This is a genomic window from Acidimicrobiales bacterium, assembly GCA_041394245.1.
GTDB lineage: Bacteria > Actinomycetota > Acidimicrobiia > Acidimicrobiales > Aldehydirespiratoraceae > JAJRXC01.
On the sequence record JAWKIR010000002.1, the window covers coordinates 1,315,414 to 1,426,505 of the forward strand.

127 protein-coding genes and 1 pseudogene (2 of these 128 only partly in view) are annotated in these 111,092 nt (G+C 69.1%); 55 read left to right on the forward strand and 73 right to left on the reverse strand.

Annotated features, from left to right (window positions below; translation table 11 throughout):
* Positions 1-515, reverse strand: the start of a protein-coding gene (locus tag R2707_06625; GenBank protein MEZ5244750.1) for an alpha-amylase family glycosyl hydrolase. Its footprint begins 1,033 nt before the window's first position; 515 of the gene's 1,548 nt are visible here — the first part of the coding sequence; it begins with the start codon at positions 513-515; its stop codon lies off the left edge, out of view.
* Between the two features lie 62 nt (positions 516-577).
* Here R2707_06625 and R2707_06630 point away from each other — a divergent pair, with 62 nt between their 5' ends.
* Positions 578-1,741 (forward strand): MFS transporter, encoded by a 1,164-nt coding sequence (locus R2707_06630; protein ID MEZ5244751.1) that lies wholly within the window; start codon positions 578-580, stop codon positions 1,739-1,741.
* A gap of 24 nt (positions 1,742-1,765) precedes the next feature.
* Here R2707_06630 and R2707_06635 read toward each other — a convergent pair whose 3' ends face one another.
* The 3 genes from R2707_06635 to R2707_06645 are packed head-to-tail and all read right to left on the reverse strand — an operon-like array spanning position 1,766 to position 4,685.
* Positions 1,766-2,455 carry an ABC transporter ATP-binding protein gene (locus R2707_06635; GenBank protein ID MEZ5244752.1) on the reverse strand — a complete coding sequence of 230 codons (690 nt, stop codon included), beginning with the start codon at positions 2,453-2,455 and terminating at the stop codon, positions 1,766-1,768.
* Positions 2,452-3,570 carry an ABC transporter permease gene (locus tag R2707_06640; GenBank protein ID MEZ5244753.1) on the reverse strand — a complete coding sequence of 373 codons (1,119 nt, stop codon included), beginning with the start codon at positions 3,568-3,570 and terminating at the stop codon, positions 2,452-2,454. The genes R2707_06635 and R2707_06640 overlap by 4 nt, the downstream gene beginning before the upstream one ends.
* Positions 3,567-4,685: an ABC transporter permease gene (locus R2707_06645; GenBank protein ID MEZ5244754.1), complete on the reverse strand. Its 1,119-nt coding sequence runs from the start codon at positions 4,683-4,685 to the stop codon at positions 3,567-3,569. Before R2707_06645 ends, R2707_06640 begins: the two co-directional genes overlap by 4 nt.
* Before the next feature lie 81 nt (positions 4,686-4,766).
* Here R2707_06645 and R2707_06650 point away from each other — a divergent pair, with 81 nt between their 5' ends.
* Together R2707_06650 and R2707_06655 are read left to right on the forward strand one after the other, a co-directional pair.
* Positions 4,767-5,399 carry a GNAT family protein gene (locus R2707_06650; GenBank protein MEZ5244755.1) on the forward strand — a complete coding sequence of 211 codons (633 nt, stop codon included), beginning with the start codon at positions 4,767-4,769 and terminating at the stop codon, positions 5,397-5,399.
* A 4-nt stretch (positions 5,400-5,403) separates the two neighbouring features.
* Positions 5,404-6,042 (forward strand): DUF2461 domain-containing protein, encoded by a 639-nt coding sequence (locus R2707_06655; GenBank protein ID MEZ5244756.1) that lies wholly within the window; start codon positions 5,404-5,406, stop codon positions 6,040-6,042.
* Between the two features lie 37 nt (positions 6,043-6,079).
* On the opposite strand, the gene R2707_06660 is transcribed toward R2707_06655, so the two are convergent.
* A complete protein-coding gene (locus tag R2707_06660; protein ID MEZ5244757.1) occupies positions 6,080-7,498 on the reverse strand; it encodes a hypothetical protein in 1,419 nt (472 codons plus the stop codon).
* A gap of 145 nt (positions 7,499-7,643) precedes the next feature.
* Positions 7,644-8,048 (reverse strand): cupin, encoded by a 405-nt coding sequence (locus tag R2707_06665; protein ID MEZ5244758.1) that lies wholly within the window; start codon positions 8,046-8,048, stop codon positions 7,644-7,646.
* A 53-nt stretch (positions 8,049-8,101) separates the two neighbouring features.
* Between R2707_06665 and R2707_06670 the strand changes: the two genes are divergently transcribed.
* Positions 8,102-9,607, forward strand: a complete 1,506-nt coding sequence (locus R2707_06670; protein ID MEZ5244759.1) for a DUF6605 domain-containing protein — start codon at positions 8,102-8,104, stop codon at positions 9,605-9,607.
* A gap of 9 nt (positions 9,608-9,616) precedes the next feature.
* Here the strand turns inward: R2707_06670 and R2707_06675 are convergent, their stop codons facing one another.
* The 3 genes from R2707_06675 to R2707_06685 are packed head-to-tail and all read right to left on the reverse strand — an operon-like array spanning position 9,617 to position 11,272.
* Entirely contained in the window at positions 9,617-10,396 is a 780-nt protein-coding gene (locus R2707_06675; GenBank protein MEZ5244760.1) for a methyltransferase domain-containing protein, read from the reverse strand.
* A 55-nt stretch (positions 10,397-10,451) separates the two neighbouring features.
* Positions 10,452-10,742: an EthD family reductase gene (locus tag R2707_06680; GenBank protein ID MEZ5244761.1), complete on the reverse strand. Its 291-nt coding sequence runs from the start codon at positions 10,740-10,742 to the stop codon at positions 10,452-10,454.
* A gap of 32 nt (positions 10,743-10,774) precedes the next feature.
* On the reverse strand, positions 10,775-11,272 hold the full coding sequence (locus tag R2707_06685; protein ID MEZ5244762.1) for a hypothetical protein: 498 nt from the start codon (positions 11,270-11,272) through the stop codon (positions 10,775-10,777).
* Positions 11,273-11,458: 186 nt separating this feature from the next.
* Here R2707_06685 and R2707_06690 point away from each other — a divergent pair, with 186 nt between their 5' ends.
* Positions 11,459-12,511, forward strand: a complete 1,053-nt coding sequence (locus tag R2707_06690) for an alcohol dehydrogenase catalytic domain-containing protein (protein MEZ5244763.1) — start codon at positions 11,459-11,461, stop codon at positions 12,509-12,511.
* Entirely contained in the window at positions 12,508-12,960 is a 453-nt protein-coding gene (locus tag R2707_06695) for a VOC family protein (protein MEZ5244764.1), read from the forward strand. The genes R2707_06690 and R2707_06695 overlap by 4 nt, the downstream gene beginning before the upstream one ends.
* A 32-nt stretch (positions 12,961-12,992) precedes the next feature.
* Here R2707_06695 and R2707_06700 read toward each other — a convergent pair whose 3' ends face one another.
* Entirely contained in the window at positions 12,993-13,403 is a 411-nt protein-coding gene (locus tag R2707_06700; protein MEZ5244765.1) for a nitroreductase family deazaflavin-dependent oxidoreductase, read from the reverse strand.
* A gap of 143 nt (positions 13,404-13,546) precedes the next feature.
* Here R2707_06700 and R2707_06705 point away from each other — a divergent pair, with 143 nt between their 5' ends.
* A complete protein-coding gene (locus tag R2707_06705; GenBank protein MEZ5244766.1) occupies positions 13,547-14,176 on the forward strand; it encodes a pyridoxamine 5'-phosphate oxidase family protein in 630 nt (209 codons plus the stop codon).
* A gap of 9 nt (positions 14,177-14,185) precedes the next feature.
* Here the strand turns inward: R2707_06705 and R2707_06710 are convergent, their stop codons facing one another.
* Positions 14,186-15,025, reverse strand: coding sequence for a thioesterase family protein (locus tag R2707_06710; GenBank protein ID MEZ5244767.1), 840 nt, complete (start codon positions 15,023-15,025; stop codon positions 14,186-14,188).
* A 136-nt stretch (positions 15,026-15,161) separates the two neighbouring features.
* On the opposite strand from R2707_06710, the gene R2707_06715 reads away from it, so the two are divergent.
* The 4 genes from R2707_06715 (at position 15,162) to R2707_06730 (ending at position 18,423) form a co-directional block, all read left to right on the forward strand.
* Positions 15,162-15,482, forward strand: coding sequence for a hypothetical protein (locus R2707_06715; protein ID MEZ5244768.1), 321 nt, complete (start codon positions 15,162-15,164; stop codon positions 15,480-15,482).
* 308 nt (positions 15,483-15,790) lie between these two features.
* A complete protein-coding gene (locus R2707_06720; GenBank protein ID MEZ5244769.1) occupies positions 15,791-16,588 on the forward strand; it encodes an aminoglycoside phosphotransferase family protein in 798 nt (265 codons plus the stop codon).
* Between the two features lie 295 nt (positions 16,589-16,883).
* A complete protein-coding gene (locus R2707_06725; GenBank protein ID MEZ5244770.1) occupies positions 16,884-17,393 on the forward strand; it encodes a hypothetical protein in 510 nt (169 codons plus the stop codon).
* 496 nt (positions 17,394-17,889) lie between these two features.
* Entirely contained in the window at positions 17,890-18,423 is a 534-nt protein-coding gene (locus R2707_06730; protein MEZ5244771.1) for a hypothetical protein, read from the forward strand.
* Positions 18,424-18,534: 111 nt separating this feature from the next.
* Here R2707_06730 and queA read toward each other — a convergent pair whose 3' ends face one another.
* Genes queA through ruvC form a run of 4 tightly spaced genes read right to left on the reverse strand, consistent with a single transcriptional unit; the run spans position 18,535 to position 21,773 of the window.
* Positions 18,535-19,566, reverse strand: a complete 1,032-nt coding sequence (gene queA / locus R2707_06735; GenBank protein MEZ5244772.1) for a tRNA preQ1(34) S-adenosylmethionine ribosyltransferase-isomerase QueA — start codon at positions 19,564-19,566, stop codon at positions 18,535-18,537.
* A 41-nt stretch (positions 19,567-19,607) separates the two neighbouring features.
* Positions 19,608-20,663 (reverse strand): Holliday junction branch migration DNA helicase RuvB, encoded by a 1,056-nt coding sequence (ruvB, locus tag R2707_06740; protein ID MEZ5244773.1) that lies wholly within the window; start codon positions 20,661-20,663, stop codon positions 19,608-19,610.
* 1 nt (position 20,664) lies between these two features.
* On the reverse strand, positions 20,665-21,270 hold the full coding sequence (gene ruvA, locus R2707_06745) for a Holliday junction branch migration protein RuvA (protein MEZ5244774.1): 606 nt from the start codon (positions 21,268-21,270) through the stop codon (positions 20,665-20,667).
* Positions 21,267-21,773 (reverse strand): crossover junction endodeoxyribonuclease RuvC, encoded by a 507-nt coding sequence (ruvC, locus tag R2707_06750; GenBank protein ID MEZ5244775.1) that lies wholly within the window; start codon positions 21,771-21,773, stop codon positions 21,267-21,269. The genes ruvA and ruvC overlap by 4 nt, the downstream gene beginning before the upstream one ends.
* Before the next feature lie 64 nt (positions 21,774-21,837).
* Here ruvC and R2707_06755 point away from each other — a divergent pair, with 64 nt between their 5' ends.
* The 3 genes from R2707_06755 to R2707_06765 are packed head-to-tail and all read left to right on the forward strand — an operon-like array spanning position 21,838 to position 24,235.
* Entirely contained in the window at positions 21,838-22,386 is a 549-nt protein-coding gene (locus R2707_06755; protein MEZ5244776.1) for an ElyC/SanA/YdcF family protein, read from the forward strand.
* Between the two features lie 38 nt (positions 22,387-22,424).
* The gene (locus tag R2707_06760) at positions 22,425-23,399 is read left to right on the forward strand and encodes an ABC transporter ATP-binding protein (GenBank protein ID MEZ5244777.1); all 975 of its coding nucleotides are present in this window, start codon (positions 22,425-22,427) and stop codon (positions 23,397-23,399) included.
* Positions 23,396-24,235, forward strand: coding sequence for an ABC transporter permease subunit (locus R2707_06765; GenBank protein ID MEZ5244778.1), 840 nt, complete (start codon positions 23,396-23,398; stop codon positions 24,233-24,235). The genes R2707_06760 and R2707_06765 overlap by 4 nt, the downstream gene beginning before the upstream one ends.
* Before the next feature lie 21 nt (positions 24,236-24,256).
* Here R2707_06765 and R2707_06770 read toward each other — a convergent pair whose 3' ends face one another.
* Positions 24,257-26,488, reverse strand: coding sequence for an arylsulfatase (locus R2707_06770; protein ID MEZ5244779.1), 2,232 nt, complete (start codon positions 26,486-26,488; stop codon positions 24,257-24,259).
* A gap of 114 nt (positions 26,489-26,602) precedes the next feature.
* Here R2707_06770 and R2707_06775 point away from each other — a divergent pair, with 114 nt between their 5' ends.
* Positions 26,603-27,583, forward strand: a complete 981-nt coding sequence (locus R2707_06775) for an MOSC domain-containing protein (protein MEZ5244780.1) — start codon at positions 26,603-26,605, stop codon at positions 27,581-27,583.
* 50 nt (positions 27,584-27,633) lie between these two features.
* Here the strand turns inward: R2707_06775 and R2707_06780 are convergent, their stop codons facing one another.
* The 10 genes from R2707_06780 to R2707_06825 are packed head-to-tail and all read right to left on the reverse strand — an operon-like array spanning position 27,634 to position 35,650.
* Entirely contained in the window at positions 27,634-28,386 is a 753-nt protein-coding gene (locus R2707_06780) for a YebC/PmpR family DNA-binding transcriptional regulator (GenBank protein ID MEZ5244781.1), read from the reverse strand.
* Positions 28,387-28,407: 21 nt separating this feature from the next.
* Positions 28,408-29,001, reverse strand: coding sequence for a hypothetical protein (locus R2707_06785; GenBank protein MEZ5244782.1), 594 nt, complete (start codon positions 28,999-29,001; stop codon positions 28,408-28,410).
* 12 nt (positions 29,002-29,013) lie between these two features.
* Positions 29,014-29,595 carry a pyridoxal 5'-phosphate synthase glutaminase subunit PdxT gene (gene pdxT / locus R2707_06790; GenBank protein ID MEZ5244783.1) on the reverse strand — a complete coding sequence of 194 codons (582 nt, stop codon included), beginning with the start codon at positions 29,593-29,595 and terminating at the stop codon, positions 29,014-29,016.
* The gene (gene pdxS / locus R2707_06795; protein MEZ5244784.1) at positions 29,589-30,482 is read right to left on the reverse strand and encodes a pyridoxal 5'-phosphate synthase lyase subunit PdxS; all 894 of its coding nucleotides are present in this window, start codon (positions 30,480-30,482) and stop codon (positions 29,589-29,591) included. Before pdxS ends, pdxT begins: the two co-directional genes overlap by 7 nt.
* Positions 30,483-30,492: 10 nt before the next feature.
* Positions 30,493-31,611 carry a DUF3048 domain-containing protein gene (locus tag R2707_06800; GenBank protein ID MEZ5244785.1) on the reverse strand — a complete coding sequence of 373 codons (1,119 nt, stop codon included), beginning with the start codon at positions 31,609-31,611 and terminating at the stop codon, positions 30,493-30,495.
* Positions 31,612-32,340 carry a M48 family metalloprotease gene (locus tag R2707_06805; GenBank protein MEZ5244786.1) on the reverse strand — a complete coding sequence of 243 codons (729 nt, stop codon included), beginning with the start codon at positions 32,338-32,340 and terminating at the stop codon, positions 31,612-31,614.
* A 17-nt stretch (positions 32,341-32,357) separates the two neighbouring features.
* Positions 32,358-32,909: a LemA family protein gene (locus tag R2707_06810; GenBank protein ID MEZ5244787.1), complete on the reverse strand. Its 552-nt coding sequence runs from the start codon at positions 32,907-32,909 to the stop codon at positions 32,358-32,360.
* 22 nt (positions 32,910-32,931) lie between these two features.
* Positions 32,932-34,020 carry a glycosyltransferase family 4 protein gene (locus R2707_06815; GenBank protein ID MEZ5244788.1) on the reverse strand — a complete coding sequence of 363 codons (1,089 nt, stop codon included), beginning with the start codon at positions 34,018-34,020 and terminating at the stop codon, positions 32,932-32,934.
* Positions 34,020-34,943 (reverse strand): phosphatidylinositol mannoside acyltransferase, encoded by a 924-nt coding sequence (locus R2707_06820; GenBank protein ID MEZ5244789.1) that lies wholly within the window; start codon positions 34,941-34,943, stop codon positions 34,020-34,022. Before R2707_06820 ends, R2707_06815 begins: the two co-directional genes overlap by 1 nt.
* 14 nt (positions 34,944-34,957) lie before the next feature.
* Positions 34,958-35,650, reverse strand: coding sequence for a CDP-alcohol phosphatidyltransferase family protein (locus R2707_06825; protein ID MEZ5244790.1), 693 nt, complete (start codon positions 35,648-35,650; stop codon positions 34,958-34,960).
* Positions 35,651-35,975: 325 nt separating this feature from the next.
* Here R2707_06825 and R2707_06830 point away from each other — a divergent pair, with 325 nt between their 5' ends.
* From R2707_06830 to R2707_06845, 4 genes are all read left to right on the forward strand, one after another.
* Positions 35,976-36,476, forward strand: coding sequence for a sigma-70 family RNA polymerase sigma factor (locus R2707_06830; GenBank protein ID MEZ5244791.1), 501 nt, complete (start codon positions 35,976-35,978; stop codon positions 36,474-36,476).
* Positions 36,476-37,093: a hypothetical protein gene (locus R2707_06835; GenBank protein MEZ5244792.1), complete on the forward strand. Its 618-nt coding sequence runs from the start codon at positions 36,476-36,478 to the stop codon at positions 37,091-37,093. Before R2707_06830 ends, R2707_06835 begins: the two co-directional genes overlap by 1 nt.
* Positions 37,094-37,403: 310 nt before the next feature.
* Positions 37,404-37,778: a hypothetical protein gene (locus R2707_06840; protein MEZ5244793.1), complete on the forward strand. Its 375-nt coding sequence runs from the start codon at positions 37,404-37,406 to the stop codon at positions 37,776-37,778.
* An 18-nt stretch (positions 37,779-37,796) separates the two neighbouring features.
* Complete coding sequence (locus R2707_06845; protein ID MEZ5244794.1) at positions 37,797-38,216, forward strand: hypothetical protein; 420 nt, start codon at positions 37,797-37,799, stop codon at positions 38,214-38,216.
* Here R2707_06845 and R2707_06850 read toward each other — a convergent pair.
* Genes R2707_06850 through npdG form a run of 6 tightly spaced genes read right to left on the reverse strand, consistent with a single transcriptional unit; the run spans position 38,213 to position 43,892 of the window.
* On the reverse strand, positions 38,213-38,740 hold the full coding sequence (locus R2707_06850; protein ID MEZ5244795.1) for a hypothetical protein: 528 nt from the start codon (positions 38,738-38,740) through the stop codon (positions 38,213-38,215). The two genes, R2707_06845 and R2707_06850, sit on opposite strands and share 4 nt — an antisense overlap.
* Positions 38,741-38,745: 5 nt before the next feature.
* Positions 38,746-39,258 carry an HIT domain-containing protein gene (locus R2707_06855; protein ID MEZ5244796.1) on the reverse strand — a complete coding sequence of 171 codons (513 nt, stop codon included), beginning with the start codon at positions 39,256-39,258 and terminating at the stop codon, positions 38,746-38,748.
* Entirely contained in the window at positions 39,258-41,237 is a 1,980-nt protein-coding gene (gene thrS, locus R2707_06860; protein MEZ5244797.1) for a threonine--tRNA ligase, read from the reverse strand. Before thrS ends, R2707_06855 begins: the two co-directional genes overlap by 1 nt.
* 42 nt (positions 41,238-41,279) lie before the next feature.
* Positions 41,280-42,047 carry a lysophospholipid acyltransferase family protein gene (locus R2707_06865; GenBank protein MEZ5244798.1) on the reverse strand — a complete coding sequence of 256 codons (768 nt, stop codon included), beginning with the start codon at positions 42,045-42,047 and terminating at the stop codon, positions 41,280-41,282.
* A 9-nt stretch (positions 42,048-42,056) separates the two neighbouring features.
* Complete coding sequence (locus tag R2707_06870) at positions 42,057-43,202, reverse strand: cysteine--tRNA ligase (GenBank protein ID MEZ5244799.1); 1,146 nt, start codon at positions 43,200-43,202, stop codon at positions 42,057-42,059.
* 24 nt (positions 43,203-43,226) lie between these two features.
* On the reverse strand, positions 43,227-43,892 hold the full coding sequence (gene npdG / locus R2707_06875; protein ID MEZ5244800.1) for an NADPH-dependent F420 reductase: 666 nt from the start codon (positions 43,890-43,892) through the stop codon (positions 43,227-43,229).
* A gap of 54 nt (positions 43,893-43,946) precedes the next feature.
* Here npdG and fabI point away from each other — a divergent pair, with 54 nt between their 5' ends.
* The 3 genes from fabI to R2707_06890 are packed head-to-tail and all read left to right on the forward strand — an operon-like array spanning position 43,947 to position 46,376.
* On the forward strand, positions 43,947-44,714 hold the full coding sequence (gene fabI / locus R2707_06880) for an enoyl-ACP reductase FabI (protein ID MEZ5244801.1): 768 nt from the start codon (positions 43,947-43,949) through the stop codon (positions 44,712-44,714).
* 4 nt (positions 44,715-44,718) lie between these two features.
* On the forward strand, positions 44,719-45,525 hold the full coding sequence (locus R2707_06885; protein MEZ5244802.1) for a sugar nucleotide-binding protein: 807 nt from the start codon (positions 44,719-44,721) through the stop codon (positions 45,523-45,525).
* Complete coding sequence (locus tag R2707_06890; GenBank protein ID MEZ5244803.1) at positions 45,522-46,376, forward strand: TauD/TfdA family dioxygenase; 855 nt, start codon at positions 45,522-45,524, stop codon at positions 46,374-46,376. The genes R2707_06885 and R2707_06890 overlap by 4 nt, the downstream gene beginning before the upstream one ends.
* A gap of 6 nt (positions 46,377-46,382) precedes the next feature.
* Here the strand turns inward: R2707_06890 and R2707_06895 are convergent, their stop codons facing one another.
* Both R2707_06895 and R2707_06900 read right to left on the reverse strand, forming a co-directional pair.
* Positions 46,383-47,438 (reverse strand): hemolysin family protein, encoded by a 1,056-nt coding sequence (locus R2707_06895; protein ID MEZ5244804.1) that lies wholly within the window; start codon positions 47,436-47,438, stop codon positions 46,383-46,385.
* Positions 47,435-48,736, reverse strand: coding sequence for a hemolysin family protein (locus R2707_06900; GenBank protein MEZ5244805.1), 1,302 nt, complete (start codon positions 48,734-48,736; stop codon positions 47,435-47,437). Before R2707_06900 ends, R2707_06895 begins: the two co-directional genes overlap by 4 nt.
* Before the next feature lie 57 nt (positions 48,737-48,793).
* Here R2707_06900 and R2707_06905 point away from each other — a divergent pair, with 57 nt between their 5' ends.
* Genes R2707_06905 through R2707_06920 form a run of 4 tightly spaced genes read left to right on the forward strand, consistent with a single transcriptional unit; the run spans position 48,794 to position 54,059 of the window.
* Positions 48,794-50,620, forward strand: coding sequence for an ABC transporter ATP-binding protein (locus R2707_06905; GenBank protein MEZ5244806.1), 1,827 nt, complete (start codon positions 48,794-48,796; stop codon positions 50,618-50,620).
* A complete protein-coding gene (locus tag R2707_06910; protein MEZ5244807.1) occupies positions 50,620-52,536 on the forward strand; it encodes an ABC transporter ATP-binding protein in 1,917 nt (638 codons plus the stop codon). Before R2707_06905 ends, R2707_06910 begins: the two co-directional genes overlap by 1 nt.
* Complete coding sequence (locus R2707_06915; GenBank protein MEZ5244808.1) at positions 52,533-53,252, forward strand: sulfite exporter TauE/SafE family protein; 720 nt, start codon at positions 52,533-52,535, stop codon at positions 53,250-53,252. The genes R2707_06910 and R2707_06915 overlap by 4 nt, the downstream gene beginning before the upstream one ends.
* Positions 53,253-53,273: 21 nt before the next feature.
* Positions 53,274-54,059, forward strand: coding sequence for an ATP-binding cassette domain-containing protein (locus R2707_06920; GenBank protein ID MEZ5244809.1), 786 nt, complete (start codon positions 53,274-53,276; stop codon positions 54,057-54,059).
* Here R2707_06920 and R2707_06925 read toward each other — a convergent pair.
* The 3 genes from R2707_06925 to R2707_06935 all read right to left on the reverse strand — a co-directional run bounded on the left by R2707_06925 (position 54,038) and on the right by R2707_06935 (position 56,899).
* A complete protein-coding gene (locus tag R2707_06925; protein ID MEZ5244810.1) occupies positions 54,038-54,685 on the reverse strand; it encodes a thiamine diphosphokinase in 648 nt (215 codons plus the stop codon). The two genes, R2707_06920 and R2707_06925, sit on opposite strands and share 22 nt — an antisense overlap.
* A gap of 20 nt (positions 54,686-54,705) precedes the next feature.
* Complete coding sequence (locus tag R2707_06930; protein MEZ5244811.1) at positions 54,706-55,515, reverse strand: serine protease; 810 nt, start codon at positions 55,513-55,515, stop codon at positions 54,706-54,708.
* 112 nt (positions 55,516-55,627) lie between these two features.
* A complete protein-coding gene (locus R2707_06935) occupies positions 55,628-56,899 on the reverse strand; it encodes a peptidoglycan DD-metalloendopeptidase family protein (GenBank protein MEZ5244812.1) in 1,272 nt (423 codons plus the stop codon).
* Positions 56,900-56,963: 64 nt separating this feature from the next.
* On the opposite strand from R2707_06935, the gene R2707_06940 reads away from it, so the two are divergent.
* Positions 56,964-57,746, forward strand: a complete 783-nt coding sequence (locus R2707_06940; protein MEZ5244813.1) for a dienelactone hydrolase family protein — start codon at positions 56,964-56,966, stop codon at positions 57,744-57,746.
* A 10-nt stretch (positions 57,747-57,756) separates the two neighbouring features.
* On the opposite strand, the gene R2707_06945 is transcribed toward R2707_06940, so the two are convergent.
* The 4 genes from R2707_06945 to R2707_06960 all read right to left on the reverse strand — a co-directional run bounded on the left by R2707_06945 (position 57,757) and on the right by R2707_06960 (position 60,912).
* Positions 57,757-59,109, reverse strand: a complete 1,353-nt coding sequence (locus R2707_06945; protein MEZ5244814.1) for a hypothetical protein — start codon at positions 59,107-59,109, stop codon at positions 57,757-57,759.
* The gene (locus R2707_06950) at positions 59,106-59,483 is read right to left on the reverse strand and encodes a hypothetical protein (GenBank protein MEZ5244815.1); all 378 of its coding nucleotides are present in this window, start codon (positions 59,481-59,483) and stop codon (positions 59,106-59,108) included. Before R2707_06950 ends, R2707_06945 begins: the two co-directional genes overlap by 4 nt.
* A complete protein-coding gene (locus tag R2707_06955; GenBank protein ID MEZ5244816.1) occupies positions 59,480-60,460 on the reverse strand; it encodes a hypothetical protein in 981 nt (326 codons plus the stop codon). The genes R2707_06950 and R2707_06955 overlap by 4 nt, the downstream gene beginning before the upstream one ends.
* A gap of 74 nt (positions 60,461-60,534) precedes the next feature.
* Entirely contained in the window at positions 60,535-60,912 is a 378-nt protein-coding gene (locus tag R2707_06960; protein ID MEZ5244817.1) for a hypothetical protein, read from the reverse strand.
* A gap of 91 nt (positions 60,913-61,003) precedes the next feature.
* Between R2707_06960 and R2707_06965 the strand changes: the two genes are divergently transcribed.
* On the forward strand, positions 61,004-62,083 hold the full coding sequence (locus R2707_06965) for a phosphotransferase family protein (protein MEZ5244818.1): 1,080 nt from the start codon (positions 61,004-61,006) through the stop codon (positions 62,081-62,083).
* A gap of 10 nt (positions 62,084-62,093) precedes the next feature.
* Here R2707_06965 and R2707_06970 read toward each other — a convergent pair whose 3' ends face one another.
* On the reverse strand, positions 62,094-63,038 hold the full coding sequence (locus R2707_06970; GenBank protein ID MEZ5244819.1) for a hypothetical protein: 945 nt from the start codon (positions 63,036-63,038) through the stop codon (positions 62,094-62,096).
* Between the two features lie 10 nt (positions 63,039-63,048).
* Positions 63,049-63,504 (reverse strand): nuclear transport factor 2 family protein, encoded by a 456-nt coding sequence (locus R2707_06975; GenBank protein ID MEZ5244820.1) that lies wholly within the window; start codon positions 63,502-63,504, stop codon positions 63,049-63,051.
* Positions 63,505-63,581: 77 nt separating this feature from the next.
* On the opposite strand from R2707_06975, the gene R2707_06980 reads away from it, so the two are divergent.
* Positions 63,582-64,166, forward strand: coding sequence for a TetR/AcrR family transcriptional regulator (locus tag R2707_06980; GenBank protein ID MEZ5244821.1), 585 nt, complete (start codon positions 63,582-63,584; stop codon positions 64,164-64,166).
* A 40-nt stretch (positions 64,167-64,206) separates the two neighbouring features.
* Here R2707_06980 and R2707_06985 read toward each other — a convergent pair whose 3' ends face one another.
* Genes R2707_06985 through R2707_07000 form a run of 4 tightly spaced genes read right to left on the reverse strand, consistent with a single transcriptional unit; the run spans position 64,207 to position 66,374 of the window.
* Complete coding sequence (locus R2707_06985; protein MEZ5244822.1) at positions 64,207-64,602, reverse strand: nitroreductase family deazaflavin-dependent oxidoreductase; 396 nt, start codon at positions 64,600-64,602, stop codon at positions 64,207-64,209.
* A 54-nt stretch (positions 64,603-64,656) separates the two neighbouring features.
* Positions 64,657-65,484: a MerR family transcriptional regulator gene (locus tag R2707_06990; protein MEZ5244823.1), complete on the reverse strand. Its 828-nt coding sequence runs from the start codon at positions 65,482-65,484 to the stop codon at positions 64,657-64,659.
* Positions 65,485-65,538: 54 nt separating this feature from the next.
* Complete coding sequence (locus R2707_06995) at positions 65,539-65,967, reverse strand: PPOX class F420-dependent oxidoreductase (protein MEZ5244824.1); 429 nt, start codon at positions 65,965-65,967, stop codon at positions 65,539-65,541.
* On the reverse strand, positions 65,964-66,374 hold the full coding sequence (locus R2707_07000; protein ID MEZ5244825.1) for a DUF4345 domain-containing protein: 411 nt from the start codon (positions 66,372-66,374) through the stop codon (positions 65,964-65,966). The genes R2707_06995 and R2707_07000 overlap by 4 nt, the downstream gene beginning before the upstream one ends.
* 148 nt (positions 66,375-66,522) lie before the next feature.
* Between R2707_07000 and R2707_07005 the strand changes: the two genes are divergently transcribed.
* Positions 66,523-67,479, forward strand: a complete 957-nt coding sequence (locus R2707_07005; protein MEZ5244826.1) for an AraC family transcriptional regulator — start codon at positions 66,523-66,525, stop codon at positions 67,477-67,479.
* Positions 67,480-67,517: 38 nt separating this feature from the next.
* Here R2707_07005 and R2707_07010 read toward each other — a convergent pair whose 3' ends face one another.
* From R2707_07010 to R2707_07025, 4 genes are read right to left on the reverse strand one after another with little or no spacing between them, the layout of a single operon-like run.
* A complete protein-coding gene (locus R2707_07010; GenBank protein ID MEZ5244827.1) occupies positions 67,518-67,895 on the reverse strand; it encodes a DUF6285 domain-containing protein in 378 nt (125 codons plus the stop codon).
* The gene (locus R2707_07015; protein ID MEZ5244828.1) at positions 67,892-68,851 is read right to left on the reverse strand and encodes a phosphotransferase family protein; all 960 of its coding nucleotides are present in this window, start codon (positions 68,849-68,851) and stop codon (positions 67,892-67,894) included. The genes R2707_07010 and R2707_07015 overlap by 4 nt, the downstream gene beginning before the upstream one ends.
* A complete protein-coding gene (locus R2707_07020) occupies positions 68,848-69,876 on the reverse strand; it encodes a hypothetical protein (protein ID MEZ5244829.1) in 1,029 nt (342 codons plus the stop codon). Before R2707_07020 ends, R2707_07015 begins: the two co-directional genes overlap by 4 nt.
* A gap of 25 nt (positions 69,877-69,901) precedes the next feature.
* Positions 69,902-71,467 (reverse strand): hypothetical protein, encoded by a 1,566-nt coding sequence (locus tag R2707_07025; GenBank protein MEZ5244830.1) that lies wholly within the window; start codon positions 71,465-71,467, stop codon positions 69,902-69,904.
* A 43-nt stretch (positions 71,468-71,510) separates the two neighbouring features.
* Between R2707_07025 and R2707_07030 the strand changes: the two genes are divergently transcribed.
* Positions 71,511-71,711: a hypothetical protein gene (locus tag R2707_07030; protein MEZ5244831.1), complete on the forward strand. Its 201-nt coding sequence runs from the start codon at positions 71,511-71,513 to the stop codon at positions 71,709-71,711.
* Positions 71,712-71,795: 84 nt separating this feature from the next.
* Here the strand turns inward: R2707_07030 and R2707_07035 are convergent, their stop codons facing one another.
* Positions 71,796-72,266 (reverse strand): sigma-70 family RNA polymerase sigma factor, encoded by a 471-nt coding sequence (locus tag R2707_07035; protein MEZ5244832.1) that lies wholly within the window; start codon positions 72,264-72,266, stop codon positions 71,796-71,798.
* Between the two features lie 68 nt (positions 72,267-72,334).
* Between R2707_07035 and R2707_07040 the strand changes: the two genes are divergently transcribed.
* The gene (locus tag R2707_07040; GenBank protein MEZ5244833.1) at positions 72,335-73,036 is read left to right on the forward strand and encodes a PIG-L deacetylase family protein; all 702 of its coding nucleotides are present in this window, start codon (positions 72,335-72,337) and stop codon (positions 73,034-73,036) included.
* Between the two features lie 60 nt (positions 73,037-73,096).
* Positions 73,097-73,327, forward strand: a complete 231-nt coding sequence (locus R2707_07045; GenBank protein ID MEZ5244834.1) for a hypothetical protein — start codon at positions 73,097-73,099, stop codon at positions 73,325-73,327.
* 25 nt (positions 73,328-73,352) lie between these two features.
* On the opposite strand, the gene R2707_07050 is transcribed toward R2707_07045, so the two are convergent.
* Both R2707_07050 and R2707_07055 read right to left on the reverse strand, forming a co-directional pair.
* A complete protein-coding gene (locus R2707_07050; protein MEZ5244835.1) occupies positions 73,353-73,850 on the reverse strand; it encodes a hypothetical protein in 498 nt (165 codons plus the stop codon).
* Positions 73,847-74,797 (reverse strand): hypothetical protein, encoded by a 951-nt coding sequence (locus tag R2707_07055; GenBank protein ID MEZ5244836.1) that lies wholly within the window; start codon positions 74,795-74,797, stop codon positions 73,847-73,849. The genes R2707_07050 and R2707_07055 overlap by 4 nt, the downstream gene beginning before the upstream one ends.
* A 270-nt stretch (positions 74,798-75,067) precedes the next feature.
* Between R2707_07055 and R2707_07060 the strand changes: the two genes are divergently transcribed.
* The 4 genes from R2707_07060 (at position 75,068) to R2707_07075 (ending at position 77,585) form a co-directional block, all read left to right on the forward strand.
* Positions 75,068-75,529: a VOC family protein gene (locus R2707_07060; protein MEZ5244837.1), complete on the forward strand. Its 462-nt coding sequence runs from the start codon at positions 75,068-75,070 to the stop codon at positions 75,527-75,529.
* A 116-nt stretch (positions 75,530-75,645) separates the two neighbouring features.
* Entirely contained in the window at positions 75,646-76,203 is a 558-nt protein-coding gene (locus R2707_07065) for a ribbon-helix-helix domain-containing protein (protein MEZ5244838.1), read from the forward strand.
* Complete coding sequence (locus tag R2707_07070; GenBank protein MEZ5244839.1) at positions 76,197-76,520, forward strand: type II toxin-antitoxin system PemK/MazF family toxin; 324 nt, start codon at positions 76,197-76,199, stop codon at positions 76,518-76,520. The genes R2707_07065 and R2707_07070 overlap by 7 nt, the downstream gene beginning before the upstream one ends.
* Before the next feature lie 261 nt (positions 76,521-76,781).
* Entirely contained in the window at positions 76,782-77,585 is an 804-nt protein-coding gene (locus R2707_07075) for a hypothetical protein (GenBank protein MEZ5244840.1), read from the forward strand.
* A 380-nt stretch (positions 77,586-77,965) separates the two neighbouring features.
* Here R2707_07075 and R2707_07080 read toward each other — a convergent pair whose 3' ends face one another.
* A complete protein-coding gene (locus R2707_07080; GenBank protein MEZ5244841.1) occupies positions 77,966-78,487 on the reverse strand; it encodes a hypothetical protein in 522 nt (173 codons plus the stop codon).
* Positions 78,488-78,533: 46 nt separating this feature from the next.
* Here R2707_07080 and R2707_07085 point away from each other — a divergent pair, with 46 nt between their 5' ends.
* A complete protein-coding gene (locus R2707_07085) occupies positions 78,534-79,991 on the forward strand; it encodes a DUF839 domain-containing protein (GenBank protein MEZ5244842.1) in 1,458 nt (485 codons plus the stop codon).
* A gap of 27 nt (positions 79,992-80,018) precedes the next feature.
* Here the strand turns inward: R2707_07085 and ribH are convergent, their stop codons facing one another.
* Positions 80,019-80,507: a 6,7-dimethyl-8-ribityllumazine synthase gene (gene ribH / locus R2707_07090; GenBank protein ID MEZ5244843.1), complete on the reverse strand. Its 489-nt coding sequence runs from the start codon at positions 80,505-80,507 to the stop codon at positions 80,019-80,021.
* 67 nt (positions 80,508-80,574) lie between these two features.
* Here ribH and R2707_07095 point away from each other — a divergent pair, with 67 nt between their 5' ends.
* Positions 80,575-81,363: an SDR family oxidoreductase gene (locus R2707_07095; GenBank protein MEZ5244844.1), complete on the forward strand. Its 789-nt coding sequence runs from the start codon at positions 80,575-80,577 to the stop codon at positions 81,361-81,363.
* Between the two features lie 18 nt (positions 81,364-81,381).
* On the opposite strand, the gene R2707_07100 is transcribed toward R2707_07095, so the two are convergent.
* Genes R2707_07100 through R2707_07110 form a run of 3 tightly spaced genes read right to left on the reverse strand, consistent with a single transcriptional unit; the run spans position 81,382 to position 84,733 of the window.
* Entirely contained in the window at positions 81,382-82,419 is a 1,038-nt protein-coding gene (locus R2707_07100) for a DUF2332 domain-containing protein (protein ID MEZ5244845.1), read from the reverse strand.
* The gene (locus tag R2707_07105) at positions 82,416-83,729 is read right to left on the reverse strand and encodes a D-arabinono-1,4-lactone oxidase (GenBank protein MEZ5244846.1); all 1,314 of its coding nucleotides are present in this window, start codon (positions 83,727-83,729) and stop codon (positions 82,416-82,418) included. The genes R2707_07100 and R2707_07105 overlap by 4 nt, the downstream gene beginning before the upstream one ends.
* Positions 83,726-84,733: an alanine racemase gene (locus R2707_07110; protein MEZ5244847.1), complete on the reverse strand. Its 1,008-nt coding sequence runs from the start codon at positions 84,731-84,733 to the stop codon at positions 83,726-83,728. The genes R2707_07105 and R2707_07110 overlap by 4 nt, the downstream gene beginning before the upstream one ends.
* Before the next feature lie 46 nt (positions 84,734-84,779).
* Between R2707_07110 and R2707_07115 the strand changes: the two genes are divergently transcribed.
* Both R2707_07115 and R2707_07120 read left to right on the forward strand, forming a co-directional pair.
* Complete coding sequence (locus R2707_07115) at positions 84,780-85,667, forward strand: SDR family NAD(P)-dependent oxidoreductase (GenBank protein ID MEZ5244848.1); 888 nt, start codon at positions 84,780-84,782, stop codon at positions 85,665-85,667.
* Positions 85,668-85,672: 5 nt separating this feature from the next.
* Positions 85,673-86,407: a VOC family protein gene (locus tag R2707_07120; protein ID MEZ5244849.1), complete on the forward strand. Its 735-nt coding sequence runs from the start codon at positions 85,673-85,675 to the stop codon at positions 86,405-86,407.
* A 28-nt stretch (positions 86,408-86,435) separates the two neighbouring features.
* Here the strand turns inward: R2707_07120 and R2707_07125 are convergent, their stop codons facing one another.
* Together R2707_07125 and R2707_07130 are read right to left on the reverse strand one after the other, a co-directional pair.
* Positions 86,436-86,930: a Dps family protein gene (locus R2707_07125; protein MEZ5244850.1), complete on the reverse strand. Its 495-nt coding sequence runs from the start codon at positions 86,928-86,930 to the stop codon at positions 86,436-86,438.
* Positions 86,931-86,932: 2 nt separating this feature from the next.
* A complete protein-coding gene (locus R2707_07130; protein ID MEZ5244851.1) occupies positions 86,933-87,388 on the reverse strand; it encodes a Fur family transcriptional regulator in 456 nt (151 codons plus the stop codon).
* Positions 87,389-87,487: 99 nt separating this feature from the next.
* Here R2707_07130 and R2707_07135 point away from each other — a divergent pair, with 99 nt between their 5' ends.
* The 3 genes from R2707_07135 to R2707_07145 are packed head-to-tail and all read left to right on the forward strand — an operon-like array spanning position 87,488 to position 89,896.
* Positions 87,488-87,958: a rubrerythrin family protein gene (locus R2707_07135; protein MEZ5244852.1), complete on the forward strand. Its 471-nt coding sequence runs from the start codon at positions 87,488-87,490 to the stop codon at positions 87,956-87,958.
* Between the two features lie 4 nt (positions 87,959-87,962).
* On the forward strand, positions 87,963-89,345 hold the full coding sequence (locus R2707_07140) for a heterodisulfide reductase-related iron-sulfur binding cluster (GenBank protein ID MEZ5244853.1): 1,383 nt from the start codon (positions 87,963-87,965) through the stop codon (positions 89,343-89,345).
* Positions 89,342-89,896, forward strand: coding sequence for a DUF3501 family protein (locus R2707_07145; protein ID MEZ5244854.1), 555 nt, complete (start codon positions 89,342-89,344; stop codon positions 89,894-89,896). The genes R2707_07140 and R2707_07145 overlap by 4 nt, the downstream gene beginning before the upstream one ends.
* Here the strand turns inward: R2707_07145 and R2707_07150 are convergent.
* Genes R2707_07150 through R2707_07175 form a run of 6 tightly spaced genes read right to left on the reverse strand, consistent with a single transcriptional unit; the run spans position 89,886 to position 94,753 of the window.
* Positions 89,886-90,644, reverse strand: coding sequence for an endonuclease/exonuclease/phosphatase family protein (locus R2707_07150; GenBank protein ID MEZ5244855.1), 759 nt, complete (start codon positions 90,642-90,644; stop codon positions 89,886-89,888). The two genes, R2707_07145 and R2707_07150, sit on opposite strands and share 11 nt — an antisense overlap.
* Complete coding sequence (locus R2707_07155; protein ID MEZ5244856.1) at positions 90,641-92,581, reverse strand: protein meaA; 1,941 nt, start codon at positions 92,579-92,581, stop codon at positions 90,641-90,643. Before R2707_07155 ends, R2707_07150 begins: the two co-directional genes overlap by 4 nt.
* 3 nt (positions 92,582-92,584) lie before the next feature.
* The gene (locus R2707_07160; GenBank protein MEZ5244857.1) at positions 92,585-93,058 is read right to left on the reverse strand and encodes a VOC family protein; all 474 of its coding nucleotides are present in this window, start codon (positions 93,056-93,058) and stop codon (positions 92,585-92,587) included.
* The gene (locus tag R2707_07165; GenBank protein ID MEZ5244858.1) at positions 93,027-94,025 is read right to left on the reverse strand and encodes an LLM class flavin-dependent oxidoreductase; all 999 of its coding nucleotides are present in this window, start codon (positions 94,023-94,025) and stop codon (positions 93,027-93,029) included. Before R2707_07165 ends, R2707_07160 begins: the two co-directional genes overlap by 32 nt.
* Positions 94,026-94,027: 2 nt before the next feature.
* Positions 94,028-94,495, reverse strand: a complete 468-nt coding sequence (locus R2707_07170) for a nitroreductase/quinone reductase family protein (GenBank protein ID MEZ5244859.1) — start codon at positions 94,493-94,495, stop codon at positions 94,028-94,030.
* 48 nt (positions 94,496-94,543) lie between these two features.
* Positions 94,544-94,753, reverse strand: coding sequence for a hypothetical protein (locus R2707_07175; protein ID MEZ5244860.1), 210 nt, complete (start codon positions 94,751-94,753; stop codon positions 94,544-94,546).
* A gap of 33 nt (positions 94,754-94,786) precedes the next feature.
* On the opposite strand from R2707_07175, the gene R2707_07180 reads away from it, so the two are divergent.
* Both R2707_07180 and R2707_07185 read left to right on the forward strand, forming a co-directional pair.
* Positions 94,787-96,118, forward strand: a complete 1,332-nt coding sequence (locus R2707_07180; GenBank protein MEZ5244861.1) for an acyl-CoA dehydrogenase family protein — start codon at positions 94,787-94,789, stop codon at positions 96,116-96,118.
* A 129-nt stretch (positions 96,119-96,247) separates the two neighbouring features.
* Entirely contained in the window at positions 96,248-97,279 is a 1,032-nt protein-coding gene (locus tag R2707_07185; GenBank protein MEZ5244862.1) for an aldo/keto reductase, read from the forward strand.
* A 22-nt stretch (positions 97,280-97,301) separates the two neighbouring features.
* Here the strand turns inward: R2707_07185 and R2707_07190 are convergent, their stop codons facing one another.
* Positions 97,302-97,733, reverse strand: a complete 432-nt coding sequence (locus tag R2707_07190; GenBank protein ID MEZ5244863.1) for a CBS domain-containing protein — start codon at positions 97,731-97,733, stop codon at positions 97,302-97,304.
* A 178-nt stretch (positions 97,734-97,911) separates the two neighbouring features.
* Here R2707_07190 and R2707_07195 point away from each other — a divergent pair.
* Positions 97,912-99,253, forward strand: a pseudogene (locus R2707_07195) (alpha/beta hydrolase domain-containing protein).
* 34 nt (positions 99,254-99,287) lie between these two features.
* Here R2707_07195 and R2707_07200 read toward each other — a convergent pair.
* Both R2707_07200 and R2707_07205 read right to left on the reverse strand, forming a co-directional pair.
* Positions 99,288-100,214, reverse strand: coding sequence for a 2OG-Fe(II) oxygenase family protein (locus R2707_07200; protein MEZ5244864.1), 927 nt, complete (start codon positions 100,212-100,214; stop codon positions 99,288-99,290).
* Positions 100,214-101,218 (reverse strand): aldo/keto reductase, encoded by a 1,005-nt coding sequence (locus R2707_07205; GenBank protein ID MEZ5244865.1) that lies wholly within the window; start codon positions 101,216-101,218, stop codon positions 100,214-100,216. Before R2707_07205 ends, R2707_07200 begins: the two co-directional genes overlap by 1 nt.
* A gap of 64 nt (positions 101,219-101,282) precedes the next feature.
* On the opposite strand from R2707_07205, the gene R2707_07210 reads away from it, so the two are divergent.
* Genes R2707_07210 through R2707_07230 form a run of 5 tightly spaced genes read left to right on the forward strand, consistent with a single transcriptional unit; the run spans position 101,283 to position 105,016 of the window.
* Positions 101,283-102,179: a phytanoyl-CoA dioxygenase family protein gene (locus R2707_07210; GenBank protein MEZ5244866.1), complete on the forward strand. Its 897-nt coding sequence runs from the start codon at positions 101,283-101,285 to the stop codon at positions 102,177-102,179.
* Positions 102,176-102,499: a hypothetical protein gene (locus R2707_07215; protein MEZ5244867.1), complete on the forward strand. Its 324-nt coding sequence runs from the start codon at positions 102,176-102,178 to the stop codon at positions 102,497-102,499. Before R2707_07210 ends, R2707_07215 begins: the two co-directional genes overlap by 4 nt.
* Positions 102,500-102,510: 11 nt before the next feature.
* Positions 102,511-103,665, forward strand: coding sequence for an alpha-D-ribose 1-methylphosphonate 5-triphosphate diphosphatase (locus tag R2707_07220; protein MEZ5244868.1), 1,155 nt, complete (start codon positions 102,511-102,513; stop codon positions 103,663-103,665).
* Positions 103,662-104,174, forward strand: coding sequence for a hypothetical protein (locus R2707_07225; GenBank protein MEZ5244869.1), 513 nt, complete (start codon positions 103,662-103,664; stop codon positions 104,172-104,174). Before R2707_07220 ends, R2707_07225 begins: the two co-directional genes overlap by 4 nt.
* Positions 104,175-104,209: 35 nt before the next feature.
* Complete coding sequence (locus R2707_07230) at positions 104,210-105,016, forward strand: siderophore-interacting protein (GenBank protein ID MEZ5244870.1); 807 nt, start codon at positions 104,210-104,212, stop codon at positions 105,014-105,016.
* Here the strand turns inward: R2707_07230 and R2707_07235 are convergent.
* The 3 genes from R2707_07235 to R2707_07245 are packed head-to-tail and all read right to left on the reverse strand — an operon-like array spanning position 105,007 to position 108,025.
* Positions 105,007-105,576, reverse strand: coding sequence for a DUF1269 domain-containing protein (locus R2707_07235; protein ID MEZ5244871.1), 570 nt, complete (start codon positions 105,574-105,576; stop codon positions 105,007-105,009). The genes R2707_07230 and R2707_07235 overlap by 10 nt on opposite strands.
* Entirely contained in the window at positions 105,573-107,132 is a 1,560-nt protein-coding gene (locus R2707_07240; protein ID MEZ5244872.1) for an NAD(P)/FAD-dependent oxidoreductase, read from the reverse strand. The genes R2707_07235 and R2707_07240 overlap by 4 nt, the downstream gene beginning before the upstream one ends.
* Positions 107,129-108,025, reverse strand: coding sequence for a metal-dependent hydrolase (locus R2707_07245; GenBank protein ID MEZ5244873.1), 897 nt, complete (start codon positions 108,023-108,025; stop codon positions 107,129-107,131). Before R2707_07245 ends, R2707_07240 begins: the two co-directional genes overlap by 4 nt.
* A gap of 127 nt (positions 108,026-108,152) precedes the next feature.
* Here R2707_07245 and R2707_07250 point away from each other — a divergent pair, with 127 nt between their 5' ends.
* From R2707_07250 to R2707_07260, 3 genes are all read left to right on the forward strand, one after another.
* On the forward strand, positions 108,153-108,788 hold the full coding sequence (locus R2707_07250; GenBank protein ID MEZ5244874.1) for a TetR/AcrR family transcriptional regulator: 636 nt from the start codon (positions 108,153-108,155) through the stop codon (positions 108,786-108,788).
* Between the two features lie 118 nt (positions 108,789-108,906).
* On the forward strand, positions 108,907-110,691 hold the full coding sequence (locus R2707_07255; protein ID MEZ5244875.1) for an NAD(P)/FAD-dependent oxidoreductase: 1,785 nt from the start codon (positions 108,907-108,909) through the stop codon (positions 110,689-110,691).
* A gap of 98 nt (positions 110,692-110,789) precedes the next feature.
* A protein-coding gene (locus tag R2707_07260; GenBank protein ID MEZ5244876.1) for an ABC transporter ATP-binding protein crosses the window boundary here: on the forward strand, positions 110,790-111,092 show its start. The gene runs 516 nt beyond the window's last position; the window shows 303 of its 819 coding nt (coding positions 1-303); it begins with the start codon at positions 110,790-110,792; the stop codon falls past the right edge of the window.

Genomic DNA, 111,092 nt, shown 5'->3' on the forward strand with positions numbered 1-111,092 from the left:
TTGAGATCGGGTTGCTCGGGGGTGAACATGTGCAGGTACCAGGCATCGGTCGCCTCGTCCCACCGCCACGCCGGCCCTGCGGGAAACTCGGCCTGCCAATTGTTCGGCGGCACGTCGGGGTCGCCGTCACGCCAGATGTACCAGTCGCGCTTGGGGTTGTCGCGTGACGAGCGCGACTCGACGAACCAGGGGTGCTGATCGCTCGAGTGGTTCGGTACCCAGTCGAGGATCACCCTGATGCCACGTCCGTGCGCCTCTGCGATCAGTCGATCCATGGTGTCGAGATCACCGAACAGCGGGTCGATGTCGCAATAGTCCGCGACGTCGTAGCCGTGATCGACCATCGGCGACCGGAAGACGGGCGACAGCCACACGGCACCCACTCCGAGCCACTCCAGATGATCGAGGTGGGCGATCACCCCGTCGAGATCGCCCACGCCGTTGCCCGTCGTGTCGCAGAAGCTCCGCGGATAGATCTGATAGGTGACGGCGGTCTTCCACCAGGGCGTGTTCATGGCCCGAGCGTCCCTCATGGCCACGGACGGCGCAACGGTTCCGCGCCGTTAGCGTCTCGGCGGTGACCCGCTCCGCACCGACGAACGATTCGCCGACGGCGGTGCGGTCGGCGGCGGTCGCGTTTCTCTCCTTCGCCGTGCCCATCTCGATGCTGGGCATCATCTGGCCGGAGGTGCGCGAGCGCTTCGACCAGTCACTCGGGGCGCTCGGACTCGCCGGTCTGCTCTACGGCCTCGGCCGTCTGTCGACCGCGCTCACGGGGCCTCGGCTCGCTCGGGTGTTCGGGCCGGGTCGCGCATTCGTTCTCGTCCTGGTGCTGCTCTCGCTGTCGTGTGTCGCTCTCGCACTCGCTCCCACCTGGCCGGCGTTCCTCGCCGCACTCGTCTGCATCGGCTGGATGTCCGGGTCGCTGGATTCGCTCGGCGCAGGGTTCATCACCTCGATCCGCGACGTCGGCAGCGCGGGCCTCGTGCACGGGGCCTACGGCGTCGGCGCGACCCTCGGGCCACTCGTGGTGGTGGCGGTGTCGAGCTGGCGGCTCGCGGTTGGAGTCGCCGCCGCGCTCGCCTTGGGCGCCGCCGCCCTCGCCGTGTGGAGCCGAGATGCCTGGCCCGAGATCCCGACGCATGTCGATTCCGGCCGGGGCCGAGCCCCGCTCGGGCCGATCGTCCTCTCCCTCGGGGCCTTCTGCGCGTTCGTCGCGATGGAGGTCACCGCCGGCCAATGGGCCTTCACCCACCTGACGAAGACGCGTGGCGCAGGCGACACCCTTGCCGCGATCGCGGTGTCGCTCTACTGGGGCGGCATCACCGTGGGCCGTCTCGCCCTCGCCAGGCCGTCGGTGCGCGACCTCGTCGATCGGCTCCGCCTGGCTCGACTCGCCGCACTGGCCTTGGTGTTCGTCCTGGCCCTCGCCGTGCTGCCGCCGGTCCTGACCGCGCCCGCCCTGGCGATGACCGGGCTCGCGCTGGCACCGATCGTCCCATCGCTGTTCGCCTCGACTGCGACCCGCGTGGGAGAGGCGTTCGCCCAGAAGCTCGCCGTGTGGCAACTGGTCGCCACGAACCTCGGCGCCATCAGCGTCCCCTTCCTCACCGGCGCGCTCGTCGACGTCATCGGCCCTTCCGTCATCGTGACCGTCGCCGCCGTCACCGCGGCGACCGGCGCGCTCCTGCTCGCCGCCATCGATCGCCGTGCCGCGCCGACCCGTCCGCTCACGGGCTGACCGCGCCATCGGCCGCCGACGGTTTCAGGCGGCCAGCACGCCGTCGGTGATGTGGACGGTCCGGTCGCAGTAGTCGGTGATCCGTTCGTCGTGGGTCACCACGATCGCGGACGTGCCACGAGCCTTCATCTCGGAGCGGATCAGCTCCATGACGTGGGCGCCGAGCTCGGTGTCGAGCGCCGAGGTCGGTTCGTCGAAGAGAACCAGCTGCGGCTCGTTCATGAGCGCACGACCGATGGCGACCCGCTGCTTCTGGCCACCGGAGAGCTGGCCCGGAAGGTTCTTCGCCCGGTCGGAGAGGCCGAGCTCGTGCAGGAGCCGGTCGGCGCGGTCGCGGGCCGGGCGGCCCTCGCGGCGCCCCATCTCGTCGACCACCAGCAGGTTCTCGCGGGCGGTGAGAAAGGGCACGAGGTTGACGGTCTGGAACACGAAGCCGACCTGGTTCTGACGGAAGGTGGTGAGCTCGCGGTCGCTGTAGTGGGTGATCTCCTCACCCCCGACGACGACGGTGCCGGAGGTCGCCGACAGGATGCCGCCGGCGATGGAACACAGCGTGGTCTTGCCCGACCCCGACGGGCCGACGAGCGCGACGATCTCGTCCGCGGCGACGGTCAGGTCGGCGTGATCCAACGCGACGACCTCGTCATCACCGACGCGGTAGGTCTTGCGCACATCGACCATGTGGAGGGCCGGTGCGGAGGATGGATCGGTCATTGGGAACTCCCGAGAGCAGAAGCCGGGTCGACGTTGAGTACCCGACGCAGTGAGAACGCGCAGCCGAGGATCGCGGCGACGAGCAGGAGCACGACGCTGCTGACGATCCGACCGGCGGAGATGAACAGCGGAACCGAGCCGGGCGGAATCAGCAGGTCGAGCACGACCACCGCGACACCGGCGATGAACGCGGCGATCGCCGTCACCACGACGGCCTGGACCACCAGCCCGGCGAAGATCGTGCGCGAACGCGCCCCGACCGCCTTGAGGACGCCGTAGAGCGCGGTGCGCTCGACGGTCAACAACGCGAAGAACAGCGCCACGACGACCAGCGCGATCACGACCGTCACGGCGAGGATCTGGTTGAAGGTCCCCTGTTGTTCGGTCACTCCCGGAATCGCGTCGATCGCCTCGGACACGGTGAGGGCGACGACCCCACCGTCGAACAGGCCCTCGACGGCGTCGGGCACGGCACCGGAAGCGAGATCGGCATCGCCCTTGCGCACGACCAGCGCCTGGAAGACACCGTCGGCGAGTGCGGCGTCGGAACGATTCGCGTTCAACACCGACCGCCATGTGTCGACATCGGTCCAGAGCCCGGCCTGCCCATTGTTGTAGGAGGTGTTCTCCGCCCATCCCGTGACGACGATCGGCGTGCGGGCAGGCCCGACGAGCAACTCCATCCCGATCTCGACACCGTCGGCCTTGAGGATCTCGTCGGCCCACGCCTCGCCCGGCGGCGGAGGTGCAGGCACTCGACTGGGAGCGAGCTCGTAGCCCCACACGGCGACGTTCGCGAGGTCGCGTGGACCGTTGCCGGGAACCCGCGCGCCCAACAGCACGACACCGAGTCCGCCCACGTCGACGCCGAGTTCGGACTCGATCGTCGCCCGGACATCGGGCTCGATCCTGCTGCGGAGGAACGACGCCTGCGACGACTCGGAGAAGACGAGCGCGTCGGCATCCTGGGCGTCGACCGCGCCCGTCGACGAGCGGATCAGCCCGTCGAGCAGTCCGCCCAGGAACATCAACAGGATCGCGATCAGCGTCAGGATCGCCGTCGCCGTCGCGAACCGCCCCGGGCGCCGGACCAACTCCTTGAGTGCAATCTTCATCGGTTCGCACCACCCGTCGTCGCCTCGATGGGGTCGATCGCCAGCACTCGTCGCGCCGCCACCAACGAACTCCCCACGCCGAGCACCAACAGACCCACCGCCCAGAACACCACGGCGCCCGTTTCGAAGCGCAGCGGGATTCCGCCGAGACGCTGCTGCGACACCGGCGTGTAGAGCGCCAGGCCGATGCCGAACCCGCACGCGATGATGATCACCGCCTGGACGAGCATCGAACGCACGAGGCGGCCGGCGGGCGCACCGATCGCCCGGAGCAGCGTGAGCGCACCCGACTTCTGGAACGTGATGATGAGGAAGAACAGGCCGGTCACACACGGGATGACCAGGCCGTACAGCAGGAAGATGATCTGGAACGACTGGCGAACCTGATCGACGCCCGGGGTCTTGTCGGCCGCGTCGGCGCGGGTGAGCGCGTCGAGATCGTCGGACTCGGCGTTGATCCGCTCGACCACCTGTTCCGGGCTGGTGCCGTCGGCCGGACGGACGGCCAAGACGTTCGGCAGCGGCTCGCCGGCGTCGGGGTTCACCGAGCGGACGGCGTCGACATAGGTCCCGTAGGGGACGAAGAGGGTGACGCCGGCGTTGAGTTGCACATCGCGGGCGAGACCGACAACGGTGATCGCCATTCCCCCCGGCTGGACGACGACGGTGTCGCCGATGCCGAAACCCTCGGCCGCGTCGGCATCGCTGCCAACCGCTTCACCCGGGTTCGTGGGGTATCGGCCCTCGACCAGCGTCTCGGGCGCACCGAGGGCGCGGTCCTCGTAGCCGAGGATCGTCGCGTCGAACGGCGTCGAGTCGGCCAGAACGGTGAAGGTCCCCTGCCCGACCCGTCCGACGTCGCCGACACCGTCGACGGCACGCACCGTCTGCTCGAGGTCGGGGGTGATGATGCTGCCCTGGATCACGCGTTGACCGTCGACGGAGTACACGAGCACCGGGGCGGACTGGTTGCGGATCGCGCCCACGAACGACGTGAGGAGCCCGTTCTGCAGCGACTGCTGGAACAGGATCAGGAACACCAGCATCCCGATCGCGGCGATCAGGAGACCGAAGCGTCCCTTGGCTCGACGCATTTCCTTGAGGGCGAGGAACATGTCGGGCTCATTCTGGTTCGCGGGACCGGGTCAGGCCCAGCCAGGCGCGTTCACTCACCGTCTGTGGCAGAGTCCACCGCGATGACTCGCGACAACGCCACGAGCACGACGACCACCAACGCCGAGCCGCGGATCCGCTTGCGCCCGGTCACCCCCGACGACCTCGACTGGATGGCCACCATGAGCGCCGACCGAGCGCTGGTCGGCGATCACAACTGGGCCGGTGAGCCGAGAGACCGGGCCGAGATCCGCCGCGAGCTGGCCGAGCGTCTCGCCGACGACGGGATGCTGTCGCCCGGATCGGGCACCCTCGTCGTGGAACTCGACGGCGAGACCCCTATCGGCGAGGTCCAGTGGCGGACCGAACGGTGGGGGCCGTCGGCGCGCAGTGCCTGTCCGGCGATCGGGATCGCGCTGTTGCCCGACTTCCGGGGCAAGGGCCATGGCACCGTGGCGCAGCGTCTCGTGGTCGATCACCTCTTCGAGAGCGACGAGTCGGTGCACCGCGTCCAGTCCGACACCGCCGCCGACAACCCGGCCGAACAGCGAGCGCTCGAGAAGGTCGGCATGGTCGTCGAGGGCCGGGTCCGCAACGCGGAGTTCCGTGACGGCGCCTTCCACGACCACCTGCTCTACAGCATCCTGCGCGAGGAGTGGGCGGCGACTCGCGTCGAACGGACCCGAGGCCGCGCCGCGCCGAACGGTCTACCGTGAGTGGATGGCATTCACGGGCTGGCCGATCGAGGCGATCGAGTTCTTCGAGCGGCTCGAGGACGACAACACGAAGGCGTTCTGGAGCGAGCACAAACACGTCTATGACGAGGCCGTCAAAGCGCCCATGGAGGCGCTCCTGGCGGAGCTCGCACCACGATTCGGTGAGGGGAAGATCTTCCGGCCCTACCGGGACGTCCGTTTCAGCAAGGACAAGACTCCCTACAAGACCAACATCGCCGCGACCATGGAGAAGGGCGCCTACGTCAGCCTCTCGGCCGACGGTCTCTTCACCGGCACCGGCTACTACATGATGGAGAAGGACCAGCTCGCGAGGTTCAGGTCGGCGATCGACGACGACACGACCGGACGACGACTCGAGCGGACCATCGCGAAGCTGGAGGACGCCGGGCTCGAGGTGACCGCTCACGAACACCTGAAGACGGCACCCAGGGGCTACCCCGCCGACCATCCACGCATCGAACTGCTCCGGATGAAGGGCTGCATCGCGTCCCAGAGCTGGGATGTCGACGCCTGGTTCGACACGCCCGAGCCCAAGGATCGCATCGTCGCCTTTCTCGCGAGCGCGAAGCCGCTCGTCACCTGGCTCGACGAACACGTCGGGCCGGCGGCCGATCGGGAGTGAACACGCCCACCTCCGACCGGCCGACGGCATCGACGATTCAGTCGACGGTGTTGGCCACGAGGACCTCGGTGTCGACGTCGTTGTTCCACTCGTCGCCCGCATAGCCGAGCGCCTTCGAACGCTCCACCGACACGCGGCCCACGCCGGCGTCTGCTTCTTCGATGTCGGTGGCGTTGCTGCCGTTGTTCGACAGGTCGCTGCTGACGACGTCGACCCGGAGATCGCCGTTGCCGGACTCGTCGGCCTTCACACCATCGCTGTCGTTGCCGGTGATGGTGCTCTTGACCACGTTGACGACGACGTTGCCGTCGTCGACCTCCTCGACCTGCACCCCGTCCTGGCTCGCCGAGTCGGTGCTGGCCGAGTAGACGAGATCGAAGCGCAGATCGCCCGGGCCCTCCTCGTCGGCCTTCATGCCCTCGTCCTCGTTGCCGTCGGCGCGGGTGGCGACAACCGTCGCCACGACATTGCCGGGCCCGGCCTCGTCGAAGTCGAGGCCTTCGTCGAAGTTCCCGTCGACCGTCGCGTTCACGACGAGGGCGAGCAGGTCGCCGGCGCCGGTCTCGTCGATGTCGAACCCGTCGTCGAGGTCCTCGGCGAATCCGCCGTCGAAGGGCACGGGTACGGTCTCGCCGTTGCCACTGAAGCTGGCGCCGAACACCCAGGCCGCCACGGTGCCGTCACCGGTTTCGTCGAGCTCCATGCCGTCGGCGAGGTTGCCGTCGAAACTGCCGCCGATCACGAAGGCGCTGAGCGAACCGGTGCCACCCTCGTCGACGCGCACACCGTCGAAGTCCTGCGGGCAGCCGGTCTCGATCGAGACGTCGTAGTACGGGGCGAGCGAACCGGCCCCGGTCACGTCGACATCGGTGAGCGACACCCTGACCGACGCGGCGGAGTCGAACGGGTGCGGGTCGACACAGTTCGGGTGGGGGACGTCGTCGGTGTTGAAGCCGGCGAAGTTCTGGGCGTCGACGAGGATGCCGTGGAACTGGGCGCCGTCGACCGCGACCTTGCGGAGGGTGACGTTCAGGGTCCCGGTCTGGTCCTCGGGAACGAACACTGCCATCCCGTTGTTCGGGCTGTCCTCGAACGTGAGATCGGTCACGGTGAGGCTGCGCGAGTCGCCCGCGGAGACGAACAGGCCGCCATCCCACGTCGCCGCGGGGTGGAGACCGGCCCCGGTGACCGTGCTGCCGTTGCCGTCGACCGTGAGCCGCTGACCGCCGTCGAACACGACCGAACCGTCGACCTCGACGGTGAGGCCCCGGTCGAACACGATGCGCCGGATCGACGCGTCGTGGTTGGCATCCTCGACCGCCTGGGCGAACGAACCCGGCCCGGAGGCGTTGCCGTTCGTCACCCGGGCATTCGACGATGCCCCTGCCGGTGATGCCACCGCCAGCGGTGCGGCCAACAACAGTGCGGCGAGTGCCGCCTTGACGAGCTTCCTCATTCGTTGATCTCCCTCGATCTCTCGGTCCGCTCGGACCATGGCGAAACCTAGGAAGCGTCGAAGAACCGCGACCGTGGCCGGGGTGACATCGAGGTGTACGCCGAGTGAACCCTCCGTCGGGGGCGACGGCACGAGGCGACGACCGTCAACGGGGTCGGTGTTCGGTGCCCTCGCCTGCGGTGATGAACAGCGCGGTTGCCGTGTCGTCGACGTCGGCGGTGTGCCATGTGCCCGGCGGGTTGATCGCATACTGCCCCGGTCCGAGGGTCACGACCGCCGTGGGGCCGTCGGTGTGTTCCTGGTGCAGTGTGATCGCGCCGGCGGTGCAGAGGACGACCTCGCTGCCGACCGGATGCATCTCCCAGACGTCCCACGATCCGGTGAACGTGTGCATCGTGACGAGTCGGCCTTCGGCGCCGTCGTCGGCGTGGCGGTCGGTGTAGCCACCGTACCAGCTCAACTCGCCGGTGAAGACGGGCTCGCTCACCGCTGTCGCGCCGAGTCCGAGGTGGATGGGATGGGTGCCGATGTCGATGGGTTCGCCGCTCATCGTCGCAGTCTCGCAGGCTGGTCGACGCGACGCAGCCCTGCGAGGATGCGGCCGTGACCTTTCAGACCGTGTCCGGATACTGCTGGCCCCAATCCGTCGTCCCCGGCGCCGAAGTCGGTCTCCACCTCTCCTCGCCGGGTGGACGGCCCGTGTCGGTCGAGATCGCCCGGGTCGGTGCCGAACGGACATCGGTGTGGTCGGGCTCGGTTTCGGCCGGCGATCACCCGACGCCGCGCGACGCATCGGCCAACGGGTGCGCATGGCCGGCCGCATCCACCATCACCGCAGGCGACGACTGGGCGTCGGGCTACTACGAGGTGCTCCTCACGGTCGACGTCGACGGCAAGCAGCGCCGGAGCCACGCATTCTTCGTCGTCCGTCCGACCGCCGACTCGACCAACACGATCCTCCTCCAGCTGGCAACCAACACGTGGCACGCCTACAACGACTTCGGCGGCCACAACCTCTACAACGGTGGCACCCACGCCTCGCTGCAACGCCCGATGGCCCGGGGCTACCTGTTCAAGCCCGAGGGCGCCGGCCGACGGGTGACGACCACCCACCCGCCGGACCGCGACATGAACACCCATGTCGGCTACATCCGGATGAACCACCTCTCGGGCTGGGCGGGGTCGGCCGGCTGGCCCGACTGGGAGTGGCCGTTCCTGGCCTGGGCCGAACGCAACGGCTACGGCGTCGACGTGATCACCAACGCCGACCTCGAGGAGCACCCGACGATCGTCGACCGCTACCGACTCCTGCTGTCGGTCGGGCACGACGAGTACTGGTCGGGGCCGATGCGCGACACCGTCGAGGGGTTCATCGCGGGCGGTGGCAATGTCGCCTTCTTCTCGGGCAACACGTCGCTCTGGCAGGTCCGACTCGAGGAACTCGTCGACGGCATCGCCACGGTCATGGTCGGCTACAAGGGCCAGTTCAAGAACGATCCCGTCTACGGCACCGATCGCATCGGGGAGCTCACCAGCATCTGGTCGGATCATCTGATCGGCCGCCCGGAGAACGAGATGACGGGGGTGAGCTTCACCCGCGGTGGCTACCACCGCATCGGCAAGCGGGTCACCAACGGGGCGGGTGGCTACACCGTGTACCGACCCGACCACTGGATCTTCGAGGGCACCGGCATCGACTATGGCGACGTACTCGGGGCCGCGGCCACCGCCGTCGGCTACGAATGCGACGGCTGCGACTACACGGTCGTCGACGGACTCCCCCACCCGACCGGCTCCGACGGCACCCCCGACTCGTTCCAGATCCTCGGCATGGTCCCGGCCGCCCACTTCACCCGCACCACCGCGGCCCGGCCGCCCGCGCCGCACGAGCCGTCGGAGATCGAGTTCCTGGCGTCACGCCTGTTCGATTCACGAGACGAAGCCGCCGTCGAACGCATCGCCCACGGCCAGGCCATGCTCGGCGCCTACACGTCGCCCGGCGGCGGCACGGTCATCACGTCGGGTTCGACCGATTGGGCCCACGGCCTCGCCGGACGCGACGAGCAGATCGAACAGATCACGCGGAACATCCTGGACCGCCTGGGCTGAGGATCCGCTTCAGGCACCCCACGAGGCGACTCGCGCGGTCATGCCGAACACGCATCCCTCGTCGGTCCCGAATGCCGCAAGCCGGACGCGGGCAGCCTCGATGAGCTGCTCGAGTCGTTCAGGGGACACGTCATCGCCGAGCGTCCAACCCCGCACCTCGGTCGTCACCCACTGGTCGATGCTGTCGAAACGACCGGTCCCCGTGACCGTGGCGAACTCGGGGGTGTCGATCCCGGCGGCCTCGACGACACGCTCGAGCACCCCTGGAGCACCCATCGCGAACGGCGCGTCCAGTGAGGCGGCGGCATCGTCGCCGAGCTCGTCTCGGAACAGATCCTGCATCGCCGAGTAGCCCTCGGAATCGCCGATCCCACCCCACACCGCGATCACACCCCGCCTCGCGACCCGGGCCATCTCGCGCGCGCCGCCGGCCGGATCCTCGACGAACATCAAGCCGAACTGCGACGTCGCGAGATCGAACGCCCCATCCTCGAAGGGCAGGGCCAGCGCGTCCGCCTGCTCGAACTCGATGCCGTCGTCGGCTCGGCTCGCCACCGCCAACATCGCCGGATTGAGATCGACCCCGACGACGCGGCCAGACGTACGCGCCCGGATGGCCCGCGTCAGCGCACCGGTGCCACAGGCCACGTCGACGACGTCGTCGAGCGGTCCGATGTCGGCCATTCGGGCGATGTCGTCGCTGAACCGGCCGAAGAGCGCCGGAACGAAGAACTCGTCGTAGACCTCGGCAGCGCCCGTGTCGACCTGACCGGTCTCGTGTTCGGCCATGGCATCGATCCTCCCGCGACGCCGTGTGGAGGTCAACGGCGACCGGCCGAGACGGTCAGCGGATGATGTCGCCCAGGACCAGCTGCCCGGCGACGTTGGTGTAGTTCGGGAGGTCGCCGGCGATCGCGGCGCCGTGCTCACCGAGAACCGCGTCGAGCGCCTCCTGACTGGTCACGTTGCACCAGCCGATGGCTTCCCACGGCCCGGCCTTGGGCTTCGAAGCCCCCCACCCCGTGCACGCGTCCCCGAGGAAGTCGGCCAGCATCGGCATGTGGGTCGAGCAGTAGTACTCCATGTCGAACGTGGAGTCGTCGGTCTTCGGGTACAGGATGTGCATCGAGATCATCGGCCGAGTCTTGCAGACCCGACTTCGGCGGGTCAGCTGTCGATGCCGTGCTCCTGGACCCGCTCGAGGACCACGACGAGCCCGCCCATGTCGGGCCGGGTCCACACCATGTGGCCGTCGTCGTCGAGCCGCCGGGTCACCTCGATCCCGGGAATCCCGACCGGCCGGAGAACGAACACCTCGTCCTCGTAGGAGGCGACGACATGGATCGGCGTCTCGTAGTCGAACACCGAGACGTCGTGCACGCCGTTCTCCTCTGTCCCGTCGGCGCGTGCGTCGGCGATGGTTCCGCCGCCCATGTCGACGATGCGGTTGCCGCACTGCTCGATCCGCTCCGTGTAGGAGAGGAGACGATCCCCCTCGGGTACGGGCTCGCCCGCCCGCTCGGCCCGCAGGACCCGCCACACGCCCCTCAGGTCAGGCGCACCCTCCACGAGTGGCTCGGTGCAGCCCTCGAGCACAGGAGGCGGGAACTCGGTTCCGTAGCCTCCCGGCGGCGTGTGGGCGATGGGAATGTCATCGGCCTTCATGCCCGGCGACCCTGACCTTCGAACATGTGCTCCATCACTTCTCGCTCCATCACTTCTCGCTCCATCACTTCTCGCTCCATCACTTCTCGTCCGAGCCGGCACTATGCCGCACGAGCTGGCGAGCGGGAAGACCGGCAACGGCGACCGTGCTGGGAAGGCCGAGCACTCGCCATCTAGCGTGGCCCGATGACCGCGAACTCGATGCAGGCGCTCGTCTACACGGGCGCCGGTGAGCTGGAAGTCCAGACTCTCGCCGCACCGGAGCCTGGGCCGGGCGAAGCCCGCATCGAGATCGCACGGTGCGGCATCTGCGGGACCGATCTCCACATGGTCCTGGATGGCTACGCCCGCCCGGGCTCGGTCCTCGGACACGAGTGGTCGGGCCGCATCATCGCGCTGGCGGACGACGTGCACGGATGGGCGATCGGCGATCGCGTGGTCGCGGCACCGCCGCCGGCCTGCGGCGAATGCCGATCGTGCCGTCGAGGTCGCCCGGCGGTGTGCCGACAGCGAGGCGCGACCGACTACCTGTCGTTCCGGGGCGCATTCGCCGAGTACGTCATCGCCGACGCCGCCCACCTCCGACGCATCCCTGAAGCGGTGAGCGATCGCGCCGCCGCGCTGACCGAACCCCTGGCCGTCGTCCTTCACGCGCTCAGCCTCGCCGAGGCGGAGTCGGACGATCGCGTCCTGGTCACCGGAGCAGGGCCCCTCGGTCTGCTCGTGATCGCCGCATTGCGAGCCCGCGGTGTCACCGACATCACCGTCAGCGAGCCGATGCCGCTGCGACGGGACCACGCGGGCAAGGTTGGCGCGAGACGACTGATCGGGCCGTCAGACCTGCCGGATCCCCCGATGGGCGAGCCGGTTGCCGACCCGTTCGACATCGTGTTCGAGTGCAGCGGCCGAGCCGACGCGGCTGCCTCCGCCCTCGGTCAACTCGACCGCGCCGGCACGCTCGTCCTCCTCGGCACCGGCAGTGTGTCGCCGCAGTTCAATCACAACCGCATGATCGTGCTGGAGCTGGTCGTCGTCGGATCCTTCAACTACGACCACGACGGCTTCGATGATGCACTCGAGATGCTGGCGTCCGGCGTCCTCCCGATCGATGACATCATCGATCCCGTCGAGGTCGGACTCCTCGGCGTCGCCGCAGCCATTCGAGAGAGCGCCGAAGGTCTCCGCCGTGGCAAGGTGCTGGTCGACCCCTGCAGCCGGAATGAGGACACGAACCCGTGACCGGACCGACACTGAACCACATCGCCATGACGATGGATCCGGCACTCCTCGACGACACCGGTCGGGCCGAACTGCTCGACTTCTACGGCGAGGTGTTCGGCTGGACCGAGGGTGACAACAGCGGCGAGCGAGGCAACCCGCTGATCCTCCTCACCGGAGTGTTCGGACACTTCATCTACCTGCTCCCCGGGGATCCGGCCCTCGATGCCCCCGCCATGGATCACTTCGGAATGATGGTCGAGACGGAGCAGGAACTCGACGAGATCCTCGCACGGGCCGAGGCTCGAGCCGAGCGCGACGAACGCGTCCGCATCATCCCCAAGGGCACGCAGATCACCCGCGGGCCGACGCACGACTACACGTTGACCAACTGCTACATCGGTTTCGGGATGCCCATGCTCGTCGAGCTGCAGCACATCACCCGACACGAACACGCCCGCGGCGACTGAGGCCCGACGATCACCACGCTCGTCGCTCTCGGCTAGCGGCGCTCGAGAAGGATCAATGGGATGACCCTGTCCGTATTGGCCTCGTACTCGGCGAACTGCGGCGCCTCGACCTTCTGGGCCTCCCAGATCCGATCGCGTTCCGCACCGGTGACCTCGGTCGCGGTCACGTCGACGTGTTCGGAACCGACCTCGATGGTCGTCGCCGGATTGGCCTTGAGGTTGTGGTACCAGTCCGGGTTGTCGGGTGCGCCGCCCTTGGAGGCGAAGATCACCCATCCGTCACCTTCCGGGCGGTAGACGAGAGGTGTCACCCGCTCGGTGCCCGAGCGAGCTCCGGTGTGATGGACCAGGATCATGTTGGCGCCTTCGAAACCGCCGCCGACCTTTCCATCGTTGGCCCGGAACTCGTTGATGACATCGGTGTTGAAGTCGTTCATGCTCATCGCGTCACGCTACTGGTGCCCTGAACCGGACGCTGCCGGCGAGACGCCCGTAGCAGCGAGACGGGGCGCGGCACGACCGAGTCTTGGCGGCGACGCCATCGACACCAAGGACCCGCGAGACTCGGCATGAGTAACTTGGTCTGATGGATTTCGACGAGACGATCACCACTGTCGAGGATCTCCGCGAGATCATCGCACCGCCGAACGAGGTCGTGTTGGCCAAGGAGGTCGGCGAACTCGACGACCACTGCCGCGACTTCATCGCTCGATCACCCTTCATCATCATCGCGTCGACCGATGGCGCGGGATCGATCGACGCCTCCCCGAAGGGCGACCCGCCCGGCTTCGTGAAAGTCCTCGACGACACGACACTCGCCATTCCCGAGCGTCCCGGCAATCACCGCGCCGACACGCTCGTGAACCTCGTGCAGCATCCCCACATCGGCGTGATCTTCCTCATCCCCGGCACCCGCAACACCCTGCGGGTGCGCGGTAGCGCCCGCATCGTTCGCGACCGGGCCCTCCTCGACTCCATGGCCGTCGGAGGCAAAGCCCCGGAGCTGGCCATCGTCGTCGACATGACCGTCGCGTACTTCCACTGCGCCAAGTGCATCATCCGGTCCAAGCTCTGGTCCGCCGAGCAGGAGGCCGCCAACGCGGGCCGCGACGACCGGCTCCTGGCCGAGGCCATGGTCGACCATGGAAACCTGCCCTTCTCGGTCGACGAGATGCAGGCGATCATCGTGAATGACGAAGCGAACCGCCTCTACTGAGCGCTCCGCCTACCGCGGGGCGAACTCCGGATGGAAGCGCTCCCGCTCACGGGCCAGGTAGTCGTCGGGGATGAGCATCGAGCGCCGGGCATCGATGTCGAAGGCGAGGTTGACGACCTCGAACGCGACGAGCACGTCGCCCTCGGCGAGGTCATACGCCCACATCGTCGATCGGGTGGTCTTGCGCTCGATCGCCGTGGTGGCCCCGAAGCTCTGGATCCGCGCGCCCAGCGGGGGGAGCCGATTGACGCGCAGGCGGGACTCCATGGTGGCCCATCCCATCCGCTCGCCGTTCGGTCCCTTCTGGATCCAGTCGCGCTCCTCGTCCTCCGAGGGCGGCCCGCCCCAGATCAGCGCGGCGCCGGTCGCAGGGGTGACCTCCTCGTCGACGAGGCGGGGCGGCCGGGCCTCGAGCCCGAGCGACTGGAGGACATCGAGTGGCGGCGCCGAGCCGATCGGGTCGGTGGCGAGGTCGAGGGATCGGGGTCGACCGTGCTCGGGGATGGGCGCCGCCGGCGCCTCGATCCGAGGATGGTCGAGGACGTGGACGAAGGTTGCGGCGAGGTCGTCGTCGGCTGCGTTGCGGAGCTCGTGATAGATGGTGAGACCGCGGCCGACGTCGACGAGTCCGCTGCGCACCTCGAGTGCAGTGCCGAGCAGCTGTTCGTGGTGATGGCGGGTGTGAAGGTCGACGATCGACGTCCCCGCGGGGACGCCCAGCTCCTTCAGCATCGAGCGCGTGCCGGCTGCGGCGTTGAGGCCGTAGAACCGCACATTCATGTGACCGAGGTGATCGATCTGGTCTTCGGTGACCTGGCTCGCGTGGGTCACCTGGAGTTGCGAAGACATCGCCGGTCAGTGTGGCGGCATCGGCTCCCAACCACACGCGAGACACCGAGGCTGCTGGGGTGCACTCGCCTCGATCGGCGTCACCAGGGGGCGGGTCGTGCGGTGGCAGGTGCAAGGTCTCCGCTACTGTCGGCCGATGGCCACAACCGCTGTCGAGACGCTTTCCGTGGGGGTTCGGCGCAACGCCTGGTGGATCGCTCCCCAGGTTGTGGTCGGTGTCGTCCTCGGCCTCGCTGTCGGGTACTGGGCCGCGTGGCTCCTGTACGTCGCCGCCAACTCCACCGGCGTCTGGCTCTACACGAGCACGAGCGGTTCAAGCCGCCCGCGCCGCCAGTTCTGGATGAAGGCCATGGCAATCCCACTGCTCCCCACGGGCCTCCTCGGTGTGCTCGCGAGCCGTAGACGGATGACTCCGGATGAGCGCGCCAAAGCCGCCCGCCCCGGGGGTTTCGTTTAACCGGCAGGCCGTCGCTGCCTCGAACGGTTATCGAACCCTGGAAGATCTTGGATTCTCCGTACCGAGAAGCATCGCGTCGCCGAAGCGGACACCAGGAACCGTACGCCGTCGTCCCGCGGAGACCCCTCCATCAGATCCGCTCAAGAATGCCGGATACCGGGTGGGTGCCTGGCCTGGGAGCCGCGTTCATGCCATGACATTCTGATCGGGTGACCAGCCGACACCCCAATCAGCGAGCGCCGTCCTCGCTACCGGTCGAACTCCGTCGCACCACGGTGCCTCCCGCCGTGCGGGCATGGGTGCGACGTATGACAGGGCGCAACGTTGTCCGGGTCCGGCGGTTGCCCGGGGCTTCGAGCGCCGCGGTTCACCGCCTTGACCTGGACGACGCGACAGCGGTCGTACTCCGTCGCTATCTGTGGAAGGGCTTCTTGGAGTCCGAGCCCGATGCTCCGGCACGCGAGGTCGACTGCGTTCATTTCGCCCGAGCAGCGGGGCTCGCCGTTCCAGACGTGATCGCTGTCGATCTGGCCGGAGATGACATCGGAGATGGCGTCCCCGCCATCCTGATGTCGTTCCTCCGAGGTCGAGTTGTCGCGGTCCCCAACATCTCACGCCTGGCGGAGGTCGCAGCATCGATACATGCCATCGACGCCGACCAGCTCGGCCACGACTACTTCGCCTGGTACGACAGCGAGATGATGACACCGCCACCCGGGTCGTCATCACCCGAGTTGTGGGACCGAGCGATCGAGATTCGGCGAACGCAGCTCGCTGAATACACGCCGACCCTGATTCACCGAGACTTTCACCCGGGCAACGTGATGTGGTTGCGGGGTCAGCTATCAGGAGTCGTCGACTGGGCAAACGCCTGCCGTGGTCCATTCGGATGCGATCTGGCTCACTGCCGGTCCAACCTGCGCGAACTCGCGGGAATCGCCACCGGCGACGAGTTCGTCGCGGCCTATCAGTCGCTGACCGGTGACGAGCTGCACCCCTACTGGGTCCTCGCCGGCCACCTTGAGCACAGTCACAGGCACTGGAACCCCGAACGACTGGCTCGAGACGAGCCGGACCTCGCTTTGGCGGTTTCCGAACTCGGTTGACCCGGTGAGCACCCATATCCCCGCGTTGTCACGTAGAGAACGCTCCGACCATGCCTTGCCGCACCCCGATCGGGATCGGCACTTCTGTTCGGACGATCCTCAGCCGGTCGCCCGCGAGCCCGCCCCCAGACACGAGGGCTGACTGAGGCAACAAAGCCGCCGTGTACCATTCGGGCAGTTGGCCGAGGAGGTACTGATGATGTCGCGCTGGTTGGGCCTTGTCCTGGTTTTGGCGCTCGTTGGCTGTTCGGGCGACGACAGCGGATCGGCCGCGGGACCATCCGACGGCAGCGACGTGACCACGGCACCGGCCGCCGATCAGCCCTCGGACGCCGACGCCGACCCCGCCAGCGACAGCGGCGATGGACCCGGTGAGTGGGGCGCCGACCTCACGGGGGCCGAGGTGTGCGCGGCCGGCGACGCCGCAGCGATAGAGGCGATCGTCGGGACCGCGCTGGCTGAGGCTGGTCCGCTCGACACCGGTGGTGTCGCCACTTGCGTGCTCGACTTCGACGGGGAGAACGCGATCTCCACGAACTCGGTCAATGTCGTCGCCTGGCCGGCGTCGACCTGGGACGGACGCTCGCCCGCCGATGCCTACGACTATCGATACGACATCAACGTCGGCCCCGGTGGCATCGAGGTCGAAGAGGTCGAGGTCGGAGCGCGGGCCCACCTCATGGTCGGCGCCAACGGCGCATGGGTGACGGTGCTGACCGGCGACCGTGTGTTCGAGGTGAAGAGCTCGACCGTCGACCCGTCCCGGTTACGCGAGCTCGCCGGCGTGTTCGCGACGAGGCTGTAGGTGGGGATGAGCGACGGTCACATCGGGCCGTCATCACGCGACGGCTTGGCCGATACTGCGTGGCAGCAGGTCGCCGTCAAGCACGGCCGGTGGACGACGAAGTCGGCCCCACAGATCGCCGCCGGCGAACAATGCCGCTTCCGACAACAACCCGCTCCGTGCCGTGGTGCTTGGTGAGCCCACGCGGTGTCGGCACTTCTCGCGCTGCCGGGGTGCCCGCCCAGCTCACCTGTCCCTGTCAGCCCCAAGGAGCATTGCGTCAGAACGGCTGTCCGTGGTGACCGATGAAGAAACGCACTTGTGACCAGGGCAAGGACGGTGATTCTTCGTCCTCCAAGCTCGACCGGCTGTGGAACCTCGCTCCCTGGACTGCTGGTGTACACACCGCCCAATATGTGCCGTTCCGGAGCGGCCAGCCTGCAGCCGTCGAACCGGCTCGACTGGACCCGGCCCACGATCGCGCCTACAACCGCGATCGGCCGAGGAAGCACGACGGTTGGATGAGATGGCCACCAATGCAGCGATACGACAGCAGGCCTTCATCGAAGAACTGCCCGTGGTCTTGCGACTTGCCCTCGTCGCTGCGGTGGCGGGGGTTGCGAATCGGTGGCCGGGGGCGGTGGCATCGACCATCCTCGTGACCGTGTTGGCGCTGTGGCCCATGTCGATCGTCGCCCCTCGACGGTGGCGCGACGAGATTTCCGTGGAGCGCTATATGGCACTGTCTCGCTGGCACTTCGGCGGTATTGCACTCATCGTTGTCGCGGCCTTCGGCAACTCTCGAGGTGATGATTTCCCCACAGCGGCCTTGGTCGCTCTTGGCGCTGTCCTAATCACTGCGTCCGTTGCTCTTGCAACGCGATTACGAGTGGCACGACCAACGCTCGCCGTGGGTGTCAGTGCATCCGTGTGGGGTATAGCAGCGGCACTCTCCGAGCTCCCAGACACCCTCGGTGTGACGTTTCTTGCCTTCACCCTGCACGGCGCCACGGCGGCTGTCGTCGGAATCGGGTTGCTTCGATCTGAGTGATGTTCGCAGGCGGTTGGTGACGAACGGCAGCCTCCGTATCCCTCGCGGATTACCGACGTGCTGCGAGTGACAACCCGGCATATCCAGCAGTATGGAGCTGCCTCCAACGGTTCATCGAACCGTCCGAGATCGTGGATTCTCCGTTCCGAGGATCATGGCATCGCCGAAGCTGAGGAAGCGGTAGTCCTCGCGCAGCGCCTCGGCGTAGAGGTCGCGCCAGCGGGGGCCCACGAACGCATCGACGAGGCAGAGCAGGGTCGAGCGCGGCAGGTGGAAGTTGGTCATCAGCGCGTCGACCACCGACCACTCGTAGGGGCGGCGGATGAAGATGCGGCTTCGACCCTCGGCCTCACCGGTGGTCCCCCAGGTCTCGAGGGCCCGGACGCTGGTGGTGCCGACGGCGACAACCCGCCGAGCCTCGGCGATCTTGGCGATGGTTGCGGACGGCACCGAATACCACTCGCTGTGCATGACGTGGTCGTCGAGCCGGTCGACCTGCACGGGGCGGAACGTGTCGAGACCGACGGCCAGTTCCACGGTGGCGATGTCGACCCCACGCTCGCGCAGCCGGGCGAGCACGGTGTCGGTCAGGTGAAGCCCGGCCGTTGGCGCGGCGGCCGACAGGGGCCGATCGGCGAAGACGGTCTGGTAGCGCTCCGGATCGTCGATCTGTTTCTCGATGTAGGGCGGCAGCGGCGGGAGGCCGACCTCGCCGAGCACGTCGAGCAGCGGCCGGTCGCCGGCGTCGGGGCGCACCACCCGGCGCCCTTCACCGAGGTCGTCGCCCACCCCGACCGCGAGCCCCTCCGTGGTCAGAAGCGTCCCCGCGGGGACCTTCTTCGACGGTCGGACCAGCGCTTCCCATGTGCCGTCGTCGCGAGCCTCCAGCAGCAGCACCTCCGCGGCGCCACCGGTCGGTCGGCGGAGCGGAATTCGCGCCGGGAGCACGCGGGTGTCGTTGACCACGAGCAGGTCGCCCGGTTCCAGGATGTCGGGCAGGTCGACGACGCGGCGGTGCTCGATCGAGTCGCCACGGTCGACAAGCAGCCGCGCCTGGTCGCGCTCGGCCAACGGCGTCTGCGCGATCGACGACGGCGGGAGCTCGTAGTCGATGTCGTCGAGTGTCTCGGGTGGGCCGTCCACGACGGAGAGGGTACGGCGCCCCACCGTTGACGGGGGGCCGGTCAGTCGTCGGTGTCGAACAGACCGGGTGCCGGCGGGTGCCCGGACGGAGGCGGCATCATGCCGAGATGCTCGTAGGCCGCAGGCGTGGCCACGCGCCCTCGCGGGGTGCGCATGAGCAGCCCCTGCTGGATCAGGTACGGCTCGTAGACGTCTTCGACCGTCTCGGTCGGTTCGCTCACACTGATCGCAAGGGTGGACAGGCCGACCGGGCCCCCGCCGAACCGGCGACAGATCGCATCGAGCACGGCCCGGCTGGCCTTGTCGAGACCGAGCACGTCGACACCGAAGAACTGCAGACCATCGGCAGCGACGCCGGCATCGATGTGCCCGTCGCGCTCCACCTCGGCATAGTCGCGGACCTGGCGCAGGAGACGGTTGGCGATTCGAGGTGTGCCCCGCGAGCGGCGGGCGATCTCCCAGGCACCGTCGGTGTCGATGTCGACATCGAGGATCCGCGCCGCCCGCATGACGATCGACTGGAGATCGTCGACGTCGTAGTAGTCGAGCCTCGCCACGAGCCCGAACCGGTCACGCAGCGGACCGGTGATCAGACCGGTGCGGGTCGTGGCACCGACGAGCGTGAACTTCGAGAGATCGAGTGGAATCGAACGGGCGGCCGGGCCCTTGCCGAGCACGATGTCGATACGGAAGTCCTCCATCGCCGGATAGAGCACCTCCTCGACCGGACGGGGCAGGCGATGGATCTCGTCGATGAAGAGCACATCGCCCTCCTCGAGTTTGGAGAGGATCGACGCGAGGTCGCCGGCCCGTTCGAGCGCAGGGCCCGACGTGACCTGCAGATGGGTTCCCATCTCGGCCGCGATGATGTTGGCGAGGGTGGTCTTACCGAGGCCCGGCGGACCGGCGAACAGCAGATGGTCGGCCGGGTCGCGGCGCTTGGCCGCCGCCCCGAGCATCACGCCGAGGTGGCCCTTCAGCTCGGCCTGACCGACGAACTCGCTGAGCGTCCGCGGCCGCAGACCCGGCTCATCGATGATCTCCACGTCGGTTTCGGCCGGCGACATGAGGCCGTCGCCCAGCAGCTCCTCGCGCACCTCAGACCCCCGAGGCCAGACGGCGCAGGGCTTCCTTCAGCAGATCGCCGGTGTCGCCGTCGGCCGGAAGACCCGAGAGCACGCCGTGGATCTCGTCGGGGGCGTAGCCGAGACCTTCGAGCGCCGCACGAAGATCAGCGCGAGCGCCGCCACTCGAGACCGAGGTGCCGTCGTCGCGGATCGTGATCACCGGACCGTCGGGCAGATCGAGCTTCGACTTCAGTTCCATGATGAGACGGGCGGCGGTCTTCTTGCCGACACCGGGCACGAGACAGAGGGCGGCGATGTCGTCTTCGGCCACCGCCACACGCAAGGCGTCGGGCCCGTGCACCGACAGGATCGCCATGCCCAGCGCCGGCCCGACCCCGTGGGCACTGATGAGCGACTCGAAGATGCGACGCTCGTCGACGGTGGCGAAGCCGTAGAGCGTCTCGCTGTCCTCGCGCACCGCATGGTGGGTGTGGACGAACACCTCGCGATCGATCTCGCCGATCATGACTGCCGTCGAGGGGGTGACCTGCACGCGATAGCCGACACCGCCCACCTCGATGAGCAGCTCGGCATCGAAGCCCCGGTCGAGGAGCGTTCCCCTGAGCGATCCGATCATCCTCTTCCTCCTGCGACAGTTCTCGATGATCGCGCGGGAATCCGCGCGAGGTGGCACAAGGCGACGGCCACCGCGTCGGCGGCATCGGCCGGGGCCAGCATCTTCGGCAGGTCGAGCAGGGTCTGCACCATGCGTCCGACCTCGTTCTTGTCGGCCCCGCCCCAGCCGGCGACCGATTCCTTCACCTCGTTGGGCGAGTACTCGATCACGTCGCAACCGACGCTCGCGGCCTCCGCCATGACGATGCCACTGACCATGCCGACCGACATGGCCGTCGACACGTTGTGTTGGAACAACACGCGCTCGATAGCGACGGCCTGGGGACGGAACTCGCCGATGAGCGCACGGATCTCGGCCTGCATCTCGGCGAGCCGGAGCGGCCGATCGGTCGCCGGATCGGTGCGGATCACCCCGGCCGCGACGGCGCGGGGCTTGCGACCGGCCTGTTCGACACAGCCGTAGCCACACCGGGACAGGCCCGGATCGATTCCCAGTACGAACACATGTACGACCCTAGTCAACTTCTGTGCTGTGTCACGGCACCCGCGACATGGCAGCCTGACAACCGTGTCGACCCGCCGCCGCATCCTCCTCTCGACACTGGCTGCCCTCGTGGTGCTCGGCGGGTTGCTCACCGAACGATGGTTCGTCCACCCTCACAAGGACGAGCCGGGCACCGCCGACGCGATCTTCGTGCTCGGCGGCGGCGGTGACCGGGTCGGGTACGCCCTCGACCTCGCACGCGACGGCGTGGCGACCGAGGTCGTGTTCGCGTCGCCGTTCGTCGCCTCGGAGAACGTCTGGGCGGCCCGCCCGTGCAACAGGGTGCGCCCACCTCGCTTCTCCGACGAGGTGACGTTCACCTGCTACGAGCCCGATCCGGCCACGACCCGGGGCGAGGCCCGCCTGCTCCGGGACCTTGCGGCCGAACGGGGTTGGGAGACGGTCGTGGTCGTCGCGAGCACCGATCAGATCACCAGAGCCCGGCGCTTGATCGCACGGTGCTGGGACGGCGAGGTGCGGGTGACCGGACCCGACCACGACGATCCCTGGCCGATACGGGCGCTCTACGAATGGGGCGCCGGCATCAAGGCGACGCTGCTGCGGGGCTGCTGACCCCTACAGCGCGGCGCGCAGGTGCCGATATGGGCTAGGTGAGTTCGCACCCCGCCCCGCCCGCGGTGTCGCTACGCGGCATCCACAAGTCGTTCAACGACTCCCCCGCCCTGGTCGATCTCGACGTGGTCGCCCCCGACGGGCAGATCACCGTCCTCCTCGGTCCCAACGGTGCCGGCAAGACCACCGCGATCCGGATCGTGACCGGTGCCATGTCGCCCGAGCGCGGCACGGTCCGCACGCTCGGACTCGACCCTGACGTCGACGGAGAAGACGTGCGCCATGCGTGCGGCGTCGTCTCGGCCAAGCCCGCGCTGTACGACCGCCTGAGCGGCACCGACAACCTCCGCTATGCAGCACAGCTCCATGGTGTCGACAAGCGCATCATCGACGATCGCATCCGGGCCGCCGCCGGACGTTTCGGCATCGAGCACGCGCTCCACTCGCAGGTCGGGGGCTACTCCACCGGCATGAAGACGCGCCTCGCCCTGGCCCGCTCGGTCCTGCACGAACCGCAACTCCTGCTCTTCGACGAGCCGACATCGGGCCTCGACCCCGAGTCGGCCCAGGCCGTGCTGCAGTTGATCCGCGACATGACGAGCGACGGCCACACCGTCGTCATGTGCACACACCATCTCGTCGAGGCCGAGGGCCTCGCCGACCATGTCGCGGTCCTCGACAACGGCACCGATCTCGTGTCGGGTCGACCCGACGACCTCATCAAGGGCTTCTGGCCCGACGACTCGGTCGAGATCGCGGTCGAGGGAAACCCGTCGCTCGAGGACCTGACCGTGCTCGGCGGAGTCCTGCGGGTCGAGCCGAGCAAGCGCGGCACCCGCGTCATCCTCGAGAACCCGGACGTCACCCCCGACGTGGTCGACGCGCTCGTCCGAGCCGGCCACCGCATCCGCATGGTCAACCCCCACGACCCGACGCTCGAGGAGCTCTACTTCGCCGTGCGACGGTCGGCTCGCGAACTCGGTGAAGCCACGACTCAGGAGGTCATGTCATGAGCGGCTCCTCGATGAACTGGTCGCGAACCTTCACCGTTGCCCGCACCGACGTGAAGCAGCTGGTGCTGGCCAAGGACTTCTGGATGCCGATGGGCATCCTCGGCAGCATCTTCTTCGTCATCGTCCCGCTGGTCCTGCTGTTCAGCATCACCTCGCTCGGCGATGTCGAGGCGGTGCAGAACATCGCCAACACCCTCGAGGTCCTCCCCCAGAAGGCACAGGATCAGATCCTCGGCGACACCCCGCAGGGCCGCACCAGCTATGCCCTCGCCGTGTTCCTGTTCGCCCCGATGGCCGTGGTCGTGCCCCTCACGATCTCGACCGCCGTCGGCGCCGCCACCCTGGTCGGTGAACGCGAGCGCGGCACCGGCGAGTTCCTCGCCCACTCCCCCGCCGGGACCAAGGAGATCTATCTCGGCAAGCTCATGGCCAGCCTGCTCCCCGGCTACTTCACGACGATGGTCGGCTTCACCGCCTACTCCCTCATCGTGAACCTGATCGTCGGCCCCGAGGTCGGCGGCTGGTTCTTCCCCACCACCCAGTGGTGGCTGCTCATGGTCTGGGTTCTCCCCGGCTTCCTGCTGATCGGCCTGTCGCTCGTCCTTCGCCTCTCGGGTCGGGTGAAGTCGACGGCAGCCGCTCAGCAGGCGTCGGGGCTCATCACGCTGCCGCTGATCGCCGTCTCCTACGCCCAGGCGTCGGGTGCGATCTACGGAACGCCGATGACGACGATCATCATCGGCGCCATCGCGTGGACGATCGGCATCACATCGACCTGGCGTGGCATGGGCGCGGTGAAGCGCCAGCGCCTGTTGGGCGTCGCCGACGGCGTCTGATCGAAGTGACGCAACCCCGACTCACTCGCGCGCGAGTTGCGTCCTGCCGGCCTGCTCGTGATCGACGTCCTGATCCTGCACCATGTCGACCACCACACGCCGGAGCGTCCCCGTGAACACGTTGGGCGCCGCATAGTCGCCGACGGGGCTCGATCGGTCGAGGCCGATGTCGAGCCCCGAGAACGAGATCATGGTGAAGAACGTGTCGCTCGTGGTCATGGAGCCGACATCGGTGCCGTCGATCTCGAGCGTGCCGGTGCCGACGCCGTCGACCCGGTCCATACGGAACCCGAGTTCGCAACGGCCGACGGGAACCGGCCGGTCGGAACGGACAACCTGATGGGACCCGCCGATGTTGAGGTCGTGGACCAGGTGCCCACCGTCGAGGTACAGCGAGTATCCGCTCGTCGCGTCACCGTGGGCGACGAGGACCCCGTCGGCACCGGTCTCGGGGATCTCCACCTCGGCGACGATGCGATAGCTGCGGCTCCGCAGATCCGGCGCGACGTCGGTCGGCAGATGACCCATCCCGGCCCAGAACTCGTAGTGCACCCGGTCGCCGTGCACCCGCGCCGCGTTCTCCGCGAACCGCTCGCCGAACCGGTCGTCGAGGGGCAACACCTGGTGGTGCTCGGCCTCGACCCACCATCGTTCGATCATCTCGGCCAGGCGGGCGGGCTGCGCGGCGGCGAGGTCGTGGACCTCGTTGAAGTCCGTGCGGAGGTCGTAGAGCTCCCAGACGTCGTCGTCGAGCGGCGTGCCGGGTGCGTGATACGCGACCGCCTTCCAACCGTCGATCCAGATACCGCGATGACTGAACATCTCGAAGTACTGGACGCGCTTGCCGGTTTCGGCTTCGGGGTCGGCGAACGTCGACAGGAAGCTCGTGCCCTCGATCGGCTGCTGCGGGGTGCCGTTGACCTCGGCGGGTGGTTCGATCTCCAGGAGTTCGAGCAGCGTCGGGACGATGTCGCTCGCATGGGCGAACTGGTGGCGGAGCCCGCCGGCATCGCCGATGCCATCCGGCCAGGAGACGACGAGCGGGTCGCGGACACCGCCGCCGTGGGTGTTCTGCTTGTAGCGCTTGAGCGGCGTGTTCGCGACCATTGCCCAACCCCACGGGAAGTTCGAGTGCGTGTCGGGCCCGCCAATGTCGTCGAGCCGGGCGAGTTTCGCGTCGGTCGACTCGTGGATCAGGTTGTAGGGACCCATCGCGTTGACGAATCCCTTCGGCCCACCCTCCTGCGATGCGCCGTTGTCGCTCAGCACCATCACCAGCGTGTTGTCGAGACGACCCGTCCGCTCGAGGAAGTCGATCAGCCGCGCGAGTTGCCGATCGGTGTGGTCGAGCATCGCGGCGTAGGCAGCCTGCAACCGCTGGGCGACGCGCCGCTCGTCGGCGGGCAGGTCCTCCCAGGGCTTCACCCCCGGATTCCGCTCCGGCAACCGCGTTCCCTCGGGAACGATCCCCATGTCGGCCATGCGGCGGAGGCGACGATCTCGGGCGACGTCCCACCCCTGTGCGAACTGCTCGTCGTAATGGTCGATCAGCTCCTTCGGTGCTTGATGGGGCGCGTGGCAGGCGCCCGGCGCGACATAGGTGAACCATGGCGTGTCGGGCGCGCCGGCCTCGTGCTCGGCGATCATGCGAATGGCCTCGTCGACGAGGTCGGCGGTGAGGTGATAGCCGTCCTCATAGGTTCCGGGCGGCGCGACATGGGTGTTGTCTCGCACCAGTTCGGGCGCGTACTGGTCCGTCTCCGCGTCGAGGAATCCGTAGAACCGGTCGAAACCGCGGGCGAGCGGCCAACCGTCGGTCGGGCCGGTCGGGCCGGTCTCGTAGAGCGGCGTGACGTGCCATTTTCCGGCCATGTACGTGCGATAGCCGTGGGCCCGCAGCATCTCGGCGATCGTGCCGGCAGACTTCGCGATCTTGCCCCGGTAGCCGGGGAACCCGCTGTCGAAGTTGGCCAGACAACCGACGCCCACGCTGTGGTGATTCCGACCGGTCAGCAGCGCCGCACGGGTCGTCGAACACATCGCCGTCGTGTGGAAGCCCGTGTAGCGCAGGCCCCGCGCCGCGAGTCGGTCGATCGTGGGCGTGGCCGCGTCACCGCCATAGCAACCGAAGTCGGAGAACCCGACATCGTCGAGCAGGATCATCAAGATGTCGGGCGCGCCCTCACGCGGCCGGGGCGGGTCGGGCCAATGTGGTGTGGACTCGGCGACGGTGCGGCCGATGAAGGCGTTCATGTGACGAGCATGGCCGATTGGCGGCGGTCCTGTCGCTCCCGAGTCGTGTGGTCACGACGCGCCCGGCCGGCGGGCCGGGCATGCTGAGGACCGGACGACACCGAGGAGCTGCCGATGATCGACTCACCCGAGACGTGCGCGCAGTGCGGCTTCGACTCGACGGAGTGGAACCTCCTCGACACGCGCCGCACGATCGGTCTGGCGGCTCCGCTGTTCGATCTCTGGACGGAGAGGATGTCCCCCGAGGCGGTGAACCAGCGCCCCGCTTCCGACACGTGGTCGGCGCTGGAGTACGCCGACCACACCCGCGAGACCCTGTTCGGCGTGCGCGTCCTGTGTGAGGTCGCGATCGAGTCGCCGGGCACCGACCTCGGCGAGGGCATCGATCCCGCAGCAGCCGGCCCCGCCCGGCGACTCGACCGCGAGTCGGTGTTCGCCGCGCTCGACGCCGAGGCGACCACCTTCGCGTCACGGCTCGCCGAACTCGACGACGAGCAGTGGCATCGGTGCGCGGTCATCGGCGGCGAGACCCGCAGCGTCGCGTGGGCGGCCCGCCACGCAGTCCACGATCTCTGGCACCACCTCGTCGACATCGCCGATGGGCGCGTCGCCACCGGCGACGCCACGCCCACCGACGCGGGGACGGTCGTGCAGGTCAACGCGTCGGGCGGCGGAGTGCCGAAGGCGCCGGTCGAGGTCGGCCGCATCGGCCGCCGGGGGATCGACGGCGATGTGCAACGCGCCCGCCTGCACCACGGTCGTCCGTGGCAGGCGCTGTGCCTGTGGTCGGCCGACGTCATCGACGAGTTGCGAGCGGAGGGACATCCGATCACGGCCGGCGCGGCCGGGGAGAACCTCACCCTCCGCGGGCTCGACTGGAACGCGCTACGGGCCGGGTCGGTTCTCGAGATCGGGGCGGCCCGCTGCCGGCTGAGCGCGGCGGCGGTGCCGTGTGGGAAGAACGCGCGATGGTTCACCGACGGCGACTTCGAGCGAATCCTCCACGACCGCCACCCCGGGTCCAGTCGCTGGTACGCCGCAGTGCTGGCGCCGGGTGAGGTCCGCGCCGGCGACGAGGTCCGAGTGGTCGCCTGACGAGCGACGAGAGTGCGGCCGTAGCGGGTGTCTGACACCGCTGTGGCGGGTCAATCGGCCTGGGCGGCTTCCATCACGTCGTCGGGGGCATCCATGTTGCCGTGGACGTCCTGCACGTCGTCGAGGTCGTCGAGGAGATCCATCAGATTGATGAGCTTCTTCACGTCGCTCACATCGGTCATCTCGACTGTCGACGTGGGCAGCATGACGAGATCGGCCGACTCGACCGGCACCCCTGCTTCGTCGAGCGCGTCGCGCACCGAGTTGAGGTCGGTCGGCTGCGAGGTCACCCGCCACATGTCGCCCTCGTCGACGATGTCCTCCGCTCCGGCGTCGAGCGCCACCAGCATCACGTCGTCCTCGTCGACGGAGCGGGGCACGAGCACCACTCCCTTACGTTCGAACTGCCAGGCAACGGCCCCGGGCTCGGCCAGCGAGCCGCCGTTCTTCGACAGCGTCGAACGGATGTCGCCCGAGGTGCGGTTGCGATTGTCGGTCAGGCACTCGATCAGCAGCGCCACACCGCCGGGCGCGTAGCCCTCGTAGGTGACGGTCTCGTAGTTGACGCCCTCGAGCTCGCCGGTGCCGCGCTTGACGGCCCGCTCGATCGTGTCGAGCGGCACGCTGTTGTCGCGGGCCTTTTGGAACATGGTCCGCAGTGTCGGGTTCGACTCGACGTCGCCGCCGCCGGTACGGGCTGCCACCTCGACCTGCTTGATCAACTTGGCGAAGAGCTTGCCGCGTTTCGCGTCGGCGGCGCCCTTCTTGTGCTTGATCGTTGCCCACTTGGAATGACCACTCATGGCAGTGAATGTAGCCGTGGGTCAGCGAACCCGGCGGAACGTGTTCACGTAGTCGATCTGCAACTGCGGGTGCCACGCCCATGCGGCGAAGGTCGCTGTGTCGGTCCCACCGAGCCGCTCCGCCACCCGGGGCGTCATGGCCTGGAATGCCGCTTCGGGGTCGTCGGTGTGCATCTCGTAGAGGTGCAGGAACCGGGGACCGTCGGCCGCCACGTTCACGTAGGGCGTGATCATGCGGAACCCGGGCACCGCCGCTTCGGCGATGTGGCGGATGTGGACGAAGTCTCCCCAGTCGCGCAGCTCCTGGGCCCGGTCGGGGTCCTTCGGGCTGATCAGTACCAGCTGGAGCCCGTTGGTCGGTTCATCGGTCAGCGACCCCTGACCTGGACGCGGCGTGCGCGCGAACGTGAGGGTGTTGCGGCTGGCGGGAACCGCGCCGGCATCGGCGGGAGGATCCTCGACCACCACCAGCGTGTCGAACTCCGGCAGCGTCCGCGGTAGGTCAACGCGATCGCGGTGCGCGTTGGCGAAGACGACGCCGGCGTCGACCGGCACGGCCTCGGGCGGCCGGGTCCACATCTCGAGCCGGAGTGTGCCGGGCTGGCGTCCTTCCATGGACGCAGCCTGTCAGACCGCGAAGCTGTCGAGCCACCACCGGTGGATCCGGTCGTCGCCGGACAGTTCAGGATGGAACGCCGCGACGAGGACGTTGCCCTGACGACAGAGCACGGGATCGCCGTCGACGGTCGCCAGCACCTCGACCGCCTCGCCCGCCCGCTGGACCAGCGGCGCGCGGATGAACACGGCATGGAACGGGCGGTCGAACCCCACCACGTCGAGGTCGGATTCGAACGACTCGATCTGGCGGCCATAACCGTTGCGGGTCACCGAGATGTCGACCGCGCCGAGGGCGTGCTGGTCGTCGCGGCCGTCGCTGATGTCGGCGGCGAGGAGGATCATTCCCGCGCACGTGCCGAACGCGGGCATCCCGTTCGCCAGTCGCTCGCGGAGCGGCTCGAGCATCCCCGATCGCTCCAGCAGCATCGACATCGTCGTCGACTCGCCACCGGGGATCACGAGCGCGTCGACACCGGCGAGCTGCGCAGCAGTGCGAACCTCGATGGGGGTCGCACCCAGCGATTCGAGGATCGCCGCGTGGGCCGCGAAGGCGCCCTGCAGGGCCAGAACGCCGATGGTCGGGGCTACCAACCCCGCTCGGCCAGCTTCGTCTCGAGCGACGCGATCTCGAGGCCCTTCATGGCATCGCCGAGACCGGTGGAGACCTTCACGAGGATCTCGGGATCACGGTAGTGGGTGGCCGCCTCGACGATCGCGGCGGCCATCTTCTCGGGCTCGTCGCTCTTGAAGATGCCCGACCCGACGAACACGGCCTGCGCGCCCAACTGCATGACCAGCGACGCATCGGCCGGCGTGGCGATGCCGCCGGCGCAGAACATCGGCACCGGGAGCTCGCCGGTCTCGGCGATCTCCTGCACGAGGGGAAGCGGGGCCTGGAGTTGCTTGGCCCAGTCGAACAACTCGGCGTTGTCGGCCTGGGTGATCTTGCGGATGTCGCCCATGATCGAACGGAGATGACGGACCGCTTCGACGACGTTGCCGGTGCCGGCCTCACCCTTGGAGCGGATCATGCAGGCACCCTCGCTGATACGCCGCAGCGCCTCACCGAGGTTGGTGGCGCCACACACGAACGGCACGGTGAACGCCCACTTGTCGATGTGGTGCGCCTCGTCGGCCGGGGTCAAGACCTCGGACTCGTCGATGTAGTCGACGCCGAGCGCCTGGAGGATCTGTGCCTCGGCGAAGTGGCCGATGCGGGCCTTGGCCATCACCGGGATCGACACGGCGGCCTGAATGCCCTGGATCATCTCGGGGTCCGACATGCGAGACACACCGCCGTCGCGACGGATGTCGGACGGCACCCGCTCGAGCGCCATGACGGCCGTCGCTCCGGCGTCTTCGGCGATCCTCGCCTGTTCGGGATTGACGACGTCCATGATGACGCCGCCCTTCAGCATCTCGGCCAGGCCTCGCTTGACCAGGGGCGTGCCGGTGGTGCGACCGGTGGTGTCAGACATGGCGACCATGCTATCCGTCGGCTTCGAGGGCCAGCGCAGCGATTTCGGGGGCCACGACGAACTCGTAGGATCCCGCAGGAACGAGCGTCATCCAGGTCTGCCCCGGATCGAGACGCAGCGGGTCGCCCGCTGCGTCGAAGAACTGATAGGCCGAGGTGCTCGATTCACGGGACCAGGTCCCCTCGTAGCGCGTTCCGCCGATCAGCAGGTTGAGCGTGCCGGCGCCGACGGTCTTCGCATCAACGGAGCCGGGAGCAAACGTGCTGGGCGTGTACTCGACCTCCAGCACGACGATGTTGTCGAACACGAACGGGGTCCCGTCGAGGGTGGTGTGCACGTCGCCGTTCTGGACACGGACGTAGCCGCGGGTCTCGTCCCACACGAACGACACCGTGTCGGCGCCCTTCACCGTCACCCCGTCGACATCGACGCCGGCCGAGCGATCACCGCTCGTGGCTTCCCGATACTCGAACAGCGGCAGGGCGACACCGGCACCGTCGCGGTACTTCTCCTCGATCTCGACGAGGTTGGAGAACAGATTGTCGGGCCGGGAGAAGGCGTTGTCGCGGACAAGGTCGACATTGGTGCCACGATCGACGACGAGGGTGACCAGACCGTCGTTCTCGAGGCTGCGGAGCTGACCCGTGACCGACGGATTGGCGCCGGAGTAGACGAGGATCGGCGTCCCGAGGTTGGCGAGCAGATCGAGATCGCTGGTGCGACCTGACCGGATGGGGCCGACCGACTCCGGCAGGATGCTGTGGAACACCGCAGCGAAGCGGGTCGCGTTCGCCTCGATGCGTTCTTCGATCACGACGTCGGCCTGATCGATCCCCTGCCAGTTGTCCTGGACGCTCATGTTGTTGGAGATCTTCACGACGATCGCCGCCCGATCGAGCAGTGGTGAGTCCGCGTCGATGTGCTCACCGGTCAACGGCGCGAACGGCCCGGAGGGCAGCGTCGACGTCGTCGTGGTGCTGGTGGTCGTGGTGCTGCTCGTCGTCGACGACGCAACGACATCGACGGCACCGTCGTCACCGCCGCCGAGCACGACGAGCGTGCCCAGGACGATGATCAGCGCGACAAGGATTCCACCGGCAACCAGAAGGTTGCGCTGGTTGAGTTGCATTTAGAGCTCCCGAAGGGTGTCGATACGTTCGCCCAGCGCTGGTTGCATCACACCGGCGACACCGTGTGGTCCAACCAACCACAGGTGACGTGAAGCGGGCCGATCCGGCACGCCGTCCGATGCCGCAGCCTTCTCGAACACCGCGGCCAGCGCCGGGGGGTAGCGAGTCAGCTGCACTCCGTCGATGTCGACTCGGGCGAGCCGACGATCATCCAGAACTCTGTTGCGCACCCGCTCGGCGAACGGCCCGTAGAGCGGGGCCACCGCGGCGAGCACGGTCGCGGCGTGGACGCCCGAACCGAACTGCACGAGCTGGCGGGCGACGACCGCTTCGAGCTCGAGTCGATCGAGTTGGCGCAGCGCGCCGGTGGTGAGCACGAGCCGGGTGTCGCCGGCGTTGCCGGCCACGGCCGCATCCGGCGCCCTCGACTCGACCACGTAGAGCTTGGGTTCGCTGATGCCGTGGCTGGCACACACGCTCTCGACGAGGCTCTCCAGGCGAGGCTCGGCTCCCTCGGGGAGCAGCGTCGCGCCGAGCGACCGCAACGCGGCATCGGGAGCCCGACGGTCGAGGTAGACCATGAGCGCGAAGGCGGCGGCGAGACCGAAGACCAGGCCGATGATCCAGCCGAGCGAACCGGGCGCGAGCAGGCCGACGAGCAGTGTCGTGAACAAGAACACGACGATCGCAGGGGCGATCAGCAGGAGGCGCGGCGCGATGGTGGGCACAGGGGCTCAGCTTCGGTTCAGAACTCGACCGTGACGTTGCCGCGCGACTCGTCGTCGGCCTCGAAGTACTCGCGCTCGGTGAAGCGCAGCGGCCCGGCCAGCACCACGGCCGGGAACGTCTGGATCGCAGTGTTGTACTTCAGCACGCTGTCGTTGTAGTGCTGGCGGGCGAAGGCGATCCGCCCCTCGGTGGAGGTCAGCTCCTCCTGCAGCTCGAGGAAGTTCTGGTTGGCCTTGAGATCGGGGTAGGCCTCGCTCACCGCGAACAGCTGGCGCAGGGCGCCGGTGAGCATGTTCTCGCTCGCCGCCTGCTCCTGGGGCCCGGTGGCGGAGGTGGCCGCGTTGCGGGCGGCGATGACGGCCTCGAGCGTCTCGCGCTCGTGCGACGCGTAGCCCTTGACGGTCTCGACGAGGTTGGGGATCAGGTCCCAGCGCCGCTTGAGCTGGACGTCGATCTGGGCCCACGCGTTCTCGATGCGGTTCCGCAGCTTGACGAGGTTGTTGTAGAGGGCGATCACGAAGATCACCAGGATCACGACGATGGCGAGGACGATCAGGAGAGCGATCATCCGGCCAGCGTATCGCCCGCCGTCACCGACGTTGCGTAGCCCGGTCCAGCAGCCGCTGATAGCGGTCGAGGTAGAAGTCGGCCAGGGCGGCCATCGAGAACTCCTCGGCCCGTTCCCGGCCCGACGCCACGAGCGCGGCGCGTGCCGTGTCGTCGCGCAGCACGTCGCCCAGCGCCGCGGCCAGGGCCGCGACGTCGCCCGGAGCGAAGAGCCGCGCGTCGCGCCCCTGGCGCGCCGCGTTGGCGTAGCCCGGGATGTCGGAGGCGACGACCGGGGTCCCGGCCGCCATCCCCTCGAGCAGCACCACGCCGAACGACTCACCGTGCAACGACGGGGCGCAGAACACGTCGGCCCCCTTCATGCGGGCGATCTTCTCGCCCTCGCTGATGGTGCCGAGCCACTCGAGTCGGGGATCTCCCGCGAAGGCGGACCGCAGCGATGCCGTCTGGGGGCCGTCGCCGGCGATCCAGATCCGCACCTCGGGCGGCAGCGAGGCCGCGGCGTCGAGGAGCACCCGGAGACCCTTGCGTTCCTCGTGACGACCGACGAACAGGATCGTCGGCGACTCGGTCGCGAACGCCGGGCTCTCGTCGTAGCGCCGCAGCTCGACCGCATTGAACGTGAGCTCGTACTCGCCGCCCAGGCTGTCGCGGGCCATGCGCCGTGCGTCCTCCGACACGGCCACCCGGTCGTCGAGGCGACCGGCCAGATACCGGACCACGTTGGGCATGAGCTCGTACGACAACGATCGTCCCGCCATGTGGAAGGTGCCGAGCAGCGGCGCGGGTTTGGTGAGCAGCGCGGTGGTCGTGGGCCCCGGGGCCAGCGGCTCGTGGAGATGGACGACGTCGAACGCTTCGTCGCGCATGGCCCGGATGGTGCGGAGCTGGGCCGACGGGTCGGGAGCGACAGGGGCGACCGAGCCGTTCGCCGCGGTGGGCAGGCTCAGCCCGAGTGGGGTCACCCCGGCGTCGGGCGGCGGTCCGTCGCACGGCGCCAGGACCCGACAGGCGTGGCCCTTGCGCCGCAACGCGCGGGCCAGGCCGAGCACCTGGGTCTGCACGCCGCCCGGCACCGTCAGGCTGTAGGGGCAGATCATCCCGATCCGCATCAGCCCGTCTCCTCGAGCAGGGCGCGGAAGTGCTCCGGCATCGGTCGACCGAGCGCCGCGTAGTCGCTCGGCCAGTTCGGTTGGAGCATGTGCCACTGCTCCGGAGCGGCCGAGATCAGCGATTCGAACGCGGTGGCGAGGTCCTGGGTGACCCGGGCGATGTCGTCGCGCAGCCGGCCCCGCCGCGCCGTGTCGAGGGCGGGCATCACATGACCCCAGCGGGATCCCTCGCGCCAGTAGACCGCGGTGGGCAGCAGGGGTGAACCGGTGCGCAGGGCCAGCGTGGCCGGTCCGGCCGGCAGGGTGGTCCGTTCACCGAAGAACTCCACCGGTACGCCGTTGCCCTGGAGGTCGCGATCGGCGAGTAGGCAGAGGACCTCGCCGTTGTTGAGGGCCTTCAGGCTCGCCCGGCCCGCCTCGGGGCCGAGCGGGACGATCTTCATCCCCAGCGACTCGCGGAACCCGACGAACCAGTCGAACAGCTCCGGCGGGTCGAGGGGTTCGACGATCGCGGTGACGTCGTACCCGGGCACCAACGCGAGCCAGAACGCGGCCCACTCCCAGGTGCCCAGATGGGGCAACGCCAGGATCGGACCCTGCCCCGAGGCGCACGCGGCCTCGATCTGGCCGAACCCCTCGTAGCCGAACTCTCGGTCGATCTGCGGCGCCGAGAGCTCGGGAAGGCGGAAGCTCTCGTGGTAGTAGCGGGCGTACCACTCGAACACCTCGGCGACCCGGCGCCGCTCCTCGACCGGTCCGAGCTCACGGCCGAGCACCCGCGAGAGGTGGCGCGCCACGATCCGCCGTCGCTCGGGCGACGCGGCGGCGCCCACGCCGACGAGACGCGACACGCCGATCCCGGCCGCGCCGGGAAGGCGCCGGGCCAGGAACGACCCCGCCCGGTAGGCGGAGGCGGACGGCACGCCGTCAGCCGCTCTCAGCCGTCGCGCAGCGCCCGACGCTCGCGCATGCGCTGCCGCCACACCGGCTCGGCCGTCGATCGGCGGACCCGGGGCTGGCGACGCTGGCGACGCTGCGGCCGCGGCCGGTCCTCGGAGGCCTGGCGCCAGACCTTGACGAAGCGCTGGACGGCGGTGATCGCGGTGAGCACCAGCATGACCCACAGGATCGGGATCAGGAACTCGGCGAACAGCAGGGCGATGGCGAGCACGATGATGCGCTCGGCCCGCTCCATGATCCCGCCCTTGGCGTCGTAGCCGAGCGACTCGGCCTTGGCCCGCTGGTACGAGATGAACATGGCGAGTCCCATGATCGCGACCGGCAGCATCATGATGCGGCCCGGTTCGTTGCTCGCGAGGTACCAGGCGACGCCGCCGAAGAGCAGGCCGTCGGTCAACCGGTCGGAGACGGAGTCGAAGAAGGCGCCGCGCTGCGAGCCGGTGCCGGAGGCCCGGGCCACGGCCCCGTCGAGGGCGTCGGGGATGCCGGTGAGCAGGAGGAAAAGGAACCCGACCCGGGTCCACCCGGCCCCGATGGTGAAGGCGGCCACCGACGCCATGACGATGCCGATCACGGTGATCACGTCGGCCGTGATCCCGGTGCGACGCAGGCTGTGACCGATCGGCGTCAGGCCCTTGTCGACCGTCGTGCGCCAGTTTCCGTCGAACATGTGAACTCCTCGAGGACAGCTCAAGGGTAGCAGCGGCGCGATCGGCCACCGCGGCGCGCCGGCGACGCAAAGACCGGGCGCAACCCCACTACGTGGGCAGAGGCGTTCCCACCGTGTCGACCCACTCAACACGGTGGGAACTAGATCGGTGTGATCTCGCGTCTCAAGCAGAGCGATCGCTTCGTTCGACGGAGAACGGCTGTCACGATGTCACGAACGATCCGTAGGGTCGGAGTTTTGTGCCCCGAGGGTCAACCGATCGCGGTCCCCGTTTGTCTATAGGGGTGTGAGCACCACTACGCCCGCTCTGACGACAGGTCTGTCGATGTCTGAATCCACGCTCCCGTCAGTCGCGTCGCTCGAGCTCGCATCGCTCCACAGCACCTCATATGAGCAGCTGACTGCGGCCGCGCAGGCGTTGGTCAACAACCGATCCGAGGCAGAGGAGATCGTCCAGGAGGCGTTCGCCCGCTGCCTCGACGCATGGACCCGGCGAGGCGTGCCGGCGTCGCCGGCGGCGTATCTCCATCGGAGCGTGGTGAACGTTGGACGCAACCGGGTCCGTCGGCGGGTGGTCTTTCGCCGTTTGAACCTCCACCCGGCCCTCCACCCACCGACGGAACTCCCCACGATCGAATCGGAGCAGCCGCTGCTCGACGCATTGTCGCAATTGCCTGGCCGCCAGCGAGAGTGTCTGGTGCTCCGATTCGTGTTGGACCTCCCCGTGGCCGAGGTCGCCGAGATTCTCGGCATCGGCGAAGGCGCGGTGAAGGCACACACGCACCGGGGCCTACGGGCCCTCGAGAACATGCAGGAGGCGGAATGATGGGTATCGAGGAGCAGCTCCGAGGGCTCGCGGGTGCGTCGCAGCGACCGAGCTGGGACCAGATCGAAGAACGGGCGGCGGAGCTCCGGAAGCGACGCCACCGTGTGCGCGGTGGCGTCGCCGTCGCCGCAGCGGCCGCCATTGCTGGCGTCCTGGCAATGCTGCATGGGGGTCCGTCGGGCACCAGTGTTGAAGGTCCGGCTGCGTCTGCCGTCCCCGCGCAGGAGTCGCCAACAACCACGCTCACATCGGAAGACATCGCTTCGCGGACCTGCGAGTCGGATCCGGCGTCGGCGCCATCGGCCAATCCGTCGCCCGAGATCGGGGAGCTGTACGAGGAGATCGACTCATCCGGCCTGGCCGAGATTCCTTTCCCACCTGACTGCGCAGTCCGAGCGTTCGTCGATGCGAACGCCTTCACGGTGACGGCCGGGCAGCCGCACGGCGACCTTCCGGTCTACGACGCTGAGGGCAATCAGATTGGGGTTCTGGTGTACGGGCTCCCGGCAATGACTGTCGAGGAGTACGAGCAAGACCCTGAAGGACATCGCCAGGCAGGCATAGCTCGTGTCGAAGAACTTGAGTCGCTGTCCACAGATTCGGGCTCAGATGACTAGGACCTGATCCGCCACATCTTGCCTGTTCAGAGGCCATACGCTTGATAAGTTGTGAGGCCTTTCGTTGGCGCGCATTTAGGCTAATCAATTCTCCACGGCCCACCTCTATTTGATCACTTGACGCGCGACCATCGTGGCTGCTTCGTTGTGAACTGGGTCGGATATTCGGGTCCGAAGTCCGAAGTAACAGGAAAGCGGAGGAGAAGTGATGTTGAGAAGACTGGCGATGGCAGCCGCCATCGTTGCGGCGGTGGCGTTGATAGGGCAGTCAACGGCGCTCGCGAACCACGTTGTCAACGCGGGGCCTTGGGTGCGCGCCTCGAAGGGCAGCTACACCATGTGCGGAACCAACCAGCTGAGCCCCGACAACGCGTTCGGAACACATGCCTTCGGGCTGAGCATCACGACGACGTACACCTCGGCGTCCTGCGGTGGAACCATCACGAGCGGGGCCAGCGTCAGAGCGCGCGGTCAAGTCCTGTGGAACAACTCGGGGTGGACGGCTTGTGGCGCAGTCGCCAACACCGGCTACGTCTCGACAGGCACGACGTCGGTGAACTCGTTCAACACGTTGGGCTGTGGTGCCGGCGAGTACGCGAACTCCACGCAGCACGGCGGGTGGATCACGGGTACCGAGTATCCGGCGACCCACTGGCCCCTCGTTGCATCGCACACGGGCTACTGAGCAGAAGGGGAGAACGAGATGAAGCTGAATCGATTCACAATCGGAATCACGACCATCGCTGTGACGGTGGCGTTGGGTGTGGCGGCCGCGAGTGCCGGGAGCGGCGGGGCTGACCCAGGCCCTGACCAGATGGTGGATGCCGAGCTCGAAGCCTTCTGGGCGGAAGTTGAGGCCACCGGGCTTATCCCAATCGGCCAGAACGCGGATGGCACCGGGCCGCACGGTTGGGTCCGCTACGACGACTTCGTCGTTGTCGATGGGGAGCCACACGCCGACCTGGAGGTGTACGACGTCGCCGGGGCCCACATAGGGTGGGTCGTGTACGGGCTGGCGCCCCTGACCATCGCCGAGTACGAAGCCGACCCTGAGGGGCTACGCCTCGCTGGGCTGGAGCGGATCGCCGAGTTCGAGGCGGCTGCAGCAGCGGCGGCCGGCTAGGCGGGCAGGGCGGTCCAGTCCTCGGGGTTCTCCTCGACGAAGTGGTCGATGACCTCGCCGTCGACACCGTCGACGAGCACCAGACCCCGCTTCTCGGGGGTCGGCTCGTTCGAGTAGAGCAGGATCCGCCAGGTCGGGCGGCTGCGGTAGCCCCGCCAGCCCAGCTGGGCCGACGCGTGACCGACGGGGAACCCGACTTCGCGGGTCGCCGCCTGCAGCGCGTGCTCCTCGTCGAAGGACAGGTCCCAGCCGCCCTGGAGGTGGTAGAGCCCGACGACGATCAGCACGATCCCCGCGACGGTCACGCCCCGGTTGAGCAGCACGGCGTCGTTTCCGGCCATCGAGCGGGCCACGATGCAACCGATGCCGATCAGGACGTAGAGGACCCCGGGGATGCGCCGCCGGCTGTTGTTGGGGAAGAGGTAGGGCGTGGCGATCGCGGTGGTGTCGAGGTCGGCCGGGAGCGCGTCGCGCACCTCCTCGGGCGGAACCGTTTCCGGCGGGTCGTCGTCCTCGGGCTGCACGGCGATCAGGCTACGGGCCAGGCGTCGCGGACGCGCAGCCAGGCGTCGGCCAGGGTCTCGGGGAGCACCCGGGCGTCGGCCACGGCGGTCATGAAGTTGGTGTCGCCCTCCCAGCGGGGCAGCACGTGCACGTGGAGGTGGTCGGGGAATCCGGCCCCGGCCCCGCGGCCGAGGTTGGCCCCGATGTTCATCCCGTCGGGGGCGTAGGCCGCGGTGATCGCCGCCGCCGCGAGCCGCACGCCCTCCCAGAGCTCGGCATGCTCCTCGGCGGTGAGGTCGGACAAGAGGGGCACTCCCCGCCGGGGCAGGACCATGACGTGACCCGAGGTGTAGGGATAGCGGTTGAGCAGGGCGAACGAGTGCTCGCCGCGCCAGACGACGAGCGTCTCGTCGTCGGGACGACCGCTGTGCAGGATCGCCTCGAACAGGGTCGACCCGTCGGGCACCTCGAACGCCGGACCGTCGTCGCCGGAGCGGACGTAGGGCATCCGCCAGCCGGCCCGGAGGTGCTCGACCATCAGACCTTCTTCGCGACCTCGTCGCCGAGCCGGGCGATGAAGTCGTCGACGGTGACGTCGCGCTCCGGGCGCTCCTCACCCCGTCGGTTGACCCCGACGGTGCCGGCGGCCATGTCGTCGTCGCCGACGACGAGCACGTACGGGAGCTTCTCGACCTTGCCGTTGCGGACTCGCTTGCCGAGGGGATCGACCGCGCCGACCACGTCGGTGCGGAATCCGGCGGCCCGCAGCCGGGCGGCGACGTCGTGGGCGTAGTCGTCGTGGACCTCTGCCACCGGCAGGATGCGCACCTGGACCGGGGCCAGCCAGGCGGGGAACGCCCCGGCGTAGTGCTCGATGAGCACCCCGAAGAACCGCTCCACCGATCCGAACAACGCCCGATGGATCATCACCGGTTGCCGCCGCGACCCGTCGGCGGCGATGTATTCCAGACCGAAGCGCTCGGGCAGGGTGAAGTCGAGCTGGATGGTCGAGAGCTGCCACGACCGACCGATGGCGTCCTTCACGTCGACGTCGATCTTGGGCCCGTAGAAGGCGCCACCGCCCTCGTCGACCACGTACTCGAGGCCGTGGTCGTCGAGCGCCCGCCGCAGGCCGTCGGTGGCCTGGTCCCACAGCTCGTCGTCGCCCACCGACTTCTCGAGCGGGCGGGTGGAGAGCTTCGCCTGGAAGTCGTCGAACCCGAACGCCCGCAGCACGCTCAGCACGAAGTCGAGCAGCGACGACAGCTCGGTGTCGATGTCGTCGCGGGTGCAGAAGATGTGGCTGTCGTCCTGGGTGAAGCCGCGGCTGCGCATGAGACCGTGGATCGCGCCCGACAGCTCGTAGCGGTAGACGGCCCCGAGCTCGAACAACCGCAACGGCAGGTCGCGATAGCTGCGCTGGCTCGACCGGTAGACCATCACGTGGAACGGACAGTTCATCGGCTTCGGGTAGTAGGTGGCCCCGTCCATCTCCATGGGCGGGTACATGCCGTCGGCGTAGAAGTCGAGATGACCGGAGGTCTCCCACAACACCGACTTCGCGATGTGGGGCGAGACGACGAACTCGTAGCCGCCGTGCTCGTGACGCTCACGGGAGTAGTCCTCCATGAGCTTGCGGATCTTGGCACCCTTCGGATGCCACACGGCGAGGCCGGGCCCGAGCTCCTCGGGCCAACTGACCAGGTCGAGCTCCTGGGCCAGACGACGGTGGTCCCGCTTCTCCGCTTCGGCCAGCATCTGGAGGTGACCGGCGAGGGCCTTCCGGGAGTCCCAGGCGGTGCCGTAGATACGTTGCAGCATCGGACGCGAGACGTCGCCTCGCCAGTAGGCACCGGCCACGGACCGGAGGGTGAAGTGGGGCAGGCGCCCGGTGCTCGGCACGTGGGGGCCGGTGCACATGTCGCGGAAGGTGCCGGGCGCGTCGATGTCGCCGTTGGCGTAATAGCTGATGGTGTCGCCGCTGATCTCACCGGCGTCCTCGGTGGACGCGGCACCGCCGCGGACGCGTTCGATGATCTCGGCCTTGAACGGCTCGTCGGCGAAGAACTCGGTCGCCTCGTCGATCCCGAGCTCGTGGCGGACGAAGGGCTGGTCGGCCTCGATGATCTCGCGCATCCGCGCCTCGATCCGCTCGAGGTCGTCGTCGGAGACCGTCTGGCCGTCGGGCAGCTCGATGTCGTAGTAGAAGCCGTGCTCGATCGGCGGACCGATGGCCAGCTGGGTGCCCGGGTACAGGTCGAGGATCGCCTGGGCCAGGACGTGGGCGGTCGAGTGACGGATGGTGTGGAGGCCCCGCGCCGAGGCCGGGGTGACGATCTCGACGACCGCGCCGTCGGTGAGCTCGATGTCGAGGTCGCGTTCCGTGCCGTCGACGACGGCGATCAGTGCATCGGCGGCGAGACGGGGCCCGATGTCGGCCGCGAGATCCGCGGCGGTGGCCCCCTCGGGGAGTTCGCGGCTCGATCCATCGGGCAGGCTGACGGAGATGACGGACATACGGGGGGAAGGCTACCGGTCGGCCCGAGGGCCTCGACCGAATTACGCCGAGGCGGCCCGCAGCACGTCGGCCGACGAACGACGCTCCGGCATCGCCGGCCCCGGGTCGGCCGGGGCGGCGCCCGCGGTGCCCGTCGCCTTGGTCGCGTAGGTGTTCACGTAGTCCTGACCGGTGAGGGTCCGGATCTCGAACATCAGCTCGTCGGTGATCTGGCGCAGCCGCATCCGGGTGTCGGCCACCTCGGACGACGCGGCCGGCCGGATCGGCCGCCCGAACCGGACCTCCACTGGACGGAACGGCTTCGGGAACCGGGCGTCCGGTGGCTGGATCGTGCGGGTGCCGAGGATGCCCACCGGCACGATCGGGGCGCCGGTGCGCAGCGACAGGCGGGCGGCGCCGGTGTGGCCCTTGTGCAGGAAGCCGTCGCGGGCCCGGGTTCCCTCGGGGTAGATCCCGAACAGCTCGCCGTCGTCGAGGAGGCGGGCCGCGGTCTCGAGGGCCCGGTCGGCGGCATCGCCGCCGCTGCGGTCGATCGGGATCATGCCGAGCGCGGGGAACAGCCGCCGGGTCTTCCAGTCGTCGAGGTACTCGGCCTTGCCGACGAAGGTGATGCGACGGGGCAGCACCGCGGGGAGGAAGAACGAGTCGATGACGGACGTGTGGTTCGGCGCCAGGATCGCCGGCCCCGAGGTCGGGATGTTGTCGAGGCCGATCGCCCGCATGCGCCAGCACGACGCGAAGACCGGACGCAGCGCCGTCAGTGCGACCTTCTGGAGCGATCCGTGCTCACGGGAGTTCGGGGAGACCATCCACGGGCATCATGACAGGTCGACGCCGAGCAGACTCGCCGCGGCACCGACACCGGTGCCCGATCGGGCCGCGTCGTCGATCACCCGCAGCGCGGCGGGCAGGTCGAGGTCGTCGTCGAGATGGGCCCGGACCTCGTCGAGGACGAGGACGTCCTCCGCCGCGTTTCCCTCCCCCGAGGTTCCCTTTGCGGCGGTGCGCCACAGGGCGAGGCGGGCGACGGCGTCCTCGATCAACTGCTCGCTCCACTGCCAGGGCCGGCGATAGTGATGAGCCCCCAGGGCGAGCCGGATCGCCATCGGGTCGTAGCGGTCGCGCAGGTCGTGGACGAACACGAGGTTGCCGGTCGACTTCGACATCTTCCGGCCGTCGAGATGGACCATCGACTGGTGCATCCAGTGCCGGACGAACGGCACTCCGGTCGACGCCTCGCTCTGGGCCCGCACACACTCGTGGTGTGGGTAGAGGAGGTCGACACCGCCGCCGTGCAGGTCGATGGTCGGCCCGAGCTCGCGCAACGCGAGTGCGCTGCACTCGACGTGCCACCCCGGACGGCCGGGACCCCAGCGCGACTCCCAGGCCGGTTCGCCGTCGCCCGACGGGCGCCACATCACGAAGTCGAGCGGATCACGCTTGTCGGGATCGCTCGGGTTCTCGCGCCACTCCATCGCGAGCTGCTGCATGCGGTCGCGTCCGAGCCCGCCGAGCGAACCGAAGTCGGGGGCGGCGACCGTGTCGAAGTACACCGTGCCGTCGACCACGTAGCCGAGGCCGCGGTCGAGGATCGACTCGATCACCCCCCTGATGTCGGGGATGGCGCCGGTGGCCCGCGGTTCGGACCATGGCGGGATCGTGTTGAGCGCCGCCATGTCGTCGTCGAAGCGCGCGGTCTCCCCGAACGCGAGGTCGAGGTAGTGCACCCGGCGCCGGGCGGCCGCAGCGAGGATGTCGTCGTCGACATCGGTGATGTTGCGCACGCATCGGGTCTCGTGGCCGAGGTCGCGCAGGCGCCGTTGGAGCACGTCGTAGGTCACGTAGGTCGCGGCGTGACCGATGTGGGTCGCGTCGTAGGGCGTGATGCCACAGACGTACATCGTGACGATCGGCCCCGGCGCGAAGGGCACCACGGCGCCCACGTGGGTGTCGTAGAGCTGCATCGCCACGCCGGTCACCGAGCGGGCTCAGACCGCGTCGTCGTCGATCCCGATCAACTTCAACGCGACGCGGGTCTTGTAGCGGACGTTGAGCTGGAGGAGCACGGCGGTGAACGCCTCGATGGCGGTCGCGTTCGACAGCTCGCCGGCGTCGAGCGGCCGCATGCCGGGGATGTCGCGCACCAGATCGGCCACGGTGACGGTCGCCTTCTGGTGATCCGAGCAGATGAGGATGTCGGACACGACCGGCTCGTCGAGGTCGGCGAGCTCCTTGGCCGGCACATGGTGGAACGCGGCCGCCACGTAGCTGTCGCGGAGCTCGGCCTGGACGCTGCCGCTCACCGAGCCGCGGGGCGGCACCAGCGGCTGGAACTCCCGTCCCACCTTCGACAGGGCGTTGCTCATGCAGACGACGATCTTGCCCCGCAGCTGGGTGCGCACGGTGTGGGCGGTCTCGGTCGCCGCGTTCCACGGTGTCGCGATCACGATCAGCTCGGCCTCGGACGCGCCGGCGTTGTCGCTGCTGTCGATCGAGAGGTCCCGCTCGGGCCACGCCTCGATGATCGAGTCCCGGACCTCCATGGCGCGGTACTTCGAGCGGGAGCCGAGGGTGACGTCGTGCCCGACCGAGGCCAGCCGCGCGGCCAACGCCATCCCCGCCGGGCCGGTCGCACCAAGGAGTCCGATGTGCATGCGGGAAGGCTACGGTGCGGGCGTCGCTTCCGACGACTCGAAAGGTGCCGCGCTGTGGGACTGCTGGACGGCAAGAAGATCCTGATCACCGGCGTGCTGACCGACGCGTCCCTCGCCTTCGGGGTCGCCCGGCTCGCCCAGGAGCAGGGTGCCGAGATCGTGCTGACCGGCGCGGGCCGCGGACTCCGGCTCACCCAGCGCACGGCCCGCAAGCTGCCGACCGAGCCGGAGGTCTTCGAGTTCGACGTGACCGAGGCCGGTCACGCCGAGACGCTGCGCGCCACGCTCGAGGAGAAGTGGGGTCGTGTCGACGGTGCCCTCCACTCGATCGGCTTCGCCCCCGAGGCCTGTCTGGGCGACGACTTCCTCGGCGCCGGATGGGACGACGTGAAGGTCGCGCTGGAGATCTCGGCCTATTCGCTGAAGGTCCTGGCCGACGCCACCGCCCCGCTGATGACCGCGGGTGGCTCGCTCGTGGGCCTCACCTTCGACGCGACCGTCGCCTGGCCGGCCTACAACTGGATGGGCGTGGCCAAGGCCGCGTTGGAGTCGACCAACCGGTACCTGGCCCGCGAGCTCGGACCCCGGGGGATCCGCTGCAACCTGGTCGCGGCCGGACCCATCCGAACCATGGCGGCCAAGTCGATCCCCGGCTTCGCGCGGTTCGAGGACGTGTGGGACGAGCGGGCCCCGCTCGGCTGGGACGTCGACGACTCGACGACCGTCGCGGAGACCACCGTCGCGCTGCTGTCGGACTGGTTCCGGGGCACCACCGGCTCGATGATCCACGTGGACGGCGGCTATCACTCCGTCGGCGCCTGACCTCCTGGTCGTCGGGGGCACCGGGTTCCTCGGCCGCCACGTCGTGGCCCGGGCCGCCGGCCGCATCGCCGCGACCCACCGGCGCTCGGCCCCGACATCGGATCGTGCCGCCTGGCACCGGTGCGACCTCGCCGACGGCGGCGCGGCGGTCGAGGACCTGATCGGCCGCCTTCGACCCCGGGCCGTGGTCAACGCCGCCTACGTCCAGCACGGCGACGACCTCGACGCGGTGACCGCGCGGGCGCCGGGCGCGATCGCGGCGGCCTGTCGACGCGCCGGCAGCCGCCTCGTGCACGTGTCCACCGACGTCGTGTTCGACGGCACCACCGATCGTCCCTACGTCGAGAGCGATCCGCCCTCGCCGGTCCACGACTACGGGCGAGCGAAGGCCGAGGCCGAAGCCCGGGTGCTGGCCGCGCATCCCGACGCGGTGGTGGTCCGCACCAGCCTCCTCTGGGGTGACGCCGACGATCCCGGACCCCAGGTGCAGATGACGGCCGAACCCGGTATCACCTTCTTCGACGACGAGTTCCGCAACCCGCTGGAGGTCGACATCCTCGCGGCGGCGCTGCTCGAGCTGACCGAACGACCCGAGATCGTCGGCGTGCTCCACGTCGCCGGTGCCGACACCGTCGACCGATTCGAGTTCGCCCGCCGGGTCTGCCGGCTGGTCGGTGTGGAACCCGAGCACTTGAGCGGAGGTCCCGGCTCGGTGCACACTGCTCGCCCCAGCAACTGCCCGCTCGACAGCTCGCGGGCGGCATCCTTGCTCGACACGCGGCTGCGGGGCGTACGGGAGGCAACCTCATGAACGACAGCGGAGGGGCCGACATCGAGATCGTGCCCGTCACGAGCTCGATCGGCGCCGAGATCCGCGGGGTTGACCTCGCAACCTGCACCGACGAGGAGCTGGCGGTGGTGCAGTGGGCGCTGCTCGAACACCATGTGGTGTTCCTGCGGGGCCAGCAGCTCGACGACGAGCGCCACGAGGCGTTCGCCCGCCGCTGGGGCGAGCCGATCCCCAACCCGGTCCTGGCCGAGGTCGGCGGCGCCCCCACGATCGGGGTGGTCTACAACGACGCCGAACACCTCCCCGACCACGACGGCGAGGGCTGGCACACCGACCACTCGTGGGCGAGCTACGTGCCCGACGTGGCGATCCTGCGATCCGTGACCGCACCCCCGTCCGGTGGCGACACGATGTGGTGCAACGTCGCGGCCGCCCACGACGCCCTCTCGGCCCCGCTGCAGGTGTTCCTCGCGGGGCTGACCGCCCGCCACGACCCCGGCGAACGGTTCGCGCTGGAGATGCGGGCCCGGATGCCGGCCGAGCTCGTCGACCGACTGCTCGAGGCGTTCCCCGGGCTCGACCATCCCGTCGTCGTCCGCCATCCCGTGACCGGGCGGGCCGGCCTCTTCGTCAACCCGGGTTACACCCGCCGGATCAACGACGTCACCGCGGGCGAGAGCGCGGCGCTCCTCGGCCTCCTGTTCGACCTGATCACCCACCCCGACCTCGTCTGCCGCTTCCGTTGGCAGGAGGGCGACGTCGCGATCTGGGACGAACACGCCACGCTGCACCGCGGTCCCAACGACTTCGCCCCACACCGCCGCGAGCTGCGCCGCTTCACGGTGGGCGCGACCGAGCCCGTCGCCGTCTGAGGCGGGTCAGTCGGCCGACTCGGTGTCGGTCTCGTCACGGATGTCGCCCACGAGGGCCTCGAGGGCGTCCTCGAGTGTCACGAGCCCGAGCAGCGTGCCGTTCGCCGACCGGACCAACGCGACGTGGCGCCGGGCCCGGCGCATCGCCCGCATCAGGTCGCGCACCGGCTGATCGGGGGACACGATCAGCATCCGACGCATGATCTCGAGCGGGACCTGGTCGTCGCGGGCGTCGGGCGGGAGCCGCAGCAGGTCCTTGGAGTGGACGAACCCGATGATGTCGCTCGGGCCCAGCCCCTCGACCGGAACCCGGCTGTGGCCGGTCTCGGCCACCAGCGCCTCGATCTGTGCGACCGATGCCGACCGCGGCACCGTGGCCATCCGCGACCGCGGCGTCATGATCGAGCCTGCGGTCCGGGCCCGGAAGTCGAGGGCCCCCGACAGGAGTTCGTGCTCGACCCCTTCGATCTTGCCCCCCTCGACGGCACCGGCGAGCAGCGTGTGGAACTCGTTGACGGTGAGCGCGGTGTTGAGCTCGTCGACCGGCTCGTAGCCGAACAGGCGGACGATCCCGTTCGAGATGGCGTTGAGGAACCACACCATCGGCCGCAGCAGTGCGACATAGGCCGCGTGGATCGGGGCGAGGACCCGGGCCACCCGCTCGGGGTTCGCGATCGCCAGGTTCTTCGGCACCATCTCGCCCAGCACCATGTGGAGGGTGACGACAAAGGTCAGCGCGATCAGGAACGAGATGGTGTGGAGCACCCCGCTGGGCAGGTGCACGACCGCCTCGATCGCCGATTCGAGCAGGCTCGCGATCGCCGGTTCGGCCACGAAACCGAGGCCGAGGGATGCCATCGTGATGCCGAGCTGGGCCCCGGCGAGCTGGGCCTGGAGGTCGCGTACGGCGTCGAGTGCGGCGGCCGCGCCGGTGTCGGTGCCGTCCTTCGCCATCGGTTGGAGCCGCGACACCCGGGAGGCGAGCAGGGCGAACTCGATCGCGACGAAGAAGGCGTTGGCGATCAGGAGGAGGACCGCGGCGACGAGGAAGCCGGCGGTCATCCGACCTCCTCCGGCGGCGCGACGACCCGCACCGAGGCGATGCGGAGCCGTTCCATGGCGACGACCTCGAGCCGCCACCCGTCGACGGTGCACCGGTCGCCCGGCGTCGGGATCTCGCCGAGCCGGTCGAGTACGAGGCCGGCGAGGGTCTCGTACTCGCCGGCGGGCATCTCGAAGCCCGTCAGGTCGCGCACCTCGTCGGGATGCAGGGACGCCGGCACCACGGTGGACCCCATCGCCTCGACGCGGGTGAGCGAGGTGGTGATCTCGTCGTGCTCGTCGTCGATCTCGCCGACCAGCTCCTCGAGGATGTCCTCCAGGGTGATGATCCCGGCCGTCCCACCGTGCTCGTCGATCACCGCGGCGAGCTGCTGTCCGCCACCGCGCAGCTCGACCAGCAACTCGTCGAGGTCGCGGGCCTCCGGCACGGCGACGACGGGTGCCATCAGTTCGGCCACCCGGGTGTGGCCCCGCTCGTCGATCGGCACGCCGTGCACCGCCTTCACGTGGACGACCCCGACGAGGTCGTCGAGGCCTTCGGCCATCACCGGGAAGCGGGAATGACCGCTGCTCACCGCCAGCGCGACAAGATCCTCGACCGTCGCGTCCTCGTGGATGGCCACCACCCGGACCCGGGGCACCATCGCGTCGTCGGCCGACTTGTCGGCGAGCCGGATCGAACGGGTGAGGAGGTCGACCTCGCCCTCGTCGAGCATGCCCTCCTCGCCGGAGCTGCGGATCAGGTGCTCGAGCTCGTCGCGGTCGGGGGTTCCCTCGAGTTCGTCGGCCGGCTCGACGCCGAGGCGCCGGGTGATGCGCGCCGCCAGGTTGTCGAGCCCGCCCACCACGGGTCGGGCGACGGTGCCGTAGATCGCCGTCGGCCGGGCCAGGGCGAGCGACGACTCGAGCGGCCGGCTCGTCGCCAGCGACTTGGGGACGAGTTCGCCGAACACCATCTGCACGACGGTGGCGATGGCGAGCGCCAAGGCGATCGACACGCCACCGGGGACGTCACCGAAGATCGCCTCCAGGCCCGGTTCGATGACGGCGGCGACCGATGGTTCGGCGAGGAACCCGAGCAGCAGCGACGTGACCGTGATGCCGAGCTGGGCGCCCGACAGGTGGTACGAGAGGCGGTCGAGCAGTCCCTGGACGCGCGCGGCCGCCGCACTCCCCTGGCGGGCCCGTTCGTCCACCCGGGTGCGATCGACGGCCACGAGCGCGAACTCGGCGGCAACGAAGGCTGCGTTGGCGGCCACCAGCGCGATGGCGACCAGCAGCCGTAGGGCGATGTCGATCGGGACTCCTCGAACTCGATCTGCGTTGTCGGTGAATGTACCCGTAGGTTGGGTCGGATGCCGCCGTCGACCGCGCCCGAGACCCGATCCGGACCGCGGGCGACGCCGAGCACCGAGAGTCGCTTCGCCCCACCGAGACGGGGAATCGACCCCGACATCCGCAAAGGGTGGATCCGCCGGCTGGCGCCGGTGGTCTGGTCGCAGAAGGCGGTCTTCCTGCTCGGCCTCGGGGCGGGTCTGCTCGCCACGACGGCGACGGTCCTGGTCCCGCTGGTGGTCGGCCGCGGCCTCGACGCGGTCGACGCCGGCGACGCAGTGGCCCCGTTCGTCATCAGCCTCTTCGTGCTCGCCGTCTGCCGTTTCGGGTTCGGCTTCGTCTACCGGTACAACCTCTTCCGCGCCGCGCACCGCATCGAGGCCGACCTCCGCAACCTCATCTACGAGCGGCTCACCGAGCTGTCGTTCGGCTACTGGGACCGCATGCAGAGCGGACAGGTGATCAGCCGGGCCAACAGCGACATCCGCTCGATCCAGCTGCTGTTCGCGTTCGGACCGCTCATCGCGATGCAGTTGGTGCTGCTCGTCGTGGCGGTGATCGTGATGGTCTCCATCGACCTCGGTCTCACGGCCGTGGCGATCGCTCCGCTCCCGTTCGTGTTCGTCATCGGCGTGCGCCTGCGCAACCGGATCTTCCCGCTGTCGTGGGTCGTCCAGGCCCGCCAGGCCGACGTCGCGACGATCGTCGACGAGAACATCCAGGGCACCCGGGTCGTGAAGGCGTTCGCCCAGGAGGAGCGGCAGGTGCAACTGCTGGCCGAAGCGGCCCGTCGTCTGCGGTGGGCCGGCACCGAGGTGGCCGACACCCGGGCTCGGCACGCGCCGGCGATGGAGGCGTTCCCCCGTCTCGGCCTCGCCCTGGTCCTGCTCTACGGCGGTATCCAGGCCATCGACGGGGAGATCCGGATCGGGTCGCTCGTCGCGTTCAGCGCCTACGTCGTGCTGCTCGCGACGCCGTTCCGGATGGTCGGGTTCATGCTGTTGCAGTGGCAGCGGGCGTCGGCTGCGTCGGTGCGTGTGTTCGAGATCCTCGACGAACCGCCCGCCATCACCGACCCGGTCGACCCGGTGAGGCTGCCCGCCCCGGCCGGCCGCATCGAGTTCGACCACGTCCACTTCGCCTACCCGGTCTCCGACGGCACCGAGGTGCTGCGCGACCTTTCGTTCACGGTGGACCCCGGGGAGACCGTCGCCATCGTGGGGGCGACCGGATGCGGCAAGTCGACCATCGCCCGCCTCCTCCCCCGCTTCTACGACGTCGACGGGGGCGTCGTGCGCGTCGACGGTCACGACGTGCGCTCGCTGTCGCTGCACGATCTGCGCCGGACGGTCAACGTCGTGACCGACGACCCGTTCCTGTTCGCGACGGGCGTCTTCGACAACGTCGCCTTCGCCCGTCCCGATGCGCCCCCGCATCTCGTGGAGCAGGCGATCGCCGACGCCGCGGCCGCCGAGTTCGTGGCCGCGCTCCCCCAGGGCGTCGACACCGAGATCGGTGAACGGGGTCTGACCCTGTCGGGCGGCCAGCGGCAACGGCTCGCGCTGGCCCGAGCGCTGCTGGCCGACCCCAAGGTGCTCGTCCTCGACGACGCGACGAGCGCGATCGACGTCGCCGTCGAGCAGCGGATCCACGACGCGATCCGTCGCCGCCAGGCCAACCGCACGACGATCCTCATCGCCCACCGCCTCTCGACCATCGCCCTGGCCGATCGGGTGCTCTTCATGGACGACGGCCGGATCATCGCGTCGGGCCGGCACCACGACCTGCTGGCGAACGATCCGCGCTACGCGGCGATCCTCGCCGACACCCCGGGAGGTGAGGGCTGATGTTCGCGGTGGGTGGCGGATTCGGGCCCGGCGGCGGCGGACCGACGTCGATGCAGGCCAACGCGGCGGCGGGTCTCCCCCACGCCGACGTACCCGGCAACCTGCGCGACAAGGTCACCGCGGTCCTCGCCGACGAGCCCGAACACGTCGTCGCCCCCGTCGGGTGGACCCACGACGAATGGGACCGCCGTCCGTTCGGGCTCCGGCTGTTCCTGTGGCCCCATCGCTGGCGGCTCGCCGGCGCGATCTTCCTCGTCCTCATCGAGACCGCGGCGCTGATGATCGGGCCGGTGCTGACCCAGATCGGCATCGACGACGGCGTCCGGGCCGGCGACAAGACCGTGCTCGTCGTCACCTCCGGCATCTACGTGCTCGCCGTGGTGGTGTCGGCCGTCCTGGGCTGGGCCCGGGTCTCCTACACCGGTCGGTTGGGTGAACGGCTCACCGAGACGCTGCGCATCAGGGTCTTCGGCCACCTGCAACGTCAGGGCGTCGACTTCCACACCGACGAGAAGGCCGGCGTCCTGCTCACCCGGATGACCTCCGACATCGAGGCCCTCGCGGTGCTGTTCCAGGAGGGCATCGTCAACCTGCTGGTGCAGGTGTTCACCCTGCTGGTGATCACCGGCGCCCTCTTCTACTACGACCCGCTCCTCGCCCTCGTCACCCTCGCCGTCGCCGTCCCGCCGACCCTGGCGACCTCGCTGTGGTTCCGCCGCGTGTCGTCGCGGTCCTACCTGCTCGTGCGCGACCGGATCGCCGCGCTGTTGTCGAACCTCCAGGAGTCGCTGGCCGGCATCCGTGTGATCGCCGCCCACAATCGCCGGGCGGTCAACATCGCCGCCCACCGCGACGTCGTCGGCGACCATCGCGACGCGGGCATCGCGGCGGCGAAGGCCAACTCGACGTATGCCCCGCTCACCGAGATGATCGGGATCTGCACCCAGGCCACGCTGCTCGGCATCGGCGGCGCGATGGTGGCCCGGGGCCGGATCTCGGTCGGCGAGATGGCGGCATTCCTGCTCTTCCTCACCAGCTTCTTCGCCCCCATCCAGACGCTCGTCCAGCTCTACAACTCGTACCAGCAGGGCGGCGCGGCGATCGTCAAGTTGCGGGAGCTGCTGCGCGCCGAGCCGTCGGTGCGCCAGAAGCCCGACGCGATCGAGCTCCCGCCGATCCGGGGGGAGATCGAGCTGCGGGGCGTCACGTTCGGCTACGTCCCCGGCCGTCCGGTCCTGCACGACGTCGACCTCCGGATCGCCCCCGGCGAGACGGTCGCGTTCGTCGGCGAGACCGGGGCGGGGAAGTCGACCGTGGCCCGACTCCTGACCCGCTTCCACGACCCGGACCGGGGCACGGTGACGATCGACGGCCACGACCTGCGCGACGTCACCCTCGGGAGCCTCCGCTCCCAGCTCGGCGTGGTCCCCCAGGAGCCGTTCCTCTTCGCCGGCGTGGTGCGCGACAACGTCGCGTTCGCCCGACCCTCGGCCACCGACGAGGAGCTGACCGAGGCCCTCGTCGCGGTCGGCATCGACGACCTCGTCGAGCGACTCGGCGGACTCGACGCGGTGGTCCACGAGCGGGGCGCGTCGCTCTCCGCCGGCGAGCGCCAGCTCCTCGCGCTGGCCCGAGCGTTCGTCGCCCGGCCCCGCGTGCTCATCCTCGACGAGGCCACCTCCAACCTCGACCTCAACTCGGAGTCGCGCGTCGAGAAGGCGCTCGACGTCGTGCTCGAAGGCCGCACCGCCGTCATCATCGCCCACCGGCTCGCCACCGCCCGTCGGGCCGACCGGATCGCGGTGGTGCACGACGGCCGGATCGTCGAGCTCGGCAGCCACGACGAGCTGGTCCTCCACGAGGGCCGGTACGCCTCGATGTACGCCACCTGGGTGTCGCACGGCGGCGCCGAGTGAACGTCGACATCGACGTGCTCCTCGTCGCGATCGGGATCATGGCCGTGGCCTCCACCGTCCAGGCCTCGGTCGGGTTCGGGGCCAACCTGCTGGCCGCCCCGACCTTCGCGATCCTCGATCCCGACCTGGTGCCGGGCCCCATCTTCGTCGCGACCGCGACACTCACCCTCGCCACGGCGCTGCGCGAGCGGCACCACGTCGACCGTGGGGTGGTCGGATGGGCGACGGCCGGCCGCCTGCCCGGGGCGATCGTCGGGTCGCTCGTGCTGGCCACGGCCACCGACCGCTCGATCCAGCTCATGGTGGGCGTGTCGATCCTCGTCGCCGTGGTCCTGTCGAGCGGTGTGGTCCGCATCCCCGAGCGGCGGCGGACGTTCTTCGGCGCGGGCGTGGTCTCGGGCTTCGGGGCGACGACCGCGTCGATCGGCGGGCCGCCGATCGCCCTCGCGCTCCAGCACCGCCACGGCGCCGCCCTGCGGGCCACGATGGGGGCGTACTTCGCGGTCGGCACGCTGATCACGCTGCCGGCGATCGCCGCGGCCGGCCGTCTCGGTACCGACGAGCTCGTCGTCGGCGCGGCCCTGATCCCCGGGTCCCTCGTGGGCTTCGCGCTTTCCGGACCGTTGCGTCCCCGGGTCGACGCCGGCCGGATCCGGCCGTTGGTGCTCGGCCTCGCCGCGCTCGCCGCGATCGTCCTCGTCGTCCGCACCCTTTGAGTGCTCGGTAGGGTCCCGGCGATGAGCGACCCGGTCCTGCGGCTCCGCGACGTTTGGCGCACCACCGACGGTGTGGAGATCCTGCGCGGTGTCGACTGGACGATCCGGCCCGGCGAGCACTGGGTGGTGCTGGGACCCAACGGCTGCGGGAAGACGACCCTCGTGCGGATCGCGTCGATGTGGCTCCATCCGTCGTCGGGAGAGGTGGAGGTGTTGGGCGAACGGCTGGGCCGCACCGACGTCCGCCGGCTGCGCCGGCGGGTCGGGTTCGCGAGCGCCTCGATGGCGGACCTCCTCCGGGGCGACCTCCTCGTGACCGACGTGGTGATGACCGCCCGCAACGCCGCGCTCGAACCGTGGTGGCACGTCTACGACGACACCGACCGCGCCGCCGCGGCGACCGCCCTCGGCCGGGCCGGTGTCGCCCATCTCGCCGAACGACGTTTCGGCGCGTGCTCGTCGGGCGAGCGCCAACGGGTCCTGGTGGCCCGGGCCCTCGCGACCGACCCCGGCCTCCTGCTGCTCGACGAGCCGACCGCGGCGCTCGATCTCGCGGGCCGCGAGCAGTTCGTACGCATGTTGAGCGGTCTCGCCGGTGACGACTCGACCCCCCCGATGGCCCTGGTGACCCACCATGTCGAGGAGATCCCCGACGGCTTCACCCACGTCCTGCTCGTGAAGGAGGGTCGCACGCTGGCCCAGGGTCCCCTCGACCGGGTGCTCACCGCCGCGGCGCTGTCGGCCTGCTTCGATGTCGAGCTGTCGCTCGAACGACGCCGCGGTCGCTACGTGGCGTGGGCCGACTGAGCGTCGGCGCCGATCACCAGCACCACGCCGTCGTCGACGTGTACCTCCACCGGCGAGGCGACGACGGTGTTGGAGATCCCCCGGGCCTCGGCCGGGTGGAGCACCTCGCCGGTGAGCGCGAACTCGAGGCCGCGCGTGGTCACCGTGGCCGGACCGGTGACCGCCTGCACGGCCACCGCGGCGCCGACGGTCAGTGCCACGACGAGGCGGTCGCGGACGACCCACACCCGGTCGTGACCGACCCACGCGTCGACCGCGACCGACAACCACCGCGGCGAGGCGAGGACCAGCAGGTTGGCCAGCTGGTGATCGAGTCGACCACCGGCCGCGAGGTGCACCGTGACCGTGCCGGCCCCGGCGGCCACCGCGGCGGCCATCGCCAGCTCGAGGTCGGTCTCGTCCTTCGCGATGGGGAAACGCTCGATCCGGGCGCCGGCCGACCGGGCTGCGTCGAGATCGGCCGGCGTCGCCGAGTCGAGGTCGCCGACCACGAGGTCGATGGGGCGCCCGGCCTGCAGTCCGGCCCCGACGCCACCGTCGGCGCACACGACGAGCGAGGCGGCGGAGGCGGCGACGTGGGTCACCACGGCGTCGGTGGCGATCACCTGGACGTGCGGACCGGTCACGGCCCGACCCTAACCGGGGCTCAGGCGCTCCCGACGCAGGTGCCGGGGACCAGACCGGCCCCGCCGATGGTGGCCAGATCGGGGGTGGCGACGACAAGGGCGATGTCGGCGACGGCCTCCTTCGCGACGACGATGCCGACCACGGCACCGTCGGCGGCGACCACGGGACCACCGGAGAAGCCGGCCTCGATGGGCACGTCGACGCCCAGGATCTCGCCTCCGCCGGCCAGCGATGCCACGCCCGGCGCCACTTCGACCCGGGCGCCGACCGCGACGGTGCGGGGGCCCGCATCGGGGTGACCCACGAGGGTGAGCGGAGCCCCGAACGGCGGAGCGGTCGTGGCGGCGAGCGGTGCGTCCATCGGGGCGTCGACCGCGACGAGGGCCAGATCGCGCTCGTCGGCGAGCACGCCGAGCACCTCACCGGTGACGGTGACGTCGCCCTGGTCGATGCGCACGAGGGTGGCGTCGCCGACCACGTGCGCCGCGGTCAGCAGCAACCCGTCGGCGACGACGACGCCGGATCCGGTCGAGCGGGCGCCGCAGACGCTCACCGAGAGCTGGACCACTGCGAGGTGCGCGGTCGGGGCCGTCTCGAACGAGCCCTCGCGCACGGCCGCGACCGCATCGCCGATCTCGGTCTCGGGCGCGATCTCGACCGCGCCGAGCACCGCGGCGGTCCCGTCGCCCGCGGCGACGGAGTCGGAGGTCAGCAGACCGGCGATCCCCACCCCGAGCCCGAGCAGGCCCAGGGCGACGACGAGGGCCGACGCGACCAGGCGTCGCCCGTTCCAACTGCTCGCCGGGGATGACCCGGCGGCCGAGCTCACTGATGACCACTCTATGCGCATGTTACGCCCACTCCCTGTGGGCGATCCTAGGCACAACGACCCATGGAGCAAAAGCCCGCCGATGGTTCGCGGACTGCGTGGAGGTCGGGGCCTACAGGTAGGACAACGGATCCACGGCCGTGCCGTCGATCCGGATCTCGAAGTGCAGGTGGGGACCCGTCGACCATCCGGTGCTGCCGACCCGGCCGAGGGTGGCGCCGCCGGCGACGGTGTCGCCGTTGCTCACGAGGATGGCCGACTGGTGGGCGTAGAGCGTGGTGTAGCCGTCGCCGTGCGACAGGATGACCACGTTGCCGTAGCCGCTCATCCACCCCGCGGTGATCACCCGGCCGGCGGCGGCCGCCACGATCGGATCACCGGAGCTGCCGTTGAGATCGACGCCGTAGTGGTTGCGGGACGTGCCGAAGATCGGATGCACGCGGGAGCCGAACCCGCTGGTGACCGCGCCCGGTACGGGCCGGTGGGTGATCGAGAACGGGCCGTCGACCACGGGCGGCGCCGCCGGCGCGTCGTCGGCCGTCGCGGGTTCGTCGGATGCCTCCGCGGCCTGCTCCGCCTCGAGTCGGGCCTGCTCCTCCGCGGCCTTTCGCGCTGCTTCCTCGGCCGCCTGCCGGGCGAGCTCGGCCTCGAGCTCACGGATCTGCGAGGCGATCGCGGCATCGGCCTCCTCGATCTCGCGACCCACGGCTTCCCACTCGTCGATCCGCGCCGCGACCTGGGCCCGCAGCTCCTCGACCTCGGCCTTGCTGGCGTCGAGCTCGACCAGGCGGGCGGCCAGATCGGCACGCTCGGTCTCGGCCTGCGCGGTCGCCTCGTCGGCCCGGCGGATCGCATCGGCCTGGCCGGCCTGCGCCACCCGCAGCAGATCGATCAGCTCGTACTCGTCGCCCACCACCTCTTCGACGTAGAAGTCGGTGAGCTCGACATCTAGCAGGTCCTCGTCGTCGAGCCGCCCGAGCACGTCGGGCCGGGGGGCGACGAAGGCATCGATCGCCGCGAGCTCGAGTTGCCCGCGGATCCCCTCGGCTTGGGTCTCGAGGGCCTCGGCCTGTTCCCGGGCGAGCCGGGCCGTCGCCTCGGCCTCGGCGATCGACTCCTCCGCCGCGGCCACGCGCGTCTCCTGGAGCGCGATGTGCGCGTCGAGGGCAGCGATCGCCGCGGCCAGCTCGTCGTCCTCGGCGGCGAGGGCGTCGAGCTCGGCGGCCACCTCCGCGGCTTCACGGCGGTTCTGCTCGCGTTCCTGGCGCAGGTCCTCGACCTCGGTCTGGGCACCGGCGAGACCGACGCTCAGCATCCCGCCGAACACGCAGAGCGCGACCGCGAGGAGCAGCGACGGGCGACGGGGCGGACGGTGGACCGGCATCTCGGGGGCGATCGTAACAGGAACGCAATGAACTGCGTGATCAGCGGCCGCGAGGATGCGGGGCATGGCTCTCGAGGACTTCCGCGTCGAAACGTTCGCCCACGGCGGGATCACCCACGACGTCCACCGGCGGGGCGAGGGTCCCTGCGTGCTCGTGGCCGCGGAGATCCCGGGCATCACGCCCGAGGTGATCCGGTTCGCCGAGGACCTGCTCGACGCCGGTCTGTCGGTGGCCCTGCCGTCGATGTTCGGTGTCCCCGGCCGCGAGCCCACCCCCCGCCACGCCCTCACCACCATCGCCAAGGCGTGTGTCGGCCGGGAGTTCCACGCCATGGCCACCCGCGACGACCAACCCGCCACGGAATGGCTCCGGGCGCTGGCCCGCACCCTGCACGCCGACCACGGTGGCCCCGGCATCGGCTTCGTCGGCATGTGCTTCACCGGCGGGTTCGGCCTCGCGATGCTCCTCGACGACGCCGTCGTCGCCCCCGTGCTCTCCCAACCCTCGCTGCCGTTCGCGATCGGCCGGAAGCGGCGGGCCAGCGTCGGTCTCGACGATCAGCAGCTGGCGATCGTGGCCGAGCGCGCCGCCGAGGGGTGTGCCGTCCTGGGTCTGCGCTTCACGGGCGACCCGATGGTCCCGCGCCAACGCTTCGCCACCCTGCGGGCGGCGCTCGGCGACAACTTCGTCGGCGTCGAGATCACGAGCCCCGACGAGGCCCACGGCATCGGCAAGGCGGCCCACAGCGTGCTCACCGAGGAACGCCGCGACACGCCGGGCCACCCGACGAAGGAGGCGTTCGACCGGGTCGTCGAGTTCCTCACCTCCCGGCTCGCCGCCGGTTGACCCGACGGGGTCAGGCCCCGAGGAGCAGGAACAGACCCACGACGGTGTAGAGGACCATCACGCCGAGCATCGGGTACTGCGAACGAACGGCGACGGCGTGGGGGTAGCGCGAGATCGCCCGGTCGTGGGCCGCGGCGACGGCGAGCACGTGCCCGACCGCGATGGCCAGGGTCTGGACCCAGGCGATCGTGTCGGGCGACACCAGCAGCCAGTTGATCGTGTAGTCCTTCGTGCCGAAGAGGTCCCAGCCCCGCCCGAACGGGTCGGAGATCTGGATGAACATCCGCTGGCCGTCGAGCACGAGGAGACTGAAGTAGTGCGCCACCGCGTAGGCGGCGGCGATCGGCACCAGTGTCGGCCCGAACACGGCCGAGAGCTCCTCGGGCGCATCACCGGTCACGCCCCCCATCAGGTTGATCGCGATGACGTAGGCCAGTCCGACGAGCATGACGATCGACAGCAGCCCGATCGTGCTCACGACGGTGAGATCCCATCCGACCGAGTCTCCGGCGATGTCGAACCAGAGCGAGCTCCGGGTGAAACCGTCGAAGGTCGTGCTCCCCAGGACGACGATGATGAAGGGCACCATGCCGACGGTCGGCTTCAGCGTCGCGAGACCGGCGAGCGGCGGCCGGACACGGAGCCGGCGATCCTCGTCGAGGTGGAACACCGCCAACGCCCCCAGCTTGGCGAAGAGCACGGCGAAGCCGTCGGCGCACCGGACCCAGCCCCGGCCATACACGGCAGCGCCGACGAGCATCACCGCGCTGTAGATCGTGAGGAACACGGCGATGGCCCGGGGATCGGCCGCCGACTGTCCGTCGGCCTCCCACCACATCGACCGGTAGGCGAGCTCGAACCAGAGATAGGCGAAGATCGCGACGGCGGCGGGCCACAGCGTGCCCTCGCCGTGGTCGATCGCCGAGATCTCCGCACCCGTCACCCGGCTCTTCACCCACGCGGCCACGTCGGCGATCGTGAAGTACGGGTTGAAGGCGCGCCACACGTCGCCGAACACCGCCGACACGAACTGGAGGCCGACCCAGAACCAGATCAGGAACGCGTCGCCCGAGATGTTGACCGCGAAGTTCGGGTTGCCCTCCCACGCCGCGTACAGCACGACACCGAAGAGGAACAGCCCGATCAGCTTGAGCAGTGCCTCGAGGAGGCGAGCCGGCGGTCCGACCGCGTGCCACAGGGCCCGGCCCCGGGCGGCGGCCTCCAGATGGGGTCGCTCCCAGAACGCGCCGAGGGCCACGAACGAGATCGCCACCGAGAACCCGGCGGCCCAGGCGAGCTGCCAGGCCGGCAGCGGCAGATCGGTGCGCCCACCGATGCCGTGGGCGAGGAGGCTGCCGATCACGACACGGTCATTCGCACGAGCAGCCGGCTGGAGCCCTCGAGCTCGATCTCGAACGTCCCCGGGATCAGGGCGTCGAACGTCGTCGACCCTTCGCCGTCGACCAGGTCGACGTAGAGGTCGTAGCCGTGGACGTGCACTTGGTCGTCGCTGTTGCCCGTGACGACGACCTCGACCGAGTCGCCGAGCGCGACGTTCTCCTGGCGGGACCCACCCACCAGGTCGCCGTCGACGACGTCGAGCGCGATCACGACATCGGCCGCGGCATCGCCCGACGAGGGCGCGGGATCCGCCGCCCCGCCGTCGTCGCCGCACCCGCCGACGAACAGCGCGACGGCGAGGACCAGGGCCACGACGAGGAGGACGCGCGATCTCACGACGCCACCGTCACCGTGGTCGCGGCCGAGATCGGTTGACCGCCGACCACGTAGGGCTGGTGGTCGTTGGTGTACGCGACCACCGAAATCTCCACCTCACCCTCCGGCAGCGCGGCGATGTGGGTGGCCGGACCGTACAGGCGACCGAGCTTCTGGCCATTGGCATAGATGTGGAGGTGACCCTCCCCGTCGACGTGCTCGCCCGACGCGTGCTCGGGGCTCAGCACCATGCCGTCGACGGTGACGAACGCGTTCCACCCGGACTTCGGGTCGTCGACCACCTCGAGCGCGATCGTGGGCGCGTCGCCGACGAATTCGACGGGCGCGGCCTCGTCGTGGCTGTGGCTGTCGTGGTCGTGAGGCGGCACGGTGAACGTCACTCGGGCCGTGATCGGCTCGCCGTCGACGGCGTAGGCGCGATGGTCGTTGGCCGAGAGCTCGACCGCGATGTCGACGTCGCCCTCCACCACGCCGGCGTAGTGGATCCACTCGTTGTAGAACCGCAGCACCTTCTCGCCGTCGACGTAGAGGTGGAAGTGCCCCTCGCCGGCGACATGGTCGGTCGACGCCGCCCGCGGCGCGATGGTGAAGTCGTCGGTGAGCACGTGGATGTCGACACCGCCGGCCGGATCGGCGAACACCTCGACGTCGACCGTGGGCGCGCCCTCGGCGGGCACGTCGACCACGCCGTGATCGTGCTCGTCGGTCGCGTCGCCGTCGGTCATGGCGGTGTCGTGTTCGCCGTCGGCATCGTGGTCGTGGTCGTGCTCGCCGTCGGCATCGTGGTCATGCTCGCCGTCGTCATCGGCCATGTCGTCGTCGGCCATGTCGTCATCGGCCGTTTCATCGGCCGTGTCATCGGCGGCGGCCGCGTCGTCGGCCGTGGTGGTGGTGTCGTCGTCATCGCCGCAGGCGGCGCCGAGCAGGGCGACGACGGACAGCGCGGCCAGGAGCCGCAGGATCGCGCGGTTGCGCATGGTGAGTTCTCCGGTTCGAGGGGTTCGCGTACGTAGCGGGACGCCGACCACCACACGGTGGAGGGCGTGGACGTCTATCGACGGATCCGGGGAGGTCCCCGTCGTCCCACCCGGGACGGGACGAGCAACGGGGCCGGACGCCGGGTGACACCGGCGACCAGCGGGGCACTCAGCGCGAGCACCTGTCGGTCGACCTCGCCCCTGAGCGCCGCGAACAGCGCCCGCACCGCGACGGACCCCGAGTGGACGACCCGGGCCAGCCGGAACACCACCGCACCGGCCATCAGGCCCGCCAGGGTCGCGGGAACACCGACCGCCGCAGCGACCGGGTTCGTCGTCGAGGCGACATCGGCCACGAGCGCCACCGACGTGACGGTCAGGACGGGGATCGCGAGAAGGGCGAGGATCATCCACCCGGCCCGACAGGCCTCGGAGACGGAACGTCCACGCACGAGCGCAACGGTAGCAAGCGCGGGTCCGCTACCAGAACCAGCTAGGGGAAGGGCACCACCACCTCCGGGTCGCGGCACTAGGTTCGGCCCGATGAGCGATGACATCGGTACCGTGCCCGAGATCGACCGGACCGCCCTGGCCGGTTGGATGCAGACCCACCTCGCCGGGGCCGAGGCGGTGGAGATCGAGGAGTTCTCCCCGCCCCGCAGCGGCTACTCGGCGGAGACGACCGTGTTCACCGCCCAGGTCACCCGCGACGCGTCGGTCGCGACCGAGAAGTACGTCGTGCGCCGGGAGACACCCGAGCCGCCCGTCTATCCGGCCCAGTCCGACCTCGACGTCGAGATCGAGATCCAGTACCGCGTCATGGACGCGGTCGCCCGCCACTCCACCGTGCCCCTCGCCCCCCTCGTCGGGTTCGAGCCCGACGGCTCGATCCTCGACGCGCCGTTCTTCGTGATGGGCTTCGTCGACGGCGAGGTCCCGATCGAGAGCCCGATCTACACGCAGGAGGGCTTCTTCGTCGACGCGACACCCGAGCAGCGCCGCGACATGCTCTTCGACGGGCTGCGGATCCTCGCCGACATCCACACGATCGACTGGCGCGCCGCCGGGCTCGAATGGCTGGCCCCGGCCGGCACCGAGCCGGGCACGGTCCGCCAGATGGACGTGTGGGAGCGGTACTGCCGGGGCAGCCTCGGCGACCGCGTGCACCCGTTGTTCGACGAGGGCATGACGTGGCTGCGGGCCAACGTGCCGGCCGAGCCGGAGGTGTGCCTGAGCTGGGGCGACCCCCGGCCCGGCAACATCATCTGGCGCGACTTCCGGGGCGTGTGCGTCACCGACTTCGAGGCGGCCTCGATCGCGCCCCCCGAGTTCGATCTCGGCTGGTGGCTGATGTTCGACCACTGGTCGCACGAGACCATGGGCGTCGACCGGCTCCCCGGCGAGCCGACGCGAGACGAACAGCGCGACCACTACGCGTCGTGTCTCGGCCGCGACGTGGGCGACACCACGTTCTACGAGGTGTTCGCCGCGGTGCGCTACACCGCCATCGTCGTGCGGGTCATGAACCGCATGGTCGACCGGGGGATGCTGCCACCGGATCAGACCATCTGGCTCGACAACCCGGCGACCGTGTGCCTCGACATGATCCTCCCGCGGTCGTGAGCCGGCGCGGTCAGGGCCGGCTCCCGTAGCCGAGCCGGTCGCGGAAGAAGCGCCGGGCCGCGGGCGCGCTCCAGTTGTCGTGGTCCTCGCCCCAGGCGGTGACCCCGTCGAAGGTCCATTCGGTGAGGCAGTTCCACGTGAACAGGTTGGGGTTGAGGTGCACGCCGAGCCGGTTGCGGCACCGTCCCTCGGCGCGGATGTCGCGCCCTGCCTCGTCGGTGATGTCGATCACGACCCGGGTCGGCGCGCCGGTCTCGTCGTCGCGCTCGAGCACCTCTCGCCGCGCCGAGACGAGCTTCGACCACTCGCCCTCACGAATGACGTAGCCGTGGATGCCGATGCACCCGTCGCCGAAGTCCATGGTGATCGCGTGGAAGCCGTCGTCGGCCGACGCGGTGGCGTAGCTGTAGCCACCCCGATGGGCCGGCGAACTGGTGAGCCCCTGACCGAACTGGGGCCGCACCCCCCACGAACGGTCCCGGAACCCGAAGCTGTCGACGGCGAACTCCTCGTCGAGGAGGCGGATCGTGCCCTGGTAGCGACCCGGCTGATCGAGATGGGACTCGCCCAGGTAGTTGGGCGGGGCCACGGCGGTGAAGGTGAGGGCGACATCGATCTCGTCACCCCCGTCGGGGTCGGCGTAGGCGATCTCGTAGGTGCGGAGCGGTTCGACACAGCGGTAGCGGATGCCGTTGGGGAGCCGGATGTCGGACAGTGGCTGATCGGGCAGCGGCAGGTGCCAGAAGTTCTTGGCGTGGAGCACGTTCCACGGCTGACTGCCCTGCTCGTTCCAGAAGTAGGCGCCGCCCGCGGTGACCTTCTGGTTCGGACGGAAGAACGGGTACAGCTGCCCCGACAGCAGGCGCTCCGGCACCGTGAAGGTGAACCAACAGGTCTCCGTCCAGTACGGGTCGTCGCTGGTCGGCGGGTGGAACTCGTCGTCGGGGTGCCCCATGGCCGGCACGCTACTCCGCGGTGGCGGCGTCCCAGGCCGCGACGCGTTCGGTGTCCTCGTAGTCCTCCCAGCGCAGGAGCCGACCCCAGCGCGCCTCCAGGAAGAGCACGGCCCGGTTGGCGTAGACGTCGGCGCCGCCGCCGGGGTCGACGATGAACTCGTGGATCCGGACGGCGATCCGGGTGTTCCACGGCGGACCGTTGACGAGGATGTCCTCGATCCGGAACTGGATCCGTTCGGCCACGAAGCGGTCGGCGAAGGCGATCGCCTCGGCGGTGCCGCGGTGGGTGACGTGGCGGTGCCGTCCGGTCTGCTGGGGGCGGAACATCGTCGCCCACGAGTTGTGTCCGGGGAACGCCAACTCGAAGTCGGGATGGGCCAGCTTCAGCAACAGCGAGTAGTCGCCCTGGTTGAGTCGCTCGATGCCGTGACGCAGCAACGCCCGGATCGCGGCCTTGTACATCATGTCCTCCCGAGGTCTAGAACGATCACTCTAGGACGTGGCCGTGCCGGCGTCTAGAACGAATGTTCTAGACTGCCGGGATGGCCGGGACCCGCGACCGCATCATCGTCGCCACCAACGAGCTCTTCCGTCGCCACGGCTACAACGGCACCACGCTGAGCCAGATCTCGGAGGCGGCCGACGCCACGATCGGATCGATCTACCACTTCTTCCCCGGCGGCAAGGAGGCGCTCGGCGTCGCCGTCGTCGAGACGACGGGCGCGATCTATCGGGAGCTCTTCGAGTCGATCGCGCGGGAAGCCTCGGACCCGGCCGAGGCGTTCGCCGACTTCTTCGCCGGCGCGGCGGCTGTGCTCGAGGAGTCCGACTTCATCGACCCGTGCCCGATCGGCACGGTGGCCCGCGAGGTGGCCAACACCAGCGAGCCGTTGCGCATCGCCGCGGCCGGTGTCTTCGACTCCTGGATCGACGCGGCGGCCCGGCATCTCGTCGGCGCCGGCCTCTCCGACGAGCGCGCCGGCGCGCTCGCCCAGGTGTTCGTCGCGACCGTCGAAGGCATGTTCGTGCTGTGCCGGACGCAGCGCTCGACCGCGCCGCTCGACGCCGCCGGCCGCTCGATCCGAGAACTCGTCGCGCAGGAGGTCGCCCAGGCGACCCACCGCTGAGCGGCCACGGCCACCGTGTCGCTGACCTGCGGCCCGTTCCCTACTGCCCGGCCCGTGCGCGGTCGTCCGACGCGGTTCGCATGTGCAGGAACTCGTCGATGCGCAGGAAGCCCGGGGGACGCTTGGTGCCGGCCGGCAGCAGGGCGTAGGCCTCGGTGGCGTCGATGACCTCCGGGTCGACGAGGTCGACGACGGAGCCGTCGACCTCGAGCCGGGCATGGCCCGCGGCCGTCACGTTGCGCACCCAATCGCATCGCGACCCGTACACGAGGGTGAAGACGAAACCGTCGTCGACGGCGACGGCTTCGAGCGGTGTGCGGTACTCACGGCCGGTGCTGCGCCCGACGTGGTGGATCACCTGCCACCGATCGTTTCGCAGCGCTCGCGGGTTGAACACCCGCTTGTTGATCCTGCCCCACCACAACGGCATCGGCATGGTCGACTCCTCACCGCCGGCGGTGCCGGCTCCTGGACGGGTCGCCGCCGGCGGTCAGCCCGGGGCGATCGGGAATTGGACCTCGGTGAGGAGATCCTCGGCGATGACGGTCTGCGGGTCGTTGAGGTAGAGCTCGCGTGGTGGCCCCTGCATGCGGTGGCCGTGCTCCTCGATCCATCCGGTGACCGTGTGGTAGGCGGGGGCGATCTCGTCGTAGGGGCCACGATGCGTCGTCGACGCGACAGTCGCTCCCGCGATCTCGTTCCATTCGACATCGCCGACGGGGCGCTGGTCCCCCACGCCGTCGGGCGTGGGGATGCAGACCTCGATCGTACCGTCGGTCTGTTCGTCGATCACGTCGTGGTAGACGATGAATGGATTGCCCACGGGTTGGACGCCGTGCTCGGTCAACGCACCGACGACGGCCGCGAACCCCCGGCCGATGTCGTCACCGATCCTGCTGAGATCGGTGCGGGTGCGCCAACTGGCGACCCGCTGCGGCGGGACCGACTTGATGGTCACGTCATAGGGCATGACGGTTCCTCCTTGGTTGATGAGACGTTGGAGGAACCGCAGCATGCGAGCCTGGTCGTCCAGCCGTGCCTCGAGGCGTTCGCGGTGGACGGCGAGCTGCTTGATCACGGCGTCGGGCCCGTCGGCCGCGAGGAGCTCGCGGATCTCGTCGAGCGGCATGTCGACCGCCCGCAGGATCCGAATCGCCTCGGCCTGGTTGGCTTGGCCCGACCGGTAGTAGCGGTAGCCCGTGGCCGGGTCGATCCAGGCCGGCACCAGGAGACCCTGGTCCGCGTAGAGACGCAATGCCTTGATCGACAGTCGGCTCATCTGCGAGAACCGGCCGATCGGGATCCTGTCGATGTTCATCGTGACGGTTCCTCCTTTCCGTGGCCCATCCTCGGCTCTCCCCCGACGGGAGAGTCAAGCCGTTCGTCGCCGAGCGCCGGGCCCGGCCGGGTCGAGCGACACCACCACACCCAGATCGCCATATGTGTACGGCTTCCCTCGGAGGCGGTACTTGATCTGGTCGACCCAACGCACGATGGTCGTGGCGGCGCCGTACTTCTCGTTGGCTCGGACTCGGATTCGGGCGAGTTCGTCGCCGCCGACGAGGCGGGCGACACCGTCGACGGGCCGGGTCCCCTTCCGGGTCCGACCGCGCATGTCGCACGGTTGGAGGACGACCCGATCGGTGTGGGCGAGCCGCTTCGCCTTGCCGGTGGCCGAGCTGGTGTAGAAGCCGAACGCGGCGTCCTCGACCGGCACCGCCCATACCGGCGTCGGCACCGGGGCGCCATCGCGCCGAAAGGTGGTCACCAGCAGGTATCGCTCCTGAGCCAGGCCCGTCATGGTCGCCGTGCCTCGACCTCGAGGCGCGACGACGCCAACGCCCAACCAGCGGCCGCCGCGATCGCGAGCTCGACACCGGTGGCGACGACGAGTGTCGAATGCGGGGTGCCGTCCACCGCCCACGACGCGAGTCGGCCCACCCCGTACGACGCGTAGAGGACGGCGGCGGCGACCAGCGCGACGAACCGCAACCGCTCGACCACCACGCCGAGCAGCATCAACGAGCCCATCGCGACCAGCGACGCGCCGGGTGCACGGGTCTCGTTGAGGAGGTTGACGTCGCCGCCGAGGTCGATGCCGCTCGACGAGTGGAACGATGCCGGCGCGACCAGCAACGCACCCCCGATCAGCAGGGCGACCAGCCCCGCGATGACCAGGACGACCGCGATGGGTCTCGTGGACTTCATGATTGTGTTCCTTTCGGATCCCCGTGCCCGGATGAGCACGTGATCCACCATGGAGTCAGCCGGCTGGATTGTCCATGTCATCGCGTCCATGTTCATGTGCAGATCGTCCACCCTTGACGGCCGAGTCGACCTCCACGACAGTGGACCCGTGAGCGCAGCCACGATCAATCCCCCACCATCGGCGGACCCCCTCGGCGAGATCCTGCACATGCTCCGGCTGACCGGCACCCTCTACTGTCGGGCCGACTTCACCGCGCCGTGGGGCGTCGATCTCCCGGAGTTCGACGACGCCATGGTCTTCGAGATCGTGACCGAGGGCAGCTGCTGGCTCGAGATCGACGGGTCGGAACCGCGCCGGTTGGAGCAGGGCAGCCTCACCCTGATCCCGCATGGCACTCCCCACCGCGTGCGCAGCGACCTCGACGCGACGGCCATCGAGCTCTTCGACCTGCCGGTCGTCGCCCACAGCGAACGATACGAGTCCGTCAGCTTCGGCGGGGGTGGCGCGGCGACGCAGATCACCTGCGGCGTGGTGCGCCTCGACCACGCCATCGCCCATCAGCTCGTCGCCCAACTCCCCTCACTGATCCACATCGACGCCTGGCGCGACGACGACTCGAGCTGGCTGCACCACACGCTGCGGTTCATCACACGCGAGGCACGCGAGCTCCGCCCGGGCGGCGACACGGTCATCACCCGACTCGCCGACATCCTCGTGATCCAGGCCATCCGGGCATGGATCGACTCGTCCCCCTCGGCCGAGACCGGGTGGCTCGCGGCGCTGCGCGACCCTCGCATCGGCCCGGCCCTCCAGCTCATCCACGAGCAGCCGGACCAGGCCTGGACGGTAGCGTCGCTCGCGCGGGCCAGCGCGATGTCGCGGTCGGCGTTCTCGGCCCGCTTCACCCGCATCGTCGGCGTCTCGGCGATGACCTATCTGGCCGATTGGCGCATGCACCGGGCCCGGGAACAGCTTCGGGACACCACCGACCCGGTTGCGGCCATCGCCGCACGCGTCGGTTACCAGTCGGAGGCGTCGTTCTGCCGAGCGTACAAGCGCACCTTCGGCACGAGTCCGGGGCACACCCGCAGGGACGCGGGCTGATCGATCGCCGAGGCTCGCCGTCGCCACGACCCACGGGACTACGGCTCCGCCGCTTCGTCGCGGTAGGACGGGTTGGCCACCGCGAGCTTGTCGAGGGTGGTGGCCCACAGCAGCTCGGCCAGCTCGACCCGGCGGTCGTCGAGGTCACCGCGGGTGATGGCCGCGCTCAGCTCCTGTTCGGAGTCGACACCGAGCGCCGCGAGCCGGGCCGCGTGGGCCGCCGCGTCGGTCGGCAGGGCGGCGATCTCGCGGGCCGCGATCGACAGAGCGTTGACCGCGACTCGCACGAGGAACCGGTCCCGGCCCTCGGCTCGGGGACCGAGGTCGTCGCGGAGGTAGTCGCGTACGGCTTCCACCAACTCCTGCGCGTCGGGGACGTCGTGGGGCCAGTTCGTGCGGGGCGCCGGCTCGGTCATGCGGCCTCGCGCAACTCGGGTAGCAGGAGCAGCATGACGTCGTACTCGGTCTCGACGACCCGTCGCCCGATCGTCGCCTGCTCGACCGAACGCGAGCTTCCCCTCCGGTGCTCGCCACCCATGAACATGGTGATGACACCCCAGCGCAGCGAGGCGAGGACCTCCCACCACCTCAGTTCGGCGGGCGGGATCTCGAACCCGCCGGCCGCGGCGTAGCGCTCGAGCAGTTCGACCCGGGTGCCGAGACCCCCCACCTCGCCGGGGCCCCGGAACCGCCACGCCCGGGCGACGAGCCAGCCCAGATCCTCAACGGGGTCGCCGAGGTGGGTGAGCTCCCAGTCGAGCACGGCGGTGATCCCGTACGGGCCGACGAGGAAGTTGCCCATGCGGAAGTCGCCGTGAACCAGCCGGGGCGGGCGCGGGTCGGGGCGGTGTTCGTCGAGCCACCGGAACGCCAGGTCGAACACCGGGTGCGGGTCGCCGATCATCTCGTAGGTGGCGCGTTGGGCCGCCACCGGGTCGGCGATCGTCGGCACGCGTCCCTCGAGCGGCGAGGGGTCGAGCGCGTGGATGGCGACGAGCTCGCGGGCGCAGTCGGCGACGAAACGTTCCCGGGCCACGGCGAACTCGTCGTCGCGGAGGATCTTGCGGGCGATCGACTCGCCCTCGAGCCTGCGGGTGATCGTGAACTGGGCCCCGATCGGGTGATCGTCGCCCGACGACGACGCGACGATCTCGGGCACGGTGACCCCACCCGCGCTCGCGTGGCGGAGCACGGCGGGTTCGTCGGCCCCGGTGCCGGGTGCGGCCGCGAACCGCGACCGTTGCAGGATCAGCGGCTCGCCGTCGGCGGTGAACGCCCACGTTTCGCGGCTGGCGCCGGCCGACAGCCGCTTCAGGTCGGAGATCGTGGCGCCGAGCTCGGCGCCGAGCGCACCGGCGAGCTCGTCGCTCACGTGGCGATGTCGGCGCCGACCGGGGTTCCGTCGACGATCTGATCGAGGTACTCGCTCATGCCCATGCCCTTGCGGCCGTTGCACTCGTAGCGGGTCATCGCCTCGGTGATGCGGGTGTGGAGCTGCTCGCCGTCGGGGGTCGTGCGCCGGTTGCGCAACGGGATCATGGAGATGACCTCGCCGGTGACCTCGTATTCCTTGTGGTCGGTCCTCGCCCAGCAGCGCATGCCCGTCTGGTAGTGGTTGTCGTCCCAGTCGGACTCGATGCGACAGTCGCGGATGTGGTGGTACTCACCGTCCTCCAGCACCATGCCGCCGTAGCGGGTCTTGTCGCCGTTGTCGGTGATCGAGAGCATCATCGCGAAGTCGGGCCCGAAGATCATGGGGAGCCAGCGGTACCAGCTGACGGCCTGCCAGTAGCGGGGGCCCCACGACTTGTCGCGCAGCCCGAGGCCGTCGAGCTCGATGATCTCGTCGCCCACCCGGATCGTGCCCTTCACCGCGGTGTGCTGCTCGTAGTGGGCCTTGGCGAAGCTGTTCTCGGCGTCGACCTCGATCGGCGTGCCGTCCTCGTACTGGGGCAGGCCGCCGTACATGGGCGACACGCCGGTCACGTCGAGGCGGACCTCGCACTCGACGAACGGATTCGTCTTGAACGCTTCCCGCGGGTTGGCCATCTGCTCGGGTTCCTCGAGCAGACACACCTTGCCGTCGTAGTTGATCTCGAGGTGCTCGAACGGGGTGACGACCTTGATCTCGAGGCCGCCGGCCCTCATCTCGTCGTTGTTGTCGATCTCGGGGCGGCCGTAGAGGAACGCCACCCGGCCGCCGGGGAGGTAGATGCAGACGGTCATCTCCGCGTAGCCCTCGTTGACCCGGTTGCCGATGCGGAACCACGCACCGACCTCGCGTTCGAGGTCGAAGCCGTTGAGGTACATCGACTCGTTGTAGTTGGGCACCGGATCGGGCTCGTGCGTGTATTCGTCCTCGGGATGCAAGACGGTGACGATCTTCTTGTCGGCCATGGGAACTCCTGGGTCAGCCGCGACCCTAGTTCTCGGCCTGCGACTGCTCCCATTGTTCGCGGGTGTAGACGAACTCCCCACCATGATCGAACGGCAGGTTGCCGAGGTCGACGGCATCGATCTGCTCGAATTGGAACGCATTGGCCGCGATCTGATCGATAATCCTCCCCGACCACGTGGACGTGCCGAGGTTGTCGATCGGTGAGACGGAGAAGTCCCATCCCCAATCGATGGTCAACACGCCGTCGTTGATCTCGACCGTGGTCTGCGCGCCTCGGAGTTCGACGGGGATCGCACTCTCGAGTCCGTTCCACGGATCGCCGAGACTCCGCCGGATGACGGCCTCGATCGGGTCGCCCGGGCTGAAGATCGTCGGCACCGGCACCAGCTCAGGCTCCTGGTCCGCGCTCGTCCGGCAGTACAGCCACACGTCGTGCACCGCATTCGGCGTGTCCGGGTCGGGCGAATCCGGCCCCGGACAGTCGGTCCGCGTTGCTGCCGCGAAGTCGGGATTCTCGCGGCGGGCGAGTTCCCGGCCGAGGCGAAGCGCCAGCGTGACGTTCTCCTGCTCGCTGCCACCGGTGACGGTGAAACCGGCGGTGACGGGATCCTCGTCGGCACAGCCGGGCAGCTGCACCCACGCCTCGACTGCGTCGTCTCGGTACCAGAGCATCACCGGTCCCTCGGCCACCGTGCGTTCCCCGACGAGGTCCCGCACGCCGCCGACCGGATTCGAATACACGACCGTCGACTCCGGCGACTCCCACTGCACGTGGAATCCGCCCTGCTCGAACGCCGGCCGTACTTCGCCACCCGGTGCCGCTGCCTCGCCGAATGCCTCGCCGTCGGTGCCGAGGAGTTCGACCAGGTCGGGCACCCCAGGACAGGTGACCGGGGAGGAGATCTCCTCGGACACCCAGAAGCGTCCGACCACCGTGTCCCGGGTGCTCGACGAGCTCAACCGATAGGCGCCAGGCGGCAACGCGGGAGCCCGGAGGTCGACCGTGTTCCCCGCCCGCGCCCCGGCGGTGAACGTCGTGAAATCGACCACGAACCGCCACGCCCCGGCCTCGTACCGGTAGAGGGCGAGAGTGGGGGTCACCACCGCCGAGGACACCGTCACGGTCGCGTTCATTCTCGACCCGCCCGTGCCCGTCACTACCGGGGTGACGATCAGCCGGTCGGTGCCGAGCTCCGGCGCCGGTGCGGCGACGGCCGACACCGCGTCGGACACCTCGAAGACTGCGGTTGCGACCTCCTCTCCCGATGCGACGCCATCGGCGATGTCCATGTCCTTCCGAAGCCGATACCACCCTTCGTCGAGCCCGGACAAGCGGACGTACTCGGCCGGCCCGACCCCGGTCGAATCGATGTTGAGCCCGATGCGAGGACTTCCCCTGTCCGCGTCGTCGCCGAACTCACCCCAACAGTCCCCGCTGTCGAGACACGAGTTCAGGAAGCTCTCGCCCACCCACCCCTCGCCGTCCCAGCGGTCGACGAAGGTCATCACGGTGTAGGGGAGATCGGTGGGCGGTCCGGTAACGGCGAAGACCACGTCGGCGCGGTCCGAGCTCACGAGTGAGGTCGACATCCAGATCCGGTGAGCACCGGTCTCCGACGGCGGCGCGGCCTCGATGCTCGACGTCGTTGTGGAATTCGCTGTCGTCGTGGTCGACGTCGGCGCCGCGCTCGTGCTCGAACTCGCCACCACGTCAGTCGGCCCAGATTCGGAGCCGTCGTCGTTCAGCGCCCAGATGGCCCCAACGATGAGGACCGCGCTGGCCGCGACTGCCGCCAACCACGGCGTTCGAGACGAGGTCGTGTTCTCCGACTGAGAAAGCGTCTCCGCGGAGACGTCCGGGATTGCGTCGGCGATTGCGTCGAGGTCGCGGCGAATGCGCGCTTCGAAGTCGGATTCGTCAGTCATCACCAAGCTCCTTGCGAAGAGAGTCGATTCCTCGATGGACAAGCGACGACACCGTGCCTGGCCGGCAGCCCATGGCCTCGGCGATCTCATCGGTCGACAGGTCACCCCAGTAGCGCAGGACCACCGCCACCCGTCGCCGTTCGGGGAGCCGCCGCAGCGCGTCCCAGAGCTCCACCGCCGAGTCGTCGATGTGAGCCGAGACGGGCAGCGGGAGCCGCGGCGCTCGTCGACGGCGCCGCAGCCGCGAGCGGGCCTCGTTGACGACCGCGGTGCGGAGGTACGCGCCCGGCCGGTCGGCGTCGGCCAGTCGGGGCAACACGTCGGCCCACGCCGACTGCACCACGTCCTCGGCCGTTTCGATCGAGCCCGTCATGAGGAACGCCAGACGCACGAGACCGACCCGTTCCGACGCATACAACGCCTCGACCTCTGGTTCGGTCATCACCGGCGCCGATTCTTCCATCACCACCTCGTCCATCAGACACAACGACGCACGAGCACCGTGGTTTCTTGCACCCCTAGGCTCGCAACATGCTCGAACCGTTGCCCGAAGACTGGACCAGGGCGCTCGCCGTGGTCGCCCATCCCGACGACATGGAGTACGGCGCGGCCAGTGCGGTGGCCCGCTGGACGGACCAGGGGAAGTGGGTCGGCTACTGCCTGGTGACCGCGGGGGAGGCCGGGATCGCCGGGATGGAACCGGCCGAGGCGACACGACTCCGGCGGGCGGAGCAGGAGGCGTCGTGCGCGGCGGTCGGCGTCGACGACCTGCGCTATCTCGGCCACCCCGACGGACTGGTCGAGAACGACCTGGCGCTGCGGCGAGATCTGGCCGAGGTGATCCGGGCGACGAAGCCCGACGTCCTCGTGAGCATCAACCACCGAGACTCCTGGGGCGGGCCGTCGTGGAACCACGTCGACCATCGCAACGTGGGTCGGGCCCTGCTCGACGCGGCGCGCGACGCGGGGAACGAATGGCTGTTCCCCGACGCCGGTCCGGCCTGGCCGGGGGTCCGGTTCGTGGCGTTCGGTGCGTCGCCGGAATCCGGGCATTGCGTCGACGTGACCGACACCATCGACCGGGGGGTCGCGTCGCTCGCCTGCCATCGCGTCTACCTCGACGCGCTCGACGACCCGCCCGATCCGGATGCCTTCCTGCGCGGCGCGGCCGAGCGCACGGGCGCGAACTCCCCCTTCGACCTCGCCGTCGCCTTCGAGGTCGTCTTCGTCTGAGAGTCGATGCCCGCACCCCCTCGCCGTTGGTCGGGGACTCGAATCTGTGATCGACGCGCCATGGCGTGTGGTCGCATCCTCGCCGACCCCGCAACCCCTTTCCCCGGGTTCGACGGGGATGACGACGAGCAGCTCATCGCCCGGCTGCAGCCGGCGGTCGACCTCGTGGAGGCTTCGTCGCAGGGCCTCCGGGGTCTCGTCGACCTTCTGCGCTCGAGAGGGGTGAGTTGGGCTCGAATCGGTGTGGGCCTCGGCATGAGCCGTCAGGCCGCATGGGAGCGATTCGGCTGATCGCTCGGGCTCGCCCGGTTGACCGCTACGGAGCGACCGGCGCGACCGCGCTGACCGCGACCAGACCGCCTTCTGCATCGAAGGCCACGACACTCCAGGTCATCGGTTCGTGCAACAACGCGGTCTGGTTCGCCTCGACCCGGTCACCGCCGCCGAGACGCGTGCTGGTGTCGGACCCGCTCCACGCCCAGTACGGCCTGCCCTCGCCATCGTGCACGAAGAGCTGGTATCCGGTCGCCCCTTCGACGGGATCCCAGGCGAGTGTCGGGTGCGGTCCACCTTCGGTCGCCGAATGGAGCGTGATCTCGCCCACCCCTCCGGCGATCAGTGCCGCCCGGAGATCGCCGGAACCGGCGCCATTCTCGGCGAGTGTCGTCGGCGGCTCGGATTCACCACTCGTGACTACGGGATCGGTCGGCGTGGTCGATGGCGCGGGTGCGCCACCACCGCCGTCGTCGCCACAGGCCGCCAACCCGACGGCCACGAGGCACACGATGCCGAGGACGCGACCGAGGAGCATCATCCCGCCTCCATTGCCGTCTGCGCCTGGGCCGCCAGGTCGTCGTAGCCCAGGTCCTCGGCGATCAGGGCCAGGTAGGTCAGGCCTGTCGCGTCGTTCTCGTCGCTCGCGTCGGCGATGCGTTGTTCGAGCAGCGTGCGGGCCGCAGCCTCGAGATCGGGGTTCCCGCCCTCGGCGCCGCTTCCGAGAAGGCCGGCGCGGACGGCCATCCCCAGCACGAGACTCACTCGGTGGGCCGGGATGTCGGAGTCGGCGAACAAGACGTCGAGCAAGCGTCGGACCTGAGCGGCAACCAGCGATCGGTAGAACTCGAGCCCACATCCCTCGGTGCGGTCGAGCTGGGCACCGATTCGCTCGGCATCCGCGATCGCGGCCTCCAGGTCGGCGAAGGCGGCGGTGAGGATCACTCGCCCCGACTCGAGGTCGTCGATCGTCAGGCCCACCTCGGCCTGCAACGTGCCCAGGGCATCGAAGAACGCTCCGGGGTCGGCCGCGCCGGTCGCATCGCGGCGGAGTGCCCACCACTCCACGTCCTGGCTGACCGGGATGCCGGGGTCGGGGCGACCCGTGCCTTCGAGCCGCTCGCACGTCGCGACCAACAGCTCGACCTCACCGCCCCCTCGGACGTCGGGGATGGGCGTGCCGTTGCTGATCACACTGGTCAGCTCGAACCGGGGCCGCGTATCGGGGCCGGTCACCGCGCCTGCGATCTGCGTGCCGACCGTCGACCACTGGAACGTCCCTTCGAGCGATCCACCCGCCGAGACGAACGCGAAGTCACCCGCCGTCTCGTAGGTGTTCCCGGTGAGTCCGACGCCGATGAAGGAGATCGCGCCGACCCACTCGCCCTCGACGGCACGGAGCTCGTCGGACTGGGCGGCGGCTCCCGTCGTCGACGCGACGAGCGCAACCGCGGCCACCGCCGCTGCCGTCCGGATCCTCGTTCTCACGCCTGGATCATAGACCCTGGTGCCGGACCGATCCCGGCCGAGGTTCGCACACGCGAGTCGTGAGACGAGTGGGGACCGCAGGACTCACGTCCAGCTTCGTGGTCGCCGCTCGAGGCATGTGCCGCATGCGGGGATGCCCGATCGGAACGTGCCGCTACCGGACCGGCCCGCGGGACCGACGAGACGAGCGGCAGGAAGGTCCCCAATCGACAGATGGGGAAACCGATCGGCCAACATTGACCCCGACACCTCAGGAGGAGTGCAGAACCGATGAGCCGACATGTCCAAGTTACTTTCGATGCCCACGACCCACGAACGCTGTCATCGTTCTGGGCCGAAGTGCTGGGCTACGTCCACCCCGGCCCGCCGGGAGTCGACCTCCCGGAGGACGCTGACCCGCTCGCGGCGTGGGACGATTTTCTGGCGAGCGTCGGTGTGCCCGAGAGCGAGCGCAACACGAGATCGGCCATCGAGGACCCTGACGGTCACGGACCGCGACTCTTCTTCCAGCAGGTGCCAGAGGGCAAGGTGGCGAAGAACCGCGTCCACCTTGATGTACGTGCAGCTCCCGGACTGAGCGGAGATCAGCGAATGGCAGCACTCGAGACAGAGTGCCTCCGCCTCGTCGCGATCGGGGCCACGCGGCTGCGTCGGGAGGAGCCTGCCCCGCCGATGAGCGCCGGATTCATTGTGATGGCTGATCCAGAAGGAAACGAGTTCTGCCTCGACTGACCATTCTCTCGCTTGAGGCTCGACGGCAGGCACGGCTCGAGATCGGCGGCGCGGACGCAGAGGATCAAGTTCATCGTTCACGCCATGGCGGCCCGACCCGCCTTCCTGGGGACCTGATGCCCAAGTCGATCCAAGAGATCCTCGACCACGCCCGCGAGTTCGCCCAGCGCTTCGAGAACTACGAGCCCAAACCCGGCGACGAGCGTCCCGGCGAGGAACTGCTGCTTCAACGAGCCGCTCTCGCGCTGGGGTTCGCCAGTCGATGGGTGGCGACATGCGTCGGTCTGCTCGACCGGGCGGCGCCGGGTGGATGTTTCGGGCAGGCTTGGAGCGAGACACAGACAAGACTGCTCACCGGCGACAGCTGGATCGTCGACGGCAACGGAGCGCGTTTTCGAGCGCTCATCATATGGGATACCATATGGGTCATGGCTCGACGTGAAGTACTCGTGCAACTCGACGATGACCTCGTCGAACAACTCGACGCACTGGCCGCCGATCTCGGCACCAACCGTTCAGAGCTGATGCGACGCGGCGCCCAAGCGGTGCTCGACGCCGAGCGGCTCGCAACAGCCGACCGGGAACTCCGAGCGGCGTACCGCCGCGTGCCAGCCGATCCAGCGCTGGTTCAGTCGGCCAGACGACTTGCGGCCGAGACCACTCCGGCGTGGTAGATCGCAACGACATCTACTGGGCCGATCTCGGACCGCCCGCCGGTCGTCGGCCAGTCTGCGTGCTGACCCGCGCCGCAGCGATCGAGGTGCTCACGGCCGTCACCTGTGCACCGATCACCCGCACCATCCGGGGTATCCGATCAGAAGTCGAGCTCGGCCCCGAGCACGGACTCCCCGAGGCGTGTGTCATCAGCTGCGACAACGTCATCACCATCCCGCTCAACGACCTCGACGACGAACCCGTTGGCCACCTCGACGAGATCACCCGAGCCCGCCTGGACCAGGCGCTGCGCTACGCACTGGACATCGTGTACTGAGCCAGGATGGGACCGCGATTTCCGAGCGGTCCGCCGAGCGCAAGGGTGCCGCGATGTGCGGTCACCGCGCCTTCTGGGCGCCAGCGGCGACAGCGCGGCTCGACCGGCGGTCGACCGACACGGTCCGCGCGTGGGCGTACCGGCGACGCCGACCACCCACAGGTTCCCTCGTGCGGGTTCGGACTCGTCGCCGAGGTAGACACCGGCGAGGAGGGTGAAGGTGTCGGGCTCGGTTTGGTGGTCGGGACCGTAGCCGGCGATGTGGCCGCCTCGCGGTTGGTGGTCCCAGCCGTAGATGCTGGTCGCGACCTGGATGTGATCGAATGCGCGATCGATCGACAGCGGCGCCACCAGTTCCGACGCGAGCGCCAACAGGCCGCCGTCACGCAATACCCGGTCGCATTCGGGCAGCAGGCTGGGGTGCTCGAAGTAGTGATGGAACCAAACCTTGCCCTCGGGCGCGGGCTGGCGAGCGATGAGGTCGTCGAGCTCGCTATCGAGGCGGGTGAGATCTTCCTCGGTGACCGCACCGGGAACCACGATGTAGCCGTCGCGGCCGAAGGCCCTCAGCTGATCATCACCCAGCACCGACTCATCGTCAACGCCGCCATCGGATCAGTCGGGGTCGAGCTGCGCCGCGAGCGACTTGGGAGCAGTCATCCGGTACGCCTCGACGAGGCTGAGTTCGATGTGATCCCAGTCGACGTCGTCGGTGTCCAGCCAGATCCCGAACCATCCTTTGGGACCGGTGTAACTCGGCAGAAAGTAGTGCACGGGATCGGCGTCGACCTTGGCTTCGTTGACGCCAGGGGGAGCCTTGCAGGTGATCGCGACGCGGCCATCGCCATGGTGGTCGTCGAGGTACCAAGCGAACCGCTTCTTGCGGATCGAAGCACCGAGATGTTGATCGCGTTCGCCTCCGGCCTCGGTCTGAACCTCTGGCAATGTGTCGAGGATCTGCCGGATCCGCGCTCGGGTGTCGGCCACGTCGACCATTGTTCCACCGGCCACTACCTGCTGTCCCGAGTCGTGAAAGGAAACGCGGACGCGACGAGACCGGCGTGATCCGCAACGCCGAGCTGATGGTTGGCGACGTAGACGCGACTCATGACCGGCTGTTTGCTGCTGGCGTGGAACTCGATCCGCCCCACACCCCCGACCACAGCGTCAAGGAGAACACCGTCACCGATCCCGAAGGCCACGGCTGGGTTTCGTGCAACGACTGCGTTGATCCGAAGCTGCTCCCTCCACCGCGGAGTCGACCAACCTCACCAACCTCGTGCTGGCGTGCTGCCGGTTTCACCACGACATCCACCCCGGGCCAGTCGATCCTGCAAAGATCCGGCGACCAATGGGCGATCGTCGCCCGGGTGGACCGGCGCCCGCGAGCGATCCCGGCCGCGACGCACATGCTCGACCGGGCGTCGTTGCGCGCCGCAGGTCGACTACTCGTCGGCTCCCTTGGCGAAGACGGCGCGGAGGTCCTCGAGTCCGCCGGGCAGTTCGATCGGCGGATCGGGAAGCTGCACGGCACCCCGGGCCGAGAGCCATTCGTGGATCGAGTCCTCGTCGTCACTCCACGAGCGAGGGTCGCCCATCATCACCTCGTAGGCCTCCATACCCTCGGGGCCGGCCACGAACGGGCCGAACGAGGCGCCGAGCGGCAGCTCGATGTGACCGCCGGGCCCGAGCTCGACATCACCACAGGTGAGATGGCCCTTGAGCACGGTGAGGGTGTGGGGACTCCAGTGGCCGTGGTGGCGCACGATCATCCCGGGATCCCAGCGGGCGAAGAGGGCCAGATACAGCGGCTCGACCGAGAACGCCACCCACTTCTCCCACACGTGCGACTCGGTGCCGTCGGCATTGCGCTGGCTCCGAACCGGGATGAAGGGGATGCCGTCGTCGGTGTCGTGGACGTTGGTGAACTTGGGCTCGAGGCCCTCGATCCGCGGGGTGTTGGTCATCCCGATTGTCTAGCGATCCGACCCCGGGTGTGCGATTCTCCCCGCCATGGATCGACGTCGATTTCTACAAGCCGGAGTGTTCACCGCAGGTGGGACCGCCGCGATTCCGCTCCTCACGACCGCCGCCGGCGCCCAGGCTGCCGGCATCAGCCCCTACGGATCGATCGAGGGGCGCACTCCGGACGAGAACGGCATGATCCTGCCCGAGGGGTTCACCTCCCGGGTCGTCGCCGTCGCCGGTGAACCGGTCGGCGACACCGATTTCGAGTGGCACATCTTTCCCGACGGCGCTGCCGTGTTCGGGCAGGACGACGGCGGCTGGATCCACACCGTCAACAGCGAGGTGTTCGTTCCCGGTGCGGCCGGCGTCAGCGCCATCCGCTACGACGCCGACGGCAACATCGTCGACGCCTACGAGGTCCTGCGCGGCAGCAACGCCAACTGCGGCGGTGGGCCGACCCCATGGGGCACGTTCCTGTCCGGCGAAGAGGACTACGCCGGTGGCCTCGGCGTGCTGTGGGAATGCGACCCGACCAGCGAGATCGACGCGGTCGCACTCGAGGCGATGGGCCGCTTCATCCACGAGGCCGCGGCCGTCGACCCGGTCCGGGAGCACGTCTTCCAGACCGAAGACATGCCCGACGGGCGCCTCTACCGCTTCACGCCCGACACCTATCCCAACCTTTCCTCGGGTCTGCTCGAGGTGTGCGCGGTGGCCGAGGATGGATCGGTTTCGTGGCTCGAGGTGCCCGATCCGTCCGCTACGGAGACGCCCACCCGGCAGCAGGTTCCCGAGTCGACGCCCTTCGCGGGCGGCGAGGGCATCTGGTACTTCGACGACTGGATCTTCTTCTCGACGAAATACGACAACAAGATCCACGGCATCGACCTGGCCAACCAGACCTATGCAGTGCTCTACGAGGCGAACGCCGACGACGTCGCAGCCGGCACCGCGGTGCTGTCCGGCGTCGACAACCTGACGGTCGACGAGGGCACGGGCGACATCTTCGTCGCCGAGGACGGCGGCAACATGGAGGTGGTGATCATCACGCCCGACGGCGAGGTCGCACCGTTCGCCCGTCTCGTCGACCAGGAGCAGTCCGAGATCACCGGGCCGGTCTTCAACCCACGACGTGACCGTCTCTATTTCTCCAGCCAGCGGGGTCCGTCGTCGCGCACGATCGTCGACATCAACCCGGCAGTCGAGAGCACCGACAACTGGGGTGGCGTGACCTACGAGGTCACCGGCCCATTTCGCGGCATCGTCGAGGCGCCGCCCGAGACCACGACCACCACCGAGGCCGCGACCGACGACACGACGAGCACCACCGCCGCACCCGAGACCACCACCACACCGGCCCCGACGGACACCATCGTCAACATCACCGACCGCGGGGGCGACGACGACGGCACCGTCACCGGCCTCATCATCGGCGCTGGCGCCGCAGCCGTGATCGCGGTCGGCGCCGGGGTCATCGGACTCCGCCGCCGGAAGGAATCCTGATTGTCAGGGCCCGCCGGGCCCCGACGCTCAGCGCCAGACCCGCGCGAGCAGCGCCATCTCGACTGCGACATGGGCGGCATCGGCACCCACATTGTGTCCAGAGGAATTGTGACCGGCGCCGACCTCGCTGCGCGCGAGGGCCTGCTCGATGTTCTCGGTCGCCAACACGCCGAATCCGATCGGGATGCCCGTCGAGATCTGCACGTCCTGGAGGCCCCGAGCGCACTCCTCCGACACGAGGTCGTAGTGGGTGGTCTCCCCGCGGATGACGGCACCGATGGCCACGATGGCGTCGACGCGGCCCGAAGCCGCCAGTGTGCGCGCCGCGAAGGGAATCTCGAACGCGCCCGGCACCTCGACCACCTCGTGAACCGCGACACCGCATCCGGCCAGTGCCCGATCGACACCGTCGGCGAGTCGGTCGATGATCTCCGGGTTCCAGCGGGTGCGGATCAGCACGACCCGCAGACCCGACCCATCGAGCTCGGCGGTCGGGCCCACGTCTTTCTCAGCCATGCCGGCACCGTACCGGCCCGAGGCCCGGCAATGGACGAACTGCGAAGCCGATGAAACAGTTCCGACCGTGACCTCCGACCTGTTCTCCATGACCGACCGCACCTGTCTCGTGACGGGAGGATCGAAGGGGCTCGGTCGCCACATGACCGAGGCGTTCCTCGGGGCGGGCGCCCACCGCGTCTACATCACCGCCCGCAACGCCGACGTGGTGCAGTCCACGGCCCACGAGCTGACCGCGGCCCACCCCGGCGAGTGCATCGCCCTCCCCGGCGACCTCTCCACCATGGCCGACGTCGAGCAACTGGTCGCCACGATCAGCGAACGCGAAGACCACCTCGACGTGCTCGTGAACAACGCCGGCAGGGGCTGGCTCGCCCCGCTCGGCGAGTTTCCCGAACGGGGCTGGGACAAGGTGATGGACCTCAACGTCAAGGCCCCTTTCTTCCTGACCCAGGCCCTCGTCCCTCTCCTCACCGCCCGGGCCACGCCCGAGCAGTCGAGCAGCATCATCAACATCGGGTCGATCGCAGGACTCACAGCGAATCCCAGCAACACCTACAGCTACGACGTCTCAAAGGCCGGCATCCACATGATGACCCGCAACCTCGCGTTCACCCTCGCGGCGCGCCACGTGCGGGTCAACGCCATCGCGCCGGGCCGCTTCCACTCCGACATGACGGAGTACGCCAAGGCCGACCCGGCCGCTTACGAGGCCGAGCTGCGGATGATCCCGATGCATCGCTGGGGCGACGCCGACGACATCAAGGGGGTCGCCCTCCTGCTCGCGACCCGGGCCGGCGCCTTCATCACGGGCCAGATCATCCCGGTCGACGGCGGAACCACCCTCGTCGCCTGACCGTTCCTTCGGTCGAGATCAGACCAGGTCGACCCACGCGCCGTGGGGGTGGGTGAACCCGAGGAACTCACGCGTCGTCGGCCGGCCGGCCCCGCCCGTCACCAGGGTCATCACGCTGACTTCGCCGGCGTCGGGCGGCGGCTCGGGAACCTCGATGCCCGGCACGATCCCCGCCATCTCCATGGCGAGCCAGGCCACCGGCCGGTCCGCCTCGACGATGGTGGCCTCGAGCGCCCGACGCTGCTCCTCGTCGAAGTAGAACACCACCCAGGTCGTGATCACGAGCACCGCGAGGTCGGTGGGCGCGTCGCCCAGGGCGGCGCGGAGCCCGTCGACGGCATCGGCTCGCACCAGCGGCGGCGGATCGGCTCGAACCTCGGCGATGGCGGCCCGCAATCGGGTGAGGCGGTCGGGATGGTCCGGCCAGACGAGCGACTCGAGCCAGCGGGCCTCGTCGTCGTCGGTCACGTCGATCGGGTTGCGGTCGATCCCCCGTCGCCAGGCGATCTCGGCCGGCGCGGCGATCGGCGCCGCCCCCCGGCACTCGGCGGTCAGGCGTAGTCGGGCGTCGGTCGGGCCGAGCACGGTGTCGCCGACCTCGATCCGGTAGCGATCGAGCAGGAGGTTGAGCCCCGCGCTGCAGCCCACGTCGACGAGGGCCAGCCGGGACCCCGAGCGCTGGGCGACGAGGTTGACCAGCGGCGCGATGGCTGCGGTCCGGTTGACCTCGTTGGTCTGGACGTAGCGGGTCGCCAGCAAGGCGGCGATCTCGTCGCGGTGTGCCCCGACGAAGTCGCAGAACAGAGCGCCGATGTCGCCACGAAAGCCCGGCTCGTAGGCAGTGGCGAGCGGATGATCCGCCCCCTGGAGAAGGAGGAATCGCGCGGCGGCATGGAGGTTGTTCGGCACGTGGGCCTCCGGCGGTGCGGCCGCGACCAGCGCCATCACGTCGGGATCGTCCGCCGCAGCCCGCACCATCGCCTCGTAGAGCGGCGCGTAGCCCTTCAGGGAGTAGTCGGCGAACGAGTGCCACCACTCGGACAGCGCGGCCGTCATCGCCCCGGCCCCAGCACGCGGTCGGTGTAGGAGTTGGCGAACCGACCCGCAGGGTCGAGCTCGGCCCGCGCCGACTGGAAGGCGTCCCACTCGCCGTAGCGGGGCGCGAGCGTCGTGTGGTTCTGGAAGTGGAGCTTGCCCCAGTGCGGACGGCCGTCGTAGTCGTTCATGATCTGCTCGATCCCCTGGAAGTAGGTCTCGTAGCTGCCGCCCTTGTGGACGTGGGCGGCGATCCATGCGCTGTCGCGGCCGTGCGCGGTCGACAGCGGGATGTCGTCGGCGGCCGACACTCGCACCTCGATCGGGAAGAAGATCGGTTCGCTGCCGCTCTTCACGAGATCACGGACCCGGCGCATCGCCTCGGGCAGGGCCTCGCGGGGGATGCCGTATTCCATCTCGTAGAACCGCACCCATCGGGGGCTTGCGAAGATGCGGTGGCTGGCATCGATCAGATCGCGACCGGAGACGCCGGAGTCGACGAGCTTCGCGATGCGCGGCGCCGCACCCGGGAATCGGGCGCCGACCCTGGTGACCAGGCCGAACGCGATGTTCTCGGCGATGATCTTGTCGCGGATGTAGGACAAGCGGGGTTGGGGCCGCCTGGCTTCGGTGGTGCGGTTGTTGCGCTTGACCTGGCAGCGCCGGGCCCCCGGCATCCAGAAGAACTCGAAGTGATCGTTGGTCGACCAGTTCTCCTCGAACCCGTCGAGCACGTCGTCGAGCACCTCGATCGTCTCGACCGCGTGGAGGTCGAACGCGGGTACGCACTGGAGCGTCACCCTGGTGACGATCCCGAGCGCGCCGACGCCGACGCGGGCGACCCGGAGCAACTCCGGACGCTCGGTCTCGTCGCACCAGATCCGGTTGCCGGCGCCGTCGACGATCTCCATGCCGACGATCGTCGTGGCGAGATTGCCGAGCATCGCCCCCGTGCCGTGGGTCGCCGTGGCGATCGCCCCGGCGATCGACTGGTAGGCGATGTCGCCGAGGTTCGGCATCGCGAGCCCGGCACCGTCGAGGACGGCGTTGAGGTCCTTGAGGCGCATCCCCGCGCCGACGGTGACCCGCCTCCGTTCGAGGTCGATCGTCTCGACGTCGGCCACGCCGTCGAGCGACATCAGCACGCCGTCGGTCATCGCCGCGGCCGTGAACGAGTGGCCGGCGCCGACCGCCTTGACCCGCATTCCGGTCTCGGCGGCACGGGCCACCGCGGTCGCGACCTCGTCGGCCGAACCCGGGGAGGACATCTCGGCGGGCAGACAGACCTGGTTGCCGGCCCAGTTCCGGAACGTGTTGCTCACCTTGCTCACCAGTGCCTCAGATCGATCGCCCAACGGTCGACGACGGCGTCGCCGTCGACCACCCACATGACCTCGTGCCGGGCCACCGTCGGATCGAGATGGCCCGGTTGGAGTCGCACCCGGTCCCCGACCCGCAACCGACCGTCGGGATCGAGCAGGGTGGTGTGCTCGTCGGAGCAGAAGAAGAGATCGCCGTCGGGCCAGGTCGGGTTGCCGTGGTCCATGCCGAACGCCTTGAGGCCCGCATCGACCACCGCCCACCCGTCGGCGTTGACCGAGATGACCGTGGCCATGACGGTGACGGCGATCTCGAAGGGCGAGTCGAGCTTCGCGTAGTCGGTGTCGAGCAGGCAGTACGAGCCGGCCTGGATCTCGGTGGCCCACGTGTTGACCGCGTAGGTGCCGGTGCCGCCGGCCGAGACGACGTCGCCCCCGACGTCGGCCGCGGCCCGCAGCAGCAGCGCCATCGACGCCTCGACCGCGTCGGCCTTCGTGTCGGCCGACGCCATCATCAGGTGCCCCTCGTAGCCCATCACCCCACGCACGACGAGCCCGGCGGCCCGGGCCGCGTCGGCCAGGGCGCCGGCGCGGTCGGGGGAGACACCGCACCGCGGCATCCCGACGTTGACATCGATCAACACCTCGGGGATCCGCCCGTGCACCGCGGCATCGATGGTCTCGGCCGAGTCGACGGCGACGGTGATGCGATGACCCGCCTCGACCAGCGGCGTCAACCGGGCGAGATCGAGCGACTGGTTCGCCAGCAGGAGATCGGTCCCCATGCCCGCCCGCGCCATTCCCTCCACCTCCCGCACGGTCGCCGCGCAGAAGTTGGTGTGACCGGCCTCGACCAGCGCCGCGGCGAGTGCCGTCGACTTGAAGGCCTTGACGTGGGGGCGCAGCTGGGCGCCGGGGCGGGCCGCCGCCATCGCGGCGACGTTGGCCGCGAACGTCGACCGCTCCACCAGCAGGCTCGGCGTGGGCAGGTCGTGCAGACGGGCGGGATCCGGCATTGCCGGAGCTTAGGTCCCCCGTCGGGCCGGGTCGTATGCTCGGCCGATGCGTGATTTCTCGGGGAAACTGGCCGTCATCACCGGCGGCGCGAGCGGCATGGGCCGCGAGATCGCCCGCCAACTGGCGGCCGAGGGCTGCGATGTCGCGATCTGCGATCTCTCCGACGACGATCTGGCCGACACCGCCGCCCAGCTCCGGGAAGAGTCGGTGGGCGTGAAGGTCACCAGCCACCTCTGCGACGTGAGCAGCGAGGAGGCCATCCTCCGATTCCGCGACGAGGTCGTCGAACAGCACGACACCGACCACGTCGAGCTGGTGTTCAACAACGCCGGCATCAGCGGCGGGGGCAGCCTGTTCACCGGCAGCCGCGAGAGCTGGGACCGCTGCTTCGCCGTGTGCTGGGGCGGCGTCTACTACGGCACGCGGGCGTTCCTCCCGCTCCTCGCCGCCGCAGAGGAGGGCCACCTCGTCAACACGTCGAGCGTCAACGGCTTCTACGCCGGCCTCGGTCCGGACCGACCCCACACCGCCTACTCGGCGGCGAAGTTCGCCGTGAAGGGGTTCACCGAGGCGCTCATCACCGACCTGCGGGTGCACGCGCCCCACGTCGGCGTCTCGGTGGTCATGCCGGGCCACATCGGCACCGGGATCGTGCGGAGCTCGATCCGCCACGGCGACAACCCCGAGATCACCGACGACGTGAAGTGGATGATGAACGAGGCGGCCGACCAGTTCGAGCGGACCGCGCCGATGTCGGCGGCCGAGGCGGCGACGGTCATCCTCGACGGCGTGCGTGAGAAGCGCTGGCGCATCCTCGTCGGAGACGATGCGGTCGCCCTCGACCGGTTCGTGCGGGCCAACCCCGAGGACGTGTACGACACCGGCGGGATCGGCGACATCGTGGCCAGGACCACCGGGTCCGGCGGCGAGTAGGCACCATGCTGCGCCACGTTCAGCACTGCAACGTGAATTGCCGGGATCTCACGCGGTCGGTGGCCTTCTACCGCGACGAACTCGGCCTGACCCCGCTCGTGCGTACGGCGCCGGCACCCCAGGACGGCACCGGGTTCGGTGTCGACGGACCCGTCCAGTGGGACGCGTGGATGATGTCGGACGGACGACCCCAACCGGTCATCGATCTCCTCGAGTGGACGCAGCCGGCCCCGACAGGTCGTCCCCACGAGGCACCTGACGCGCTCGGCATGATCGCCCTGCGGCTCGGCTCCCCGGCCGTCGACGAGCCCACCGAGGTCACCGACCCGGACGGGACCCGTCTCGTCCTCGAACCCGCCGACCGGGTGACCCTGCTCGGGGTGAACGTCAACGTCGGCGACGTGGCCACCGCGACCGAGTGGTACCAGCGCGTCCTGGGGTTGACATCGACCGCAACCGGACTCCGGTTGCCGGACGACGACTTCGAGATCCGGCTCCGACCCGGCGCCCGTGACCGCCCCGCCTACGAACGGGCCACCGATCTCGGGATCTTCCGCATGGCGTTCCTGGTCGACGATGCCGCCGACGCGGTCGGATCCATCCGCGCCGCCGGCCACGCCTGCCCCGACCCGGTCTGGCTCGACATGGGTCCGACGATTCCCATCGACGGCCTCCGAGCCGCGTTCTTCCGCGACCCCGACGGGACCTGCCTCGAGTTCATCGAGGCGCCACGCTCGTGAGCCTTCGGGACTGACCCCTCGCCGAGGGTCAGGCGAGCATGCTCCGCAGCATCCAGGCGGTCTTCTCGTGGATCTGCATCCGCTGGGTGAGCAGATCGGCCGTCGGCTCGTCGCCGGCCGCGTCGACCACCGGGAACAGCGAGCGGGCGGTCCGCGCCACCGTTTCCTGGTCGGCCACGAGACGACGGATCATCTCCTCGGCGTCGGGCTGCTCGGGATCCTCGGGCACGCTCGAGAGCGCCGCGAACTGGGCATAGCTCCCCGGCGCAGGCTCGCCGAGGGCACGGATGCGTTCGGCGATCTGGTCGACGGCGAGGGCCAGTTCCGTGTATTGGGCCTCGAACATGAGATGCAGCGTGTTGAACATCGGCCCGACCACGTTCCAGTGATAGCTGTGGGTCTTCAGGTAGAGCGTGTACGAGTCGGCCAGCAGGTGGGAGAGCCCCTCGGCGATCGCCTGGCGGTCCTCGTCGGAGATCCCGATGTCGATCCTCGGGGCGGGGCTGGCAGCGGTGTCGGACATGACTACTCCTTCGTTGCGGAATGGGCCGCGCGCGAAGCGCAGGTGGCGCACACGCCGTGGTAGACGATCTCCGCGTCCTCGATCACCATGCCGTGGCGTTCCTGCGGGGCGAGCGCCGGCGCGTCGACGCCTCGAGCGACGTCGAACACGGTCTCGCAGTGATCGCAGACGAGATGGTGATGCCGGGGTACGACATTGGGGTCGTAGAGCTTCGCCGAACCGCCCAGGGCGAGCTCGCGGACCTCGCCGAGCGCACTGAACTGCTGCAACGTGCTGTAGACGGTGGCCCGGCTGATCTCGGGAAGCACCGCTGCGGCGCGGGTGTGCACCTCGTCGGCACTCAGATGGGTGTTGTCGCCGGCCAGCACCTCTGCCACGACGCGCCGCTGAGCGGTGAGGCGATACCCACGATCACGCAAGCGATCGACGAGCGGGGCGGACGCGGGGGTGGCGGACATTGCGGTGGATGGTACCGGTCCCACCCGAGCGCGGCAACGTCGGAGATTTCTTTCTTTCCAGCTTTGGACACTGTCCAACTCGACGGTAGAGTCCCGACGGTGCGGGCTCCTGCCCGCCGAACCAAGCCACACATCAACAACACCGAGGACACCATGTCGCTTCAAGGCACCGCAACCCACGACAACCTGAAGGCCGCCTTCGCCGGCGAGTCGCAGGCCAACCGCCGCTACCTCTACTTCGCCAAGGTCGCCGACGTCGAGGGCTACCCCGAGGTCGCCGGCAACTTCCGCGAGACCGCCGAAGGCGAGACCGGCCACGCACACGGCCACCTCGACTACCTCAAGCCGGTCGGCGACCCCGCCACCGACGAGCCCATGGGCGACACCATCGCCAACCTGAAGTCGGCCGTCGCCGGCGAGACCCACGAGTACACCGAGATGTACCCGGGTATGGCCAAGACCGCCCGCGAAGAGGGCTTCGCCGAGATCGCCGACTGGTTCGAGACGCTGGCCAAGGCCGAGAAGAGCCACGCCGGTCGTTTCGAGGAAATGCTCGAGTCGATTTCCTGATCCGATGACAGACAACGCCGGCCCCATCTCCTATTCCCCCACCGACGGGCTGTCGTACGACCCGGTCGAGCCGATCTACTGGGACGGAGGTGCGCTCGCCAAGGAGATCGAGCGCACCTTCGAGATCTGTCACGGCTGTCGTCTCTGTTTCAAGTACTGCGACTCGTTCCCGTCGCTGTTCTCGTTCATCGACGACCGCCACGACGGCAAGGTCCGCGACCTCACCGAGGCCGAGACCGAGACCGTCATGGACGAGTGCTTCCAGTGCAAGCTCTGCGAAGTGCAGTGTCCCTACACCGTGCGCGACAACCACGAGTACCAGCTCGACTTCCCCAAGCTGGTCCATCGCTACAAGGCCCAGCGCACCCGCGAGCACGGCAAGGTCACCCTGCGCGACAAGGTGCTCGGCGACCCCGATCGCACCGCCAAGGCCGCTCGGGCCAGCCTCGGCGCGGCCAACGTGCTCAATTCCCGGTCGAAGCTGCATCGCACCTTCCTCGAGAAGACCATCGGGATCCATCCCGACAAGGACCTGCCACCCTTCGCCCGACACACCTTCGAGAAGTGGGCCGAGGACGAGGGCCTGATCTCCGCCTCGCCGCGTGACGGCGAAGCCGTGCTGTTCCAGACCTGCTACGTCCAGCACAACGAGCCCGAGATCGGCCGCGACACCATCGACGTGCTGCGGGCCAACGAGGTCGAGATCACCTGCGAGGCCGGCCTCAACTGCTGCGGCATGCCGGCCTGGGAGAGTGGCGACCTCGAGACCATGCGCAAGAAGGCGTCGGTCAACCTCGACAGGCTCCTCCCCCACGTCGACGCGGGCAAGAAGGTCCTCGCCATCAACCCGACCTGCTCGATGATGCTGCGCGACGAGTACCCGCATCTCGTCGACGAACCCGACCGCGACCGGGCCCAGCGCCTCGCCGACGCCGTCATGGACCCTGCAGAGTTCCTGTGGTCGATCCGCAAGGAAGACCGGTTCAACGAGAACTTCGCGTCCACGCCGGGCGACGTCGCCTATCACGCGCCATGCCACCTGCGGGCCCAGGCCGTCGGCTTCAAAGGCCGCGACCTGATCCGCAAGATCCCCGGCGTCACCCCGACCACCACCATGGAGTGTTGCGGCCACGACGGCACCTACGCGATGAAGACCGAGGGCTTCGAGGTCTCGGTCCGCATCGGCAAGAAGGCGTTCGACGGCATGAACGCCGCACCCGACGCCGAGGTGTGGGCCACCGACTGCCCGCTTGCCGCCACCCAGTTCGCCCAGCACGCCGGCCGACGCCCGCTGCATCCGATGACGATCCTCGCCCGGGCCTACCGGCCCGACGGCTTCCCCACCCCCATCACCCCCGACCCTCCCGAGGAGACCCCGCCCTCATGAACCGCCTCATCGAACGCTCCGACATCGTCGACTACCAGACCTACGAGGACCAGCGCGAAGAGGTGCGGGCCCGAGTGCTCGAGATGAAGCAGCCCCGCCGTATCCATCTCGGCGACAACCTGACCTTCCTCTTCGAGAACCGCGAGACCCTCCGCTACCAGGTGCAGGAGATCATGCGGGCCGAGAAGATCGCCCGCGAGTCCGCGATCCTCGACGAGATCGAGACCTACAACAAGATGCTCGGCGAGCCCGGTGAACTCGGCTGCGCGCTGCTCATCGAGATCCCCGATGCCGACGACCGCAAGCCGCTGCTCAAGGCGTGGCTGGGGCTCCAGGAGCACCTCTACCTGGTGCTGGCCGACGGGTCCCGCGCCTATGCGTCGTTCGATCCGATGCAGGTGGGCACCGACCGCCTCTCGGCCGTGCAGTACCTGCGCTTCGCCTGCCCGACACCGCCGGTCGCCATCGGGACCGACTTCCCGGCCCTCACCGCGGAGGTGGCGCTCACCGCCGAGCAGCAGGCCGCGCTGGCCGACGACCTCAGTCGCTGAACGCGAGGTCGACCACCACCGGGTAGTGGTCCGACGCATGCCCTGATGCGGTGTCGATCCGAGCGTCGACCACGTCGAAGTGGGCCGACACGAAGACGTGATCGATCTGACGCTGCCCGTCGAGGTCGCGGCCGAACCCGTTGGAGGTAGCGCCTGCGTCCGCAGGAAGTGCCGACCGCAGTCCCGCGTCGGCGAGCGCTCCGTAGCCCGGGTCGGTCATCGGCCCGTTGAAGTCGCCCATGACGATCGTGGGTCGCTCGGCCGACGGGGCGAGCCATTCGACGAGTTGCGCGAGCGCCCCGGTGCGCCGCTCGACCGAGTCGCTGTCGAGGTGGAGGTTCACCACTCGGACCGCCGGCCCTGCGCCGACCGGAGTGAGGTCGGCCAGCGTCGCGATCCGCGGAAACGGCGCGCCGCGCACCCGCGACCCCGGGAGCTCGGGCGTCGGGCCGAACCAGCGGGTCGACGCGGTCGCGTCGGCGAAAACGGCGCGACGGTGAAAGATCGGCACCTGTTCTCCCCTCCCGTTGCGGTTGCGCCCGGTGCCGACGCTCCCCCACGAGTCGACGGGAAGGACGGTGTGTCGGAGGTGGCGGCGCTGGAACCGGTAGACCTCCTGGAGTGCCCACACGTCGGCATCGATGCGCGCCACGACGTCGCGGAGTGCCCGTCGGCGCCGCCACCAGAACGACGCCGGATCGACGGCCCGACCGTTGCGGATGTTGAAGGTCGCGACGCGCACGGTCACGTGCGATGGGCGAGCGCGAGATCGGCCAGCTCCGCCACGATGACCCCGAAGTCGAAATCCGCCGGGGTGAACACCCGCGCGACACCCATCGCCTGCAGCGCCTCGTGGTCCGCGTCGGGGATGATTCCGCCGACGACGACCGGAGCGTCGAGGTCGGCGACACGCAACGCAGCCAGGGTGTCGTCGACCAGCGAGAGGTGGCTGCCGGAGAGTACCGACAGACCGATCAGATCGACGTCTTCGTCGCGGGCCGCCGAGGCGATCTGCTGCGGCGTGGAACGGATCCCCACATAGATCACCTCCATGCCGGCGTCGCGTGCGGCGAGCGCGAGCTGTTCGGCCCCGTTCGAGTGGCCGTCGAGACCGGGCTTGGCGATCAGCAGGCGCGGCGGACCGCCCTCGATCCCGCGCAGCCGTTCGGCGACGCCGCGCAGCGACGACGACGCCATCCTGGGTCCGGCTGCGGCGACGCCCGTCGGCCCGCGGTACTCGCCGAACTCGGCCCGCAGCACATCGGCCCACTCCCCCGTCGTGCCCCCGGCGTGAGCCAGCGCGATCGACGGTTCCATGATGTTGTCGCCTGCTGCGGCAGCCGCCGCGAGCGCCGCGAGGGCGGCTTCGACGCGGGCCCGATCGCGTCGGTCCCGCCACTCGCCGAGCGCCGCGATCAGCTCGCCTTCGATCGCCGGGTCGGCGGTGAGAATGCTGGCGCTGCCCCCCAGCGGCGAGGGTTCCGACTCGGTGAAGTCGTTGACGCCGACGACCGTCAACTCGCCCCGCTCGATACGGGCCCGTCGCGTCGCGTGGGACCGGACGAGTCGGGTCTTGAGCTCGTCGATCGAGGCGAACGCGCCACCCATGTCGATGATCTCGTCGAGCTCCGCACCGGCGGCTTCGACCAGCTCCGCCGTCGTCGCCTCGATCACGTGGGAGCCGGCGAAGATGTCGTCGTACTCGAGCAGATCGGATTCGTGGGCGAGGATCTGCTGGAGCCGCAACGACCACTGCTGGTCCCACGGTCGGGGGAGCCCGAGCGCCTCGTTCCATGCCGGCAGCTGGATCGAGCGGGCCCGGGCGTCCTTCGACAGCGTCACCCCGAGCAACTCCAGCGCGATGCGGTGCATGTTGTTCTCGGGTTGCTCGGCGGTGAGTCCGAGCGAGTTGACCTGCACGCCGTAGCGGAACCGGCGCGCCTTCGGCTCGGTGATCCCGTAGCGCTCGGCGGTGAGCCGGTCCCACATCTCGGTGAAGGCCCGCATCTTGCAGGTCTCCTCCACGAACCGGATGCCGCTGTTCACGAAGAACGAGACCGACGCGACGACGTCGACGAAGCGTTCCGGCTCGACTTGCCCGGAAGCACGCACCGCGTCGAGGACGTCGACCGCGGTCGCCAGCGCGATCGAGATCTCCTGCACCGGCGTCGCCCCCGCTTCCTGCAGGTGGTACGAGCAGATGTTGATCGGATTCCACTTCGGCACCTGGTGGGCGCAGAACGCCATGGTGTCGACGATCAGACGGCGCGAGGGCTCTGGTGCGAAGATGTAGGTGCCGCGGCTGAGGTACTCCTTGACGATGTCGTTCTGTGTCGTGCCGCGCAGCGCCGTGCGAGCGATCCCCTGCGTCTCGGCATGCGCGACATAGAGGGCCAGCAGCCAGGCCGCCGGCGCGTTGATGGTCATCGACGTGTTCATCTCGTCGACCGGGATCCCGTCGAGGAGGGTCGCCATGTCGCCCAGGTGCACCACGGGCACGCCGACCTTGCCGACCTCACCCCGAGCCAGCGGATGGTCGGGGTCGTAGCCGGTCTGGGTCGGGAGGTCGAACGCGATCGAGAGACCCGTCTGGCCCTTCGCGAGGTTGGTCCGATACAGCTCGTTGCTCGCGGCCGCCGACGAATGCCCCGAGTACGTCCGCATGATCCACGGGCGATCGCCCACGGATCAGGCGACCTTCTTGGGGTCGGGAACTCCCTCGCGGGTTCCCTCGTGGTGTTCCACGAACTCGATCAGGTAGCCGTCGAAGTCCTCCACGAACGCGACGGTGACGGGCCAGCGGTCGAGCTTCCGGGGCGGGGTCACCGACTCGCATCCGGCCGCGATCGCCCGGTCGTAGACCGCCTGGCAATCCGACGTGTTGATGTAGAGCTTCCACATCGCCGTGCCCATGTCGATCGGCTGGTCGACCGCGCTGCCGTCGGCGGCCCGCTGCTGGGCGAGCTGCATGCGGGAGCCACCATGGGGACTCTGCAGCACCGCCTCGAACGCGGTGGGGATCTCGGTGCGATGCTGGACCTCCAGCTCGCACACGCCCTCCCAGAACTCGAGGGCGCGATCGAGGTCGCGGACGTTGATGCAGAACTGGCCGAGGATCTGGGTCACGATCTCACCCCAGACCCGCGGCGCGGGCGAACGCACGGAGCTCTCGCTCGAGGTCCGGGCCCGCCGGAGTGAAGAGCACCTCCGTCGTCCCCGCCGCACCGCTCGCCGCGATCCGCCCGGCGATGTCGGCATCCTCGCCGACCCATCCCGACCAGGGGTCGTCGGCCGTGCCCTTCGCCGCGAGCAGGGGACGATCGCGATCGTTGACATGCGTGCAGTGCCACTCGTGCACGGAGAGATGGCGCTCGGCCTCGGGCCGGTCGGCGACCACCCGATCGAGCCACTCCGCCCCACCGGGCAGCATCGGGACGATCTCCTCGCCGGCCAGGTGCCACGCACCATGATGCGACAGCGCTTCCCACGGGCCTGCGGCGTCGACGACGCGCTCGGCGGTGGGCGATTCGCCGTCGTCGAGCACCGTCCCGTTGACCATGTGCACGTACCAGTCCCATGCGCCGCCGTCGGGCGGCGCCACATTCATGAGTCCGTCGCCGATCTCGGCCGCGATGCCCTGCCCCTTGGGTCCGAGCGCCGACAGGAGGATCGGCACGTCGATCGGCCGGGGGGCAGCGAGGTCGGGATGGTGGATCATCTGACACCGCTCGCCGGCGATGTCGACGACCTCGCCTGCGAGGAGCCCGCGCAGCTGGCGGACATAGGTCTCCGTGGTCGCCCACGACAGCGCACCCTTGTTCATGACGAGCCTGGCGGTGAAGCCCGTGCCGATCGCGACCGCGAGGCGGCCGGGCGCCATGCGGGCGACGGTCGCGACGGCCGACGCGGTCGTCATCACGTGGCGGAGGTTGGGCACGAGCACCGCGGTGCCCAGCCCGATCCGCGAAGTGCGCTCGGCGATCAACGCCAGATGGATCCAGATGTCCTCGTAGAGCGCCGCGGAGTCGTAGAGCCACACCCGTTCGTAGCCGAGCTCCTCGGCGAGAACGGCGAGGTCGGTGGCACCCGGCTGCGGCGGCAGCCCGATCGAAACGGAGGGGGTCGGCATGATCAGCCCTTTCTGGTCAGCACGGCGATCGGGATCTTGCGATCCGTGAGTTCCTGGTAGGACGCGAAGTCGGGGTACGCAGCGCAGGCGAGCGCCCAGCAGTCGTCGCGCTCGGTGCCGTCGTCGAGCTCGTGCACCTCGACCGCCCACCGGTCGGCGCCGACCTCGACATGGGCCTCGCCGGCGGCGACGAGGTTGGCCCACCAGTTGGGGGTCGTGGGATTGCCGCCGTTGGATCCGACGACGATCAGATCGTCGCCCCGGTGCACCCGCATCAACATGACCGGTCGCGACTCGCCGCTCTTGCGTCCGACCACATCGAGGAGAAAGACCGGCTTCCCCAGGAGCGTGTTGCCCTTGGTTCCCTTGCTGGCCCGGAACTTCTCGATCTGGCGCAGCGTGGCCCGCCGACCGACGTCGGGGAATCGCCTGCTCAAGAAGTTGGCGACGCGACCACTCATCGAAGGCATGGCCGGAGCGTAGTGGGAGCGCCGATCGTCGTCGCCACCCGGTATCGCTCACGCGACGGGCGGACGGCCCCGTCGCTCGCTGCGGCGCTGTCGCCGATCCTGCGCCCTCTGCCACTTGTGCTGACGGCTCCGACACGCCTTGCGACAGAACCGGTGCTGCACCGACCGCGCCTCGAAGAGCTCGCCGCACCGCCAGTACTCGCACTCCCGAAGACGCTCCGGGTCGGGGTCGTGGAGATCGAGGTCGTCAGGGGTCATCGGCGTCAATCCTTGCGCACCTGTGAATCCGGGGTGGACCTGGCCTACATTCCGGGAGCCGACGAACGCATGGGGGCACCGATGGCCTGGGACTTTTCAACCGAACCCGAATTCCAGGAGAAGCTCGACTGGGTCGAGAAGTTCTGCCGCGAGGAGGTCGAGCCGCTCGACATGATCTTCCCGTACGCGGTCCGCTCCAAGGATCCGAAGATCAAGGCGATCGTGAAGGGTCTGCAGGACCAGGTGAAGGCCCAGGGCCTCTGGGCCCTGTTCCTCGACGAGGAACTCGGCGGACCCGGGCTCGGCCAGCTCAAGCTCGGCCTGCTCAACGAGATCCTCGGCCGCTACGGCTCGGCGCCGCAGATGTTCGGCTCCGCCGCCCCCGATACCGGCAACATGGAGCTCCTCGCCGCCTATGGCACCGAGGAGCAGAAGGAGCGCTGGCTGAAGCCGATGCTCGAGCAGGAGCTGTGGTCCGCCTACTCCATGACCGAACCGCAGGGTGGCTCCGACCCGAACCTGTTCCGAACCCACGCGGTGCGCGACGGCGACGAGTGGGTGATCAACGGCGAGAAGTGGTTCACGAGCGCAGGCCGGGCGGCCGACATCTTGTTCGTGATGTGCACCAACGGCATGTTCGTCGTGCCGCGTGACACCCCCGGCGTCGAGATCCAGCCCGAGCCGCGCACCCACAACCACATCATCTACAACGACGTCCGCATCCCGGCCGACCATCTCCTCGGTCCGGAGGACGGCGCCAAGGTCCTGGCCCAACGTCGCCTCGGCGGTGGGCGGATCCACCACGCAATGCGGACGATCGCCAACTGCAAGCTCGCGTTCGACATGATGTGCGAGCGGGCCCTCAGCCGAGAGTCGCACGGCAAGATCATCGGCGAGCACCAGATGGTGCAGGAGAAGATCGCCGACTCCTACGCCCAGATCCGCATGCTGCGCTTGTTCGTGCTGGAGACGGCCTGGAAGATCGACAACTCGAGCACCCAGGAGACCCGCACCGACATCGCCGCCGTGAAGTTCTCGATGGCCAAGGTGCTCCGGGAGGTGTCGTTCAATGCCCTCCACATCCTCGGATCGCTCGGCACCACGAACCTCACACCGATCCAGGCCATGTATGCGTCGGCACCGACCATGGGCATCGCCGACGGCGTCGACGAGGTCCACAAGGCGACCGTGGCCCGCAACGTGCTCAAGAGCTATGCCCCACACGACGGCTACTGGCCCACGGAGTACTACCCCGAGAAGCGCAAGCGGGCCCGGGAGAAGTTCGAGCCGATGTTCGAGTCCGACCCCGAACTGCGCGACATGGCCGACGCCATGGCGAAGTACATGGAACGCCGCGGCCGCTGACCCGCCACACCGGTGTCAGACACCCGCTACACGTGACCATCCGGCCCTGGCCGGAGCGTCCATTCGGACACCGGTCTCGCAAATCACGTAGCGTCGGCCCCGTCCGATCGAGGAGGGTCCACCGTGGAGATGAGGACGTTCGGCGCCACCGGCGTGAGCGTGTCGAAGTACTGCCTCGGCACGATGATGTTCGGGGCCATGGGCAACACCGATCACGACGAGTGTGTGTCGATGGTCCACCGGGCTCTCGATGCGGGGATCAACTTCGTCGACACCGCCGATGCTTACAGCATGGGCGAGAGCGAGGAGGTGCTCGGCCGAGCCCTGGCCGGCCGTCGCGACGATGTCGTGCTGGCGACCAAGGCGTTCATCCCGATGAGCGCCGACCCGAACCACATGGGCGGCTCGCGCCGTTGGCTCGTCCGCGCCGTCGAGGACAGCCTCCGTCGCCTCGGCACCGACCGCATCGACCTCTTCCAACTGCACCGCCGCGACGCCCGCCTCGATCTCGACGAATCGCTCGGCGCGCTCGACCAGCTCGTGAGGGACGGAAAGATCCTCTACGCCGGCATGTCGGCCACCTCGGCGGAGTGGATCGTCGAGGCCCGCCACATCAGCGACCAGCGGGGCCACGTCCGGGTGCGCTCCGAACAGTGCCTCTACAACCTCTTCAACCGAGACGTCGAACGGGCGGTCCTGCCGACGTGTGAACGTCTCGGCGTCGGCGTCATGACCTACGCCCCGCTCAACGGTGGGTGGCTCACCGGGAAGTACCGCCACGACCAGGACGTGCCCGACGATGCCCGCGCCGTGCGGATGGCAGCCCACAACACGGCCCGCTGGGACCGGTCGAGGGCCCAGACACAGGCGAAGCTGGATCTGATCGAGCAACTCCTCGAACTCTCGGCCGATGCCGGCGTGCCGCTGACCCACCTGGCCACGGCATGGGCCGCCGAGCACCCGGCCGTCTCGAGCGTCATCATCGGCCCCCGCACGCCCGAACAGCTCGAGGACGCACTCGCCTCGGCCGACGTGCGGCTCGACGAGGGCGTGCTCGACGCGCTCGACGAGCTGCTGCCCCCGGGTCTCGACATCGACACGGTCGACACCAACCGGCCCGAGCCCCACATGGCGCCGCACGCCCGGCGGCGGCGTCGCTGATCAGGGGCTGCTCACGACCTGATCAGTAGCCCGAGATGTAGTTGGTCAGCTGGCGGGTCTCGGTCTCGAGAGTGCGCACCCGGGCGTTGACGACGTCGCCGATGCTGACGATCCCGATCAACTCGCCGTCGTCGGTGACCGGGACGTGACGGAAGCGCCGCTCCGTCATCTCGGTCATCAATTGCTCGATGGTCGCGGTCTCGCTGCAGGTGACGACCTCCCGGGTCATCACCTCTTGCGCCGTCCGGTCGACGGCGTCGCGACCGTGTGCGGCCAGCGCCCGGACGACGTCGCGCTCGGAGATGATCCCGTCGACACGGCGACCGTCGCCCGACACCACGAGGGCACCGACGCCGACGCGAGCGAGCGCCTCGACCACCTCCGTGATCGTCGCTGCGGGGTCGACGGTCGCGACCGCGTTTCCCTTGCGCCGCAGGACTTCGCTGATCAGCATGGTCTCCAGTGTGACACAGGTCACGTCTTCTGTCAGGAGCATGAACGGGGAGCGGGGCAAGGTCCGAAGTGACAGCGATTTCGGCGGCGGATAGTTTCACATCACCGGCCGTCCGGGGGGACAGATGCAGCATCGACGACGATTGCGCGGGTTCTGGGTGGCGGTCGCGACCGCCCTGATGGCGACCGGTTGCCTGGTCGGCCCCATCACCGGGCCTGGACAGAGCTCGCTCTCGACCGGCATCGACGTCGCCGACGTCGGCTATCAACGAGCCGAGTTCTTTCTCGGTGGCCTGGCCAGCAGCTATGGCAGCGATTCTCCGCTGTCGGCCGACGGAGTCTGGACGGTCACTCCCGACGAGCGCCAGGAGCTCTTCTTCACCCGACTCGTGGCCTTGACGCCGACCGATCCGGCCGACTTCAGCGGCACCGTCATCGTCGAATGGATGAACGTGACATCCGGGACCGACATCGCGGTCGACTGGCAGATGGCGCACAACAACGTGGTGCGGTCGGGCCATGCCTATGTGGCCGTCACCGCGCAATCCGTCGGGGTCAACAACATGCTGGTGACCGACCCGTCGCTACAACAAGCTCAGCCATCCCGGCGACAGCTTCAGCTACGACATCTTCAGCCAGGCCGGGCGGGAGGTCCGGGAGAACCCGGCACTGCTCGGCGGGCTCGAACCGGAGTACGTGATCGCCACCGGCGAGTCGCAGTCGGCCAGCCGCATGATGACCTATGTCAACGCCGTCCATCCGATCGCCGATGTGTTCGACGGGTTCATGATCCACAGCCGCGGCATCAGCGGGTCGTCGTTGCGGCAGGCACCGCTCGGCCAGATCTCGACGCCGCGACCCACCTTCATCAGGGGCGACCTGAACGTGCCGGTCTTCGTGGTGCAGGCCGAGGACGACGTCATCCGGTCCAACACCGAGATCCGTCAGCCCGACACCTCCCAGTTCCGCATGTGGGAGCTGGCGGGCACCTCCCACATCGGCTCCTACATACTGTCGGCCGGGCCGCGAGATCCGGCCGACGGGACCGGAACCGCGCTGATGTTCGACTTCATGCGGAACCCGCAGAGCGTCGGATGCGACAAGCCGGTGAACTCGGGACCGCACTGGTTGCTCCTCCAGGCCGCATTCGACAGCCTCGACACGTGGGTACGCGGGGGTGGCGCGCCGCCGACCGCCGACCCGCTCGCGGCGGAATCGACCAGTCCGACCGTGTTGGCCCGGGACGCGATCGGCAACGCGCTCGGCGGTGTCCGGTCGCCGCACGTCGATGTGCCCATCGCACGGATCGACGGGCTGAACAGCGGCCTCGGGTTCTGTGGCCTCTTCGGCAGTACCACACCCTTGACCGACGTCGAGCTGGCGGCCCTCTACCCGACCGCGGCCGATTTCATCACGCCCTGGACCGCCTCGGTCAACGCCGCGATCTCTGCAGGATTCATCCTCCCGGTCGACGGGCCGGCTCTCATCGCGGCAGCGCAAGCATCCGGCATCGGCGCTTGACGGCGTCGACGGCCCACGAGTTCGGTCCGACGGGTCAGACGACCGTCGAGCGGAACTTCTGCATGAGCCACGGCCCAGCCTCGACGGGCTCGTGCCGCGGCTTCTCGCCCGGTGCGACGCAGCCCGGAAGACACTCGATCACCGCGTCCCAGTTGGCCATGTGGAAGAAGGCCATCGACTGACGAGGTTCGGGCCTCGGCACGACCCGATGAACGGTCGAGCGCCAACGATCGTTGGTCCACTGTGCGATCGAGTCGCCGAGGTTGACCACGAACATCTCCGGGTCGGGCGCGACGTCGACCCATGCACCGTCGGCGTCGACGATCTGCAGGCCCCCGATCTCGTCGGTGCGCAGGATGGTGAGCGTGCCGTAGTCGGCATGGGCGCCTGCCCGCAGGGCACCGTCGGTCGGCGGCGCGGCCGGGTAGTGAATGGCCCGCATCGACGTGATCGGTCGATCGATCAGCGGGTCGAAGTGGTTCGCCGGCAGATCGAGGGCCACGGCCATCACCGACAGCAATCGTGCGGCGACCTCGCTCAGGGCGCGGTAGTAGGCGACCCAGGCCGACCGCAGCGCCGGGACCGCCGCCGGCCACAAGCTCGGTGACCGGATCCATTCCTGGTCGGGCGCCACGGACACATACGGTCCACAGTCGGGGCCGACCGAGAACGACTCCTTCATGTCGGGACGCGCGTCGACATCGTCGAGCGAACGGGCCAGCGTCTCGTAGCCGTAGGGCGAGAAGCCGTAGGGGTAGCCGGGTTCGGGGAACTCGACGTCGCGTTTGGCGGGCTCGGGCAGGGCGAAGAACTGCGCCGCCGTGTCCCATGCCGCTGCGGCGACGTCGGGGGCGACGACCGAGAGCGGAACGCGGAAGAAGCCGAGGCTCTCACAGGCATCGGCCATCACCCGCGCCTGCTCGTCGACGGGCGCCGACAGATCGACGACGCCGAGTTCCATCAGGCGACGGCAGCTTCGATCTCGGCCTTCACCTCGTCGGTGAGCAGCGGGATCACGTCGAGGGCGCCGAAGTTCGAGACGACCTGCTCGACCTTCGACGCGCCGGTGATCACCGTCGACACCGCCGGATTGAGCGTGCACCACGCCAACGCGAGCTGGGCCATCGTGCACCCGAGTCGATCGGCGATCGGACGCAGGTTCTCGACCTGCGCCACCGCCTCGGCCGCGGTGAGCCGACCGGCGAGCCACTCGTAGCCGTCGAGCGCGGCACGGGAGTCGGCGGGGATCCCGTCGCGGTACTTGCCGGTCAACAGCCCCGATGCGAGCGGACTCCAGATCGTGTTGCCGTAGCCGTGGTCGTCGACGAGACGGCGATAGTTCTTCTCGACGTTCTTGCGCTCGAGCAGGTTGTACTGGCTCTGCTCGGTCACCGGCTTGTGCAGGTGGTGACGCTCGGCGATGTCGATCGCCGCCTGGATCTCGTCGGCCCGCCACTCGCTGGTTCCCCAGTAGTGGGCCTTGCCCGCGGCGATGATGTCGCTCATCGCCCACACCGTCTCCTCGATCGGCGTCTCCGGGTCGGCGCGGTGACAGTAGAGGACATCGACGAAGTCGGTCTGGAGACGTTCGAGCGACGCGTCGATCGCCTGCATCAGGTACTTGCGGTTCAGAGTCATCCGCATGTTGGGGACGTCGCCGTGGATGCCCATGAACACCTTGGTGGTGAGCACGTAGGACCAGCGCGGCCATCCCAGTTCCTGCAGCACCCGCCCCATGATCGCTTCGCTCTCGCCTCGGGCATAGGCCTCGGCGTTGTCGAAGAAGTTGCAGCCGGCCTCGCCGGCCGCCGCCATGCAGTCGAGCGCCAGCGAGTCGTCGAGCTGGGTGTCGAACGTGACCCAGCTCCCGAACGAGAGCACGCTGACCTTGAGACCGGTACGGCCGAGGCGCCGGTACTCCATGTTGGGGTTGACCTTCGGGGTGGTGACAGCAGGTGACGACATGCGCCGACCGTAGCCCGGCTGCTACGAATGGCGAACACATCCGTGGCGGACAGAGGAGTCGATGGTGACTGATCCCATCCTGCTGAGCACACTCGACATGGCGCGATTCGTCGCCGACGGCTATCTGCGGTTCGATGCCGTCGTTCCCGACGAGCTCAACCGCACCGTCCTCGAGGAACTGTCGGCCCTGCTCGGCCACCCCTCCGATGATCCCGGCGAGTTCCAACCCCGCTCCGGCACCCCTCTCTCCGAGTGCTACCCGGCCGACAGCGCGCTGCGTCGCGTCTACGAACTCCCCGAGATCGCCGGCGCGATCCGATCGCTCGTCGGGGCGAACCCCGTCTTCGACCACCACGCGATCCACTTCAATCCGGCCGGTTCACCTCGCATCCAGGATCTGCACTGCGACGCGGCGATCGACAGTGACGATCCCACGTTCGACATCCAGCTCTTCTACTTCCCCCACGACGTCGGCGAGGGCGAAGGCGGCACCCGCTTCGTACCGGGCAGCCATCTTCGCAACATCCACGAGAACAGCGTCGCCCGTTATCAGCACATCGCCGGTGAGAAGTTCTTTACCGGGCCGGCGGGCACGATCCTCGTGTTCCACCAGGGCGTCTGGCACGCAGGCCAGGACAACCCGTCCGGCAACCACCGCTGGATGTTCAAGCTGCGTCTCAACCCGACGGAACCGCAGGTTCGCCTCTGGGACACCTCCGACTACGACGAGGTGGCGAAGGGTTCCTGGGATCACATGTTCGCGACCACCGCGCCGGGCGACACGGTCGCCAACGTCCTGCGCAAGATGCATCCCTGGTCCTTCGACGGCGAGTACCGGATCGAGACCATGGAACGTGTCCGCCTCTGGCGTTACCTGAGCGACGATCCCTCGTTCGACGTCGACTGGTACCGCACCCGGATCGAGGGTCGTGCCGCCCTGCTCGAAGGGGCGCGGCGGTGAGCGTCGAACGCCAACAGGTCCTCCAGCTCTACACGACGAACTCCTCCTTCGCGAGCCATGTGGTCGCGTGGGCGTTCCACGACGGAACCGACGGCCAAGGGCCGGGCCTCCCCGACCGAGGCGACTCGCCGCCCTACGTCACCGGACTCGACGCCCTGCGCGACGGCTGGAGACTCCTGCAGATGTCGCAGCTCCTGCCCCCTCGTGAGGGTGAGCACCACAAGGTGTCGTATCTGCCCTTCGAGTTCCTCCTCGAGCGCGTCGTCGCGGTCGACGAAGCCATCGCGCCGAACGGCGCGCACAATCGCGGCGTGCACTGAGCCGTCGCCTCGTGGCCGTCTCCGTGACACCGATGCTGACGATCCGGGGCGGAACCGTTCTGCTGCCCGCCGGCAGCACCGAACGGACCGACGTCGTGTGCCGCGGACCCGTGGTCGAGTCGGTCGGCCGCCACGGCGCGGCGGGCACCGTCGACATCGACGCGGCGGGCGCCCTCGTCCTCCCCGGGCTGGTCGACATCCACGGCGACGGATTCGAGCGCACGGTGATGCCCCGACCGGGCGTGTTCGTCGATGTCGCCGCTGCGGTCGCGGAGACCCGGAGTCACCTCCTCGCAGCCGGTATCACGACCGGCTATGTGTCGGTGACCGACGGCTGGGAGCCCGGGCTGCGCAGCCGGGAGACCCTTCGCGACCTGGTCGCCGCGCTGCGGGGATCGTCAACCGAACGGTGGGGTCCCGAGCTGCGACTCCACGTGCGCCACGAGCGGTGCAACACCGACGACATCGACGAGCTCCTCGGATGGATCGCCGACGGCTCGATCACGATGCTGTCCTACAACGACCACACGCCGGGCGGGATCGCCATGGTCGAGGGCATCACCGAGTTGCAGGTGAAACGATCGGGACTCGGCCAGGACGCACTGGAGGCCGAACAGCGCGCTGCGGTCGCACGCCGGGAGCTGGGACGGGTGCAGGAGGAGCGACTCGCCCGGGCCGCCCACGACGCTTCCATCGCCACGGCGAGCCATGACGCATCGAGCGACACCGACCTTCGCCGCGACCTCGCCCTCGGCGTCGACATCGCCGAGTTCCCGCTGTCGATCGAGCTGGCGCAGCGTTATCGCGACGCCGGGATCGCGATCCTCCTCGGCGCCCCCAACCTCGTGCGTGGCCATTCCCACCTCGGCAACCTGAGCGTGCGCGATGCCTGGGAGGCAGGCGTCGCCGACCTGATCTGTTCCGACTACCACTACCAGTCGATGCTCCACGCGCCATTCGTGTTGACATCTCTCGGTGCGTCGCTCCACGAGGCGTGGCACACCGTGTCGCGCGGTCCGGCCGAAGCAGCGGGCCTCTACGACCGTGGCGTGATCGAGGCCGGCGCCCGCGCCGATCTCATCGTGGTCGAACCACCCGAATCGAGCCGTCCGGCCCGGGTGCGCGCCGTCGTGGTCGACGGCCGACTCGCGGCACTCACGCCGTGACCTCGGCCGAGCTCATCCTCTACGCGACGCCGACCGGGCCACTCGCCACCGCGCTCGCCGAGGTCTTCGGCCGGATCACCGAACGCGGGGCGACGACCGCGCAGGACTATCCCCCGCACTGCACGCTCACCGGCTTCTTCCACCGCCATCACGACGAGATCCCGCGCATCGTCGCGGAACTCGACCACGCGGCCACCACGATGGACGGCCCCGTCGGCGGCGTCGAGATCGTCGACTTGCACCACCGTCCCGACTGGGTCGGACTGGAACTCGCCTCCGATTGGCTCCATCGGCTCACGGCGCGCTTCGTCGAACTCCACACGGTCGACAGCACCGACGACCCGCTCCGTCCGAAGGACTGGCTCCATCTGAGCATCGGCTACGGCGTCGACGACCTGCAGGCCGCCGTCGATGCAACCGACGATCTCGACATCGGCCTGGCCTGCGGGTGGGAGGTCGGGATCTGGCAGCGTCATCCCGACGGCGTCTGGTCGCGGCCGGGTCGCTGACGGCGATTCCTGCTCGTTCTCTAGACTCTGGCGCCATGAGCGACGCCAGCCCCGATGATCGCGTCGAACGGCTTCGGTCGCGGCGTGAACCCCCACCGCTCGTCCCCGTGACGGTGGTCGAGCGGGTCGAGGTCACCCCGCGGCTCCTCCGGCTCACGTTCGAGGCTGCCGGTATCGACGCGATGTGCGCCGAACCGGCCGCCAGCGTTCGGCTCCTCGTCCCGTCTCCGGGAACGACAGAGCTGATCCTTCCCACATGGAACGGCAACGAGTTCCTGCTGCCCGGCGACGTGCGACCCGCGTTGCGCACGTTCACCCCGCTCGCGGCCGGGGCACCCGATCGGCTCGCCCTCGAGATCGTCCGTCACGCCGGCGGCGTGGTGTCGCAATGGGCGGAACACGCCGCGGTGGGCTCCCCCGCGGCCCTCTCGGGGCCGGGACGGGGTGCGGAGTTCTCGCCCGATGCGACAACGTTCCATCTCCTCGGCGACGAAACCGCGGTACCGGCGATCGCGCAACTACTCGATCGTCTCGCTCCCACGACGACGATCACGGTGACGGCCGAAGTCGATCGGGACGAGGCGATCCGCCCCCTTCCCCCACACCCCGGGGCGACGGTCGAGTGGGTCGTGCGGCAGCAGGGCGAGGCGCCCGGTGCACGGCTCGTCGCCGCCGCGAGCGAGCTTGCCGAGATCACCGGGACCACCCACGTCTGGGCGGCCGGCGAGGCCGCGTCGATGCAGGCGATCCGCAAGCTGCTCTTCGATCGACGCGGCGTCGCCCGATCACAGACGACGATCCGCGGCTACTGGAAGCCCGAGCGGACCGCCGATCAGGACTGATCTTCGGGTGCCTCGGGGCGGGCGTCGGGCCCGTCGAGATCACCCAGCGCCTCGGCCAGACGCTCGATCATGCCCTCTTCGAGGTTCGCGTAGACCAGATGCGATCCGGTGAACCGGCGGGCCTCCTCGACGAGTGCGTCGTCGCGGAGGTCGGTGACCAGGAGCGCGACGATCGCCGACCCGGGGACGACGGCCTGGCGGAACCACTCGACCCACTCGTCGGAGATGCCGAGGTCGATCACCTTCGCGGCGATGGCGCCGGCACCGGCACCAGCGGCGATGCCTGCGGCCCAGCCGACGGGGCCGCCGATGATCAGCCCGACGAGCCCGGCCCACATCGCCCCGGAGACGGCACTGCGCCCGCTCTGGAGGTCGGTGGTCTCGACGACCTTGGTGTCGCCCTTCTCGTCCTTGACGATCAGTACCCGATCGTCGAGCACGAGATCACCGCGGGCGGCCATGCCGACGGCCGCAGTCATGAACTCCTGGGCGCGGTACAGGTCGTCGAACGAGATCCCGACCAGCGTCTGTTGTTTGCCCTCGCTCGCGTCGGCGGTCATGTACGGAGGATACGGGAGACAACCCCCGCCCGGTGCGGCGCGGCATCGACGCGGGGATTCGACAGCTCCAGCGCCTCGTCGACCACGGCACCGCGCCGGATCGCCCGATAGTCCTTGAGGTAGCTCTGATGCACCCGCCACGGCGCCTTCCACCCCTGCCGCGGGAAGAGGTGGGCCGATCGTTGGACATAGCCCGCGGTGAGACCGAGTACCGGCTCGGACGAGACACTGCGGTCGTGGTTGCGCGGGGTTGCCTGGGCCTTTCCCTGCGCCCGCATCTCGGCGAGGAGACGGGGCACGTACTCACAGGTGAGATCGCACTTCAACGTCCACGACGCGTTGGTGTAGCCCACCGCGATCGCGAGGTTGGGCACACCCTCGAGCATCATCCCCCGATACAGCAGCCGCGACGAGAGGTCGACGACCCCACCGTCGACGACGACCTGCGTCCCGCCCAGGAAGAGCAGCTCGAGCCCGGTCGCGGTCACGACGATGTCGGCCGGCAACTCGATACCCGAACGCAGGCGGACACCGGTCGCCGTGAAGCGGTCGATCTCGTCGGTCACGACGGACACGTCGCCACGACGGATCGCCGCGAACAGCGTGCCGTCGGGATCGGCGCAGAGGCGCTGGTCCCACGGGTCGTAGCGGGGTGTGAAGTGTGTGGCGATGTCGTAGCCGTCGGGCAGCTCGCGTTCGACGCCCTTCAGCAACAGCGATCGCACCAACTTCGGGAAGCGACGGGCGAAGCGGAAGAAGCCCTGCGAACCCAGCGCCGCGAACCAACGGACCGCAGGCCCCGACCAGCGGTCGGGCACCACCTTCTCGAGCCTGCCCACGATGGGGTTCTTGTAGGGGACGGCCGCGATGTAGGTGGGCGATCGTTGCAGCATGGTGACGTGGTCGGCCCGGTGGGTGCTCGCCGGATCGACGAGGGCCGGCACGAGGGTGACGGCGGTCGCGCCACTCCCGATGACGACGACACGGGCCCCCGACGCATCGAAGTCCTCGGGCCAGAACTGGGGATGGATCACCTGCCCCGAATAGTCTTCGAGGCCGTCGAAGTCGGGGGTGTGTCCCCGGTCGTAGCGGTAGTAGCCGGTGCACGACACGACGAAACCGCAGGTGAGGGTGATCCGCCGGTCGGTGCCGACCTCGACCGCCGTCACGTTCCAGCAGGCCTCGGGGGTCGACCACTCGAGGGCGATCACCCGCAGGCCGAAGCGGATCTTCTCGTCGATCCCGTGTTCGGCTGCTGCGTCGACGATGTAGGCGAGGATGTCGTCGCCGTCGGCGATCGCCTTCTCGCCACGCCATGGGCGCCACGGGTAGCCCAGCGTGTACATGTCGCTGTCGGAGCGGACACCCGGGTAGCGGAACAGATCCCACGTACCCCCGATCGCGTCGCGCGCCTCGAAGATCGCATAGGACAGGTCGGGGTCCGCCGCCTGCAGGTGATAGCCCGCGTCGATGCCGGACAGACCGGCCCCGATGACGAGGACATCCAGGTGTTCGGGGACGGCCGAGTGTTCGGGCGATGCGACCGTCTCGCTCATGCAGCCCCGGCGAGCATGTGGTTGAGTCGACCCTCGGCGCCGAACAACTCGTCTCGCCAGGCCTCGAGCAGTTCGTCGGTGTCGTGGTCGTCGGGGTGGAAGTCGCTGCGGTTGTAGTCGCGCAGGCGGCGCCACACGTCCTTGGTGAACATCGGGCTCTTGCGCAGCCGCCGGACGCTTGCCCGAAGGCGACCACGCCGGTAGGTCTCACGATCCCACAGCAGCGACAGGAAGACATTGAACGAGACCGCCCAGATGAAGCTCACCGTGATCAGGTTCATCTGCATCTTCCGGGTGCGCTCCGAACCGCCGACCGCCTTGTAGACGTCGAACGCGACCGCCTTGTGCTCGCATTCCTCGAGCGCGTGCCACAAGAACACGTCGCGCAACTCGGGCGTGCCCAGCTGCTCGCGTACCTCCTCGTTGCTCAGCAGCAACTCGGCGAGGGTGGCCGTGTAGTGCTCGAGCGCAGCGGTCGCCGCGAGATTGGCGATCGGCGAGGCCAGCCGATCCCTCACCCGGAGGCCGAAGCGGACCGAGCGCTCGATGCGCTTGGTCGGGTAGCCGAGTTCGGCCAGGCGGTCGTTGAGCACGCGGTGCTCCCTGCCGTGCACTGCTTCCTGCCCGATGAATCCGGCGACGTCGCGCTGCAGCGCCGGGTCGTCGATCCGGTCGCGGAAGTTGCGCACGGAGCGGACGAAGAAGTCCTCGCCGTCGGGGAACAGGGCGGAGAGGACGGCAGCGAGATGGCTGGCGATGAGGTCGTCATCGCCGGCGAAGTGCTTGGGGAGCGCCGCGAGCGACTCGTCGAACGAGATGCGGCGAGTGGGCACCGCCCGAGCCGGCGCGGTCTTCGCTGTGGGCACTGGGGTCGTGGTGGGCACTGTGGTCATGGTGAGCTCCGGCTCCTGGGGAACGTGTCTGCGGATGGCGATTGGGGGATCGCGCGGCGAACGCCGCCTCGACAACCTACACGAATTGAGAGATTTACTCAATCCCTCAATCTGTTATGCTCGTCACATGTCTCTCGCCCTCGGCCGCGACACTGGATTCGTGACGATCACCGATCCCCCGACCGAGAAGGGCGCCCAGACCCGCGACGCGATCCTCACCGTGGCGATCGCCCGCTTCGGGCGCGACGGGTACCGGGCCACATCCGTTGCCGACATCGCCCGCGACGCCAACGTCAGCGGCACCCTCGCCTACGCCTACTTCGACAACAAGCGGGCACTCTTCCTCGCCGCCCTCGACGCCGACATCGCCGCCCTCATCGAGGAAGGGGTGTCGTCGGTGCTCGAGACGCCCGGAGACCAGACCTGGCGAGACTCGCTGGTCTTCACCCTCATCGAGGCCCTCGACCGGCGGCCGCTCGCCCGCCGGATGCTCGCCGGCCTCGAGCCCGAGGTCGCCGATCGCATCGTCGAACTTCCGGCGATGGAGGAGCTCCGATCGGCGGTCGCCGCTCGCCTCCGCGCCGATCAGGGCGTCGGACTGGTGCGAGCCGACATCGATGCCGAGACGATCGGGCACGGCATCGTCGGCATCTTCATCACGATGCTGCTCGCCGCCGTGCAGTTCGGTGCCGACGCCGGCGCGGCCCACGGACGCGAGATGCTCGCCGTCATCGAGGCCGCCGTCGATCCCCTTCCCCGCTGAGCCCAACCGGACCCGCAGCCGACACCGCGCACGCACGGCAACCGCCGGTGCGACCACGAGGCGCCGGTGCTGTCAGACTCCGGATGTCCGCCCCATCCACCGACCCGCAGTGAGCGCCATGTCTTCAGATTCCGACGCCATCGACCCCGTCGCCGAAGCCCGCGAGCGATACGAGCGCGAGCGTGAGAAGCGCGTGCGCGACGACGGACTCGCGCAGTACAAGGAGTTCACCGGCGACTACGCGGACTTCGACCGCGACCCCTGGGTCGTTCCGGGCTTCACGCGCGAACCGGTCGTCGAGGAACGCCTCGCCCTCATCGTCGGTGCCGGCTTCGGCGGCATGCTCACCTCGGTCGAGCTGACCCGGCTGGGCATCCGCGACTTCCGCATCATCGACAAAGCGGGCGACTTCGGCGGCACCTGGTACTGGAACCGCTACCCGGGCTGCATGTGCGACGTCGAGTCCTACACCTACATGCCGCTGCTCGAGGAGACGGGCTACATGCCCACCGAGAAGTACGCCAGCGCCACCGAGATCTTCGAGCACTGCCAGCGGATCGGTCGCCACTTCGACCTCTACGACCATGCCCTCTTCCAGACGGAGATGGAAACGGCCGAGTGGGACGACGACGCCGAGCACTGGAACATCACGACCACCCGCGGCGACCGCATCGCGGCGAAGTTCCTGATCACCGCCGGCGGCATCCTCCACAAGGCGAAGCTGCCCGGCATCGAAGGCATCGAGACCTTCGCCGGACGGTCGTTCCACACCGCCCGCTGGGACTACTCCTACACCGGCGGCAGCGCGACGACGCCGATGGACAAGCTCGCCGACAAGACGGTCGGCATCATCGGTACCGGTGCGACGGCGGTCCAGGTCGTCCCCCAGCTGGCCCGCACCGCGAAGGACGTCTACGTCTTCCAGCGGACACCGTCCGCGGTCGGGGTGCGCAACAACGGCCCGACCGACGTGGAGTGGTTCTCGAGCCTCGAGCCGGGTTGGCAGGAGGAGCGCATGCGCAACTTCACGGCGGCGGTCACCGGCGAGAAGCCCGAGCAGGACCTCGTCGGCGACGGCTGGACCCGCATTCTCTGGGAGAACACCAACATCCAGGCCGAGAGCCCCGAGCAACGCCGCGAACTCGACCAGGCCGACTTCGAGGTCATGGCGGAACTCCGCCAGCGGGTCGAGGACACCGTCCACGATCCCGAGACGGCCGAGAAGCTCAAGCCCTGGTACGGCAAGCACTGCAAGCGGGTCTGCTTCCACGACGACTACCTGGCCGCGTTCAACGAGCCCAACGTGCACCTCGTCGACACCGACGGCCGGGGCGTGCGCGAGATCGGTCCGGCCGGGCCCATCGTCGACGGCAAGCAGTACGACCTCGACCTGCTGATCTTCGCCTCCGGCTTCGAGGTGACCACCGGCCTGGTGCGCAGGCTGGGGTTCGACCCGGTCGGCCGCAACGGCACGCGGCTGAGCGAACGATGGGGCGACGGCGCCCACACCCTGCACGGCATCCTCACCGCGGACTTCCCGAACATGTTGGTCATCAGCACCGTGCAGGCCGGCTTCGGCACCAACTTCGTCCATTTCCTGTCCGAGTCGGCCCGTCATGTGGCGTGGATCGTGGCCACATGCGAGTCGGAGGGAATCGCCTCGATCGAGGCGACCGTCGAGGCCGAGGACGAGTGGCTGTCGGTGCTGCACGGCGTGGCCATGGGTCTCGCCGAGTATTCCCTGACCTGCACGCCGGGCTACTACAACAGCGAGGGCAGCTTCACCCCGGAGGGTGCCCGCAATCTCGTCTACCCCGGAAGCCTGATGCACTACGCCGGCTATCTCCAGCGCTGGCGCGAATCCGGCGACATGGCGGGAACCCGCCTGACGCACACGTCCTGATCTCCGACCGACGATCTCGGGTCGGCAATCTCCTAAATGATTGCACCTTAGGTTCGTCGTGCTACGTTGTCGGCGTCTTCGGAGGGGAGGGGGGGTCCTTGCAGCCTGACGATGCAGAGCAGGATTCGCGGCTCGGCGACAAGATCATCGCGAACGGAGTCCACCGCTACTTCGGCGGCGCCGGGTCCGAACGGATCCATGCGATGGGTCCGGTCGACCTGACGATCCGCGACGGCGAGTTCGTGTGTCTCGTCGGACCATCGGGCTGCGGCAAGTCGACGTTCCTGCGCATGGTCGCCGGCTTGATCGGACCGAGCGAAGGCTCCGTCGAACTCTCGACCCGCTCCGACACCCAGTCGACGGCGATGGTGTTCCAGGACTATTCGATCTTCCCGTGGAAG

Coding starts and splice junctions, on each gene's coding strand:
- R2707_06635 (MEZ5244752.1), bottom strand. CDS start 2,455: ATGACCGATCCATCCTCCGCACCGGCCCTCCACATGGTCGATGTGCGC.
- R2707_06640 (MEZ5244753.1), bottom strand. CDS start 3,570: ATGAAGATTGCACTCAAGGAGTTGGTCCGGCGCCCGGGGCGGTTCGCG.
- R2707_06645 (MEZ5244754.1), bottom strand. CDS start 4,685: ATGTTCCTCGCCCTCAAGGAAATGCGTCGAGCCAAGGGACGCTTCGGT.
- R2707_06650 (MEZ5244755.1), top strand. CDS start 4,767: ATGACTCGCGACAACGCCACGAGCACGACGACCACCAACGCCGAGCCG.
- R2707_06655 (MEZ5244756.1), top strand. CDS start 5,404: ATGGCATTCACGGGCTGGCCGATCGAGGCGATCGAGTTCTTCGAGCGG.
- R2707_06660 (MEZ5244757.1), bottom strand. CDS start 7,498: ATGAGGAAGCTCGTCAAGGCGGCACTCGCCGCACTGTTGTTGGCCGCA.
- R2707_06665 (MEZ5244758.1), bottom strand. CDS start 8,048: ATGAGCGGCGAACCCATCGACATCGGCACCCATCCCATCCACCTCGGA.
- R2707_06675 (MEZ5244760.1), bottom strand. CDS start 10,396: ATGGCCGAACACGAGACCGGTCAGGTCGACACGGGCGCTGCCGAGGTC.
- R2707_06680 (MEZ5244761.1), bottom strand. CDS start 10,742: ATGATCTCGATGCACATCCTGTACCCGAAGACCGACGACTCCACGTTC.
- R2707_06685 (MEZ5244762.1), bottom strand. CDS start 11,272: ATGAAGGCCGATGACATTCCCATCGCCCACACGCCGCCGGGAGGCTAC.
- R2707_06690 (MEZ5244763.1), top strand. CDS start 11,459: ATGACCGCGAACTCGATGCAGGCGCTCGTCTACACGGGCGCCGGTGAG.
- R2707_06700 (MEZ5244765.1), bottom strand. CDS start 13,403: ATGAGCATGAACGACTTCAACACCGATGTCATCAACGAGTTCCGGGCC.
- R2707_06705 (MEZ5244766.1), top strand. CDS start 13,547: ATGGATTTCGACGAGACGATCACCACTGTCGAGGATCTCCGCGAGATC.
- R2707_06710 (MEZ5244767.1), bottom strand. CDS start 15,025: ATGTCTTCGCAACTCCAGGTGACCCACGCGAGCCAGGTCACCGAAGAC.
- R2707_06715 (MEZ5244768.1), top strand. CDS start 15,162: ATGGCCACAACCGCTGTCGAGACGCTTTCCGTGGGGGTTCGGCGCAAC.
- R2707_06720 (MEZ5244769.1), top strand. CDS start 15,791: ATGACAGGGCGCAACGTTGTCCGGGTCCGGCGGTTGCCCGGGGCTTCG.
- ruvA (MEZ5244774.1), bottom strand. CDS start 21,270: ATGATCGGATCGCTCAGGGGAACGCTCCTCGACCGGGGCTTCGATGCC.
- R2707_06765 (MEZ5244778.1), top strand. CDS start 23,396: ATGAGCGGCTCCTCGATGAACTGGTCGCGAACCTTCACCGTTGCCCGC.
- R2707_06770 (MEZ5244779.1), bottom strand. CDS start 26,488: ATGAACGCCTTCATCGGCCGCACCGTCGCCGAGTCCACACCACATTGG.
- R2707_06775 (MEZ5244780.1), top strand. CDS start 26,603: ATGATCGACTCACCCGAGACGTGCGCGCAGTGCGGCTTCGACTCGACG.
- R2707_06780 (MEZ5244781.1), bottom strand. CDS start 28,386: ATGAGTGGTCATTCCAAGTGGGCAACGATCAAGCACAAGAAGGGCGCC.
- R2707_06785 (MEZ5244782.1), bottom strand. CDS start 29,001: ATGGAAGGACGCCAGCCCGGCACACTCCGGCTCGAGATGTGGACCCGG.
- pdxS (MEZ5244784.1), bottom strand. CDS start 30,482: ATGTCTGACACCACCGGTCGCACCACCGGCACGCCCCTGGTCAAGCGA.
- R2707_06800 (MEZ5244785.1), bottom strand. CDS start 31,611: ATGCAACTCAACCAGCGCAACCTTCTGGTTGCCGGTGGAATCCTTGTC.
- R2707_06810 (MEZ5244787.1), bottom strand. CDS start 32,909: ATGATCGCTCTCCTGATCGTCCTCGCCATCGTCGTGATCCTGGTGATC.
- R2707_06815 (MEZ5244788.1), bottom strand. CDS start 34,020: ATGCGGATCGGGATGATCTGCCCCTACAGCCTGACGGTGCCGGGCGGC.
- R2707_06825 (MEZ5244790.1), bottom strand. CDS start 35,650: ATGTTCGACGGAAACTGGCGCACGACGGTCGACAAGGGCCTGACGCCG.
- R2707_06830 (MEZ5244791.1), top strand. CDS start 35,976: ATGTCTGAATCCACGCTCCCGTCAGTCGCGTCGCTCGAGCTCGCATCG.
- R2707_06835 (MEZ5244792.1), top strand. CDS start 36,476: ATGGGTATCGAGGAGCAGCTCCGAGGGCTCGCGGGTGCGTCGCAGCGA.
- R2707_06845 (MEZ5244794.1), top strand. CDS start 37,797: ATGAAGCTGAATCGATTCACAATCGGAATCACGACCATCGCTGTGACG.
- R2707_06855 (MEZ5244796.1), bottom strand. CDS start 39,258: ATGGTCGAGCACCTCCGGGCCGGCTGGCGGATGCCCTACGTCCGCTCC.
- thrS (MEZ5244797.1), bottom strand. CDS start 41,237: ATGTCCGTCATCTCCGTCAGCCTGCCCGATGGATCGAGCCGCGAACTC.
- R2707_06865 (MEZ5244798.1), bottom strand. CDS start 42,047: ATGGTCTCCCCGAACTCCCGTGAGCACGGATCGCTCCAGAAGGTCGCA.
- R2707_06870 (MEZ5244799.1), bottom strand. CDS start 43,202: ATGCAGCTCTACGACACCCACGTGGGCGCCGTGGTGCCCTTCGCGCCG.
- npdG (MEZ5244800.1), bottom strand. CDS start 43,892: ATGCACATCGGACTCCTTGGTGCGACCGGCCCGGCGGGGATGGCGTTG.
- R2707_06890 (MEZ5244803.1), top strand. CDS start 45,522: ATGAACGACAGCGGAGGGGCCGACATCGAGATCGTGCCCGTCACGAGC.
- R2707_06895 (MEZ5244804.1), bottom strand. CDS start 47,438: ATGACCGCCGGCTTCCTCGTCGCCGCGGTCCTCCTCCTGATCGCCAAC.
- R2707_06905 (MEZ5244806.1), top strand. CDS start 48,794: ATGCCGCCGTCGACCGCGCCCGAGACCCGATCCGGACCGCGGGCGACG.
- R2707_06910 (MEZ5244807.1), top strand. CDS start 50,620: ATGTTCGCGGTGGGTGGCGGATTCGGGCCCGGCGGCGGCGGACCGACG.
- R2707_06920 (MEZ5244809.1), top strand. CDS start 53,274: ATGAGCGACCCGGTCCTGCGGCTCCGCGACGTTTGGCGCACCACCGAC.
- R2707_06935 (MEZ5244812.1), bottom strand. CDS start 56,899: ATGCCGGTCCACCGTCCGCCCCGTCGCCCGTCGCTGCTCCTCGCGGTC.
- R2707_06940 (MEZ5244813.1), top strand. CDS start 56,964: ATGGCTCTCGAGGACTTCCGCGTCGAAACGTTCGCCCACGGCGGGATC.
- R2707_06955 (MEZ5244816.1), bottom strand. CDS start 60,460: ATGCGCAACCGCGCGATCCTGCGGCTCCTGGCCGCGCTGTCCGTCGTC.
- R2707_06965 (MEZ5244818.1), top strand. CDS start 61,004: ATGAGCGATGACATCGGTACCGTGCCCGAGATCGACCGGACCGCCCTG.
- R2707_06970 (MEZ5244819.1), bottom strand. CDS start 63,038: ATGGGGCACCCCGACGACGAGTTCCACCCGCCGACCAGCGACGACCCG.
- R2707_06975 (MEZ5244820.1), bottom strand. CDS start 63,504: ATGATGTACAAGGCCGCGATCCGGGCGTTGCTGCGTCACGGCATCGAG.
- R2707_06980 (MEZ5244821.1), top strand. CDS start 63,582: ATGGCCGGGACCCGCGACCGCATCATCGTCGCCACCAACGAGCTCTTC.
- R2707_06985 (MEZ5244822.1), bottom strand. CDS start 64,602: ATGCCGATGCCGTTGTGGTGGGGCAGGATCAACAAGCGGGTGTTCAAC.
- R2707_06990 (MEZ5244823.1), bottom strand. CDS start 65,484: ATGAACATCGACAGGATCCCGATCGGCCGGTTCTCGCAGATGAGCCGA.
- R2707_06995 (MEZ5244824.1), bottom strand. CDS start 65,967: ATGACGGGCCTGGCTCAGGAGCGATACCTGCTGGTGACCACCTTTCGG.
- R2707_07000 (MEZ5244825.1), bottom strand. CDS start 66,374: ATGAAGTCCACGAGACCCATCGCGGTCGTCCTGGTCATCGCGGGGCTG.
- R2707_07010 (MEZ5244827.1), bottom strand. CDS start 67,895: ATGACCGAGCCGGCGCCCCGCACGAACTGGCCCCACGACGTCCCCGAC.
- R2707_07020 (MEZ5244829.1), bottom strand. CDS start 69,876: ATGGCCGACAAGAAGATCGTCACCGTCTTGCATCCCGAGGACGAATAC.
- R2707_07025 (MEZ5244830.1), bottom strand. CDS start 71,467: ATGTCGACCTCACTCGTGAGCTCGGACCGCGCCGACGTGGTCTTCGCC.
- R2707_07030 (MEZ5244831.1), top strand. CDS start 71,511: ATGCTCGACGTCGTTGTGGAATTCGCTGTCGTCGTGGTCGACGTCGGC.
- R2707_07035 (MEZ5244832.1), bottom strand. CDS start 72,266: ATGGAAGAATCGGCGCCGGTGATGACCGAACCAGAGGTCGAGGCGTTG.
- R2707_07040 (MEZ5244833.1), top strand. CDS start 72,335: ATGCTCGAACCGTTGCCCGAAGACTGGACCAGGGCGCTCGCCGTGGTC.
- R2707_07045 (MEZ5244834.1), top strand. CDS start 73,097: ATGGCGTGTGGTCGCATCCTCGCCGACCCCGCAACCCCTTTCCCCGGG.
- R2707_07050 (MEZ5244835.1), bottom strand. CDS start 73,850: ATGATGCTCCTCGGTCGCGTCCTCGGCATCGTGTGCCTCGTGGCCGTC.
- R2707_07060 (MEZ5244837.1), top strand. CDS start 75,068: ATGAGCCGACATGTCCAAGTTACTTTCGATGCCCACGACCCACGAACG.
- R2707_07065 (MEZ5244838.1), top strand. CDS start 75,646: ATGCCCAAGTCGATCCAAGAGATCCTCGACCACGCCCGCGAGTTCGCC.
- R2707_07080 (MEZ5244841.1), bottom strand. CDS start 78,487: ATGACCAACACCCCGCGGATCGAGGGCCTCGAGCCCAAGTTCACCAAC.
- R2707_07085 (MEZ5244842.1), top strand. CDS start 78,534: ATGGATCGACGTCGATTTCTACAAGCCGGAGTGTTCACCGCAGGTGGG.
- ribH (MEZ5244843.1), bottom strand. CDS start 80,507: ATGGCTGAGAAAGACGTGGGCCCGACCGCCGAGCTCGATGGGTCGGGT.
- R2707_07100 (MEZ5244845.1), bottom strand. CDS start 82,419: ATGACGGCCGCGCTGTCCGAGTGGTGGCACTCGTTCGCCGACTACTCC.
- R2707_07110 (MEZ5244847.1), bottom strand. CDS start 84,733: ATGCCGGATCCCGCCCGTCTGCACGACCTGCCCACGCCGAGCCTGCTG.
- R2707_07115 (MEZ5244848.1), top strand. CDS start 84,780: ATGCGTGATTTCTCGGGGAAACTGGCCGTCATCACCGGCGGCGCGAGC.
- R2707_07120 (MEZ5244849.1), top strand. CDS start 85,673: ATGCTGCGCCACGTTCAGCACTGCAACGTGAATTGCCGGGATCTCACG.
- R2707_07125 (MEZ5244850.1), bottom strand. CDS start 86,930: ATGTCCGACACCGCTGCCAGCCCCGCCCCGAGGATCGACATCGGGATC.
- R2707_07130 (MEZ5244851.1), bottom strand. CDS start 87,388: ATGTCCGCCACCCCCGCGTCCGCCCCGCTCGTCGATCGCTTGCGTGAT.
- R2707_07140 (MEZ5244853.1), top strand. CDS start 87,963: ATGACAGACAACGCCGGCCCCATCTCCTATTCCCCCACCGACGGGCTG.
- R2707_07145 (MEZ5244854.1), top strand. CDS start 89,342: ATGAACCGCCTCATCGAACGCTCCGACATCGTCGACTACCAGACCTAC.
- R2707_07165 (MEZ5244858.1), bottom strand. CDS start 94,025: ATGCCGACCCCCTCCGTTTCGATCGGGCTGCCGCCGCAGCCGGGTGCC.
- R2707_07170 (MEZ5244859.1), bottom strand. CDS start 94,495: ATGCCTTCGATGAGTGGTCGCGTCGCCAACTTCTTGAGCAGGCGATTC.
- R2707_07175 (MEZ5244860.1), bottom strand. CDS start 94,753: ATGACCCCTGACGACCTCGATCTCCACGACCCCGACCCGGAGCGTCTT.
- R2707_07185 (MEZ5244862.1), top strand. CDS start 96,248: ATGAGGACGTTCGGCGCCACCGGCGTGAGCGTGTCGAAGTACTGCCTC.
- R2707_07190 (MEZ5244863.1), bottom strand. CDS start 97,733: ATGCTGATCAGCGAAGTCCTGCGGCGCAAGGGAAACGCGGTCGCGACC.
- R2707_07200 (MEZ5244864.1), bottom strand. CDS start 100,214: ATGGAACTCGGCGTCGTCGATCTGTCGGCGCCCGTCGACGAGCAGGCG.
- R2707_07205 (MEZ5244865.1), bottom strand. CDS start 101,218: ATGTCGTCACCTGCTGTCACCACCCCGAAGGTCAACCCCAACATGGAG.
- R2707_07230 (MEZ5244870.1), top strand. CDS start 104,210: ATGAGCGACGCCAGCCCCGATGATCGCGTCGAACGGCTTCGGTCGCGG.
- R2707_07235 (MEZ5244871.1), bottom strand. CDS start 105,576: ATGACCGCCGACGCGAGCGAGGGCAAACAACAGACGCTGGTCGGGATC.
- R2707_07240 (MEZ5244872.1), bottom strand. CDS start 107,132: ATGAGCGAGACGGTCGCATCGCCCGAACACTCGGCCGTCCCCGAACAC.
- R2707_07245 (MEZ5244873.1), bottom strand. CDS start 108,025: ATGACCACAGTGCCCACCACGACCCCAGTGCCCACAGCGAAGACCGCG.
- R2707_07250 (MEZ5244874.1), top strand. CDS start 108,153: ATGTCTCTCGCCCTCGGCCGCGACACTGGATTCGTGACGATCACCGAT.
- R2707_07255 (MEZ5244875.1), top strand. CDS start 108,907: ATGTCTTCAGATTCCGACGCCATCGACCCCGTCGCCGAAGCCCGCGAG.